Origin of the sequence: Microbacterium meiriae (genome assembly GCF_040686935.1) — a bacterium.
GTDB classification, from domain to species: domain Bacteria; phylum Actinomycetota; class Actinomycetes; order Actinomycetales; family Microbacteriaceae; genus Microbacterium; species Microbacterium meiriae.
Map to the genome: position 1 here is coordinate 1 of NZ_JBFBMF010000003.1, position 107,585 is coordinate 107,585.

The 107,585-nt window shown below is 69.8% G+C and carries 116 protein-coding genes, 1 tRNA gene and 1 rRNA gene (1 of these 118 running past the window's edge); 57 read left to right on the plus strand and 61 right to left on the minus strand.

Annotated features, from left to right (window positions below):
- A 5S ribosomal RNA gene (gene rrf, locus AB0P08_RS09845) occupies nucleotides 1-84 on the plus strand; the annotation flags it as partial.
- Nucleotides 85-166: 82 nt separating this feature from the next.
- Here the strand turns inward: rrf and AB0P08_RS09850 are convergent.
- Entirely contained in the window at nucleotides 167-904 is a 738-nt protein-coding gene (locus tag AB0P08_RS09850) for an IclR family transcriptional regulator (protein ID WP_232089255.1), read from the minus strand.
- Between the two features lie 94 nt (nucleotides 905-998).
- On the opposite strand from AB0P08_RS09850, the gene hutH reads away from it, so the two are divergent.
- The 3 genes from hutH to hutI are packed head-to-tail and all read left to right on the plus strand — an operon-like array spanning nucleotide 999 to nucleotide 5,354.
- The gene (gene hutH, locus AB0P08_RS09855; RefSeq protein ID WP_363589700.1) at nucleotides 999-2,540 is read left to right on the plus strand and encodes a histidine ammonia-lyase; all 1,542 of its coding nucleotides are present in this window, start codon (nucleotides 999-1,001) and stop codon (nucleotides 2,538-2,540) included.
- The gene (gene hutU / locus AB0P08_RS09860; RefSeq protein ID WP_363589702.1) at nucleotides 2,533-4,191 is read left to right on the plus strand and encodes a urocanate hydratase; all 1,659 of its coding nucleotides are present in this window, start codon (nucleotides 2,533-2,535) and stop codon (nucleotides 4,189-4,191) included. Before hutH ends, hutU begins: the two co-directional genes overlap by 8 nt.
- The gene (gene hutI / locus AB0P08_RS09865; RefSeq protein WP_363589704.1) at nucleotides 4,188-5,354 is read left to right on the plus strand and encodes an imidazolonepropionase; all 1,167 of its coding nucleotides are present in this window, start codon (nucleotides 4,188-4,190) and stop codon (nucleotides 5,352-5,354) included. The genes hutU and hutI overlap by 4 nt, the downstream gene beginning before the upstream one ends.
- 12 nt (nucleotides 5,355-5,366) lie before the next feature.
- Here the strand turns inward: hutI and AB0P08_RS09870 are convergent, their stop codons facing one another.
- Genes AB0P08_RS09870 through AB0P08_RS09885 form a run of 4 tightly spaced genes read right to left on the minus strand, consistent with a single transcriptional unit; the run spans nucleotide 5,367 to nucleotide 10,418 of the window.
- Nucleotides 5,367-7,235 carry a glycogen debranching N-terminal domain-containing protein gene (locus tag AB0P08_RS09870; RefSeq protein ID WP_363589706.1) on the minus strand — a complete coding sequence of 623 codons (1,869 nt, stop codon included), beginning with the start codon at nucleotides 7,233-7,235 and terminating at the stop codon, nucleotides 5,367-5,369.
- Nucleotides 7,232-8,071: a carbohydrate ABC transporter permease gene (locus tag AB0P08_RS09875; RefSeq protein WP_268776569.1), complete on the minus strand. Its 840-nt coding sequence runs from the start codon at nucleotides 8,069-8,071 to the stop codon at nucleotides 7,232-7,234. Before AB0P08_RS09875 ends, AB0P08_RS09870 begins: the two co-directional genes overlap by 4 nt.
- On the minus strand, nucleotides 8,068-9,165 hold the full coding sequence (locus AB0P08_RS09880) for a carbohydrate ABC transporter permease (RefSeq protein WP_259954072.1): 1,098 nt from the start codon (nucleotides 9,163-9,165) through the stop codon (nucleotides 8,068-8,070). Before AB0P08_RS09880 ends, AB0P08_RS09875 begins: the two co-directional genes overlap by 4 nt.
- A gap of 2 nt (nucleotides 9,166-9,167) precedes the next feature.
- Nucleotides 9,168-10,418 carry a sugar ABC transporter substrate-binding protein gene (locus AB0P08_RS09885; RefSeq protein WP_363589709.1) on the minus strand — a complete coding sequence of 417 codons (1,251 nt, stop codon included), beginning with the start codon at nucleotides 10,416-10,418 and terminating at the stop codon, nucleotides 9,168-9,170.
- A gap of 116 nt (nucleotides 10,419-10,534) precedes the next feature.
- Here AB0P08_RS09885 and AB0P08_RS09890 point away from each other — a divergent pair, with 116 nt between their 5' ends.
- On the plus strand, nucleotides 10,535-11,539 hold the full coding sequence (locus tag AB0P08_RS09890) for a LacI family DNA-binding transcriptional regulator (RefSeq protein WP_363589711.1): 1,005 nt from the start codon (nucleotides 10,535-10,537) through the stop codon (nucleotides 11,537-11,539).
- A 30-nt stretch (nucleotides 11,540-11,569) separates the two neighbouring features.
- Here the strand turns inward: AB0P08_RS09890 and AB0P08_RS09895 are convergent, their stop codons facing one another.
- Nucleotides 11,570-12,484: an agmatinase family protein gene (locus tag AB0P08_RS09895; protein WP_363589713.1), complete on the minus strand. Its 915-nt coding sequence runs from the start codon at nucleotides 12,482-12,484 to the stop codon at nucleotides 11,570-11,572.
- A gap of 1 nt (nucleotide 12,485) precedes the next feature.
- Entirely contained in the window at nucleotides 12,486-13,763 is a 1,278-nt protein-coding gene (locus AB0P08_RS09900) for a DUF445 domain-containing protein (RefSeq protein WP_363589715.1), read from the minus strand.
- A gap of 36 nt (nucleotides 13,764-13,799) precedes the next feature.
- Here AB0P08_RS09900 and AB0P08_RS09905 point away from each other — a divergent pair, with 36 nt between their 5' ends.
- The gene (locus tag AB0P08_RS09905; RefSeq protein WP_363589717.1) at nucleotides 13,800-14,072 is read left to right on the plus strand and encodes a metal-sensitive transcriptional regulator; all 273 of its coding nucleotides are present in this window, start codon (nucleotides 13,800-13,802) and stop codon (nucleotides 14,070-14,072) included.
- Between the two features lie 18 nt (nucleotides 14,073-14,090).
- Here the strand turns inward: AB0P08_RS09905 and AB0P08_RS09910 are convergent, their stop codons facing one another.
- A complete protein-coding gene (locus tag AB0P08_RS09910) occupies nucleotides 14,091-15,479 on the minus strand; it encodes an aspartate aminotransferase family protein (RefSeq protein ID WP_363589719.1) in 1,389 nt (462 codons plus the stop codon).
- Nucleotides 15,480-15,494: 15 nt separating this feature from the next.
- Nucleotides 15,495-16,979, minus strand: coding sequence for a CoA-acylating methylmalonate-semialdehyde dehydrogenase (locus AB0P08_RS09915; RefSeq protein WP_363589721.1), 1,485 nt, complete (start codon nucleotides 16,977-16,979; stop codon nucleotides 15,495-15,497).
- A gap of 124 nt (nucleotides 16,980-17,103) precedes the next feature.
- Here AB0P08_RS09915 and AB0P08_RS09920 point away from each other — a divergent pair, with 124 nt between their 5' ends.
- Complete coding sequence (locus AB0P08_RS09920) at nucleotides 17,104-18,621, plus strand: PucR family transcriptional regulator (RefSeq protein ID WP_363589723.1); 1,518 nt, start codon at nucleotides 17,104-17,106, stop codon at nucleotides 18,619-18,621.
- A gap of 9 nt (nucleotides 18,622-18,630) precedes the next feature.
- On the opposite strand, the gene AB0P08_RS09925 is transcribed toward AB0P08_RS09920, so the two are convergent.
- From AB0P08_RS09925 to AB0P08_RS09945, 5 genes are read right to left on the minus strand one after another with little or no spacing between them, the layout of a single operon-like run.
- The gene (locus AB0P08_RS09925) at nucleotides 18,631-19,098 is read right to left on the minus strand and encodes an Lrp/AsnC family transcriptional regulator (RefSeq protein ID WP_363589725.1); all 468 of its coding nucleotides are present in this window, start codon (nucleotides 19,096-19,098) and stop codon (nucleotides 18,631-18,633) included.
- 54 nt (nucleotides 19,099-19,152) lie between these two features.
- The gene (locus AB0P08_RS09930) at nucleotides 19,153-20,313 is read right to left on the minus strand and encodes an acyl-CoA dehydrogenase family protein (protein WP_363589727.1); all 1,161 of its coding nucleotides are present in this window, start codon (nucleotides 20,311-20,313) and stop codon (nucleotides 19,153-19,155) included.
- Complete coding sequence (locus AB0P08_RS09935) at nucleotides 20,310-21,068, minus strand: alpha/beta fold hydrolase (protein ID WP_268776578.1); 759 nt, start codon at nucleotides 21,066-21,068, stop codon at nucleotides 20,310-20,312. Before AB0P08_RS09935 ends, AB0P08_RS09930 begins: the two co-directional genes overlap by 4 nt.
- Before the next feature lie 40 nt (nucleotides 21,069-21,108).
- Nucleotides 21,109-22,026 (minus strand): sugar kinase, encoded by a 918-nt coding sequence (locus tag AB0P08_RS09940; protein ID WP_363589729.1) that lies wholly within the window; start codon nucleotides 22,024-22,026, stop codon nucleotides 21,109-21,111.
- On the minus strand, nucleotides 22,023-23,186 hold the full coding sequence (locus tag AB0P08_RS09945; RefSeq protein ID WP_363589731.1) for an MFS transporter: 1,164 nt from the start codon (nucleotides 23,184-23,186) through the stop codon (nucleotides 22,023-22,025). Before AB0P08_RS09945 ends, AB0P08_RS09940 begins: the two co-directional genes overlap by 4 nt.
- Nucleotides 23,187-23,608: 422 nt before the next feature.
- Here AB0P08_RS09945 and nrdH point away from each other — a divergent pair, with 422 nt between their 5' ends.
- From nrdH to nrdF, 4 genes are read left to right on the plus strand one after another with little or no spacing between them, the layout of a single operon-like run.
- Entirely contained in the window at nucleotides 23,609-23,842 is a 234-nt protein-coding gene (gene nrdH, locus AB0P08_RS09950; protein WP_017202656.1) for a glutaredoxin-like protein NrdH, read from the plus strand.
- 57 nt (nucleotides 23,843-23,899) lie between these two features.
- The gene (gene nrdI / locus AB0P08_RS09955) at nucleotides 23,900-24,334 is read left to right on the plus strand and encodes a class Ib ribonucleoside-diphosphate reductase assembly flavoprotein NrdI (protein ID WP_363589733.1); all 435 of its coding nucleotides are present in this window, start codon (nucleotides 23,900-23,902) and stop codon (nucleotides 24,332-24,334) included.
- Nucleotides 24,331-26,475: a class 1b ribonucleoside-diphosphate reductase subunit alpha gene (nrdE, locus tag AB0P08_RS09960; protein ID WP_060922464.1), complete on the plus strand. Its 2,145-nt coding sequence runs from the start codon at nucleotides 24,331-24,333 to the stop codon at nucleotides 26,473-26,475. The genes nrdI and nrdE overlap by 4 nt, the downstream gene beginning before the upstream one ends.
- A gap of 39 nt (nucleotides 26,476-26,514) precedes the next feature.
- A complete protein-coding gene (gene nrdF / locus AB0P08_RS09965) occupies nucleotides 26,515-27,495 on the plus strand; it encodes a class 1b ribonucleoside-diphosphate reductase subunit beta (protein ID WP_060922463.1) in 981 nt (326 codons plus the stop codon).
- A 344-nt stretch (nucleotides 27,496-27,839) separates the two neighbouring features.
- On the opposite strand, the gene AB0P08_RS09970 is transcribed toward nrdF, so the two are convergent.
- From AB0P08_RS09970 to AB0P08_RS09995, 6 genes are all read right to left on the minus strand, one after another.
- Entirely contained in the window at nucleotides 27,840-28,394 is a 555-nt protein-coding gene (locus AB0P08_RS09970; protein WP_363589735.1) for an RNA polymerase sigma factor, read from the minus strand.
- Entirely contained in the window at nucleotides 28,385-28,954 is a 570-nt protein-coding gene (locus tag AB0P08_RS09975) for a hypothetical protein (protein WP_363589737.1), read from the minus strand. Before AB0P08_RS09975 ends, AB0P08_RS09970 begins: the two co-directional genes overlap by 10 nt.
- Before the next feature lie 143 nt (nucleotides 28,955-29,097).
- Complete coding sequence (locus tag AB0P08_RS09980) at nucleotides 29,098-29,526, minus strand: hypothetical protein (protein ID WP_363589739.1); 429 nt, start codon at nucleotides 29,524-29,526, stop codon at nucleotides 29,098-29,100.
- Between the two features lie 315 nt (nucleotides 29,527-29,841).
- The gene (locus AB0P08_RS09985) at nucleotides 29,842-30,930 is read right to left on the minus strand and encodes a flavin monoamine oxidase family protein (protein WP_363589741.1); all 1,089 of its coding nucleotides are present in this window, start codon (nucleotides 30,928-30,930) and stop codon (nucleotides 29,842-29,844) included.
- Nucleotides 30,927-31,946, minus strand: a complete 1,020-nt coding sequence (locus tag AB0P08_RS09990) for an alcohol dehydrogenase catalytic domain-containing protein (RefSeq protein WP_363589743.1) — start codon at nucleotides 31,944-31,946, stop codon at nucleotides 30,927-30,929. The genes AB0P08_RS09985 and AB0P08_RS09990 overlap by 4 nt, the downstream gene beginning before the upstream one ends.
- A 25-nt stretch (nucleotides 31,947-31,971) precedes the next feature.
- Nucleotides 31,972-33,243 (minus strand): MFS transporter, encoded by a 1,272-nt coding sequence (locus AB0P08_RS09995; RefSeq protein ID WP_363589745.1) that lies wholly within the window; start codon nucleotides 33,241-33,243, stop codon nucleotides 31,972-31,974.
- Nucleotides 33,244-33,525: 282 nt separating this feature from the next.
- On the opposite strand from AB0P08_RS09995, the gene AB0P08_RS10000 reads away from it, so the two are divergent.
- The gene (locus tag AB0P08_RS10000) at nucleotides 33,526-33,807 is read left to right on the plus strand and encodes a hypothetical protein (RefSeq protein ID WP_363589747.1); all 282 of its coding nucleotides are present in this window, start codon (nucleotides 33,526-33,528) and stop codon (nucleotides 33,805-33,807) included.
- A gap of 4 nt (nucleotides 33,808-33,811) precedes the next feature.
- On the opposite strand, the gene AB0P08_RS10005 is transcribed toward AB0P08_RS10000, so the two are convergent.
- Nucleotides 33,812-34,498: a GntR family transcriptional regulator gene (locus tag AB0P08_RS10005; protein WP_363589749.1), complete on the minus strand. Its 687-nt coding sequence runs from the start codon at nucleotides 34,496-34,498 to the stop codon at nucleotides 33,812-33,814.
- 84 nt (nucleotides 34,499-34,582) lie between these two features.
- Here AB0P08_RS10005 and AB0P08_RS10010 point away from each other — a divergent pair, with 84 nt between their 5' ends.
- Nucleotides 34,583-35,317 carry a DsbA family protein gene (locus AB0P08_RS10010; RefSeq protein ID WP_363589751.1) on the plus strand — a complete coding sequence of 245 codons (735 nt, stop codon included), beginning with the start codon at nucleotides 34,583-34,585 and terminating at the stop codon, nucleotides 35,315-35,317.
- Between the two features lie 3 nt (nucleotides 35,318-35,320).
- Entirely contained in the window at nucleotides 35,321-36,136 is an 816-nt protein-coding gene (locus AB0P08_RS10015; protein ID WP_363589753.1) for a cytochrome c biogenesis CcdA family protein, read from the plus strand.
- 54 nt (nucleotides 36,137-36,190) lie between these two features.
- Here AB0P08_RS10015 and AB0P08_RS10020 read toward each other — a convergent pair whose 3' ends face one another.
- A complete protein-coding gene (locus AB0P08_RS10020; protein ID WP_363589755.1) occupies nucleotides 36,191-36,952 on the minus strand; it encodes a GntR family transcriptional regulator in 762 nt (253 codons plus the stop codon).
- Between the two features lie 155 nt (nucleotides 36,953-37,107).
- On the opposite strand from AB0P08_RS10020, the gene iolC reads away from it, so the two are divergent.
- The 8 genes from iolC (at nucleotide 37,108) to AB0P08_RS10060 (ending at nucleotide 46,340) form a co-directional block, all read left to right on the plus strand.
- Entirely contained in the window at nucleotides 37,108-38,064 is a 957-nt protein-coding gene (gene iolC / locus AB0P08_RS10025) for a 5-dehydro-2-deoxygluconokinase (RefSeq protein ID WP_363589757.1), read from the plus strand.
- Nucleotides 38,061-38,966: a class I fructose-bisphosphate aldolase gene (locus tag AB0P08_RS10030; protein WP_363589759.1), complete on the plus strand. Its 906-nt coding sequence runs from the start codon at nucleotides 38,061-38,063 to the stop codon at nucleotides 38,964-38,966. Before iolC ends, AB0P08_RS10030 begins: the two co-directional genes overlap by 4 nt.
- Before the next feature lie 53 nt (nucleotides 38,967-39,019).
- Nucleotides 39,020-40,537, plus strand: a complete 1,518-nt coding sequence (locus AB0P08_RS10035; protein ID WP_363589761.1) for a CoA-acylating methylmalonate-semialdehyde dehydrogenase — start codon at nucleotides 39,020-39,022, stop codon at nucleotides 40,535-40,537.
- A gap of 62 nt (nucleotides 40,538-40,599) precedes the next feature.
- Complete coding sequence (gene iolB / locus AB0P08_RS10040) at nucleotides 40,600-41,520, plus strand: 5-deoxy-glucuronate isomerase (RefSeq protein WP_363589763.1); 921 nt, start codon at nucleotides 40,600-40,602, stop codon at nucleotides 41,518-41,520.
- Nucleotides 41,520-43,433, plus strand: coding sequence for a 3D-(3,5/4)-trihydroxycyclohexane-1,2-dione acylhydrolase (decyclizing) (gene iolD, locus AB0P08_RS10045; protein WP_363589765.1), 1,914 nt, complete (start codon nucleotides 41,520-41,522; stop codon nucleotides 43,431-43,433). The genes iolB and iolD overlap by 1 nt, the downstream gene beginning before the upstream one ends.
- Nucleotides 43,434-43,469: 36 nt before the next feature.
- On the plus strand, nucleotides 43,470-44,420 hold the full coding sequence (locus AB0P08_RS10050) for a sugar phosphate isomerase/epimerase family protein (protein WP_363589767.1): 951 nt from the start codon (nucleotides 43,470-43,472) through the stop codon (nucleotides 44,418-44,420).
- A 22-nt stretch (nucleotides 44,421-44,442) separates the two neighbouring features.
- Complete coding sequence (locus tag AB0P08_RS10055; protein WP_363589769.1) at nucleotides 44,443-45,456, plus strand: Gfo/Idh/MocA family oxidoreductase; 1,014 nt, start codon at nucleotides 44,443-44,445, stop codon at nucleotides 45,454-45,456.
- A gap of 17 nt (nucleotides 45,457-45,473) precedes the next feature.
- Nucleotides 45,474-46,340, plus strand: a complete 867-nt coding sequence (locus AB0P08_RS10060) for a sugar phosphate isomerase/epimerase family protein (RefSeq protein WP_363589770.1) — start codon at nucleotides 45,474-45,476, stop codon at nucleotides 46,338-46,340.
- 60 nt (nucleotides 46,341-46,400) lie between these two features.
- Here AB0P08_RS10060 and AB0P08_RS10065 read toward each other — a convergent pair whose 3' ends face one another.
- Both AB0P08_RS10065 and AB0P08_RS10070 read right to left on the minus strand, forming a co-directional pair.
- Nucleotides 46,401-47,408 (minus strand): sugar phosphate isomerase/epimerase family protein, encoded by a 1,008-nt coding sequence (locus tag AB0P08_RS10065; RefSeq protein ID WP_363590145.1) that lies wholly within the window; start codon nucleotides 47,406-47,408, stop codon nucleotides 46,401-46,403.
- Nucleotides 47,409-47,479: 71 nt separating this feature from the next.
- Nucleotides 47,480-48,928, minus strand: a complete 1,449-nt coding sequence (locus tag AB0P08_RS10070; RefSeq protein ID WP_363589771.1) for a sugar porter family MFS transporter — start codon at nucleotides 48,926-48,928, stop codon at nucleotides 47,480-47,482.
- Nucleotides 48,929-49,110: 182 nt separating this feature from the next.
- Between AB0P08_RS10070 and AB0P08_RS10075 the strand changes: the two genes are divergently transcribed.
- Nucleotides 49,111-49,518, plus strand: coding sequence for a tautomerase family protein (locus AB0P08_RS10075; RefSeq protein WP_363589772.1), 408 nt, complete (start codon nucleotides 49,111-49,113; stop codon nucleotides 49,516-49,518).
- 11 nt (nucleotides 49,519-49,529) lie between these two features.
- Entirely contained in the window at nucleotides 49,530-49,706 is a 177-nt protein-coding gene (locus tag AB0P08_RS10080; RefSeq protein WP_363589773.1) for a hypothetical protein, read from the plus strand.
- A gap of 107 nt (nucleotides 49,707-49,813) precedes the next feature.
- Here AB0P08_RS10080 and AB0P08_RS10085 read toward each other — a convergent pair whose 3' ends face one another.
- The 4 genes from AB0P08_RS10085 to AB0P08_RS10100 all read right to left on the minus strand — a co-directional run bounded on the left by AB0P08_RS10085 (nucleotide 49,814) and on the right by AB0P08_RS10100 (nucleotide 51,598).
- Nucleotides 49,814-50,089, minus strand: coding sequence for a hypothetical protein (locus AB0P08_RS10085; protein ID WP_363589774.1), 276 nt, complete (start codon nucleotides 50,087-50,089; stop codon nucleotides 49,814-49,816).
- A gap of 94 nt (nucleotides 50,090-50,183) precedes the next feature.
- On the minus strand, nucleotides 50,184-50,660 hold the full coding sequence (locus tag AB0P08_RS10090; RefSeq protein WP_259954064.1) for an adenylyltransferase/cytidyltransferase family protein: 477 nt from the start codon (nucleotides 50,658-50,660) through the stop codon (nucleotides 50,184-50,186).
- A 73-nt stretch (nucleotides 50,661-50,733) separates the two neighbouring features.
- The gene (locus AB0P08_RS10095; protein WP_363589775.1) at nucleotides 50,734-51,174 is read right to left on the minus strand and encodes a hypothetical protein; all 441 of its coding nucleotides are present in this window, start codon (nucleotides 51,172-51,174) and stop codon (nucleotides 50,734-50,736) included.
- Nucleotides 51,175-51,283: 109 nt separating this feature from the next.
- On the minus strand, nucleotides 51,284-51,598 hold the full coding sequence (locus AB0P08_RS10100) for a hypothetical protein (RefSeq protein ID WP_363589776.1): 315 nt from the start codon (nucleotides 51,596-51,598) through the stop codon (nucleotides 51,284-51,286).
- Between the two features lie 257 nt (nucleotides 51,599-51,855).
- On the opposite strand from AB0P08_RS10100, the gene AB0P08_RS10105 reads away from it, so the two are divergent.
- Nucleotides 51,856-52,482: a hypothetical protein gene (locus AB0P08_RS10105; protein ID WP_363589777.1), complete on the plus strand. Its 627-nt coding sequence runs from the start codon at nucleotides 51,856-51,858 to the stop codon at nucleotides 52,480-52,482.
- Nucleotides 52,483-52,499: 17 nt separating this feature from the next.
- On the opposite strand, the gene AB0P08_RS10110 is transcribed toward AB0P08_RS10105, so the two are convergent.
- Entirely contained in the window at nucleotides 52,500-52,889 is a 390-nt protein-coding gene (locus AB0P08_RS10110; RefSeq protein ID WP_363589778.1) for a hypothetical protein, read from the minus strand.
- Nucleotides 52,890-53,006: 117 nt separating this feature from the next.
- On the opposite strand from AB0P08_RS10110, the gene AB0P08_RS10115 reads away from it, so the two are divergent.
- A complete protein-coding gene (locus tag AB0P08_RS10115; protein ID WP_363589779.1) occupies nucleotides 53,007-53,627 on the plus strand; it encodes a cyclodeaminase/cyclohydrolase family protein in 621 nt (206 codons plus the stop codon).
- A 15-nt stretch (nucleotides 53,628-53,642) separates the two neighbouring features.
- Here AB0P08_RS10115 and AB0P08_RS10120 read toward each other — a convergent pair whose 3' ends face one another.
- The gene (locus AB0P08_RS10120) at nucleotides 53,643-54,323 is read right to left on the minus strand and encodes a hypothetical protein (RefSeq protein ID WP_363589780.1); all 681 of its coding nucleotides are present in this window, start codon (nucleotides 54,321-54,323) and stop codon (nucleotides 53,643-53,645) included.
- A gap of 425 nt (nucleotides 54,324-54,748) precedes the next feature.
- Here AB0P08_RS10120 and AB0P08_RS10125 point away from each other — a divergent pair, with 425 nt between their 5' ends.
- A complete protein-coding gene (locus AB0P08_RS10125; protein ID WP_268776586.1) occupies nucleotides 54,749-56,239 on the plus strand; it encodes a thioester domain-containing protein in 1,491 nt (496 codons plus the stop codon).
- Here AB0P08_RS10125 and AB0P08_RS10130 read toward each other — a convergent pair.
- The 3 genes from AB0P08_RS10130 to AB0P08_RS10140 all read right to left on the minus strand — a co-directional run bounded on the left by AB0P08_RS10130 (nucleotide 56,207) and on the right by AB0P08_RS10140 (nucleotide 58,540).
- A complete protein-coding gene (locus AB0P08_RS10130; RefSeq protein ID WP_363589781.1) occupies nucleotides 56,207-57,217 on the minus strand; it encodes a cation efflux transmembrane domain-containing protein in 1,011 nt (336 codons plus the stop codon). The genes AB0P08_RS10125 and AB0P08_RS10130 overlap by 33 nt on opposite strands.
- Nucleotides 57,214-57,699 carry a transporter substrate-binding domain-containing protein gene (locus AB0P08_RS10135; protein ID WP_315638337.1) on the minus strand — a complete coding sequence of 162 codons (486 nt, stop codon included), beginning with the start codon at nucleotides 57,697-57,699 and terminating at the stop codon, nucleotides 57,214-57,216. Before AB0P08_RS10135 ends, AB0P08_RS10130 begins: the two co-directional genes overlap by 4 nt.
- Nucleotides 57,700-57,823: 124 nt before the next feature.
- Nucleotides 57,824-58,540: a helix-turn-helix transcriptional regulator gene (locus AB0P08_RS10140; RefSeq protein WP_363589782.1), complete on the minus strand. Its 717-nt coding sequence runs from the start codon at nucleotides 58,538-58,540 to the stop codon at nucleotides 57,824-57,826.
- 136 nt (nucleotides 58,541-58,676) lie between these two features.
- Between AB0P08_RS10140 and AB0P08_RS10145 the strand changes: the two genes are divergently transcribed.
- The 4 genes from AB0P08_RS10145 to AB0P08_RS10160 all read left to right on the plus strand — a co-directional run bounded on the left by AB0P08_RS10145 (nucleotide 58,677) and on the right by AB0P08_RS10160 (nucleotide 62,871).
- Entirely contained in the window at nucleotides 58,677-60,077 is a 1,401-nt protein-coding gene (locus tag AB0P08_RS10145; RefSeq protein ID WP_363589783.1) for an MFS transporter, read from the plus strand.
- A gap of 9 nt (nucleotides 60,078-60,086) precedes the next feature.
- The gene (locus AB0P08_RS10150; RefSeq protein WP_363589784.1) at nucleotides 60,087-61,193 is read left to right on the plus strand and encodes a sensor histidine kinase; all 1,107 of its coding nucleotides are present in this window, start codon (nucleotides 60,087-60,089) and stop codon (nucleotides 61,191-61,193) included.
- A complete protein-coding gene (locus tag AB0P08_RS10155; RefSeq protein ID WP_363589785.1) occupies nucleotides 61,190-61,867 on the plus strand; it encodes a response regulator in 678 nt (225 codons plus the stop codon). Before AB0P08_RS10150 ends, AB0P08_RS10155 begins: the two co-directional genes overlap by 4 nt.
- Nucleotides 61,868-62,004: 137 nt before the next feature.
- Entirely contained in the window at nucleotides 62,005-62,871 is an 867-nt protein-coding gene (locus AB0P08_RS10160) for a CPBP family intramembrane glutamic endopeptidase (protein WP_363589786.1), read from the plus strand.
- A gap of 19 nt (nucleotides 62,872-62,890) precedes the next feature.
- On the opposite strand, the gene AB0P08_RS10165 is transcribed toward AB0P08_RS10160, so the two are convergent.
- From AB0P08_RS10165 to AB0P08_RS10175, 3 genes are all read right to left on the minus strand, one after another.
- Nucleotides 62,891-63,988, minus strand: coding sequence for a YihY/virulence factor BrkB family protein (locus AB0P08_RS10165; protein WP_315638342.1), 1,098 nt, complete (start codon nucleotides 63,986-63,988; stop codon nucleotides 62,891-62,893).
- Nucleotides 63,989-64,099: 111 nt separating this feature from the next.
- Nucleotides 64,100-64,633 (minus strand): DUF488 domain-containing protein, encoded by a 534-nt coding sequence (locus AB0P08_RS10170; RefSeq protein ID WP_363589787.1) that lies wholly within the window; start codon nucleotides 64,631-64,633, stop codon nucleotides 64,100-64,102.
- The gene (locus tag AB0P08_RS10175) at nucleotides 64,626-65,558 is read right to left on the minus strand and encodes a LysR family transcriptional regulator (RefSeq protein WP_363589788.1); all 933 of its coding nucleotides are present in this window, start codon (nucleotides 65,556-65,558) and stop codon (nucleotides 64,626-64,628) included. Before AB0P08_RS10175 ends, AB0P08_RS10170 begins: the two co-directional genes overlap by 8 nt.
- Nucleotides 65,559-65,705: 147 nt before the next feature.
- Here AB0P08_RS10175 and AB0P08_RS10180 point away from each other — a divergent pair, with 147 nt between their 5' ends.
- The 3 genes from AB0P08_RS10180 to AB0P08_RS10190 are packed head-to-tail and all read left to right on the plus strand — an operon-like array spanning nucleotide 65,706 to nucleotide 68,960.
- On the plus strand, nucleotides 65,706-67,082 hold the full coding sequence (locus AB0P08_RS10180) for an MFS transporter (protein WP_363589789.1): 1,377 nt from the start codon (nucleotides 65,706-65,708) through the stop codon (nucleotides 67,080-67,082).
- Nucleotides 67,083-67,122: 40 nt separating this feature from the next.
- Nucleotides 67,123-68,343, plus strand: coding sequence for an FAD-dependent monooxygenase (locus AB0P08_RS10185; protein ID WP_363589790.1), 1,221 nt, complete (start codon nucleotides 67,123-67,125; stop codon nucleotides 68,341-68,343).
- A complete protein-coding gene (locus AB0P08_RS10190) occupies nucleotides 68,340-68,960 on the plus strand; it encodes an NADPH-dependent F420 reductase (RefSeq protein WP_363589791.1) in 621 nt (206 codons plus the stop codon). The genes AB0P08_RS10185 and AB0P08_RS10190 overlap by 4 nt, the downstream gene beginning before the upstream one ends.
- Before the next feature lie 89 nt (nucleotides 68,961-69,049).
- Here AB0P08_RS10190 and aztD read toward each other — a convergent pair whose 3' ends face one another.
- From aztD to aztB, 4 genes are read right to left on the minus strand one after another with little or no spacing between them, the layout of a single operon-like run.
- Complete coding sequence (aztD, locus tag AB0P08_RS10195) at nucleotides 69,050-70,249, minus strand: zinc metallochaperone AztD (protein ID WP_363589792.1); 1,200 nt, start codon at nucleotides 70,247-70,249, stop codon at nucleotides 69,050-69,052.
- Nucleotides 70,250-70,277: 28 nt separating this feature from the next.
- The gene (aztC, locus tag AB0P08_RS10200; RefSeq protein ID WP_259954033.1) at nucleotides 70,278-71,195 is read right to left on the minus strand and encodes a zinc ABC transporter substrate-binding protein AztC; all 918 of its coding nucleotides are present in this window, start codon (nucleotides 71,193-71,195) and stop codon (nucleotides 70,278-70,280) included.
- Between the two features lies 1 nt (nucleotide 71,196).
- Complete coding sequence (locus tag AB0P08_RS10205) at nucleotides 71,197-72,423, minus strand: ABC transporter (RefSeq protein WP_363589793.1); 1,227 nt, start codon at nucleotides 72,421-72,423, stop codon at nucleotides 71,197-71,199.
- Nucleotides 72,424-72,443: 20 nt separating this feature from the next.
- Entirely contained in the window at nucleotides 72,444-73,322 is an 879-nt protein-coding gene (aztB, locus tag AB0P08_RS10210; protein WP_363589794.1) for a zinc ABC transporter permease AztB, read from the minus strand.
- A gap of 55 nt (nucleotides 73,323-73,377) precedes the next feature.
- Between aztB and aztA the strand changes: the two genes are divergently transcribed.
- Nucleotides 73,378-74,121: a zinc ABC transporter ATP-binding protein AztA gene (aztA, locus tag AB0P08_RS10215; protein WP_363589795.1), complete on the plus strand. Its 744-nt coding sequence runs from the start codon at nucleotides 73,378-73,380 to the stop codon at nucleotides 74,119-74,121.
- Here the strand turns inward: aztA and AB0P08_RS10220 are convergent.
- The gene (locus tag AB0P08_RS10220; RefSeq protein WP_363589796.1) at nucleotides 74,059-74,403 is read right to left on the minus strand and encodes a hypothetical protein; all 345 of its coding nucleotides are present in this window, start codon (nucleotides 74,401-74,403) and stop codon (nucleotides 74,059-74,061) included. The genes aztA and AB0P08_RS10220 overlap by 63 nt on opposite strands.
- A gap of 72 nt (nucleotides 74,404-74,475) precedes the next feature.
- Nucleotides 74,476-75,306 carry a putative endonuclease domain-containing protein gene (locus AB0P08_RS10225; RefSeq protein ID WP_363589797.1) on the minus strand — a complete coding sequence of 277 codons (831 nt, stop codon included), beginning with the start codon at nucleotides 75,304-75,306 and terminating at the stop codon, nucleotides 74,476-74,478.
- Nucleotides 75,307-75,473: 167 nt separating this feature from the next.
- Between AB0P08_RS10225 and AB0P08_RS10230 the strand changes: the two genes are divergently transcribed.
- A complete protein-coding gene (locus tag AB0P08_RS10230; RefSeq protein ID WP_363589798.1) occupies nucleotides 75,474-75,965 on the plus strand; it encodes a DUF1269 domain-containing protein in 492 nt (163 codons plus the stop codon).
- A 75-nt stretch (nucleotides 75,966-76,040) separates the two neighbouring features.
- Here AB0P08_RS10230 and AB0P08_RS10235 read toward each other — a convergent pair whose 3' ends face one another.
- Entirely contained in the window at nucleotides 76,041-77,441 is a 1,401-nt protein-coding gene (locus AB0P08_RS10235) for a threonine/serine exporter family protein (protein ID WP_187662380.1), read from the minus strand.
- Nucleotides 77,442-77,573: 132 nt separating this feature from the next.
- Between AB0P08_RS10235 and AB0P08_RS10240 the strand changes: the two genes are divergently transcribed.
- Nucleotides 77,574-79,022, plus strand: a complete 1,449-nt coding sequence (locus AB0P08_RS10240) for a serine/threonine-protein kinase (RefSeq protein WP_363589799.1) — start codon at nucleotides 77,574-77,576, stop codon at nucleotides 79,020-79,022.
- Between the two features lie 39 nt (nucleotides 79,023-79,061).
- On the opposite strand, the gene AB0P08_RS10245 is transcribed toward AB0P08_RS10240, so the two are convergent.
- The 3 genes from AB0P08_RS10245 to AB0P08_RS10255 form a co-directional block, all read right to left on the minus strand.
- Nucleotides 79,062-79,400 carry a DUF7882 family protein gene (locus AB0P08_RS10245; protein ID WP_187662378.1) on the minus strand — a complete coding sequence of 113 codons (339 nt, stop codon included), beginning with the start codon at nucleotides 79,398-79,400 and terminating at the stop codon, nucleotides 79,062-79,064.
- Between the two features lie 150 nt (nucleotides 79,401-79,550).
- Nucleotides 79,551-79,985, minus strand: coding sequence for a redox-sensitive transcriptional activator SoxR (gene soxR, locus AB0P08_RS10250; RefSeq protein WP_060922707.1), 435 nt, complete (start codon nucleotides 79,983-79,985; stop codon nucleotides 79,551-79,553).
- 51 nt (nucleotides 79,986-80,036) lie between these two features.
- On the minus strand, nucleotides 80,037-80,243 hold the full coding sequence (locus AB0P08_RS10255) for a hypothetical protein (RefSeq protein ID WP_025102541.1): 207 nt from the start codon (nucleotides 80,241-80,243) through the stop codon (nucleotides 80,037-80,039).
- A 113-nt stretch (nucleotides 80,244-80,356) separates the two neighbouring features.
- Between AB0P08_RS10255 and AB0P08_RS10260 the strand changes: the two genes are divergently transcribed.
- The 4 genes from AB0P08_RS10260 (at nucleotide 80,357) to AB0P08_RS10275 (ending at nucleotide 82,842) form a co-directional block, all read left to right on the plus strand.
- Entirely contained in the window at nucleotides 80,357-80,731 is a 375-nt protein-coding gene (locus tag AB0P08_RS10260; protein WP_292797281.1) for a VOC family protein, read from the plus strand.
- Nucleotides 80,732-80,820: 89 nt separating this feature from the next.
- On the plus strand, nucleotides 80,821-82,146 hold the full coding sequence (locus AB0P08_RS10265) for a flavin monoamine oxidase family protein (RefSeq protein ID WP_363589800.1): 1,326 nt from the start codon (nucleotides 80,821-80,823) through the stop codon (nucleotides 82,144-82,146).
- Nucleotides 82,147-82,252: 106 nt separating this feature from the next.
- Entirely contained in the window at nucleotides 82,253-82,417 is a 165-nt protein-coding gene (locus AB0P08_RS10270; RefSeq protein WP_164498166.1) for a hypothetical protein, read from the plus strand.
- A 56-nt stretch (nucleotides 82,418-82,473) separates the two neighbouring features.
- The gene (locus AB0P08_RS10275) at nucleotides 82,474-82,842 is read left to right on the plus strand and encodes a hypothetical protein (RefSeq protein WP_363589801.1); all 369 of its coding nucleotides are present in this window, start codon (nucleotides 82,474-82,476) and stop codon (nucleotides 82,840-82,842) included.
- Here the strand turns inward: AB0P08_RS10275 and AB0P08_RS10280 are convergent.
- Both AB0P08_RS10280 and AB0P08_RS10285 read right to left on the minus strand, forming a co-directional pair.
- A complete protein-coding gene (locus tag AB0P08_RS10280; RefSeq protein ID WP_363589802.1) occupies nucleotides 82,776-83,693 on the minus strand; it encodes a cytochrome c oxidase assembly protein in 918 nt (305 codons plus the stop codon). The genes AB0P08_RS10275 and AB0P08_RS10280 overlap by 67 nt on opposite strands.
- On the minus strand, nucleotides 83,663-84,124 hold the full coding sequence (locus AB0P08_RS10285; RefSeq protein ID WP_363589803.1) for a DUF2243 domain-containing protein: 462 nt from the start codon (nucleotides 84,122-84,124) through the stop codon (nucleotides 83,663-83,665). The genes AB0P08_RS10280 and AB0P08_RS10285 overlap by 31 nt, the downstream gene beginning before the upstream one ends.
- Nucleotides 84,125-84,248: 124 nt before the next feature.
- Here AB0P08_RS10285 and AB0P08_RS10290 point away from each other — a divergent pair, with 124 nt between their 5' ends.
- The 4 genes from AB0P08_RS10290 (at nucleotide 84,249) to AB0P08_RS10305 (ending at nucleotide 88,104) form a co-directional block, all read left to right on the plus strand.
- The gene (locus AB0P08_RS10290; RefSeq protein ID WP_522727307.1) at nucleotides 84,249-85,976 is read left to right on the plus strand and encodes an MDR family MFS transporter; all 1,728 of its coding nucleotides are present in this window, start codon (nucleotides 84,249-84,251) and stop codon (nucleotides 85,974-85,976) included.
- Nucleotide 85,977: 1 nt separating this feature from the next.
- A complete protein-coding gene (locus AB0P08_RS10295) occupies nucleotides 85,978-86,433 on the plus strand; it encodes a MarR family winged helix-turn-helix transcriptional regulator (protein WP_187662372.1) in 456 nt (151 codons plus the stop codon).
- 52 nt (nucleotides 86,434-86,485) lie between these two features.
- Nucleotides 86,486-86,953, plus strand: a complete 468-nt coding sequence (locus tag AB0P08_RS10300) for a MarR family winged helix-turn-helix transcriptional regulator (protein ID WP_187662371.1) — start codon at nucleotides 86,486-86,488, stop codon at nucleotides 86,951-86,953.
- Nucleotides 86,954-87,015: 62 nt separating this feature from the next.
- Complete coding sequence (locus tag AB0P08_RS10305; protein ID WP_363589805.1) at nucleotides 87,016-88,104, plus strand: alkene reductase; 1,089 nt, start codon at nucleotides 87,016-87,018, stop codon at nucleotides 88,102-88,104.
- Nucleotides 88,105-88,120: 16 nt separating this feature from the next.
- Here AB0P08_RS10305 and AB0P08_RS10310 read toward each other — a convergent pair whose 3' ends face one another.
- A complete protein-coding gene (locus AB0P08_RS10310) occupies nucleotides 88,121-88,906 on the minus strand; it encodes a DNA/RNA non-specific endonuclease (protein ID WP_363589806.1) in 786 nt (261 codons plus the stop codon).
- Between the two features lie 270 nt (nucleotides 88,907-89,176).
- On the opposite strand from AB0P08_RS10310, the gene AB0P08_RS17050 reads away from it, so the two are divergent.
- Nucleotides 89,177-89,419, plus strand: coding sequence for a DUF1214 domain-containing protein (locus AB0P08_RS17050; RefSeq protein ID WP_522727311.1), 243 nt, complete (start codon nucleotides 89,177-89,179; stop codon nucleotides 89,417-89,419).
- A 114-nt stretch (nucleotides 89,420-89,533) separates the two neighbouring features.
- A complete protein-coding gene (locus AB0P08_RS10320) occupies nucleotides 89,534-90,967 on the plus strand; it encodes an MFS transporter (RefSeq protein WP_363589807.1) in 1,434 nt (477 codons plus the stop codon).
- A gap of 85 nt (nucleotides 90,968-91,052) precedes the next feature.
- Here AB0P08_RS10320 and AB0P08_RS10325 read toward each other — a convergent pair whose 3' ends face one another.
- Nucleotides 91,053-91,742 (minus strand): DedA family protein, encoded by a 690-nt coding sequence (locus AB0P08_RS10325; RefSeq protein ID WP_363589808.1) that lies wholly within the window; start codon nucleotides 91,740-91,742, stop codon nucleotides 91,053-91,055.
- A gap of 204 nt (nucleotides 91,743-91,946) precedes the next feature.
- Between AB0P08_RS10325 and AB0P08_RS10330 the strand changes: the two genes are divergently transcribed.
- From AB0P08_RS10330 to AB0P08_RS10350, 5 genes are all read left to right on the plus strand, one after another.
- Nucleotides 91,947-92,096, plus strand: coding sequence for a hypothetical protein (locus tag AB0P08_RS10330; RefSeq protein ID WP_187662366.1), 150 nt, complete (start codon nucleotides 91,947-91,949; stop codon nucleotides 92,094-92,096).
- A 49-nt stretch (nucleotides 92,097-92,145) separates the two neighbouring features.
- Entirely contained in the window at nucleotides 92,146-93,501 is a 1,356-nt protein-coding gene (locus AB0P08_RS10335) for an aminotransferase class I/II-fold pyridoxal phosphate-dependent enzyme (protein WP_363589809.1), read from the plus strand.
- The gene (locus AB0P08_RS10340) at nucleotides 93,498-94,736 is read left to right on the plus strand and encodes an aminotransferase class I/II-fold pyridoxal phosphate-dependent enzyme (RefSeq protein WP_363589810.1); all 1,239 of its coding nucleotides are present in this window, start codon (nucleotides 93,498-93,500) and stop codon (nucleotides 94,734-94,736) included. The genes AB0P08_RS10335 and AB0P08_RS10340 overlap by 4 nt, the downstream gene beginning before the upstream one ends.
- A gap of 13 nt (nucleotides 94,737-94,749) precedes the next feature.
- Nucleotides 94,750-94,820: transfer RNA gene (locus AB0P08_RS10345), tRNA-Cys, on the plus strand.
- 44 nt (nucleotides 94,821-94,864) lie between these two features.
- Nucleotides 94,865-95,977, plus strand: coding sequence for a DegT/DnrJ/EryC1/StrS family aminotransferase (locus tag AB0P08_RS10350; RefSeq protein ID WP_363589811.1), 1,113 nt, complete (start codon nucleotides 94,865-94,867; stop codon nucleotides 95,975-95,977).
- A 2-nt stretch (nucleotides 95,978-95,979) separates the two neighbouring features.
- Here AB0P08_RS10350 and AB0P08_RS10355 read toward each other — a convergent pair whose 3' ends face one another.
- Nucleotides 95,980-96,831 (minus strand): AraC family transcriptional regulator, encoded by an 852-nt coding sequence (locus AB0P08_RS10355; RefSeq protein ID WP_363589812.1) that lies wholly within the window; start codon nucleotides 96,829-96,831, stop codon nucleotides 95,980-95,982.
- Nucleotides 96,832-96,955: 124 nt separating this feature from the next.
- Between AB0P08_RS10355 and AB0P08_RS10360 the strand changes: the two genes are divergently transcribed.
- Entirely contained in the window at nucleotides 96,956-97,501 is a 546-nt protein-coding gene (locus AB0P08_RS10360) for a carboxymuconolactone decarboxylase family protein (protein ID WP_187662361.1), read from the plus strand.
- A 59-nt stretch (nucleotides 97,502-97,560) separates the two neighbouring features.
- On the opposite strand, the gene AB0P08_RS10365 is transcribed toward AB0P08_RS10360, so the two are convergent.
- Nucleotides 97,561-98,274 carry a glutamine amidotransferase gene (locus tag AB0P08_RS10365; protein WP_363589813.1) on the minus strand — a complete coding sequence of 238 codons (714 nt, stop codon included), beginning with the start codon at nucleotides 98,272-98,274 and terminating at the stop codon, nucleotides 97,561-97,563.
- A 26-nt stretch (nucleotides 98,275-98,300) separates the two neighbouring features.
- Here AB0P08_RS10365 and AB0P08_RS10370 point away from each other — a divergent pair, with 26 nt between their 5' ends.
- Nucleotides 98,301-98,981, plus strand: a complete 681-nt coding sequence (locus AB0P08_RS10370; protein WP_363589814.1) for an HAD-IA family hydrolase — start codon at nucleotides 98,301-98,303, stop codon at nucleotides 98,979-98,981.
- Here AB0P08_RS10370 and gabT read toward each other — a convergent pair.
- Nucleotides 98,965-100,308 (minus strand): 4-aminobutyrate--2-oxoglutarate transaminase, encoded by a 1,344-nt coding sequence (gabT, locus tag AB0P08_RS10375; protein WP_363589815.1) that lies wholly within the window; start codon nucleotides 100,306-100,308, stop codon nucleotides 98,965-98,967. The two genes, AB0P08_RS10370 and gabT, sit on opposite strands and share 17 nt — an antisense overlap.
- Nucleotides 100,309-100,381: 73 nt before the next feature.
- Between gabT and AB0P08_RS10380 the strand changes: the two genes are divergently transcribed.
- Complete coding sequence (locus AB0P08_RS10380) at nucleotides 100,382-101,161, plus strand: YggS family pyridoxal phosphate-dependent enzyme (RefSeq protein ID WP_363589816.1); 780 nt, start codon at nucleotides 100,382-100,384, stop codon at nucleotides 101,159-101,161.
- Nucleotides 101,162-101,168: 7 nt separating this feature from the next.
- Here the strand turns inward: AB0P08_RS10380 and AB0P08_RS10385 are convergent, their stop codons facing one another.
- The 6 genes from AB0P08_RS10385 to AB0P08_RS10410 form a co-directional block, all read right to left on the minus strand.
- Nucleotides 101,169-101,375: a CDGSH iron-sulfur domain-containing protein gene (locus tag AB0P08_RS10385; RefSeq protein WP_187662356.1), complete on the minus strand. Its 207-nt coding sequence runs from the start codon at nucleotides 101,373-101,375 to the stop codon at nucleotides 101,169-101,171.
- Nucleotides 101,372-102,418 (minus strand): iron-containing redox enzyme family protein, encoded by a 1,047-nt coding sequence (locus AB0P08_RS10390; protein WP_363589817.1) that lies wholly within the window; start codon nucleotides 102,416-102,418, stop codon nucleotides 101,372-101,374. The genes AB0P08_RS10385 and AB0P08_RS10390 overlap by 4 nt, the downstream gene beginning before the upstream one ends.
- Before the next feature lie 108 nt (nucleotides 102,419-102,526).
- Nucleotides 102,527-103,354 (minus strand): endo alpha-1,4 polygalactosaminidase, encoded by an 828-nt coding sequence (locus AB0P08_RS10395; protein ID WP_363589818.1) that lies wholly within the window; start codon nucleotides 103,352-103,354, stop codon nucleotides 102,527-102,529.
- A 38-nt stretch (nucleotides 103,355-103,392) separates the two neighbouring features.
- The gene (locus AB0P08_RS10400; RefSeq protein WP_363589819.1) at nucleotides 103,393-104,799 is read right to left on the minus strand and encodes an MFS transporter; all 1,407 of its coding nucleotides are present in this window, start codon (nucleotides 104,797-104,799) and stop codon (nucleotides 103,393-103,395) included.
- A 39-nt stretch (nucleotides 104,800-104,838) separates the two neighbouring features.
- Nucleotides 104,839-105,915 (minus strand): carboxylate-amine ligase, encoded by a 1,077-nt coding sequence (locus AB0P08_RS10405; protein WP_363589820.1) that lies wholly within the window; start codon nucleotides 105,913-105,915, stop codon nucleotides 104,839-104,841.
- A 5-nt stretch (nucleotides 105,916-105,920) separates the two neighbouring features.
- On the minus strand, nucleotides 105,921-106,187 hold the full coding sequence (locus AB0P08_RS10410) for a DUF7218 family protein (RefSeq protein ID WP_187662351.1): 267 nt from the start codon (nucleotides 106,185-106,187) through the stop codon (nucleotides 105,921-105,923).
- A gap of 121 nt (nucleotides 106,188-106,308) precedes the next feature.
- On the opposite strand from AB0P08_RS10410, the gene AB0P08_RS10415 reads away from it, so the two are divergent.
- Entirely contained in the window at nucleotides 106,309-106,473 is a 165-nt protein-coding gene (locus AB0P08_RS10415; protein WP_164498167.1) for a hypothetical protein, read from the plus strand.
- A gap of 69 nt (nucleotides 106,474-106,542) precedes the next feature.
- Here the strand turns inward: AB0P08_RS10415 and AB0P08_RS10420 are convergent, their stop codons facing one another.
- Entirely contained in the window at nucleotides 106,543-106,749 is a 207-nt protein-coding gene (locus AB0P08_RS10420; protein WP_101848342.1) for a CsbD family protein, read from the minus strand.
- Between the two features lie 215 nt (nucleotides 106,750-106,964).
- Between AB0P08_RS10420 and AB0P08_RS10425 the strand changes: the two genes are divergently transcribed.
- Nucleotides 106,965-107,342 (plus strand): four-helix bundle copper-binding protein, encoded by a 378-nt coding sequence (locus AB0P08_RS10425; RefSeq protein ID WP_231729507.1) that lies wholly within the window; start codon nucleotides 106,965-106,967, stop codon nucleotides 107,340-107,342.
- Between the two features lie 21 nt (nucleotides 107,343-107,363).
- Here AB0P08_RS10425 and AB0P08_RS10430 read toward each other — a convergent pair whose 3' ends face one another.
- Nucleotides 107,364-107,585 carry the 3' portion of a hypothetical protein gene (locus tag AB0P08_RS10430; RefSeq protein ID WP_363589821.1) on the minus strand. 126 nt of this gene lie beyond the right edge of the window, so only the last 222 of its 348 coding nucleotides appear in the window; the start codon falls outside the window, past its right edge — the gene reads right to left on this strand; it ends in the stop codon at nucleotides 107,364-107,366.

Below are 107,585 nucleotides of genomic sequence, written 5' to 3' on the forward strand. Positions count from 1 at the left end.
CACATTCCGAACCCGGAAGCTAAGCCTCACAGCGCCGATGGTACTGCAGGGGGGACCCTGTGGGAGAGTAGGACACCGCCGGACTCCTTTTAGTCAAGAAGGCCACCCAATGCTGGGTGGCCTTCTTGCGTTAACGCGATCGCTCCGCGCGGCCCGCAGGACGGACTCAGCGCGCCAGGCGTGCCTCGAGCGTCGCCGCGGTCTCGCGTACCGCTTTCGCCAGCGCAGATTCCCTGCCGTCGTCGTCGGCCCAGGTGACCGCCACGGCGGCGACCGGCCATCCCGCAGCGTCCCGCACCACTGCGCCCACGGAGCGCAGTCCGTCCGCGACCTCACCGTCCTCGGTCGCATACTCGCGGACCCGTACTTCGCGAAGGAGTTCGCGCAGTTCGCCGGGCCTACGGGGACCACGTCCCGTGCGGTCGGAGAAGGCCGAAGCATCCGGATACAGCGCCCGCACCTGTTCTCGGGGGAGGGCGGCGAGCATCGCGCGCCCCGTTGCGGTCAGATGCGCCGGGAGGCGCACGCCCACGTCGGTCACCAGTGCCGGGCGTCGCGGCGCCCGTTCCTCGACGATGTAGAGCACATCGCCGCCGCTCATCACCGCGAGGTGTGCGCTTTCCCCGAGATGGTCGGAGAGTGCGGCGATGAGCGGACGGCCGAGCCGTGCCAACGGTTGCTGCCGCGCGTAGCCCCCTGCCAGCTCGAAGGCCGACGTGCCGAGTCCCCATCGACGCTCCTCACGGAGGTGCAGGACGAAGCCATGGGCGGCGAGCGTGCGGAGCAGGTGATAGACCGTCGATCGCGGAAGCATCAGCTCGCGGGCGATCGCGGACGCCGCGACCGGTGCCGGCCGACCCGCCAGGTAGCTGAGGATGCGCAGGGTCTGCGCCGCGGCAGGCACCTGGGCTTCATCGGTCTCGGGGATGTCTGGGATCACAGACACAGGTTGCCACGAAGCCGCGTGCGCGTCGACCCGGCGGGTGTGGAATCGAGACATGAGCGATCCTGCCCCTGTCATCGTCGGCGCCGCCCCTCTCTCCCCGGCGGAGGTCGTCCGCGTGGTCCGGCATGACGTGCCCGTCCGGGTGGATCCCGCCGCGCTGGCGAGGGTCGCCGAGAGCCGCCGTGTGATCGACGGCCTCGCCGCGGACCCGCACCCGCACTACGGGGTGTCCACCGGCTTCGGCGCGCTGGCGACGACTTTCATCGCTCCTGAGCGGCGACTGCAGTTGCAGGCGAGCCTCATCCGCTCCCATGCCGCAGGGACCGGCGCCGAGGTCGAGCGGGAGGTGGTCCGCGGGCTCCAGCTGCTGCGCCTCCAGACGCTCTCGTCCGGGCGCACGGGGGTTCGTCCCGTCGTGGTGGAGACGTACGCCGCGCTGCTCAACGCCGGCATCGTGCCGGTGGTCCGCGAGTACGGGTCGCTGGGGTGCTCCGGGGATCTCGCGCCCCTCGCCCACATCGCCCTCGCGGCCATGGGCGAGGGCGAAGTGCGCGACGCCGCCGGGCGTCTCGTCGACGCGGCCGACGCCCTCGCCGCGGCCGGCATCGCTCCGCTCACCCTCGTGGAGAAGGAGGGACTGGCCCTCATCAACGGCACGGACGGGATGCTCGGCACTCTGGTGCTCGCGCTCCATGACCTGGAGATGCTGCTGCTCACGGCCGATGTGGCGGCGGCCATGTCCGTCGAATCGCAGCTCGGCACCGATGCGGTGTTCGCCGCTGATCTCATGGCGCTGCGTCCGCAGGCGGGACAGGCCACCTCAGCCGGCCACCTCCGCGCCCTGCTCACCGGCTCGCCGATGGTCGCCAGTCACAAGGGCCCGGAAGACGGCCGGGTGCAGGACGCGTACTCGCTGCGGTGTTCCCCGCAGGTGCACGGTGCCGCACGGGACACGCTCGAGCATGCCGCGATGATCGCGGAGCGCGAGCTCTCCAGCGTGATCGACAACCCCATCATCACCCTCGATGGACGCATCGAGTCCAACGGCAACTTCCACGGGGCCCCGGTCGCCGCCGTCCTCGACTTCCTGGCGATCTCCATCGCCGACGTGGCCTCCGTGTCGGAGCGCCGCACGGACCGGGCCCTGGACCCGGCGCGCAGTCACGGACTCCCGCCCTTCCTGGCGGCGGAGGTCGGCGTCGACTCCGGCCTGATGATCGCGCAGTACGCGGCGGCCGGCATCGTCTCCGAGCTGAAGCGCCTCGCCGTTCCCGCCTCGGTCGACTCCATCCCCTCCTCCGCGATGCAGGAGGACCACGTCTCGATGGGCTGGGCCGCAGCGCGGAAGCTGCGCCGGGCGATCGACGGCCTCTCCCGCGTCCTGGCGATCGAGATCCTCACCGCCGCCCGCGCCCTGGATCTCCGCGCGCCGCTCGAGGCGGGGCCGGCGACCGGAGCCGTGCGCGACCTCGTCCGCACGGTCGCCGCGGGCCCCGGCGCCGACCGCCACCTCTCGCCCGAGATGGAAGCCGTGACCGCCCTCGTCCAGTCGGGCGCCATCGCCCGTGTCGCAAAGGAGCACATGCATGACTGAGGAGAACGCAGCGCGCACGGTACGCGCAGCCCGCGGTGCCGAGCGCACCGCCAAGAGCTGGGGCGCGGAGGCGGCCAAGCGCATGCTCATGAACAACCTCGATCCCGAGGTCGCCGAGCACCCGGAAGACCTCGTGGTCTACGGCGGGACGGGCAAGGCGGCGCGCAGTTGGGAGGCGTACGAGGCGATCGTCCGCACGCTCGACGAGTTGGAGCCGGATGAGACGCTGCTCGTCCAGTCCGGCAAGCCGGTGGGCGTGTTCCGCACCCACGAGTGGGCGCCGCGCGTGCTCATCGCCAACTCGAACCTCGTCGGCGACTGGGCGACCTGGCCGGAGTTCCGCCGTCTGGAGGAGCTGGGGCTGACCATGTACGGCCAGATGACCGCCGGCTCCTGGATCTACATCGGCACGCAGGGCATCCTGCAGGGGACGTACGAGACGTTCGCCGCGGTCGCCCGCTCGCTCGGGCGGGACTCCCTGCGGGGGACGCTGACGCTGACCGCCGGTGCGGGCGGGATGGGCGGGGCGCAGCCCCTCGCCGTGACCCTCAACGAGGGCGCGGTCCTGATCGTGGACGTCGACGAGACGCGGCTCGCGCGCCGCGTCGAGCACCGGTACCTCGACGAGTACACCACCGACCTCGATGCGGCGGTGGCCCGGCTCGTCGCGGCGAAGGACGCCGGTCACGCCCTCTCGGTCGGCGTCGTGGGCAATGCCGCGGAGATCTTCCCGGAACTCCTGCGTCGGGGCGTGCCGATCGATGTCGTGACCGACCAGACCAGCGCCCACGACCCGCTCGCCTACCTGCCGATCGGCATCGACGTGGACCGCTGGAAGGGGGAGGCCGCGCGCGACCCCGAGGAGTTCACCCGCCGGTCGAGGGAATCCATGGCCGCCCACGTCGCCGCGATGGTCGGCTTCCAGGACGCAGGGGCGGCGGTCTTCGACTACGGCAACTCGATCCGCGCGGAAGCGCAGCTCGGTGGATTCGACCGGGCGTTCGCGTTCCCGGGCTTCGTCCCCGCCTACATCCGCCCGCAGTTCGAGGAAGGGCGAGGACCGTTCCGCTGGGTGGCGCTGTCCGGAGACCCGGAGGACATCTTCAAGACGGACCGCGCGATCGCCGAGCTCTTCCCCGAGGACGCCGCGCTGCACCGCTGGCTCGACAAGGCGGCGTCGGCCGTCCACTTCGAGGGCCTCCCGGCGCGCATCTGCTGGCTCGGCTACCAGGAGCGGCACCTCGCCGGACTGAAGTTCAACGAGATGGTCGCCTCGGGAGAGCTGTCCGCGCCGATCGTCATCGGCCGCGACCACCTCGACTCCGGCTCCGTCGCATCGCCGTACCGGGAGACCGAGGCCATGAAGGACGGCTCCGACGCGATCGCCGACTGGCCGCTGCTCAACGCCCTCCTCAACACCGCCTCCGGGGCCTCATGGGTGTCGCTGCACCACGGCGGCGGCGTGGGGATCGGCCGCTCGATCCATGCCGGGCAGGTGACGGTGGCGGACGGCTCGGCCCTCGCCGCGGAGAAGCTCGCGCGCGTGCTGACCAACGACCCGGGAACCGGCGTGATGCGGCATGCGGACGCCGGGTACGAACACGCCAGGGAGGTCGCGCGCGACCGCGGACTGAAGGTGCCGATGCTGTGACGACCACCCTCATCACCGGGATCGGGGAGCTGACGACCAATGTCGCCGCCGAGGGCGATCCGAGCGGCACGCTCAGAGACGCCGCCGTACTGGTCGACGGCGAGCGGATCGCGTGGGTCGGTCCGTCCGCGGGAGCCCCCGCCGCCGACGAGGTCGTCGACGCCCGGGGGAGGGCCGTGATCCCCGGATTCGTCGACAGCCACAGTCACCTCGTCTTCGGAGGCGATCGCGCGGCGGAGTTCGAGGCGCGCATGGCGGGGCAGCGGTACGCGGCGGGCGGCATCCGCTCGACGGTGCAGGCGACCCGGGCGGCGAGCGACGACGAGCTGCGGAGCCGGCTGCGTGGCTTCATCGAGGAGCTGCGGACGCAGGGCACCACCACGGTCGAGATCAAGAGCGGCTACGGTCTCGCCGTCGCGGAGGAGGAGCGCCTCGTGCGCCTCGCCGCCGAGGTGACGTCGGAGGTCACCTTCCTCGGGGCGCATGTGGTGCCGGTCGAGTACGCTGACGATCCCGATGCCTACGTCGACCTCGTCGTGGGGCCGATGCTCGACGCCTGCGCCCCGCACTCCCGGTGGATCGACGTGTTCTGCGAGACCGGCGCCTTCACGGTGGCGCAGTCGCGGCGGATCCTGGAGGCGGGCATCGCCCGGGGTCTCGCTCCTCGCGTGCATGCGAGCCAGCTCGGCCCGGGCGATGGCGTGCGGATGGCGGTCGAGCTCGGGGCCGCCTCCGTGGATCACGGTACCTACCTCACCGACGCGGACGTCGCCGCGCTCGCCGCGTCGGACACGGTGCTCACGCTGCTCCCCGGTGTGGAGTTCTCCACGCGTCAGCCCTATCCGGACGGCCGCGGACTCCTGGACGCGGGGGTGACCGTGGCGCTCGCGTGCGACACCAACCCGGGGTCGAGCTTCACGTCATCCATGGCCTTCTGCATCGCCATCGCCGTGCGCGACATGGGTATGACGACGGCGGAGGCGGTCTGGGCCGCCACGGCCGGCGGGGCGCGCGCGCTCCGGCGCGACGATATCGGCCGGATCGCCCCCGGTGCGCGCGCCGACCTCGTGCTGCTCGACGCCCCCTCTCGCGTGCACCTCGCGTACCGGCCGGGGGTGCCGCTGGTGCAGCGCGTCTGGAAGGACGGGACGGCCGTCGTCTGACCGTCCCGCCCCTCACCGCAGGGCTTCGGCGCAGACCACGGCGGCAGCGGCGGACCATGCCTGCGGACGGCAGGCGGCCGGGTAGGGGACCGGTCGGCCGCCGTCGACGCGGGGCTCGCCCGAGTGCAGCTCCGGCACGCGGTAGTCGAAGCCCTCGGCGAGATCGAGCAGCTGGGCGGCGATGCGTCCGGCATGATCGGTGAGGCCGGCGCGGAGCATCCCGTGCACGGCGATCGCGGTGTCGTGGGTCCACACGCTGCCGCCGTGGTAGCTCAGCGGCCAGTATCCCGAGGCCTCCGTGGACATCGTGCGGACGCCGTAACCGCTCGACATCGTCTCGCCGACGAGCAGCTCCGCGCAGGCGTGCTCCTCGTCCGGATCGAGCAGCCCGGTGCCGATGAGATGGCCGATGTTGCTGGTGAGCGTGTCGACCGCGGCGCCGTGGGCGTCGAGGGCGATGGCGGGGTACCGCCCCTCCGGCGTGGTGACCCAGTAGGCGTCCCGGAAGCGTCGCCGCAGGTCCGCCGCCCACGAACGCAGGTCGTCACCGCCGGCTGCGCCCAGCTCGTCGAGGAGCGCTGCTCCGCGCACTGCGGCCTCGTAGGCGTATCCCTGCACCTCGCTGAGCGCGATCGGGCCTTCCGCGAGACGGCCGTCGCGCCACTGGATCGAGTCGCCGGAGTCCTTCCAGCCCTGATTCGCCAAGCCGTGGCCCGACTCATCCGCATAGTCGATGAAACCGCTGCCGGAGGCGTCGCCGTGCTCGATCATCCACGTCACTGCGGCGCGCAACGCGGGCTCCAGGTCCTTCAGCTCCGTGATCGTCAGGCCGGCCGCGCGCGCGTCGGCGAGGAGGCAGATCCACAGCGGTGTCGCGTCGACCGTGCCGTAGTAGAGCGGAGGCAGCAGCACGCCCTCGCCGGGGAGGGAGAGCTCCGCGCTGCGGAGCTCGTGCGCGATCTTGCCCGGGGCCTCCGCGGTGCCGGGGTCGTGCACCGTGCCCTGGAGACGCGCGAGCACCCGCAGGGTGGAGGCGGCGATGTCGCGGTCGGCGGCGAGGGCGAGACGGGCCGCCCAGATCGAGTCCCGTCCGAACAGGGTGAAGAACCAGGGGGCGCCTGCGGCGTAGAACGCCTCGTCCGGCTGATCCGGAAGGGCCAGTCGCAGGGCGTCGAGGTCGGCGCAGGCGCGCTCCAGCCAGCGCGCGGCGCGAGGGTCCGCTCCGGTGGGGACGGGCCGGACGCCGGCTGTCCGGGGCGACGACGTCACGACCAGGGTCGGATCGTCGAGGTCGACCGACCACGTCACCTCGACCTCGCCGCGCGGAGGGACGGTCACCCGCCAGGTGAGCAGCATCTCCCGACCGTCGATCGACACGGCGGCGTCCACAGCGCGCAGCGTGAACGACGCCTGCCCTGCGCGGCAGCGCTCGCCGTCCCACGACCACTCCTCGCCCCCGGCCACCCCCGCTTTGACGAGCTGCAGGGGGGTGAAATCCGGGCGGATGCGCACCGTGAGCTCGGCCGTCACCTCGTGCATGAGGTGCGAGGACACCCGCAGGGTCTCGGTCAGTCTTCCCGCCTCGACGGTGCGATCCCGGTCGAGGCGCACCTTCGGATCGGCGGCGGCATCGTCGAGTCCGCGCAGCAGGCCGGTGAACAGCGCACGCTGCGGGACCGGCGATGAGCAGGCGATGGCTTCCAGGGCGGTGTCCCGCACCTCGAGTCCGATCGCGGCGATGTGACGGACGTCGCCGTGGTAGACCCCGTGGATCGGGGCGCCGCCCACGTCGCCGTCGCGGTCGGACCAGACCTGGGTGGGGGCGTCGAGCACGACCACGGCGTCGTCGAGCAGCGGCTGGAGGTGGGGGCGGTCGGTCATTCCTTGACGGCTCCTTCGGTGGAATTCATGATGCGGCGCTGGAAGATGAAGAACATCACGGCGACGGGGATCGTCATGATGAGTGCCGCGGCGAGCTTGAGCGGGTACTGGGTGCCCTGGCTGAGCTGCCCGCTGGCGAGCGAGGCGACACCCTTCGTGAGGGTCGTCAGCGCGGGGTCGTTCGTGGACACGATGAAGTGGCTGAGCTCGTTCCACGACCCCTGGAACGACAGGATGACGATCGTGATGAGGGCGGGCGTCGCCATCGGGAGCACGACCGACCAGAAGGTCCGGAACGCACCGGCTCCGTCGATCCGCGCCTGCTCCTCGACCGAGACGGGGATCGACTCGAAGAAGTTCTTCATGATGAAGACGCCGGCGGCGTCGACCAGCAGAGGCAGGATCATGCCGGCGTAGGAGTTGAAGATGCCGAGCTGGTTGATGACGAGGAACTTCGGGATGAGCAGGACGACGGTCGGCACCGACATCACGGCGACGAGGGCCGCGAACACGACTCCTCGACCGCGGAAGCGCAGACGCGCGAGCGCGTATCCGGCGAGGGAGTTGAAGAACACCCGCCCCGCGGTGACGAAGATCGTCACGATGGCGCTGTTGACGAACCACGACGGGAAGTCGGAGTTGGCGAAGAGCCGTTCATAGGCGGCGAACGTCCACGACTCCGGGAGCAGGTTCACGCCGGAGCTCGCGGCGTCCTCGTCCGTCTTGAAACTCGTGAACACCTGGATCAGGAACGGGTAGATGTAGATGACGGCGAGCACGATCAGCACGGTGTACAGCACGATCTGCCAGGTCAGCTGCGTGCGCGAGAGCCTCATGATGTCCCTCCCTCGCGCGCGACCTCGTACGCGCGGATGCGGCGCCGCGATACCGGCCGGTCGCGCAGCACCCAGCGCTGCAGCAGCGTGAAGATCACGATGATGACGAAGAGGATGAAGGCGATCGCCGCGCCCTGACCCCACTCCTGGTCCGTAAACGCCGTCTTGTACGACAGGTAGGCCGGGGTGAGGGTCGTCTTGCTGGGGGCGCCACGGGTGCCGGTGTAGATCTGATCGAACACCTGCCAGCAGCCGATGAGCCCGAGGGTGAGCACCGTGAACAGCGTCGGCCGCAGCTGCGGCAGGGTCACCCGCCAGAACCGCTGCCACCCGTTCGCCCCGTCCATCATGGCCGCCTCGTCGACGTCCGCGCCGAGATTCTGCAGACCGGCGAGGAAGAGCAGCATGAAGGTGCCGGAGGTCGTGAAGATGGCCATCAGGATGTAGGCGCTCATGGCGATCGACGGACCGGCGAGCCACTCCCACCAGGAGATGCCCAGCATCCCGCCGCCGGTGAGCGCGGCGGGTCCGGTGTCGATGCCGATGCCGCTGAGCGCGAGATGCAGGATGCCGCGGGGGTCGTTGAACCAGTTCGGACCGTTCAGGCCGAACCAGGCGAGCACGCTGTTGACCGCCCCGCTCGCGGAGAACAGGAAGAGCCAGAGCACCGTGATCGCCACCGAGCTCGTGACGGAGGGGAAGTAGTACGCGGTCCGGAAGAACCCGCGGCCGCGCAGCACCGCTCTGTTCACCAGGACGGCGAGGAACAGGGCGATGGCCGTCTGCAGGGGCACGACGAGCAGCACGTACCAGGAGTTGTTGCGCAGCGCGGTCCCGAAGTCCTTGGTCGCAAGGCCGCCGTCGGCCAGCACGGCCGAGTAGTTCTCGGTGCCCACGAACGAGACCGACGGCGAGAGGGGGCTGCCGCGCCCCGCCCAGTCCGACATGCTGACCCAGAGCGCCATGAGCACGGGGACCAGCAAGAAGACCCCGAGGATGAGGATGACCGGCGCCGTGAAGAGCCACCCGGCTGCGGCCTCGCCGCGGCGGAGTCCGGAGGCTCCCCCGCGGCGAGACAGGGCGTGTCCCGCCATCGCTACTCGACGATCGCTTCGAGGTTCGACTGCACGGTGCCGAGGATCTGTGCGGGGTCTCCCGTCTTCAGCGACTCGAGCTGCGCGTTGAAGTCGGCGATCACATCCGCAGCGCCGTCCTGGTTGGGCGGGAACTGCGCGTAGTCCGCTCCCGCGAGGAAGGGCGCGAGGTCCGGGTTGTCCGCGGTCCACTGGTCGGCGGCGGAGGTGATCGACGGCATCGGGCCGAACGCCTTCGAGAAGGCGAGCTGGCTGTCGGCACTGGTGAGGTACTCGACGAGGTCGAGGGCCGCCTGCTGGTTGGGGCTGTCCGAGGCCATGCCCCAGCAGTTCGTGAACTGCAGGGTGCCCTGGCCGCCAGGTCCTTCGGGAAGCTCGGCGACGGTGTACTCCACGGAGCCGAAGTCGTTCGCCATCGCACCGGTGATCCAGTTGCCTTCGATCACCATCGCGGCGAGCTCCTTCCCGAGCGCCTCCCCGCCCCAGCCGGCCCCGACGTCCTTCGCGTAGGCGAAGGTGCCGTCGACGAGGTGGGTCTGCACGTACTCCAGCGCCTCGACGTTCGCGGGGTCGTCCGCGATCGCCGTGCCGTCCTTCACGAGCCCGCCCCCGGCCTGCGCCATGAACGTGCCGACGCGCTGGTACTCGGCGCCGAATGCCAGACCCACGTGGTCGGCGGTGGTGAGCTTCTGCGCGACGGCCGCGAGGTCGTCCCAGCTCTTCGGGAGGTCGGCATCGGTGAGTCCGGCCTCCGCCCACATGCGTGTGTTGATCACGAGCGCGAGCGTGGAGAAGTCCTTCGGTGCGCAGTAGAACGTTCCGTCGAGGGTGAAGTTCTCGACGAGGGAGGGGTAGAAATCGTCCTTGTTCGAGAGCTCATCGCCGTATGCCTGGAGGGAGCCGTTCGAGGCGTACCCGGCCATCTGCTCCGGTGCGAGGTAGAAGAGGTCGGCGGGGTTCCCGGCGGCGAAGCCCTGGGAGAGCTCCTGCGCCAGGTCGCTCGCCACCTGGAGGTCGACCTCGGTGCCGGACTCCTCGGACCAGGCGTCGAGCGCCGACTGCACTGCGGCGGTCTCGGCGTCGCCCGACGAGCCGATGAGGATCGTGAGGCCGTCGTCGGAGGAGGTGAGGTCCGTGTCGCCCTCGCTCTGCTCCTCGCCCGAGAACCCGGAGCCGCACCCGGTGAGCACGAGGGTGGTGGTGATCAGGACCGCTCCGGCGCCGAGCCAGGCGCGTGTGGTCTGCCGTGTCATGTCTCTCTCTCCTTTGATGAGGGCCGGCGGGCAGGAATTTGAACGATCAAACTCTGCATGGAATACGCTAGGTGCGGCAGTGCGGACGTGTCAAGCCGCCGGGATCGAGGAGTGCGATGGCCAAGGCCCCCACGGTGGAGGATGTGGCGGCACACGCCGGCGTCTCCCGCCAGACGGTGTCGAACGTCCTGAACACCCCGGACATCGTCCGGCCGGCCACCCGGGAGCGCGTGCTCGCCTCCATCGACGAGCTCGGCTACCGTCGGCACGCGGCGGCCCGCCGGCTGCGCCTGCGTCGGAGCTCGACGATCGGCATCCGGCTCGACCCGTACCTGGGTGGGATCTCGGGGGTGGTGCTGGATCGTTTCGTGCACGCCATCACGGAGCGGTCGAGTGATCGCGGTATGCGCATGCTCGTGTACGCGGCACGGACCCCGGAGGAGGAACTCGGCCGGCTCGCCGAACTGTGGGACGGATCCGAGATCGATGCGGCGATCCTCACCGGCACCGTGCGCGACGACCCCCGCGTCACGCGGCTGGACGCGCTCGGTCTGCCGTTCATCTCCTTCGGACGGCCGTGGGGGGATGACGACATCTCCGATCCGATGCATCTCTGGGTCGACGTGGACGGCGCGGCGGGCACCAGGGCGGCGACGACGTATGCGCTCGAGCACGGGAGCGCGGTGACCTTCCTGGGCTGGCCGTCGGGGTCAGGCACGGGGGACGATCGAGAACGCGGGTGGCGCGAGGCCCTCGCGGAGGCGGGGGCGCACGGCGCCAGGGTCGTCGCCGAGGACTCGGTTCCCGAGGCGCGTCGGGCGATCACCCGGGCGCTGGAAGACGGCATCCGGGCGGACGCCATCGTCTGCGCCAGCGACTCGCTCGCCGTGGGGGCCCTGCTCGGCCTCGCCGACGCCGGGAAGACCGTCCCGGTCATCGGGTTCGACAACACGCCCACCGCCGAAGCCTTGGGATTCTCCAGCGTCGAGCAGCGACCGGAGGATGTGGCGGAGGCGATCCTCCATCTGCTGATGGGGCCGACGGGGGACGTCGTCGCGCCGCGTCGGGTCGAGTCCGGCTCGGCGCACGCGCTCATCACGCCCGAGCTCGTCGTGCGCTGATCCGGCGCGTCGCCCGGGCCGCTCCTCTGCTCAGCGCGCGGCGAGGCCGGCGAGCAGCTCGAGCACGCAGAGGGCCGCGAGTCGCACGGTGCGACCGTCCTCGGCATCCGCTGTCGCATCGACCTCGGCGATGTCGGCGCTCCGGACCCGCGGGTCGGCGGCTACACCGCGCGTGAGGGCGCGCAGCTCCCACGCCGCCAGGCCTCCGGGGACGCTGGCCGGGCACCCCGGGGCGACCGCGCGGTCGCACACGTCCACGTCGATGTCGAGGTGCACGCGGGGTTCGACGCCCGCCCCCGCGATCTCGACCGCCTCGGCCACGACGTCGGCGATCCCCCGACGGCGCACGTCGTCGAGCGTGACGACCCGGATGCCCCAGTCCGCCGCCCGGCGGGCGTAGGCGGCGGAGTTCGCGAAGTCGGCGAGGCCGATCTGCACGATCCGGGTGGGGTCGATGCGGGCGGTGGGGAGGCCGGACGCCGCCGGAGCGTCTTCGACGAGTCGCCGCACCGGCGTGCCGTTGGAGACGCCGTCGCGCAGGTCGAAGTGGGCGTCGAACGTGATCAAGCCCGTGGTCTCCGCCCCGAGGGCGACAGGGTAGGTGAGGGAGTTGTCGCCGCCGAGAGCGATGACGAGGTCGGACGCTCGCGCCAGCTCCCGGACCCGCTCGATCGTCCGTGCCTCTCCGGTGTCGCCGTCCGGCTCCGGCACGTCCCCGGCATCCGCGATGCGGAGCGTCTCGTCCAGGTCGATCGTCGGCGGGCCGAGCACGGTCGTGCCGTAGCGGGGGAGCGCCTCGCGGATCGCGGCCGGCGTCGCGTGTGCTCCGGTCGGGGACAGCGAGGTGCGCCAGGTCGGGACGCCGAGGAGCACTGCATCGGCCGTGTCCTCGAACGCGGGCCAGGCCCCGGCGCGCGGCCAGAGCGGATCGTGGGACAGCGCCATGTCAGACTCCCGGGATCAGGGCGTGGGCGACGGTGAAGATCGCAAGGCCGGCGAGGGCGCCGACGACGGTGCCGTTCAGACGGATGTACTGCAGGTCGCGGCCGACCATGAGCTCGATCTTCTCGGTGGTCTCGGCGGGGTCCCAGCGCTCCACGGTGTCGGTGATGATCGAGGCGATGTCGTGCCGGTACCGGTCCACGAGGAAGACGGCCGCATCGGAGACCCACGTGTCGACCCGGCGCTGCAGGGCGGCGTCGGTCGTGAGCCGCTCGCCGACCTCCTGGAGCGCCTGCACCGCGCGGCGCCGCAGCCCGCTCTCCGGATCGGCGAGGGAGGTGAGGAGTCCGTTCTTGGCGGTGTTCCAGGCCTCCGCGGCGAGGGCACCGACGCGCGGGCTGTCGAAGAGCGCGGCCTTGGCGTTCTCCAGTTTCTCGCGCGTCGCGGGGTCGTTCTGCAGAGCGTCAGCGAGGCGGGACAGGTACCCGTCGATCGCGAGGCGGGCCGGATGCCGCGGATCGGCCTGCACGGCGCGGACGAACTTGACCGCCTCGTTGTACACCGTGTCGTCGATCAGGCGGTGCGCGATCTTCGGCATCCACCCGGGGAGTCGTCGGGAGACGAGCCCGGCGAAGGATGTGGCGTTCGCGTCGAGCCACCGCCCGATGCTGTCCACCGCGAGGTCGACGGCGCCGTGGTGCGCTTCCGCGTCGACGATCTTCTCCAGCCACGCCCCGGCGGGCGGCCCCCACTCCGGTGCGACGAGGTGCTCGCGGGCGAGGTCGGCGAGGAGGTCGCGCACGTCGTCGTCGCTCAGCGCGTTCAGCACCGCCGTCGCGACCGTCGCGCCCTCGACAGCGACCCGCTCGGCATGCGGGGTCTCGCGGAGCCACTCGCCGGCGCGGAGGGCGATCGCGGTGCTGGTCAGCTTGGTGCGCACGACGTCGGCGGCGAGGAAGTTCGTCTCCACGAACTCGCCCAGCGTGCGGCCGATCTCGTCCTTGCGGTTCGGGATGATCGCGGTGTGCGGGATGGGCAGGCCGAGCGGACGGCGGAACAGCGCCGTCACCGCGAACCAGTCTGCCAGCGCGCCGACCATGCCGCCTTCCGCCGCGGCTCGCACGTAGGCGAGCCAGCCGACCCGCTCCTGGAACGCGAACGCGACGATGAAGGCGAGCGCCATGAAGATGAGAGCGCCGAGCGCGACGGCCTTCATCCGCCGCAGCGCGCGCCGACGCTCCTGGTCGGCGACGGAGAGCAGCGTCGTGGGTGTTCGCGGCATGACGTCATCCTTTCACGGGGCGAGTAGCCTCGATACGTGATCGAAGACATCAAGAAGCGCGCTCTGCACCGCACCAGCATCCTCGAGGGTCAGATGCGCGGCGTCGCGCGGATGATCGAGAACGAGGAGTACTGCATGGACATCATCACGCAGTCCCGCGCGATCCAGCGCTCCCTCGAGTCGCTCAACCGTCTGCTGTTGGAGAACCACCTGCGCACCCACGTCACCCACATGTTCGAGGACGGCGGCGACGAACGCGACAAGGCCGTCGGCGAGCTCCTCAAGGCGTTCGACTTCGACCGCAAGTAGGCGGGCGCCGCCGGCCGCTCAGCCGGCGGCGATATCGTCGGCGACCGCCAGTGCCTCCTCGATCCCGGCCAGTCCCCGCACCAGCTCCGCCTCCTCGATCACCAGCGGCGGGGCGATGTGCACGCGGTGGAAGTGCGTGAAGGGCCACACCCCTGCCCGCTTCGCGGCGGCTGCGAACGCCGTCATCGGTGCGGCGTCGGCACCGGTCGCGTTGAACGGCACCAGCGGCTCCCTGGTCTGCTGATCCCGCACGAGCTCCACCGCCCAGAACAGGCCGCGGCCGCGCACCTCGCCCACGCTCGGATGCGACCGCGCCCACGAGCGCAGGGTCGGACCGACGATCCGCTCGCCGAGGTCGCGCACCCGTTCCAGGATGCCGTCGCGGCGGAACACCTCGAACGTGGCCACACCGGCCGCGCAGGCGAGAGGGTGCCCGGAGTACGTCAGTCCGCCCGCGAACGGGACGGTGTCGAAGGCCGCGGCGATGCGGTCGGAGATCACGACGCCGCCGAGGGGGACGTAGCCCGAGTTCACGCCCTTCGCGAAGGTGATCAGGTCGGGGCGAGCGTCGAAGGCATCGATCCCGAACCACTCGCCGAGCCGGCCGAACCCCACCATCACCTCGTCCGCGATGAAGACGATCCCGTAGCGATCGCAGAGCGCGCGCACCCCGGGCAGATAGCCGGGCGGCGGAAGCAGCACGCCGTTGGTGCCGACCACCGTCTCGACGATGATCGCGGCGATCGTCTGCGGTCCCTCGAGCTGGATGGTCTGCTCCAGATGCGCGAGGGCGCGCTCCGTCTCCTGCTCGAGCGTCTCGCTGTGGAACGGGGAGCGGTAGAGATACGGTCCGAAGAACCGCACGGCCCCGGTGTCCGTGACGTCGTTCGCCCAGCGGCGCGGGTCGCCGGTGAGGGAGATCGCGGTCGCGGTGGAGCCGTGGTAGCTGCGGTACATCGACAGCACCTTCCGGCGGCCCGTGGCCTGCCGTGCCATGCGCACGGCGTACTCGTTCGCCTCCGCGCCGCCGTTCGTGAAGAACACCTTCTCGAATCCGTCGGGAGCGACCTCGGCGATGAGGCGGGCGAGCTCACCGCGCACATCGTTGGCCATCGACGGCTGGATGGTCGCGAGCCGCCCGGCCTGCTGCTGGATCGCGGCGACGAGGTCCGGGTGCTGGTGGCCGAGGTTGAGGTTCACGAGCTGGCTGGAGAAGTCGAGGTAGGCGGTGCCCTCGTAGTCCCAGAACGTCGAGCCCCGACCGGTGGCGACCGGTAGCGGGTCGATCAGCGCCTGCGCGCTCCAGGAGTGGAAGACGTGGGCGCGGTCGTCGGCGCGCACCTGCGCCTCGGCGTCCGGGGCGGGGAGGGGGGAGGAGAGTCCGTGGCGGTCGGTGAAGGTCGTCATCGTGATCGCTCCTCGTCAGTGGTTGCTCGGGAAGCCGAGGTCGATCTGCGACGGAGTGTGGTCTGGCCACCGCGTCGTCACGACCTTCGACCGCGTGTAGAAGTGCACGGACTCCGGGCCGTAGATGTGCGCGTCGCCGAAGAGAGAGTCCTTCCACCCGCCGAACGAGTAGGCGCCGATGGGCACCGGGATCGGGACGTTGACGCCCACCATGCCGACCTCGATGTCGAACTCGTACTGCCGTGCCGTCCCGCCGTCGCGCGTGAAGATGGCGGTCCCGTTGCCGTAGGCGTTCGCGTTGACCAACGCGACCGCCTCCGCGTAGGAGCCCACGCGCACGACGGACAGGACCGGGCCGAAGATCTCGTCGTCGTAGACGCGCATGCCGGGCGTGACGTCGTCGATCAGACTCACCCCGAGGAAGAAGCCGTCGCCGTCGAACCGCTTCGTGGTGCCGTCGACGACGACCGTGGCGCCCTCCCCGGGGGCCTCTGTGACGTAGGAGGCGACCCGGTCACGGTGCTCCGCGGTGATGAGCGGGCCCATCGCGCTCGCCGGGTCCGTGCCGGGGCCGATCGAGAGGCCGTCGATGCGGCGGGCGATCGCGGCGACGAGGTCGTCGGCGATGTCGCCCACGGCCACGAGCACGGACACCGCCATGCAGCGTTCGCCCGCGGAGCCGTACGCTGCGGAGACGGCGGCGTCGGCGGCCGCGTCGATGTCGGCGTCGGGCATCACGACCATGTGGTTCTTCGCGCCACCGAGCGCTTGGACGCGCTTCCCCGCGGCAGACGCCCGCTGGTAGATCGCCCGGGCGATGGGCGTCGATCCGACGAAGCTCACCGCCTGCACCCGCGGGGAGTCGAGAAGCGCGTCGACGGCCTCCCGGTCGCCGTGCACGACGTTGAGGACGCCGTCCGGCAGGCCCGCCTCGTGGAACAGCCGTGCGAGCCACACCGCGGCGGACGGATCCTTCTCACTGGGCTTGAGGACGACGGTGTTGCCGCAGGCGATGGCTGAGGCGACCATCCACAGCGGCACCATGACCGGGAAGTTGAACGGGGTGATGGCGGCGACCACCCCGACCGGCTGCTTGACGGAGTGCACGTCGACCCCGCGGGCGACCTGCTCGCTGCGCTCGCCCTTGAGCAGATGTACGAGGCCGGCCGCGAACTCGACGTTCTCGATGCCCCGGGACACCTCGCCGGCCGCGTCGGACAGGACCTTGCCGTGCTCGGACGTGACGATCGCCGCCAGCTCGTCCGTCCGTTCCTTGAGGAGCTGACGGAGCCGGAAGAACACGTCGGCGCGCTTGATGAGGCTCGTCTCCCGCCACGCCGGCAGCGCGGCGGCAGCGGCGTCCACGGCGGCGTCGACCTCGGTGGCCGAGGCGAACGCGACCTCCTTCGTGACGGCTCCTGTGGCCGGGTCGAAGACGGGGCCGCGGCGCGCCGCAGCGGCCGTCTCGGTGCCGTTGATGAGATGACGGACGATGTCCACGGGGGCTCCTTCGCAGAGGGGTTCGCGTGTCGCACACTCTGACCGAGGGTCGCTACGCTGGGGCTCGGCCCATGCTGACAGGAAACGGAGCAGGTGCGGAGTGGCAGAGCGTCAGGACTTCTCGGTGGATCGGACAGATCGTCCGGATCGATCGCCCTCGGTGCTGCGCGTCGGGGACGTGCTCGCGCTCCCCGCGGTGCAGGAGGGGGCGCCGACCGTCCTCGTCGGGGGCCCGGCACTGGAGGCCGGGGTGCGGTGGGTCCACGCCTCAGACAGCGCCGCCGTCGCCCGCCTGCTCGACGGCGGCGAGCTGCTGCTCACGACCGGCGCCGCCTGGCCGACCGGCACCGCAGCACTGCGCGTGCTCGTGGCGGAGCTGGCGGCGATCGGGGTCTCGGGCATCGTGATCGAACTCGGCCCGCGGATGTCCCGCGTCCCGGACGCGGTCATCGAGGCCTGCGCCGCCGCCGGTCTCGCCCTCGTCGCGCTCGCGGTGGAGGTGAAGTTCGTCGCGGTGACCGAGGCCGTGCACCGGGCGCTGATCGAAGCGCAGACCGCGGCGCTCCGCGAACGGCAGCGTCTGCATGATCTCTTCACCGCCCTCAGCCTCCGTGGCGCACCGGCCGACCTCATCGTGTCGGAGGTCGCCCGTGCGCTCGACGTCCCCGTCCACCTCGAGAACCTGGCAGGAGAGGTCGTCGCCGTCGAAGCTCTCCGCGTTCCGGTCGGCCAGGCTCTCCGTCCGCCCGGCCCGGATGGCGGTGACCGTGTGCCGGTGCAGGCGCGCGGTGTGCGCTGGGGCTGGCTCATCGCGGCGGATCGTCCACCGCATCCCGCCGGTCGCGCCACCGTCTTGGAGCTGGGGGCGACCGCCCTCGCCTTCGGTTGCCTCGCCGACGGGGAAGGCGCGTGGACCGTGCTCGCGCACCGCAGCCTCATCGAGGATCTCCTCGGCGCGCGCTTCGCCCGTGAGGAGGATGTCGAGGTCCGGCTCCGGCGGCTCGGGCTGGATCTCGCGGGCACCACCGGCACCGGGCTCGTGTTCCGCACCGACGAGGCATCGGACCGGCTGGTCGCCCGTGCGCGTGCGGCCGGTCTGGCTGCGGTGGGCTCGCGGCGCGGCGCCGACGTGGTGCTGCTCGTCGCGACCGGCGTCGGCGCCCTGTCCGATGCGGCCGTCCGCCACCTCTCCGGCGGTGCGCCCGCGATCCTCGGTCCGAGCGCCGAAGGCGTGCTCGGACTCCTGGCCTCGACCCGTGCCGCGCTTGACCTCGCCGCGCGGCCGTCCGGGGGTGACGTGCCGGCGGTCCGCCGCGTCGCCGACCGGCCGCTCGAGCGCCTCGTGTCCGCCCTGCGCGACGATCGGCGACTCCAGGCGCACAGCGAGCAGATGCTGGATCCGCTCGTGCGTCACGACAGGGATCGCCGAGGCGATCTGCTCGCCGTGCTCGCCGCTCTCGTGGCGCACCCGGGCAACCGCTCCGCCGCGGCGGCCGCGAGCCACCTCTCCCGCTCGGTGTTCTATCAGCGCCTCGCGCTCATCGGCGACCTGCTGGGCGCGGATCTGGACGACGGGGAGACTCTCGCCGCCCTGCACCTCGCCCTGCTCGCCCGCCGTGGTGATACGCCGGCGCCGCTCTGAGCGGGACGGTCAGCGTGTGCCCCAGGCGAACTGCTGCTTCTGGAGCTTCGCGTAGATGAAGGTCTCCGTCGACACCACGCCCTGGATCGGACGGATGCGGTCGTTGACGAGCGCCAGCAGATGATCGTCGTCCTCGCACACCGCCTCGACGAGCACATCGAACGATCCGACCGTGATCACGACGTAGTCGACCTCGTCGATGGCGGCGATCGCCTCGGCCACGCCCCGCGCGTCGCCGGCGACCTTGACGCCCACCATCGCCTGCCGGTGGAAGCCGAGCAGCATCGGATCCGTCACCGCGACGATCTGCATGATGCCCGACTCCGTGAGGCGCTGCACCCGCTGGCGGACGGCGGCCTCGCTCAGCCCCACGATGCGGCCGATCTCGGAGTACGAGCGGCGGCCGTCCTCCTGCAGCATCTCGACGATGGTCTTGGAGATCGCGTCGAGGGTGTGGTCCTTCTTCGACGGTGCCATGGTGCGATCCTGGCACTGCGGACGATCGCGGACAACGGGGTCCGCGTGCGCCGATCAGGCCTCGATCGGGCCGAGCCAGGCGCTCGCCGCTGTGGCGTGCGCCGACTCGGGGTCGGAGGGGTGGAACGCCCCGGCGAGGACGTCGCGGTACAGCCGGGAGAGCTCATTGCCGGAGAAGTACGAGCCGCCACCGGCCACCAACATCGACTCGTCGACCACCTGCTTGGCCATCGTCACCGCCCGGTGCTTGACTCCCGAGAGCGCGGGGATCCAGCCGGCGCCGCGGTCCGCGCGCTCATCCACGTCGCGGGCGAGGGCGGCGATCTGCGGCGGGAGCGCGTCGTAGGCGAGGGCCATGTCGGCGATGCGCCAGCGGATGTCCGGATCCTGGCTGTATGCGGTGCCGTTCTTCTTGGAGCGACGTCGGTGCGCCGTCGCCACGGCCAGCTCGAGGACCCGGCGCGCGATGCCGGTGTAGACGGAGGCGAGGAGGATCTCGAAGACGGAGAAGATGCCGAAGACGATCGGGTCCGGGCTGGGTCCCGGGTCGATGCGCCGCACCACGTGCGCCGCATCCGCGACGGCGCCGTCGAGCCGCGTGGTCCGGCTCTGTGTGCCCCGCATGCCGAGGGTGTCCCAGTCATCCGCAGTGGTGACCGCGGAGGTGCGGTCGACGAAGGCGAACACGAGCTTCGGCGCGTCCGGGCTCGTGGTGTCGAGGCCGTGCAGCCCGAGCTTCGTCCACACGGGGGCGAGCGAGGTGAAGATCTTGGTGCCGGTGAAGGCGTAGCCGCCGTCGCCGTCCGGGGCCGCCGCCGTGTCGCTCCCGAACAGCACGAGGTCGTTGCCGCCCTCGCTGATGCCGAACGCGAAGACCTCTCCGGCCACGGCGCCGTCCTGCACGAACTCGAGACCGGGGACCCCGCGATCCGAGAAGACCTTGGCCACGCCGGTCCAGACCAGGTGCATGTTGATCGCCAGGGCCGTTGCGGGCGCGGCGCCGGCGAGCCGCTGCTGGAGGACGGCCGCCTGCTCCAGGCCGAGTCCCGCGCCGCCGCGCTCCCGGGGCACGAGGATGGACAGGTAGCCGGCTGCGCGGAGCTCGTCGAGGTCGGCCTGGGGGAAGGTGTTCTCCCGGTCGTGGATCGGCGCGCGTTCGCGGATGCGGTCGAGCAGGTCGTCGGGGAGATACGCCGTCGGGTCGAAGTCGTTCATGCCAGAGCCTCCAGGAGCTGTCGGATCGATTCCTCCGGGCGGTCGCGATGCACCGAGTGGCCGGCGCCGGCCACGACCGACAGGGAGATGCGGGGGTTGCTCGCGAGCACCTCGTCGGCGAGGGCTCCGGCGAAGATGCTGTAGACGGCGGGGTCGCCGCCGATCACGTGCGTGGGCACGGTCAGGCGGGCCGCGTGTCCGCGGACGTCCCACGGCTGATTCTGGGCGCTGGTCTGCTCGACCGCCCACGCACTCGCCCGCCGGACGGCGTCGACCTTGAGCTCCTGGTCCTGCGGGTGCCAGTGCGGATGCTCCTGCCGCACGGCGTCGAGGCGGTTGTCGGCGAAGGCGCGTTCCTGGCTGTGGCGGACGATGGCGGCATCCCGCTGGACGATGTGGATCGCGGGGTCGATGAGGACCAGGCGGTGCGTCCAGCCCGTGTCGTCGGCGGCGGCCACCGTACCGGCCGCCCCGCCGAGCGAGTGCCCGACGACGGCGTCCCAGGCGCTCGACCCGGCAGGCCGCGTCGCGACGAGATCCGCGGCATACGCCGCGACGGAGTAGTCGAGGGCCCGCGGGGCGTCACCGTGGCCGCGCAGGTCCACCGCCGTCGCGTGCCAACCGGCCGCCGCGAGAGCATCGCCGAGCCGCCACATGAGTGCGCCGGACGAGCCGAGACCGTGCACGAGAAGGGCGCGCCGCCCCGCCGCGGGATCGCCCCAGCTCAGGCGGGGAAGGGTGACGGGAGCGGGCATGGCACCAGCCTACGACCGCGCCAGGACGCGGCGGGCGGAGTCAGCGCGCCGGCTCCAGGGGCGGCAGGTCGGCCGCGATGCGGAGCACTCGCGCTGCGGCCTCGTGTCCTGCGGCCAGGCGGGTCTCGAGGTCGGCGCCGTCGAGCGTCGCGGCCAGGAACCCGGAGGCGAAGGCGTCCCCCGCACCGACGGGCTCCACCACGTCCACGGTCGGCGCGGGCACGAAGACCGGGTCCGCGTCACCGGCGAAGGCCGTGGCGCCGACGTCGCCGTCCTTGACGACGAGCAGACCGCAGTGCGGAAGGTGCGCGCGGATCTCCGCGGCCGTCGCGGTGCCCCAGATGCGCTCGGCCTCGTCGCGGCCGACGAAGGCGATGTCGGCGGCGTCGGCCAGGCGCGCGAGGGTCGCGGCCGCCTCCTCGGGGCTCCACAGCGCCCGGCGGTCGTTCACATCGAAGGAGACGACGGCTCCGGCGGTGCGCGCGTCCGCGAACAGCCGGTCGACCATCGCCAGGCAGGTCGCGGACAGCGCCGGGGTGATGCCCGTGGTGTGCACGATACGGACGCCGGCGAGCTGCGTCGGCGACAGGAACCCGGGTGCCATGCGCGAGGCGGCCGAGCCGCGGCGGTAGTAGTAGACCGCCGAGGACTCCACGCCGGGATCCTTGAACATCACTCCGGTCGGCGCCTCCGCGTCGACCTCGGTCCAGAGTTCGACGCGACGCTGCTCCAGCTCTGCGGAGAGGCGGCGGCCGAGAGGATCGTCGCCGAGACGAGAGGCCCAGACGGCCCGATGGCCCGCTGCCGCGACGCCGACGGCGACGTTCGCCTCCGCACCCGCGTGGGTGATCGACGCGGTGTCAGCGGTCGCGAGGTCGGCGCCGGTCGGCGTGATCAGGGCCATCGACTCGCCGACGCACACGATCGCGGGGGAGGAGGACGGGACGGAGGGGCTCATGAGGGGGTGACCGCCAGGGGCTCGGTGTCGGGATGGGGGCTGGCGTCGCGGTGACGCAGATCGGGGAAGGACCGCACGAACACGATGGAGACGAGCAGTCCGACCGCCGCGAAGATGGTGGCGGCCAGGTACGCACCGCGCCAGTCGCCGACGTCGACGAGGAAGCCTGCGACCGCCGATCCGGCCGCGGCGCCGATGAGCTGCCCGGTGCCCGCCCAGCCGAAGGCCTCGGCGGTCTCGCTGAACTTCACGCTGGCCGTGGTGATGGCGAACAGCACCGCGAGGGCGGGGGCGATGCCGATGCCGGCGAGGATGAGCGTGCCGCCCAGCCAGTAGACGTTGAGCATGACCATCGTGAGGGCGAGGCCCACCGTGACGATGAGCAGGCGGCGCGCCATCGCCCAGGGGCCGATCGGGATGTGGCCGAAGGCGAGGCCGCCGGCCAGGCTGCCGGCGGAGAAGACCGCGAGGACGAGACCCGCCGCGAGGCTGCCGTGCTCGAACGTCGCGACCACGCCGACCTCGACCGCGGAGCAGGCGCCGATGAGCAGGAATCCGATGACGGTCGCGAGGAGCACGGGCGGCTTGAGCACGACCTTGCCCAGCGCGTTGCGGCTGCGCGGGATGCGCACGCGGCCGACCTCGGGGGAGAGGATGAACCACGCACCGCCGGCGACGAGGACGATCGCCACCAGGAGCAGGCCCTCCATGGTGCCGACCTGGGTGGAGACGAGCGTGATGACGACCGGCGCCAGCACCCAGATGATCTCCTGCAGGGACGCGTCGAGGGAGAACAGCGGGGTGAGCTGACCGGCGTTCACGAGCTTGGGGTAGATGGTGCGGACGGCCGCCTGCACCGGCGGCGTCGAGAGGCCGGCGATCATGCCCAGAGCCATGTAGCCGGGGACCGAGAGGGGCAGCAGTCCCAGGCCGAGTACCGCGATGACGCAGACGGACAAGGTGAGGGTCAGCACGCGTCGCATGCCCCAGGCGCCCATCCACCGGCTGGTGATGGGGCCGGCGACCGCTTGGCCGACACTGGTCGCGGCGAGCACGAGACCCGCCGATGCGTACGATCCGGTCTGCTGCTCGACGTGCAGCAGGATCGCCAAGGACATCATCCCGTTGGGGAAGCGCGCGGTGAGCTGGGCGGCGATCATGCGGCCCACTCCCGGCGTGCGAAGAAGATCCCGATAGCCCGCCACCCGACAACGGTACCGGGCGGCGGGGACGTCGGTGCGATGGGCCGGTGATGGACACGCCGCGACACGCCGTGGACACGCCGACGGGCGAATTCCACAGGCCTGGGGATGTCCGAAGCCCCTCGTAAGGTGCCGCCTGTGGATGGATCTCTCCCAGGCTCCTCCCAGCCGCGATTTCCCGCGGGTCCCCGACCCGGGGAGAGGGGGTCCGCCTGTGGAAGAAACGGTGGACAACCTGTGTTGTATCTGTAGAGAGCGGTGGAAAAACTACACGGATGTAACTACTACCCCTTGTGGTCGCACCGAATGTCCGTCCCTATATGTAGTATTGAGATCCCGGCGGGGGTCTGCCGGAGAAACCAGAGATTTGAGGGGTTCAGATGTCGATCACGGTGTACACCAAGCCTTCCTGCGTCCAGTGCAACGCGACCTACCGTGCCCTGGATGCCAAGGGCATCGAGTACGAGATCCACGACCTGTCGGAGGACCCGACGGCGCTGGAGCAGGTCAAGGCGCTCGGCTACATGCAGGCGCCCGTCGTCGTCACCGACGAGGACCACTGGTCGGGCTTCCGTCCCGACAAGATCGACGAGCTCGCGTCCCGCCTGGCGTAGTCCGACAGGCTCACCGACCCGGCCCTTCGACAGGCTCAGGAACCCAAGGAGAGAGCTATGAGCGCCGTCGCGACCGCAGCGCCGCTCCTGGTCTACTTCTCGAGCGTGTCGGGTAACACCGCGCGCTTCATCGAGAAGCTCGGGCTTCCCGCCCGACGCATCCCCCTCCACCGGACCGAAGAGGACCTCGTCATCGACGAGCCCTTCGTGCTGGTCACCCCGACCTACGGCGGGGGTGCCGGGCGCGGGGTCGAGAAGGGGGCCGTGCCCAAGCAGGTGATCCGGTTCCTCAACGACGAGCGCAACCGGCGTCACATCCGCGGGGTCATCTCCGCGGGCAACACCAACTTCGGCGACGCGTTCTGCCTCGCCGGCGACATCATCAGCCGCAAGTGCCACGTGCCTCACTTGTATCGGCTCGAGATCTTCGGCACACAGGACGACGTGGATCGCGTGAGCGACGGATTGGAACGACGGTGGAATCTTCGGTGACCGAGACAGTGGCATTCAAGGTGAACCCCGCATACGAGGGTCTGGACTACCACGCCCTCAACGCGATGCTGAACCTGTACGACGCGAACGGGAAGATCCAGTTCGACGCCGACAAGCGCGCCGCCCGGGAGTACTTCCTGCAGCACGTGAACCAGAACACGGTGTTCTTCCACTCGCTCAAGGAGCGCCTGGACTACCTCGTGGAGAAGGAGTACTACGAGGGCGCCGTTATCGAGAAGTACTCGTTCGACTTCGTGCAGAAGCTCAACGACCTCGCCTACTCGAAGAAGTTCCGCTTCGAGACGTTCCTCGGCGCGTTCAAGTACTACACGAGCTACACGCTGAAGACCTTCGACGGCAAGCGCTACCTCGAGCGCTTCGAGGACCGCGTCGTGATGACCGCGCTCGCCCTCGCGGACGGCGACGAGAAGCTCGCCGTGAACCTCGTCGAGGAGATCATCTCCGGTCGCTTCCAGCCGGCCACCCCGACCTTCCTCAACGCGGGCAAGGCCCAGCGCGGCGAGCTCGTCAGCTGCTTCCTGCTGCGCATCGAGGACAACATGGAGTCGATCGCCCGCGGCATCAACTCCGCGCTGCAGCTCTCCAAGCGCGGCGGCGGCGTGGCCCTGCTGCTGTCGAACATCCGCGAGTCGGGTGCCCCGATCAAGCAGATCGAGAACCAGTCCTCGGGCATCATCCCCGTCATGAAGCTCCTCGAAGACAGCTTCAGCTACGCCAACCAGCTCGGCGCGCGTCAGGGTGCGGGTGCGGTGTACCTCAACGCCCACCACCCCGACATCATGCGCTTCCTCGACACCAAGCGCGAGAACGCCGACGAGAAGATCCGCATCAAGACGCTGTCGCTCGGTGTCGTGGTGCCGGACATCACGTTCGAGCTCGCCAAGAACGACGAGGACATGTACCTGTTCTCGCCGTACGACGTGGAGAAGGTCTACGGCGTCCCGTTCGGCGACATCTCGGTCACCGAGAAGTACCGCGAGATGGTCGACGACCCGCGCATCAAGAAGACCAAGATCAACGCGCGCGAGTTCTTCCAGACCGTCGCCGAGATCCAGTTCGAGTCCGGCTACCCGTACGTCATGTTCGAGGACACGGTCAACAAGGCCAACCCCATCAAGGGGCGCATCAACATGTCCAACCTCTGCAGCGAGATCCTGCAGGTGAACACGCCGACCACCTACAACGACGACCTGTCGTACAAGGAGATCGGCAAGGACATCTCCTGCAACCTCGGCTCGATGAACATCGCGCTGTCGATGGACGCCGACGACCTCGGCCAGACGGTCGAGACCGCGATCCGCGCGCTCACCGCGGTCAGCGACCAGAGCCACATCGGCTCGGTCCGCTCGATCGAGGACGGCAACGACCGGTCGCACGCGATCGGCCTCGGCCAGATGAACCTGCATGGCTACCTCGCCCGCGAGCACGTGTTCTACGGCTCGGAGGAGGGTGTCGACTTCACGAACATCTACTTCTACACCGTGCTGTTCCACGCGCTGCGCGCCTCGAACCAGCTCGCGATCGAGCGCGGCACGACGTTCGACGGGTTCGCCGACTCCACCTACGCGTCCGGCGAGTTCTTCGACAAGTACATCGACCGCGCCTGGGTCCCGGAGACCGAGAAGGTCAAGGAGCTCTTCGCGGGCAAGCACATCCCGACACAGGAGGACTGGGTCCAGCTCAAGGCGTCGATCCAGGAGCACGGCATCTACAACCAGAACCTGCAGGCCGTGCCGCCGACGGGCTCGATCTCCTACATCAACAACTCGACCTCCTCGATCCACCCGATCGCCTCGAAGATCGAGATCCGCAAGGAAGGCAAGCTCGGTCGCGTCTACTACCCGGCGGCGTTCATGACGAACGACAACCTGGAGTACTACCAGGACGCGTACGAGATCGGCTACGAGAAGGTCATCGACACGTACGCCGCGGCCACGCAGCACGTCGACCAGGGTCTGTCGCTGACGCTGTTCTTCAAGGACACCGCCACCACGCGTGACATCAACAAGGCCCAGATCTACGCATGGCGCAAGGGCATCAAGACGATCTACTACATCCGTCTGCGTCAGCTGGCGCTCGAGGGCACCGACATGACCGAGTGCGTCTCGTGCATGCTCTGACACTTCGACAGGCTCAGTGACCCAGGAACTAGGACAAGAATGACTCCTCACTCCCCGCTCAAGCTGGTCTCCAGCGTGCAGGCGATCAACTGGAACCGCATCCAGGACGACAAGGACCTCGAGGTCTGGAACCGTCTGGTGAACAACTTCTGGCTGCCGGAGAAGGTGCCGCTGTCGAACGACGTGCAGTCGTGGAACACGCTCACCCCCGACGAGCAGCTGCTCACCATGCGGGTGTTCACGGGCCTCACGCTCCTCGACACGATCCAGGGCACCGTCGGCGCGGTGTCGCTGATCCCCGACGCGATCACGCCTCACGAGGAGGCCGTCTACACGAACATCGCGTTCATGGAGTCGGTGCACGCGAAGAGCTACTCCTCGATCTTCTCGACGCTCGCGTCGACGAAGGAGATCGACGAGGCGTTCCGCTGGTCCACGGAGAATGCGAACCTTCAGAAGAAGGCGCAGATCATCATGGACTACTACCAGGGAGACGACCCCCTCAAGCGCAAGGTCGCCTCCACGCTGCTGGAGTCGTTCCTGTTCTACTCGGGCTTCTACCTGCCGATCTACTGGTCCTCGAAGGCGAAGCTGACGAACACGGCCGACCTCATCCGCCTCATCATCCGCGACGAGGCCGTGCACGGGTACTACATCGGCTACAAGTTCCAGCGCGGACTCGAGACGGCCGACCAGGCGCGCAAGGACGAGCTCAAGGACTACACGTTCTCCCTGCTCTACGAGCTCTACGACAACGAGGTGCAGTACACGCAGGACCTCTACGACGGCGTCGGGCTGACCGAGGACGTCAAGAAGTTCCTGCACTACAACGCCAACAAGGCCCTGATGAACCTGGGCTACGAGGCGATGTTCCCCTCCAGCGTCACCAACGTGAACCCGGCGATCCTGTCGGCGCTCTCCCCGAACGCGGACGAGAACCACGACTTCTTCTCCGGCTCGGGCTCGTCCTACGTCATCGGCAAGGCCGAGGCCACGGAAGACGACGACTGGGACTTCTGAGTCCTGCGCGGCAGGACGCACGCAGAGTAATGCGTCCGACTCCGGCCGACCCGCCCCTCGGGCTGGCCGGAGTCGCCGCAGGCCCGCAGCGCGGGTGGAGGAACTGGCGGCGTTGTTAGCGCTCCGACATCGTCATTCTGATCCCGATCAGAACGAGACCAGCACCGGTCGATGCCGAGCCAAGGCTGGCGATAGCTAGGCCGCCTCCGAGCGGCAACAGAGTGCCGAAGGTGGTCATCGCGAGACCAAGGACCAGGAGCGTTGAAAGGTACGCCGTAAGTTGGCGCTTGCGTTTCGCGATCACTATTGCAGGCCTCTGCTCGCTGGATCAATAGCTCTGTACGTCATCGTTTGCTCTCTGCTCGGCGTTGGCGCGTCGCGTTTGTGGAGGTGTCGTCAGGGTCCAGGGCGACCCGCAAGCGTCGTTTCGCCTCTGCGAGTCGGGAGCGCGCGGTTGAGGGATTGATGCCGAGTATCTGCGCGGCCTCGTGGGAGCGCAGTCCGTCCCAGTAGATCAATCGAATCAGTTCGGCGGCGTCAGGGTCGAGTGAAGCCACCGCCGCCCGAACATCCAGCACAGCGTCCAGCTCGACCGGTAGAGGTTCGTCATGAGCGGACGATGCGAGTCGGTCGCCTGCGCTCTTGCGACGGATGGTTGCCCGAGTGGCGTTCATCAGAACGTTCCGCGCGACCCCGAAAAGCCACAGCCGGGCGTCTTCTGCAGACTCGGGAGTTCTTCGTCGGCTTCCCCATGCTGCGAGGAGGAATTCCCCGTAGACGTCATCGGCCTCCGCCGAACTTGCCATGCGTCGGCGGAAGTAGCGGAAGAGATCCGCTTCGTTCGCGACCAAAGCACTTTCGAGGCGTCGACCAGGCTTCTCATCGGATGTCATCGGCATGCAGTGCCCTCGGAAGAGATCGAGACCTCGTGTCCGGGGCGCATCTCATATCCGCGAGCGATGAGCTCGTCGAAGGTGGCGTGCGCTGCGACCGTGACCATCGCCTGCATCCGCATCTCGTCCGAGGTCTGCTTGCTGACCTCCGGCGCGGTGTCATTGGTCGCGCGCGCTTCCGCGAGGGCTTCAGCAATGTCGAGGCTCTCCAGATCGATGGAGTTGAGGATGGACTTCGCGTCCTGAACCATAGGGTCATCTTCGGGTACGCCATCCCACTTGACGCGTATGCCGACGAAGCAATTCCCGCCGGTGGGTCGCTCTATCGTGAACGAGTTGTCGGCCATCCATCCCCACGGTGTCATGTGGTCGCCTCCGGCAACAGCGATCGTCCCGCCGCCGATCAGTGCCAGCGAGATGATCGCGCTGGTGATGCTGACACGAGCACGACCCCGGCGCTTACGGGCTCGTCCGAAGAGAGCCGCACGTCGCTCGGCAAGGTTGATCGGCACGGCGACGTGCGGTGCCGCTTCGCGAAGGCGCGCTTCCAGCTCTTCGTCGTTCATCTTGCCTCCTCGGAAACGTTCTTAACCAGTACATGTGCGCAGAGCGCGGAACTGTCCAAGTTTGATCGGGAGGCCGGAGCAACGAGGCGCAGCGCAGCGCCGCCGAAAGCGATTGTTCATAACGACACCGCATAACGGTCGGTCTACGGCACGTACTCGCCCGATGTGTAGTCGGCGACGAGTTTCAAGGCGCCCGCTGACGGTCGCGCGGACACCCACACGGTGCGTGGATCCCACAGGTCTCCAGGCACTGACAGTTGCGGCGTCGCCCCCATCTCCTCGGCGAGTTGTTCCGGGGTCATGCCGTCGGGCGGGCGAACGGTGAACGTCACCGAGCAGCCCCCGCTTCCGCAGTGCTTGCTCTCGCTGACCACCTGCGTGCCGGCAGGGAGTGGAACAGCCGACAGGGGAGGAGTGGGGCCTTCGTCCGCCATCATGAACAGCCATCCCAGCCGTGCGACGTAGAACACGATGAGAAGGGCCACGGCGACGATCAGGCTGGTCCGGATCCTGCGGCGCCGGCTCGCACCCTTCTCCTGCGGACCGTGGTCGGCTAGCGGAGCGGGTTCCATGGCGTGAGCATACCCATCGCACCCGGAAGATCCATCCGTGTCAGACCGCATCACCTGATTTTCAATACATGTGTGGGCCGGGAACCTATGGTGGCCCCTGCAGTGGTGCCACGATGCTTGCCCTTGTCTGTCTCATCGCGGGGGCGATCCTGTATGGGCAGTTCGGAACCCGCCGGTGGCTCTGGGTACCCGGTGTCGGTGCTGCAGGCGTGGTCATCCTCGCCGAGTATCAGGGCGTCCCCATGAACCCCTTCTCCCTCACCGTTGTGCTCATTCTCGCCCTAGCGGCGGTTGTGACGAGTGTGATCAGCATCATCAAGGACCATGTGGCACGCTCCGCGACGCCAAGGCGGTGACTGCGTTGTGCGCGGCGCGGGTACCTGCGCGTATCGCCCCTTCGATATGGCCAGCGAACTCCGTTGACGTTTCCGTGGAAGCCCAGTGCACTCGGCCGAACGTCGGTCCTTGGTAGCTGTCGTGACCGAAATTCGCGGACGGGGCGCTGAACGGCGGTTGGCGCGGGGAGGTGAACTCCTCGTCACTCCAGTCGATGAGGTACGTGTCCACGGGGGAACCCGCTTCTGAGCCGAAGAGCCGCACCAACTGAGAACGGAAGATCTCCGCAATCTCCAGCGGGTCATGTCCGTGGAACTGCTCGGAGGGTGCGAAGCCGAACAGCGCCGCCGGTGCGCCGCGCTCGCCGCTGTGGTCGTGGAACTCTCGAAACGGGCCGACGCTGCTCAAGGCTGCGCCTGCGAACCCCCGTTGCGTCCAGAACGGCGATTCGTAAACGGCGATCGCTTTGATGGTGCGCCCCATCCACACCGGCGTCGCCCGAGCGGTCAAGGTGATATCGAGGGGGAGGGGCGGGGAGAATGGGATGCTCTCCTCCGCCAGCGCCGGAGGCAGCGCGATGATCACCTGCGCGCCGCTGAAGACGTCGGAATCCGTACGGACCCGGACTCCGTTCCGCTTCACGTCGATGCGTCTCACCGCCTGCTCGAAGGCCAGAGATCGTGCGGGCAGGGTCGTCGCGAGCCTTTCGGCGAGGTGCCCGGCGCCCCGAGCGAATCGCAACGCCCCGCTGTTCAGAGCGTTGCTGGGCAGCCGCCGCAGGCCGAACTCTTCTGCTTCAAGTATCGCTGAGCCCGCACTGAACTGAGAGAAGAATGCCTCCCCAGCGCTGCGAAGCGCCTCGGCGACATCCTCTTCATTCGGCCAGAACCAGGTGGCGCCGAGATCGATCGATCCCTGGCGCGTCTGCAGCGTATGTGCACGCCCGCCAGGGCGAGCTCTCGCTTCGAGGACGATGACGGAGCGGCCCGCGGCGATGATCTGAGACGCCGCTGTCAGACCGGCGAACCCGGCGCCGACGACGATGACGTCCCGACGTCCCTGGTTCATCGCGTCTCGCTCGCATTCAGCACCACTCGGAAACGCGCTTCGCCGTCTCTCACTCGGCGGAGCCCCTCCGCGGCCTCTTCGAGTCGGAGCACCTCGATTCGAGGGTGGGTGTTCGTATCCTGCGCGAATCGCATCACGGTTTCGATGTCTCGCGGCGAGCCGGTGAGGTGGCCGCGTATCGAGAGCGCGTTCATCACGAGCTGACCGGCGGGGATGGAGATGGCTCCGGCATCGGCGCCGATGACGGTGAGAGTGCCGTGGGGTCGAAGCCCGCGCAGCAGCTCCGCGATGGGCGCGGTGCTCGACGAGGTGCTGATGATGTGGGCGACGCCGCCCCGGTCGGAGAGTGTTCGCCCCGGTTCGTGAACAGCGCTGTCGATGAAGGCACTCGCACCAAGAGTCCGAGCAGACTGTGCGCGCTCGGCTCCTCGCGCTATGGCGGTCACCTCATAGCCGAGAGCTGCGGCGTACTGTACGGCGAGATGCCCGAGACCGCCGATCCCGAAAACAGCGACGGGACTCCCAGGGAGGAGAGGAACGGTCTTCAGTGCATTGAACACGGTGACGCCCGCACATCCCAGCGGCGCGGCCTGCTCGAAGGTCATCCCGTCGGGGATGCGGGCGAGGGCGTGTGCCGGAACGGTGACGGTCTCTGCCCACCCGCCCGGATACGAGATGCCGGGTACCTTTCGCGCAGGGCAGTGGACGACGTCGCCGGCCAGGCATGCGCTGCAGGTACCGCAGCTACCACCGAACCATCCGACGGAGACGCGGTCGCCGACGCTCCAGCCCTCGACATCACGCCCCAGTTCTTCGACCACTCCCGCGACCTCATGGCCCGGGGTGACAGGCCCGCGGGCCTCAGACGCGAGTGCGGTTCGAACGTCAGCGCCGCAGATGCCGCTGGCATGGACGCGGACGCGGACCCATCCGTCGCTCGGGACCTCGACGGCCACCTGTTCCGGGACAAGGGCGCCGCCTTCGGTGTGGATCCGGATGGTCGTGGATGTCGTCATGTGCGGTCCTTTCGTGCGGCTTTCGTCATGACTCGAGGAACATGTCCTTTCCCTGCGTGAAGGTGAGCAGCGCGAGGGGAAGCAGCAGGACCATCGCCACGGCCGCGAGCATGGGGAAGCTGCTGACCGCCAGCAGCGGACCGGCGCCGAAAGCCGCGACCGCAGCGCACAGATTCGACAGCGCGTCGACGCCACCTTGAGACGACGCGCGTGTCTCGTCGGAGATGACGGAGCTGAAGAGTGCGGAACCGGCGACGTTGACGAACGACCACCCGACGCCGAGCAGGATCAGGGACAAGATGATGCCGACAGTGTCGTCCGGCACCAGAGCGGCGATGACAAGTGACGCCGCGAGGATCGCGATGCCGATGATGATGGCTTCGCGATGGCCGAATCGGTCGGCGATGATGCCGACGACGGGGGCGAGGGCGTACATGCCGGCGATGTGCAGGCTGATGGTGATACCGATGATGGTGATGGAGCCGCCGTGGTGAGCGACGTGCACCGGGGTCATCGTCATGATGGCGACCATGACGACCTGCGCGGTGAGGATGGCGAGTACCGCGTATCGAGCGCGGCGGTTGACCCGCAACTCGTCGAGGACCCGTCGGATCCGGCCCTTCCGCACTCCGGCGCGCGGGATCGTCGGCGTGTTCGCCTGGAGGAGCAAGAGGGGGTCCGGGCGCAGCATCGCGAAGACGATGAGTCCGGCCACGGCCAAGCACAGGGCGGTGATGAGGAAGGCGCTGGCGTACACGGTCAGTCCGGTGTGGACGCTGATGATCTCACCGGGCACGCCGAGGTTCGGTCCGAGCACGGATCCGATGGTCCCCACCCATACCACGAGGGCGAGAGACTTCGCCTTCTGGTGCGGCTCGGCGAGGTCGGTGGCCGCGAACCTCGCCTGCAGGCTGACGGCGGATCCCGAGCCGATGAGGAGCAGTCCGATGAACAGCGGCACGACGAGGCTGAGCTGTGCAGCCCACACCAGAAGCGCCGCGCCGACCGCGGCGATGAACCATCCGCTGGACAGTGCGACGCGACGGCCGAATCGGGCTGCCAGATTCCCCAGGGGTATGCCGAGGAATGCCGCTCCCAGAGTGCTCGCACTGCGAGCGAGACCGGCCCAGGCTTCGTTGTCGGTGACTTCGCCTGCGAGGAGGACCCCGATGGAGGGGGCGACGCCGACGCCGACGGTACCGATGATCTGCATGACGATGAGTACGACCATCGTGCGCCGCTGGACCGGGCCGCCGAGCGCGAACGTCCCCGCTGCGGGTGCGTGAGCGGTGGTCATGAGGCTCCTTATCTGGTGTGCGGAGTGGGGCCGTGGGAAGGTGCGCAGGCATAGAATGCTACTCGCACACAACATGCATCCTAGATGAGGGTGAGAGTCGCGCGTCATTGCTGAGCGTATGACGAGCGAAGCGCTGCTTCGCCACCACTCGACCCCCGCGGGGGTATAACCACCCGCTATGGGCGCATCAACGATCCTGACCTACTGATGTCGTTCCGTCGCCCGTAGCGTCGGTCGTCGACGCGAGACATCCCTGCGCTCGCACTGATGAAGGAGAACAGAATGGCCTACCTCGAGATCACCCTCCAGATCGACGACAGCAACCGGGCTGCGGCAGCGGCGGTCTACAGCCAGTACAAGCAGCCGTTCCTCACCACGGTTCCGGGCGCCACGAGCAAGGATCTTCTCGTCCGCGACGAGGACGTGCAGGTGCTCCACGGTTTCGACACGGTCGCCCACGCCGAGGACTACCTCTCGTCCGACCTGTTCACCTCGGATGTCGTCGGAGGCCTCTCCCCGCTGCTCACAGCGCAGCCGGAGATCCGCATCTACGACGCGGTCTGAGCCCCTAGGCGGTCGAGGCCGGCGGGAACGTCGTGATGCCGTCGAACCCGAACGACGACAGCGGCTTCACGCCGGTCTCGGCGATGTGATCGCGAAGCGCTGCGGCGAACGCCGCGGCGTCTCCGGATCGCAGCAGGTCCGTCAAGGCCTGGTGCTCGGAGATGATCTCCTCGCATCGTCCGAGGAGACGGTCACCCGCCTGGAAGAGAACGAAACGCTGACGGTCGGACATCCGGTCATAGAGGTCCAGGAGAACCGTATTGCCACCCGCTTCGACGAATCCGCGGTGGAACCGCAGTGTCAGTTCGATGAACTCGCGCACGTCACCGGCCGCGAAAGCGGCGCGTTGCCGCTCGATGGACGCGGCCATCGCGTCGGCGAGACGCTCGCGGGACGCCGCGGGAGCACGTCCGACCGACGTCGACTCGAGAATCAGACGGGCATCTCCCAGTTCGGCGATCGCGCGTTCGGAGAGCCCTTGCACGATGGCTCCGCGCTTGGGATAGATCACGATCCATCCCTCGTCTTGCAGGCGCGCGAGCGCGGCTCGCACCGGGGTGCGACTCACCCCGATGGCCGCGGCGAGGTTCGCTTCGCCCACCATCTCGCCGGGCGCGTGCGTGCCGTCGAGGATGGAGTCGCGGATCGCCGCGTATGCGCGAGCGGACGCGCTCAGGTCTCCGTCGGTCATGCTCCCTCTTTCGCCGACTCCCAGGGTACAAGTCGCATCGGGTCACAGACGGGCGGTCTTGCATGTCAGTTGTATCCTAGATCCATGACCGACAGCGCCCGGCCCTCCCGTAGCGGACTCGAATCCAAGCTCACCTTCTACAAGCGGCTGACCGTCGGTCTCGCGATCCTGTGCGTGCTCCTCGGTCTGGCGGTCATCGCCCCACTCGCGAACGGAGGCGAAGCGGTGGCGCACCCCGAGCCCTCCGCCTCCGCTACGTCCTCGGCCTCGGAGATCGCCAGCCGCGAGGAGGACGACTACGCCGCTGTCGGCGATATCGATGCCCCGGTTGCTCTCGTGCAATGGACCGACATGAGATGCCCGTACTGCGCTGCGGTGCACCGCGAGACGATCCCCGCCATCATCGACGAGTACGTCGACAAGGGACTCGTCCGCCTCGAGGTTCGCGATGTGTCGTTCTTCGGAGAGCAGTCTGAGAACGCAGCTGTCGCCGCTCGCGCAGCGGGCACGCAGGGGAAGTTCTTCGAGTACCTCGATGTCGTGTACGAGGCGGCACCGGAGAACGATCACCCCGATCTCCCACGGGAGAAGCTCATCTCCTTCGCGGAGGCCGCTGGGGTTCCCGATCTCGCGCAGTTCACCGCCGACCTGGACGACCCCGCCTTGCGTGAGGCGGCGCAGCAGAGCACAACGGACGCTCAGCGCCTCGGCGTGAACGCGGTGCCCTTCTTCGTCGCCGGCGACACCGCTCTCTCCGGGGCTCAGCCGCTCTCGGTCTTCCGAGATTTCCTCGACCAGGCGCTCGAGAAGGCAGAGTAGCCGGTGGAGATCGGCATTCTCGGCGCCCTGGTCGGTGGAGTGCTCACGCTCCTCAGCCCGTGCTCGGTGATGCTTCTGCCGGCGTTCTTCTCCTACGCCTTCTCCAGCCCCACGCGGTTGCTCTCACGAACCGGCGTGTTCTACCTGGGGCTCATCACCACACTCGTCCCGCTGGGCGTCCTCGCCGGCACCCTGGGCGCTTTCGTCAACGAGCATCGCGTCACGTTCGTGACGGTCGCCGCCATCATCGTCATCGTGCTCGGTGCAGCGATGGCCGCCAACGTCCCGATCCCGTTCCTCCGCGGCGGCGCCGGCCTGCGCAACACGTCGCCCGCCTCGGTCTACGCACTCGGAACCGTGTACGGCCTCGCCGGCGTCTGCGCCGGGCCGCTGCTCGGAGCCGTGCTGACGGTCGCGGCCCTCGGCGGTAACGCCGTGTACGGCGGGATCATCCTCATGGTGTTCGCCGCAGGCATGGCATTGCCGTTGCTGGTCCTGGCGTTGGTATGGGGCCGTCTGCCATTCGTTCGCCGGCTGGTCCGGCCCCGCGAACTACGCCTCGGGCGATGGCGGAACACCTGGACCGGGCTTGTCGGCGGTGTGCTGACGATGGCGTTGGGTGTGCTGCTCCTCGTCACGGAGGGCACGTCGTCCCTGGGGGGTGTCCTCGGGACGACGCAACAGATGCGGCTTGAAGGGTGGGTCTATGACGTGACACGGGCGGTGCCCGACGTCGTCGTCGTCATGCTCGTCCTCGTCGTCGCCGGCGGAGCCTGGGCCGCAGCCTGGTGGGCGCGCCGTCGGCGGCTGCTGCGCTGACCTCCGATGCGGCGGATGCTGCGCCACCGCGCGACATCACCTCGCCGACTCGCCCTACTTCGCGACGAGCGTCGTCTCGAAGCTGTAGAGGTCGGGGCGGTAGATGTGGACGCCGAACTCGATGGCGCGGCCGGCGCCGTCGAACGACGTGCGCTCCATCTGCAGCACGGGGCCGTCGCGGTCGATGTCGAGGAGCTTGCCTTCGTCGTCGTGCGCGCGGCGCGCGCCGATCCTCTGCTTGGCGACGCGGATCGTCACGCCGCGCCCGCGGAGGAGCTGATACAGGCCCTGCTCCTCGAGCTGCTCGCGAGTGATCTCGGCCACGTCGGCGGGGAACCAGTTCTCGAGGATGGCCACGGGGTTGTCGTCGGATGTGCGACGGCGGCGGATGTGCAGCACCTCCGTACCCACGGCGAGGCCGAGGTGATCGGCCACGTTCTCCGGGGCCGGCGTGAGTTCGTGCAGCAGCACGGTGGTACCGGGGTTGTGCTGGGAACCCTGGAGATCGTCGTACAGACTCGTCAGCTCGACCTGACGGGTGACCTGTCCCTGCACGACCTGCGTGCCGATGCCGCGTCGGCGCACGAGCAATCCGCGGTCGACCAGCTCCTGGATGGCGCGGCGGATGGTCGGACGCGACAACCCAAGACGCTCGCCGATCGCGATCTCGTTCTCCAGGCGGGCGCCCGGCGGGATCTCGCCGGATCGGATCGCGGCTTCCAGGCGACTGGACACCTGGAAGTACAGGGGGATGGGCCCCGTTCTGTCGAGGTCGAGGAAGAGGTGGTCGGGCCATACTCCGTCGGTTGTCGCCATCCTCTGCTCTCCTTCGTTTGTCGCGACAATATTACCTGCGCGGCGCGGTTGTCACCTCTGCGCGAGGCGGGTCTTCCTCACTTGCGGGGCCGAGCTATTGTGTTATTGTTAGGACATAGTTCATCCGCGACGAGCAGGAAGTTGCACACAGGAGTATGACCGGCGAAAACACCCCCGACGTGGTCGCCCTCGGGCGCCTCGGCGTCGACATCTACCCGTTGGAGAGCGGTGTCGGGCTCGAAGACGTCTCCACCTTCGGCAAGTTCCTCGGTGGCAGCGCGGCGAACGTGGCCGTGGCAGCCGCTCGCTACGGTCGAACGGTGCAGCTCGTCTCGCGCACCGGTGACGATCCGTTCGGACGCTACCTGCACACCGAGCTCCGTCGCCTCGGCGTGGACGACGTCGCCGTCGCCGTCGATCCGGCCCTCAAGACGCCCGTCACGTTCTGCGAGATCTTCCCGCCCGATGACTTCCCGCTGTACTTCTACCGCGAGCCGAAAGCGCCCGACCTCAACATCACGCCGGACCAGCTGAATGCCGCCGCGATCCGCGGCGCCGGCGTGCTGTGGGCCACGGTCACCGGACTCTCGCAGGAGCCGAGTCGTCAGACGCACTTCGATGCGTGGGCCCTCCGGGACCGTGCCGGCCACACCATCCTCGACCTCGACTATCGCCCCACGTTCTGGTCGGACCCTGCCGAGGCGACTCGGCAGGTCGCGCGGGCGCTGGAACACGTGACCGTCGCCGTCGGCAATCGCGAGGAGTGCGAGATCGCTGTCGGGGAGACGGAACCGCTCCGCGCGGCTGATGCGCTCCTCGAACGCGGCGTGAGTCTCGCCATCGTCAAGCAGGGCCCCAAAGGCGTGCTGGCCAAGACCGCCGACGAGGTCGTCGAGGTGCCGCCGCACTTCGTCGACGTGGTGAACGGCCTCGGGGCGGGGGACGCTTTCGGCGGAGCGCTGTGCCACGGGCTCCTCGCCGGCTGGGGCCTGGAACGAATCCTCCGCTTCGCCAACGTCGCCGGGGCCATCGTCGCCTCGAGGCTCGAGTGCTCGACCGCCATGCCGACCGAGGCAGAGGTGCAGGATCTCGTGGAAGGAGGCCGGGGATGACCGGTATCACCCTGTCGGCAGAGGACTTCGCCCGTCTGCGCGACCTGCGCGCCTCGGCTCCCGACCGGATCGCGACGATGCTGCGCACTCGCCGTCGCCGCGAGCTCCTCGGCGCAGACGGCAAGCTCTTCATCGTCGCCGCCGACCATCCGGCCCGCGGTGCGCTCGGGGTGGGCTCCGACCCGATGGCGATGGCCGATCGCTACGACCTGCTCGACCGGCTGGCGACGGCGCTGCAGCGTCCGGGCGTCGACGGCGTGCTCGGTACCCCCGACATCATCGATGACCTCGCCGGTCTCGGACTGCTCGACGACAAGATCGTGGTCGGCTCGATGAATCGCGGTGGTCTGCGCGGCGCCTCGTTCGAGATGGACGACCGCTACGGGGCCTACACGATCGACGAGCTCGTGACCATCGGCGCGGATTTCGCCAAGACCCTCGTCCGCATCAACCTCGACGACGCCGGGACGGCCCCGACCCTGCAGGCGACCGCCGAAGCGGTGACCGCGGCCGCCGGGGCCGGACTGCCGATCATGCTCGAGCCGTTCCTGAGTCGGTGGGTCGACGGACGCATCGTGAACGACCTCACCGCCGACGCCGTGATCTCGTCGATCGCGATCGCCGCCGGCCTCGGAGCTTCCTCGGCGTACACCTGGATGAAGCTCCCCGTCGTGGACGACATGGCGCGCGTGATGGCCGCCACCACCATGCCGACGCTGCTGCTCGGCGGTGACTCCGGGGCCGACCCCGATGAGACGTTCGCGGCCTGGGAAGACGCCCTCGCGCTCCCCGGCGTGCGCGGGCTCACCGTCGGTCGTACTCTCCTCTACCCCCCGGACGGAGACGTCGTCTCCGCCGTCGACGCTGCGGCGGGGCTCGTCCGCAGCGCCTCGCCGGCGTGACCCGATCGACCTGTCCCGTCTCCTGAACCGCATCGCATCGCTGAAGGAATCCCATGAGCACCGAAACTCGCACCATCCCGCACTGGATCGACGGCGCGGAGCGCGCGTCGCTGAGCGGCCGCACCGCTCCTGTCCACAACCCCGCAACGGGCGCGGTCAGCGCACAAGTCGCGCTCGCCGATCAGTCCGAGATCGACGAGGCCATCGCGTCCGCCGACCGCGGCTTCCGGGTCTGGAAGAACTACTCGATCGCGAAGCGTCAGAGCGTGCTGTTCGCGTTCCGTGAGCTGTTGAACTCCCGGAAGCCCGAACTGGCGCGGATCGTGACCGCCGAGCACGGCAAAGTCGTCTCGGACGCGATGGGGGAGATCCTGCGCGGCCAGGAGGTCGTGGAACTCGCGACGGGATTCCCGCACCTGATCAAGGGCGCTTTCAGCGAGAACGCCTCCACCGGGATCGACGTGTACTCGCTCAAGCAGCCGCTGGGCGTGGTCGGTGTGATCTCGCCCTTCAACTTCCCGGTCATGGTCCCCTTGTGGTTCGTTCCGATCGCGATCGCCGCCGGGAACGCCGTCGTCCTCAAGCCGAGCGAGAAGGACCCGTCGGCCGCGCTCTGGCTGGCGCGGATCTGGAAGGAAGCAGGTCTTCCCGACGGAGTCTTCACCGTGCTGCAGGGTGACAAGCTCGCCGTCGACGGTCTGCTGAACAGCCCGGTCGTCCAGTCGATCTCGTTCGTCGGATCGACGCCGATCGCCCAGTACATCTACGAGACGGCCTCCAAGAACGGCAAGCGCGTCCAGGCGCTGGGCGGTGCGAAGAACCACATGCTCGTCCTCCCGGATGCCGACCTCGACCTCGTCGCCGACCAGGCGGTCAACGCCGGCTTCGGCGCCGCCGGGGAGCGCTGTATGGCGATCTCGGTCGTGCTCGCCGTCGAGCCCGTCGCCGATGAGCTGATCGGCAAGATCACCGATCGCATCGCGAATCTCACGATCGGCGACGGCGTCGGCGTCGACGGCGTCGAACCGGACATGGGGCCCCTGATCACCGACGTGCACCGCGACAAGGTGTCGTCGTACGTCGATATCGCCGAAGCCGACGGGGCCACGATCGTGGTCGACGGTCGCGGCTTCACGGTCGACGGCCACGAGGACGGATTCTTCTTCGGCCCGACCCTGATCGATGACCTGCCGACGACATCGCGCGCCTACACCGAGGAGATCTTCGGCCCCGTCCTGTCGGTCGTGCGGGTGCAGAGCTACGAGGAGGGCCTGGCGCTCATCAACTCCGGCGAGTTCGGGAACGGTACCGCGATCTTCACCAACGACGGGGGAGCGGCTCGCCGCTTCCAGAGCGAGGTCGAGGTGGGCATGATCGGCATCAACGTGCCGATTCCGGTCCCGGTCGCGTACCACTCGTTCGGCGGGTGGAAGAAGTCCCTCTTCGGGGACGCGAAGGCGTACGGGGTCCACGGTTTCGACTTCTTCACCCGCGAGAAGGCGGTGACCAGCCGGTGGCTGGACCCGGCGACCCACGGCGGCATCAACCTGGGCTTCCCCCAGAACGACTGACATCACAGACTGGATGCCGCCCCGCCAGGGAAGGGGCGGCATCCTCACCCGAGAGCACGAGAATGAGCACCATCGAAGACCGCTGGTTCCATCGCCGAGGCGCACTGGCCCGTGAGGGCTGGGAGAGCGTCGTCGACGCCACCCTGCCCGGTTGGGAGCACACCGGCATCCGCGTGGCTGATCTGGCAGACGGAGACGCCGCCGACCTGACGGCCATGGATGTGGAACGCATCATCGTGCCGCTGGCGGGCTCCTTCCGCGTCGCCCATCATCACCACCCCGGCGAATGGCATACCCGCCTACACGGCCGGGGTTCGGTGTTCGACGGCCCCACCGATGTGCTCTTCCTCTCGATCGGCACGACGGCGACGATCACCGGTGAGGGCCGCGTCGCCATCGCGGAGGCGCCGACGACCGAGCGGCGCGAGTGGCAGTACATCGCGGCGGAGGAGACTCCGGTCGAACTGCGCGGCGCGGGGCGATCCAGTCGTCAGGTGCACAACTTCGGCACACCTCAGGCGCTGAACGCCGCCCGCCTCATCGTGTGCGAGGTCATCACACCGGCCGAGAACTGGTCGTCGTACCCGCCGCACAAGCATGACGAGCATCACCCGGGTCGGGAATCCCGCCTCGAGGAGATCTACTACTTCGAGGCGGCGCCCGCTCGCGTGGGCGGCAACCCGGATGCGGGGGACGCGGCGTTCGGGATGTTCAGCACGTACTCCTCTCCCGCCGGGGAGATCGACATCAACGCCAGGGTCGCCACTGGCGACATAGCGCTGGTGCCCTACGGCTACCACGGTCCTGCGGTCGCGGCGCCCGGGTACGACCTCTATTACCTCAACGTCATGGCCGGGCCCGATCCGGACCGCGCCTGGCTGATCAGCGACGACCCGGCGCATGCCTGGGTGCGCGACACCTGGGAGGGGCAGGGCTTCGATTCCCGCCTCCCCTACGAGAACGAGAAGAAGGGCGAGCGCTGATGGCGACGACGAAGACGATGACGGTCAGCCAGGCGCTGGTGGAGTTCCTCGCCCACCAGTGGACGGTGGACGGGGAGACCCGGGAGCGCACGATCGCCGGCATGTTCGGGATCTTCGGGCACGGCAACGTCGCGGGTATCGGTCAGGCTCTCAAGCAGGCCAACGTCGAGAACCCCGATCTCATGCCGTACTACCAGGCCCGCAACGAGCAGGCGATGGTGCACCAGTCCGTCGGCTACGCCCGCATGCACCGTCGCCGCGCGACGCTCGCGTCCGCTGCGTCGGTCGGACCTGGCGCGGCGAACATGCTCACCGCGGCCGCCCTGGCGACCTCGAACCGGCTCCCGGCCCTTCTGCTGCCGAGCGACACCTTCGCCACGCGCGTCGCCGATCCCGTGCTGCAGCAGCTCGAGCACCCGCACGACCCCGGGATCCAGGTCACCGATGCCTTCCGGCCGCTGTCGGTGTTCTTCGATCGGGTGCAGCGTCCCGAACAGCTGTACTCGATCGCCCTCGGAGCGATGCGCGCACTCACCGACCCCGTGCAGACGGGCGCCGTCACGATCGCACTCCCGGAGGACGTGCAGGCCGAACGCATCGACGTGCCGCTCGAATTCCTGCAGGATCGCGAGTGGCATGTGCGTCGCCCGGTTCCCGAGCGTACGGCCCTCGCCCGCGCGGTGGCCGCGATCCGCGGGGCGAAGCGGCCGTTCATCGTCGCCGGCGGTGGGGTGCTCTACTCGGGCGCCGAAGAGCAGCTGCGCGCGCTCGTCGAGGCGACGGGCATCCCCGTCGGCACCTCACAGGCGGGCGGCGGCGTCCTCGCCTGGGACCACCCGCAGAACCTGGGTGGCGTCGGCGCGACCGGCACGCTCGCCGCCAATCGTCTGGCTGCCGAAGCTGACGTCGTCATCGGCGTCGGCACCCGGTACAGCGACTTCACCACCGCGTCGCGCACGGCCTTCCAGAACCCGGATGTCGTGTTCGTCAACATCAACGTCGCGCCGTTCGATGCGTACAAGCACGGGTCGCAGCTCCCCGTGATCGCCGATGCCCGCGAGGCACTCGTCGAACTGCTGGTCGCGCTGAAGGGGTGGACGGTAGACAGCGCGTACGCCGAACATGTCGCGGCGGAGAAGGCGGCGTGGGACGCGAGCGTCGACGCGGCCTTCCAGCGCTCCGGACTCGACCGGCCGGGGCAGCCCGAGATCATCGGCGCCGTGCAGGCGGCGTCAGCGCCCGAAGACGTGGTCGTGCAGGCCGCCGGGTCGCTTCCCGGGGACCTGCACAAGCTGTGGCGCGTGCGCGACCCGCTGGGTTACCACGTGGAATACGCCTTCTCCTGCATGGGCTACGAGATCGCCGGCGGCATCGGCGCGAAGCGTGGCCTGACGGCCGCCGGCGACGACCGTGACGTGATCATCATGGTCGGTGACGGCTCGTACCTCATGCTCAACTCCGAGCTCGTCACCGCTGTGGCGGAGAACATCAAGGTGATCGTCGTCCTCATCCAGAACCACGGCTTCGCGTCGATCGGGCACCTGTCCGAGACCGTCGGATCCGAACGGTTCGGTACGTGGTACCGCGAATACGACCCGCAGGCGCGCAACTTCCAGGGCGACCGGATCCTGCCGGTGGACCTCGCCGCCAACGCCCGCAGCTACGGGCTCGATGTGATCGAGATCGATCCGAGCCCGTCCGCGATCGATGAGCTCTCGGCCGCGATCGCCACGGCGAAGGCGAAGACGACCTCGACGTTCATCCACATCAACAGCGACCCGCTCATCTACGCGCCCGACGGCGCGGGCTGGTGGGACGTGCCGGTGCCGGAGGTCTCGACCCTCGAGAGCACGCAGCGAGCGCGCACCGACTATCTCGAGCAGCAGGCGCACCAGCGCCCGCTCCTCGGCTGACCATCCCGATCTCGCAAGACGTCAACGGAGAAACCCATGACCAGTCCTTTCACCGCCCCCGCCGCCGCGGCAGCCGGAGACAACCCCGGTCTGCGGATCGGCACTGCCCCCGACTCCTGGGGCGTCTGGTTCCCCGACGACCCGAAGCAGGTCCCGTGGCAGCGCTTCCTCGATGAGGTCGTCGCGGCCGGCTACTCGTGGATCGAGCTGGGCCCGTACGGTTACCTTCCCACCGACCCGAACCAGCTCGAGGACGAGCTCGGCTCACGCGGCCTCAAGCTCTCGGCGGGTACGGTCTTCACCGGCTTCCACAAAGGGGACGATCAGTGGCAGCGCGCCTGGGACCAGGCGCTCGCTGTCGCCGGCCTCGCCTCGAAGCTGGGTGCAGAGCACCTCGTCGTGATCCCCGACCTGTGGCGCAGCGACGCGACCAGCCAGGTGCTCGAGGCGCGCACGCTCGACGACGAGCAGTGGAAGAAGCTCGCTGCCGGCCATGACCGGCTCGGCAAGGCCCTGCTCGAGGAGTTCGGCGTCCGGCAGCAGTTCCACTCGCACGCCGACAGTCACGTGGGCACGACGCGCGAGGTGCTGCGCTTCCTCGATGAGACCGACCAGCGCTACACGAATCTCTGCCTCGACACCGGTCACTTCGCCTATTACGGCGGTGACAACGTCAAGCTCATCGAGGAGCGCCCGGAGCGCATCGGCTACCTGCACCTCAAGCAGGTCGATCCCTCCCTGTTGTTCGACGTGCTGAAGAACGACGTCCCGTTCGCCGACGCTGTCACGCAGGGGATCATGATCGAGCCGCCGCACGGCGTGCCTGACCTCGCTCCGGTGATCGAGGCCGTGGCGAAGATCGACCCCGAGATCTTCGCGATCGTCGAGCAGGACATGTACGGCTGCGACGTCGAGACCCCGTTCCCGATCGCCCAGCGCACCCGCGAGCACATCTTCGGCTGCACGCACCTCGCGCGCGTCCACTGACCCCCATCCTGGAGAACCGATCATGACCACTGACCTTCGCATCGGCGTCGTCGGCGCCGGACTCATGGGCGCCGACCATATCGCCCGCATCACCCATCGCATCTCGGGCGCCGTCGTCTCGGCGATCGTCGAGCCGGATGCCGGCCGTGCCGCCGCGGCAGCCGAGAAGGCTCCCGGAGCTGCGACCTTCAGCCGCGTGGAGGACGCGATCGAAGCCGAGGCTCTGGATGCCGTGCTCATCGCCACCCCTGGACAGTTCCACGCGCCCGTGCTCGTGCCGGCCCTCGAGGCGGGGCTACCGATCCTGTGCGAGAAGCCGCTCACGCCCGACTCCGCGACCTCGCGCGAGATCATCGAGCTCGAGCAGAAGCTCGACCGCCCGCACATCCAGATCGGCTTCATGCGCCGGTTCGACCCGGAATACGCTGCGCTACGCGAGCTGATCGAGTCCGGTGACGCCGGTAACCTCGTGATGGTCCGCGGCGTGCACCGCAACCCGTCGGTGCCCGACAGCTACACCCAGAAGATGCTCATCACCGACTCGGTCGTGCACGAGTTCGACGTCATCCCGTGGTTGGCCGGATCGGCGGTGAAGTCCGTCGAGATCAAGTTCCCGCGGCGCAATGCGCTCACCCCCGAGCACCTGCGTGAGCCGATCCTCGTGATCATGGAACTCGAGAACGGCGTGCTCGTCGACGTCGAGATGAACGTCAGCGTGCAGTTCGGGTATCAGGTGGCGACCGAGGCCGTGTTCGAGAAGGGCATCGCCCGTATCGGTCAGCCCTCGGGCCTGCAGCAGTGGCGTGACGGCAGGTTCGTGGTGAACGACCACATGAGCTTCACCACTCGATTCGCCGAAGCCTACGACCGTCAGATCCAGCGGTGGGTGAACGCCGTGAGGGACGGCCGCCTCGTCGACGGCCCGAACGCCTGGGACGGGTATCTGGTCGCGCTCGCCTGCGAGGCCGGAGTGAGCGCGCTCGAGGGCGGTATCGTTCCCGTCGAGGCCGCCGAGCGTCCCGCGTTCTACGCCTGAGCCCCCGAGGAGACGACATGGTCCGCATCGCGCTCGACCCCACGCCGTATCATCATGACCACTCGCTGCTGGACTTCCCCGATGTCGCCGCACGGCTCGGTTACGACTTCCTGCATCTGACGCCGCATGCCGACTTCGCGCCGTTCTTCCGGCATCCGAAGGCGGACGACGAACTCGTCGCGGCGCTGAAGAAGCGTGCGGCGGACGCGGGCGTCACGATTCCCGCTCTCCTTCCGGTGCAACGTCTCTCGTCCCCCGAGGAGGTCCAGCGGGTCGCAGCCGTGCGCAACCTGCGGCGCGTCATCGAGCTCGCCGTCGCCCTCGAGGTTCCGGTCCTCAACACCGAGTTCTCCGGTCGTCCCGAGCGGCAGGAGGACAGCGAGGACGCGTTCTACCGCTCCATGGAGGAGCTGCTGCCAGTCCTCGAGCGCGAGGGCATCCGCATGAACATCGACCCGCATCCCGACGACTTCGTCGAGGACGGACTCGAGGCGTGGCGCGTGATCCGCGGGCTGAACAGCTCTGCCGTCGGGTTCGTCTACGTCGCCTCGCACACCTTCCACTACGGTGACCGCGCTGCCACGCTGCTCCCCGAGCTGGGAGATCGGCTGGGGGCGGTGTACACGGCGGACACGTTCGATCACCGTCGCTCGCACGGCCTTCGCTACATCTCCAACCCTCCGGGCAACGCTGCGCGCGTGCACCAGCACCTGCAGATCGGGGACGGCGACGTCGACTGGACGGAGCTTTTCGGTGTGCTCCGCTCGACCGGGTACCTGGATCGATCCGATGCGCTGATCGTGTCGAACGTCTTCGCGGAGGACGAGCGCGCCGACGAGGTCTCGCGCTTCCAGCTGCAGAAGCTGCGCGAGCTGATCGGCTGACCGGTCGAGACGGAAGGGGCCCCGGCGGATGATCCGCCGGGGCCCTTCCACGCAGGTCGATCACAGCGAGCGCTGAAGCGCAGCGTCAGCCTCCCTCAGGACGGCGGCGGCGACCTCCAGCCCCTCGATGCGTCCCAGGGAGACGTCCTCGTGCTCGATGTTCACGAGCATGTCGGGGTCGACCTCGTGCAGAGCGCGGAGGAACTCCGTCCAGTACGCGGTGTCGTGCCCGCGGCCCAGCGCGACGAAGTCCCACGCGGAGTCGACGGGCCACTGGTTGGCCCACTCGTCCCCGCCCAGGTTCGTTCGCGCCTCGTCGGGCGAGAGTCGGCGGAACCGGTTGTCGAGCACGCCGTAGAGGGCTGCGTTCGCGGGGTTGATGCGAACGTCCTTCGCCGCTGCGTGCACGACGAGGTCGCCGAGGTGGCGGATGACGGCGACCGGGTCCATCTGCTGCCAGAACAGGTGCGAGGCATCGAGTTCGACACCCAGGTGCGTCGATCCGGTGGACTCGACCAGGCGGTGGACATCCGCCGCGTTGAAGACGAGGTTCTGCGGATGCAGCTCCAGAGCGATCTTCACGTCGTGGTCTGCCGCCAGGCGGTCGAGCTCGCGCCAGAAGGGCACGGCGATGGCCCACTGGTAGTCGAGGACATCGAGGGCGGCGGAGTTCCACGCGTTGACGATCCAGTTCGGACGCGTCGCTCCCGGTTCGCCCCCGGGAAGACCTGACATCGTCACCACTCGATGCTGACCGAGGCGCTGCGCGAGGCGGATGCTGCGGCGCACATCGGCGGCATGCGCGTCTCCGATCGCGGGGTTCGGGTGCAGCGGATTGCCGTTGCAGTTCAGGCCGGCGATCTCGATGCCCGTGCCGGCGAAGAGTTCGAGGAAATCGTCGCGCGCGGCATCCGACTCGAGGATCTCGGTGAACGTCGGGATGTGCGTCGCGGGCAGGAAACCGCCCGAGTTGAGTTCGATGCCGGTCAGCCCGAGGTCCGCGACGACCTCGATCGCCTCGGGCAGGGTGCGGTCGTGCAGGACCGCGTTGTAGACGCCGAGCTTCATCGTCATCCTCCTTCGTGAGATGGCGAGGGGCGGCTCGAGACGAAGCCGGACCGCCCCCCACCGCAGTGCGATCAGTGACCGCCGAGTCGCTGGCGCCGCGGGATCGTGCGGATCGCCTGGGTGCGGAAGTCGTTCTCCAGCGTCTCCAGCGAGCGACCCTTGGTCTCGGGCACCTGACGGAGCACGAACCACAGCGAGACGGCGTTGATCGCCGCGAAGAGCGCGAACGTCCAGGTGGAGCCGATTCCCTCGACGATCTGCGGGAACACGAAGGAGATGAAGGCGTTGACGGTCCAGAGCACGAAGACGGACAGGCCCATGGCGAGCCCGCGGATGGCGAGCGGGAAGATCTCACTGAGCAGGAGCCACACGACCGTGCCGATGAAGCCCTGCACGAAGGCCACGAACAGCATCATCGCCGCGAGGATCAGGTAGCTGACGCCGTCGGAGTGCGGGGCGAGGAACACGAGCGCCAGGACGACCTGGGAGCCGACCACCCCGCTGAACCCGATCATGAGCATCTTGCGGCGGCCCACGAAACCGAGCAGCCAGATGCCGACCAGCGTCATCGTGACGCTCGTCAGGCCCACCCCGATCGTCGCGATCAGCGCGGCCTGCTCGCCGAGGCCGGTCTGGGTGAGGATGCTGGGGGCGTAGTAGTTCACGGTGTTGATGCCGGTGGCCTGCTGCACAGCGGCCAGACCGAAGCCGACGTAGAGAAGGCGCCGCATCCAGCGGTTGTCGCGCAGCGCGCGCCAGGCGTGACGGCGCTGGTCCCCCTCTGCGGACGCGTTCTGCGCGATCTCGGCGAGTTCGGTCTCGGCCTCTTCGGGGGTCCGGCTCTTGTTGAGCACGGCGCGAGCCTCCTCGAGGCGGCCCCGGGCACCGAACCACCGCGGCGACTCCGGCAGGACGAGCATTCCCAGAAGCAAAACGATGGCGGGGATCGAGGCGACGGCGAGCATGATGCGCCACACGTGGGTGTCGCTGATGAGAACGGCGAGGAGGGCGTTGATGGCGAAGGCCAGAAGCTGACCGGTGACGATCATGAGCTCGTTGATCGTGACCATACGACCGCGCTTGTCGGCCGGCGCCATCTCGGCCAGGTAGAGCGGGCACGCGACAGCCGCGGCGCCCACGCCGAACCCGAGGAGGATGCGGGCGAGAACCATGAGTGTCACGTTCGGCGCGATGGCGCAGCCGATCGCCCCGACGAGGAAGATGATCGCGCAGACGAGGAGGCTGCGCTTGCGGCCCAGGGCATCGGCGATGCGGCCCCCGAGGAGGGCGCCGAAAGCGGCCCCGGGGAAGAGCAGCGAGCTGACCACCCAGGCTTCTTCGCCGGTCGACATCGCGAGATCGTCGCGCATGTAGAGCAGAGCGCCCGAGATGACACCGGTGTCATACCCGAAGAGCAGACCGCCCAACGTGGAGATGACGGTGAGGCGGGCGAGGAAGCCGCGAGAACCGGACGTCTTTCCGGCGACCGGTGACGGTCTGGTGATGCGGGTGTTCGACACGAGGACGCTCCTTTGCGTGGTCCGCCGTCGCCAGCAGGCGACAGGCCGAGGGTGATGGATCGGGCGGCCAGGGATCCGTCCATGTTAGGACATTCTCGCATGAACGGTTCTCGTGAGCAATAGTCCGATTGACATGACAACAGCGGCTTTGTAACAATGTCAGGACAAACAAAGGAGGCGTCATGCCCCTCGTCCGCATCGACCATAGCGAGACCCGCACGAACAGCCCCGAGATCGCCGCGGCCGTCCACGACGCGATCGTCGCCGTCTACGGCATCCCGGTCCGTGACCGCTTCCAGGTGATCACCTCGCGGCCCGCCACCACCATCGTCGCCGAAGACGCCGGTCTGGGGTTCGAGCGGACAGACCCCGTCGTCATCCAGATCTTCACGCAGCGCGGACGCACCGATGAGGTCAAGCAGTCCCTGTATGCGGAAATCGCTCAGAGGCTGTCGCGGGTCGGCGTGAACGGTGAGGACGTCTTCATCGGGTACGTCGAGAACGGACCGCAGGACTGGTCGTTCGGGTTCGGCCGCGCCCAGTACCTGACCGGGGAACTCGCCGTACCCTCCAGCGCACCGACGGCATGATGCGGGGAGAGATGACCACGATCGATCTGCCTCTCGCGCAGGCCGGCGCCCGATTCCCGACCGCGCTGTGGAACGACTCCGCCGATCACGACGAGCTGCGGAGTTTCGTTCAGTCGTTCTCTGCGCCGGACGGCCTCGGTGCTTTCGACTTCCCCTCCTTCATGGAAGCTCGAAGATCATCGCAATGACCCGGATCCCCGGTCTCTTCCCCCGGCGGCTATCGGGTAGATCGACCGCTCTGCCGGACTCCCGGCGCAGGAGCTCGGCCACGTCAGTTCCTCGATGCGGCGGCACCTCAGCGTGCGCTCAGGACGAAGGCCAGAACCGCCCCCAGGACGGTGCCCGCGAGCATCGCGGCGGCCGTCCAACCGACGACGCGACCTCGGGCGACCTCGCGTTTCGTCGCGTACACGCCCGCGCCGAGGCCACCCACCACCGCTGCCGCCATCGTCACGCCGGCGACGAGAACCTGGACCCCGTAGTCCGGCGTCGGCGGGGCAGGATCGACGAGCGGAGTCGCGAAGCGGTAGGTCATGACGATGCCGAGGGCGACGAGCGAGACCGCGGTCATCGCTGCGATCAACCCCCACGCTGTCGATGTGCGCATCCGTCACCTGTTCTTTGCGGAGTTCGATGACCGGAGGTCGCCACAGGCGGAACGCGGGTCAGTGACCCGCGGCGCGCTCCGCTTCCTTCTCCGCGACGATCCGTCGAAGGCCCGAGCTGGAGAACCGATGGTCCCGGCTGTTGAAGTAGAGCTCGATGCCACTCTCCTCGCAGTACGCGCGGCCGGTGAAGTCCCGATCGCGGTACTCATCCCCGACGATGCGCACATCGAGCTTGAAGGACCGAAGGATGTCCTCGAGGTCCTGCTCCGTCGAGTACGGCACGATCTCATCCACGTGCTGACAGCCGCGAAGCTGGATGTAGCGCTCCACGACCGTCTGCGTCGGCGCGTTCTTCTCCGGGCGGTCCAGGGTCGGATCCATCTGCAGGCCGACGATGAGGTAGTCGCACTGCCGCTTCGCCTCGGCGAGCATCATGATGTGCCCTGCGTGCAGCAAGTCGAAGGTGGAGAAGGTGATCCCCACTCGCGGTCCGGGGTTGTAGTCGCGCCGTTGCGCCATGGACTCGTCAGACAAAATGTTCCCCCCTGTTTCCCGTACTCTACCGGCCCGCGCTCGCGCGTCGATTCCGGTCGCGGAGTCGCTCGCGTCAGCCGCCGTCGCCGAGCACCGGAACGCCCCAGATGCGTGCCGCGTCAGAGATCAAACGGTTCATGCCGTCCGGTGACTCCCGGCGAAGCGGCGCGTCGTCCCTGGTCACCGGGACCGGGATCGTGGCCTGTCCCGCTCCCTGCGAGACCACGATCTCGAGGGTCGGGTAGAGGAAGGCGCCCTCCTGGATGGCACCTCTCGTCACGCCCTGGATCCGATCCCGCGGCACGCTGTATGCGGTGAGGAGACGGTCCCCGCCGCGGACCACCCGGAACCCCGAAGGGTCGATGACGCCCGTGGGGCTCGCCGTCCAGATGATCAGACCCGCGAGCAGCACCCCCGTCGCGAACACCAGCGATGTCGCCACAGGCGGCTCGCCCTCGACCACGGGACGCACGAGTGTCCCCCAGACGAAGAACGCCGCCAGGGCCACAGCCATCGCGAGCATCAGTCTGTTGGCGGGCGGGTTCCGGCGCGCGGGGGCTCTCTTTCAGGAAGCAGTGAGGGCGAGGGTTGTTGGGGCTGACTGACACCCTGCTCGCGGCGATTCAGCCACCCATGAGGAACGCGGCGGTGGGAAGGGCCGACACGGCCCCCAGCACGGTTCCCGCGACCGGCCACGCGTAGCCGCCGCGGTCGGCACGGGCGAAGACGAGCCCGATGATGCCGAGGATGAGGGCGATGCCGCCGACGAGGACCGCGAGCGGCAGCGTGAGGAACAACAGCCATCCGTAGTTCGGGTCCGCCGTCCCCGCCAGGACGAAGACGATCGCGGTCGGCAGGATCCCGACGAGCGCCACGACGGTGGCCGCGACCCCGCATCCGAAGGCTCGGCGACGAGGTGACGGGATGATCTGGCTCACGGGGCGATCCTAGCCACCGCCTGATCGCGCGACGAAAGCGTCGTTCTCGGTGGCCACGGCTCCACGCGATCGGAGGATGCGAAGATGAGGGGCGAGCCGGGGGAGGGGTGGCCGATGAACACCGAACATGACGAGGACGTCGGCGCGTTGCGAGGGGTCGTCGGCCGGGTGCTCCGCGGCGGCGGTCAGTCGACGAGGGGAGCGGAGGGCGCATGCGATCGATGACTCCGATACCGGGGGGCCCGTGGCCGCACGACATGATCATCACCGTCGACGATCGCCCTCACGCCCTGCTCGAACTGCTCTGGGTCCGGGAGGCGCACGGGCTGGTCCCCGTCGACGACGCGCTCCCGCCGCTCCTGGTCGACCGACCAGCGGAGGCGGAGCGGCCCGTGGACGCGCAGACCCGTGAGCGCTGGGCGGAGGTCTGGCCCCGGATCTGGGACAAGGCTGTCGCGCACGCCGCGACGGAGCCGGATCGGACGTTGTTCGACCGCGCCCTCGATCCGACGATGGGTCCGGATGAGCGGGAGACGCTGCTCGGTCAGCTCGTCGGCCCCACGGCGCGGGATGAGTTCGGAGACGATGTCTTCGGCGACGCGGCCTACCGCGAATGGGAGCGGCGTGGCTCCGACGCGCACCTCGCGACGAACCGCACGACACTCGCGGACAGCCCTGAACACCGGGACGTGGCGACGCTCGCCGACGCCTGGCGGCGCGGCCTCGGGAAGGTGGTCACGCTGCCGTGCCGCGGGGTGTACGTCCGGCAGATCGGTCCTCGCGCCCTCCTGGTCACCGATGCGGTACGGAACGACGCCGCCACGTATCGCACCGCGCTGGAATCGTTCCGCCGGTCATCCTCGCAGCGACCGTCGACGGCGTGAGGCTTCCGCGCGCGACGTCAGAGGACCAGTGGGAGGAAGGACACGATCAGGCCGACGGCACCGACCGCGGCGAAGACCACCCCGACAGTCCGCAGGACCCGGCGCAGATGCGGCGGCTCACCGATCCGGATGCGGGCCGGGTCGTTCGAGCTGTGGAACCCGTCGAGCCATCCGTCGGTGGTGGCCGTGGGCTCGCTGCGGCGCAGCGGTCTCTCGTGGAAGTCGCCGCCCGCGAACCAGCGAGCGGTGGGGCGGCCGTCCCGATCGATCACGGCGATCTCGACGGGGATCCACTGCCCCTCGACGAGCCGGATCAGCAGGGCCACGATGAGGAGCGGCACGCCGATACCGAGACCGATCCAGGACAGCACCTCGCCGACGACGGAGAGGGTATCGACGAGCTGCACGAGTCCATCGTAGAGACGCATGCATCCGGAGTCGTGCGAGACGCGGCGCCCGATCACGGAGGACCGCTCGCTGATCCGCCGTCATACTGCATCCTTCCCACGGATAGTCTGACCGGCATGACCGATTCTGCAGACATCCCGACGTCCCGCCCGATGGACGCCTGGCTCGACGCGCTCAGTCAGCCCACCGGATCACCCGGTGGGGGTGCGGCGTCGGGGGTCATGCTCGGCCTGGCCGCGGCACTGATGGGCATGGTCGCCGGATACACCCGCGAGGACCCTGCCGCTGCCGAGAGCACCGGCCGCCTCGACCCCGTGCGCGCGGAGCTCCTGCAGGCCGTCGAGGCGGACGGCGTGGTGTCGGCGGGCTTCGGTGCCGCGCTCGCACTGGCACCGGAGGACCCGGCACGGGAGGAGAGGGTGCGGAACGCCGCCCTCGACGCTGCTGCGTCCGTCGCGCGCCTCGGCCGCATCGGCATCACCCTGGTCGCCGAGGCGCGCACTCTCGCGTCGCACGGCAACCCGCACCTCGCCGTGGACCTCGCCGTCGCGACGGAGGCCCTGGAGGCCGGCCTCTCGGGTGCCTCCCTGAACCTCCGCGCCAACCTGCAGCTCGCTCGCGCACACGGCGCCTCGCCGTCCATGCGGTCCGGGCTCGACGAGGAGGTCGGGCGATTGGCGGAGGCGCGGACCCAGGTCTCGCGGATCACGGCGGAGCTGTCTGCGCGCCTGGACTGACCGTGTTCCTGCGGCTCACCCCTGCGTGAGGCGATACGAGGGCCCGCGAAGGGCCCGCATCGACGGGTATGTCTCGGCGCCCGGAAGGGGTCGCCGGTCGATGTCGAACCGCAGGCTCGCATCGTCCGCATCCCGGGGGGAGTCGAGCCTCACCTCGGCGAAGGGATGCCAGATTCCGCCGGGCGAGGCGTAGTACAGCCGGAGCTGCCACGGCTGATCGTCCACCGCCCGGCGGAGCTCCGTCACGGCGCCGGGGAGGCGACGGGGTGGAACGGTTCGCGCGCCGAGCATGACCGGACCGCGCGGCGTCCGGTACGGCACGACGCTGCTGAACGTCGCGCGGGTCGGCGTGAGACGGGGGAGGAGCAGGAACCGCCCGGGGACGCCGATGCCCGTCGAAGCCAGCTGAAGGTCGACCTCCTCGGCGCCGTGCACCCAGCGGATGCCGAGCCCATAGACGTCCGGCGCCCACGAGGGCGTACCCACCGAGCGCGAGACCCGCACGACGACCGGCGCCTCGGCGGCCGGAGGGTCGTCGATCCCTCGGATGCCGGATCCCGGGTTCGGCCGCAGGGTCAGCCGCCCGTTGAAGATGGCGCCGTGCGCGTGGATCGGCCTGGGGTGCCGGACGAGGAGGATCAGGGCCATGACCCCTCGAAGGGCGAGGCCCAGGCCTCGGGACAGGTAAGCGCTCATGCGGCCATGGTGATCGCGCACTCCCCGCGGATCGACCCCTTGGCGTCGGCCCCCGCGGACGGGCTACGATGCGGTCGTCGTCGGGGTAGGAGGAGATGGATCGTCAGGGATCTTTCGTGACGGACACCCGTTGCGCGGGCCGTACGCATGGTTCATCCTGAACGTGCTGCACCGATCGACTCGGGGGGCCTTGCCGGTCGCGCTGCGGCCGACGGAGCGCCTGCCACTCAACTCCCTCCCCCGGCGGGCGCTCCGCTGCGCGAGAAGGTGCTCGCTTGCGCGACAGGTCACCCGGACTCACCCGGGTGAACATCGCTCACCCCCTTTTCCCCGGAGGAGCTTGTGCCTATCGTCGGTGACCAACGGCGGGCTGTCGCAGGTCGGGGAACCCGTCACTCGGATCATCGGCGAGATCGAGGCACACCATGCACACCGAGACGACGCGATCGCGTACGCGCACGGCAGGGGCTCTTCTGGCGACGGCCATCGCTGCGGCGATGGTGCTCTTCGGAGCCACGCCGGCATCGGCTCTGTGGGATCCCGATCCGGTGCTTCCGCGGGCCGGCTTCTTCACGCAGGTCACCATCACCGGCTCGCAGTACCCGACGAACGTGACCGGCGAGCTGACGACGCTGGGGCCTACGCCCGGCCCCTATCCGGCGACCGGGGCCTCCGTGGAGGCCGTGAGCCCCCAGCTGATCACCATCGCCGATCCGGTCTCGGGGGCGACGGCTTCGGCGTACTGCATCGATTTCAGTACCGAGACCGGCGTCGGGGCGGGCTACAACATCGGCGAGTGGGACGAGTCCAACGTGCCCAACCTCGACTACATCAACTACATCCTCACCAACTACTTCCCGTTCGACACGAGCAACCCGATCTCCGGGCTCACGCTCGCCCAGCAGGTGGCGGCCGTGCAGAGCGCGATCTGGTACTTCAGCGACGGATTCGTCCTGGCCACCGGCACCACCGCGACCATCCGGAACGCCACGGCCGCTGTCGTCCAGGATGCGCTGGACAGCGGAGGTCTCCCGGAGCCGTCGGTGCCGACGCTCGGCATCGAGCCCGGCACGACGACGATCCCGGAAGACGGCTCGATCGTGGGACCGTTCACCGTCTCGGGCACCGCCAGCGGCACGCTCGACGCCGCCGCGGGCGTCGAGGTCTTCCTCGATCAGGCGGGAACCCAGCCCGTTCCCGTCGGCACCGCCGTCGCGTCCGGTGCGCAGCTCTGGGCGCGCTGGACCGGACCCGCGGCACCCGTGAACGGCTTCCGGATCACGGCGCAGGTGCCCCTGACGCAGGGCACGGTCTATCTGTACGACCCGGAGTCCTCGGACAGACCCGCAGCGCAGAAGCTGGTCCTCGCGCAGACGACGACGCTCCCGGTCCGCGCCGGGGTCCGGGCGACGCCCTACGCCTCCGGCGAGATCACCGTGCAGAAGATCATCACAGGTGACGGCGCGGGACTTCAGGGCGCCATCACGATCGACTTGGCCTGCACGCCCGCCCCGGCACCCGGCGTCGTCGTCTCCGCCACGATCCCCGCCGGAGCGACGGCCGCCGACCCCGTCGTCTTCTCCGGGCTGCCGGATGGCGCGACCTGCACGGTCAGCGAGTCCGCGGACGGCGCCAACGACGCGGTCACGCTCGCCGCGCAGACCATCGAACCGGCGACCGTGACGGTGGACGCAGCTGCGACCACCCCGGTGGCGGTGACCGTGACGAACACCTACGACCCCGTCGAGTCGCCGAGCAACGGCGGCGGCGAGGAAGGCGGTGAGGGCGGCGGTGAGGGCGAAGGGCTCGCCGCCTCCGGGCCGACGCCGATGACGGGCGCGCTGACGGTGGCCGGGCTCGGTCTCCTGCTCGCGGGTGCCCTGCTACGGGTGCGGCGACGGGCGAACCTGCGCTGACGATGCCTCGTCCTCGTCCTCCCGCCGCGTCAGATGGTCGGCGAGTTCGGGCACGAGCACGAGGACGACGTCGACGAGCTTCCAGTCCAGCTCGTGGCACTCCTGGCGCGCGCGGTCGAGGTCGGCCAGGGAGGGCAGGGCATCGTCGACGGGCACGATGAACGCTTCGACGTGGAAGAACTGGCCTTGATCCCTCGTCCGCACCGCGACGTCGCGGACCCAGGGCAGGGTGCGGAGGTGGTCCAGCACGGCGTGGGAGTCGGGGTGCGGCTTCTCGTCGTCGAAGGTCGTCGCCCTGGTGTCCATGAGGTCGGTGATCGCGGCGCGGGTGTTGCGCCACCCGTCCCAGAGGATGCTCCCCGCGATGAAGGTCGCCGCGGCGGCGTCCGCCCACCACAGTCCGAGCCCGATCCCGCCGACCCCGACGATCGAGCCGGCCGCGGTCATCCAGTCGGCCTTGTTCATGTCCGCATCGGCATAGAGGACCTTGTTGTGCAGATCCTTGGCCAGGCGCATCTTCACACGCCCGAAGTAGATCGGCAGCGGAATGGTCAGCGCCATCATGCCCATCATCAGCCAGCCCGACCAGATCACGTGTCCGAACACCTGGACCGACCCGATCGGAGGCCGGTCGCCGCTCACCAGCCCGATGACGGAATCGACCAGGAGGAACGCGCCCATCGCGAACAGGGCGACGCCGGCGACGAGGTGGGCCACACCGACGGAGCGGAAGAACCCGTACGGATATTTGACGGTCGGCGGCTTCGCGATGATGCGGACGGCGACGAGGAAGGCGATCGGCGGGGCGAGGGACAGCAGGTCCTCGATCCACGCGGCCTTCATCGCCTGCGAGCTGCCCATGACGAGGTAGACGCCGGTGATCGCCACCGCGAGGAACGCGAGCGTGAACCACTCGTAGCGGATCGCTCGACGCAGGGTGTCCTGCTGCCCGGGCGGAAGGTCGGGATGAGCCCTCATCGCGCGTCTCCTCGTTCGAGCAGGAAGGTCTCCAGGGTGGTGAGGAACCGGTTCTCCCCCAGAACGGTGAGCATCACGTGCTTCTTCGTCTCGCCCGCGGTCGTCGCGTCGTCGAATGGGACGGTCATCGCCGCCTTCTCGACCCAGGGGGTGTCGTCGGTGAACCCGCCGACGGCCAGGTCGAGGGCATGGTCGTGCAACCGCTCGGCCAGGTTCGCCTCGCTGTCGACGGTCCAGACGACGGTCGCGTCCAGCGTCTCGGCGAACTCCTCCACGAGGCGCACTTCGACCCCGGCCGGGTCCGACGGATCGGTCGTGTCCGTCCACGGCGGGTTGTGCGTGATCCCGACCCGGATCTGGCCGTCGCGGGCCTTGTCGAGGGTGCCGTCGACATCGGCGGGGATCGCCGTGCAGCCGGCGAGCGCTGCCGCGATCGCCGCGGCACCGGTGACGCTCGCGATCGCCCTTCGGTGATGACGCATCCACATGGCTTCGCCTCTGCCCCTCGCATAGGAAGACGCGCCGCACAGGCGGCGCGCCGGGTCATGGACCTCACCATAGCGCCGCGTCGGTGGAAAGCAATTCCCGGGCAGCGCGTCGCCGATTTCAGCGGGCGCGGGCTTCCTCGAGGTAGTTGTAAGCGGTCACCCGTGAGATCCCGAGCCGCTTCGCGATCGCCTCGACGGACTTGCGCATCTGGGTGGCTCCGCGCTGATCCAGGCGCTCCAGGACGCTGATCCTGTCGTCGCGGGACATCGCCTCGACAGGCCTGCCGATGTCCCGGATCGCCTCGGTGATCATCGCATCCATCACGGATACGAGGTCGGTGCCGAAGTGCTCCTTCGGCGCGGACTCCGATGCGGTGGCGGGCAGGAGCGCGTCCAGCAAGTTGCGGGCCTCGCGGAGCGGACTGACGTCGACGTTGATGCACAGCGACGCGATGATGTCGCCCTCCCGGTTGTGGAAGTAGATGGACGAGCAGCGGAGCTCCCGGCCGTCGCTCGTGTGGGCGGTGTATCCGAACGCATCGTGGTTCTTCTGCCGATCCCGCAGCACGTCGAGCCCGAGCGAGGTGGAGGGGCCGCCGACGGCCCGTCCCGTGACATGGCCGTTCTCGATCGCGACGATCGTGTGGCCGAGGTCCACGTCGTTCCCGTCGAGGTTGTGGAGCACGACCTCGACGGAGGGTCCTGCCGCCGCAGCGAGCGCCGGCAGCAGAGGCCGGTACATCTGCAGAACCTCCTCGGCGCTCTCGTAGGTCTCCTGGCGGGACGGCAGCGGGAGCGACGCGGCGGCTCCTTCGTCGGCGGGGACTGGGAACACGGTGAACACCTCAAGTTGAACAAAAAGTACGAGTCATAGACAGAATGTCTCTGCCCCTGTTAGTTTATCGACGCCGGGGACGGTGGTCGAGGGGCGACCGCGGCCCGGCAGCGACTCATCTGGCAAGGAGGCTGGGATGACCACGACCGCGGCTCGGGGCCGACTCACGGCGAAGCAGCGCAAGACGATCGCCGGCGGTGCGATCGGCACGATCATCGAGTACTACGACTACTACCTGTACGGTCTGGCCGCGGCTGCGGTCTTCCCTGCGGTGTTCTTCTCCTCGAACGACCCGGTCGTCGCGCAGCTGTCGTCGTTCGCGACGTTCGCCGTCGGATTCTTCCTCCGTCCGCTGGGCGGCATCATCTGGGGGATCGTCGGTGACAGAGTCGGACGCAAGGTCGTCCTGATGAGCACCGTGGTCGGCATGGGCGTCGCCACCACGGGCATCGGACTCATCCCCTCGGACCAGGCGATCGGCATCGCCGCCCCCCTCCTGCTGCTCCTGTGTCGGCTCCTGCAGGGCTTCTTCGTCGGCGGGGAGATGGGGGGAGCGGCGACGATGGTGGTCGAGGCGGCTCCCACCGGCAAGCGCGGGCTCTACGGGGCCTTCCTCATCAGCGGGGCGGGAATCGCCAACGTCTTCTCCGGTGGGCTCATGGCAGCGCTCGGAGCCACTGATGACTCGTGGTTCCTGCAGTGGGGCTGGCGCATCCCGTTCGTGCTCTCGATCGTCCTCGCGATCGCCGCCGTGGTGCTGCGTCGTCAGCTCGAGGAGTCGGATGCCTTCACCGAGACGCAGACGCTGCAGCTCACGATGGTCGGCAAGAAGGTCAACCCGCTGGTCGAGGCGTTCCGGCATCCGAAGAACGCGATCATGGGCGTCCTCATCGGCCTTCCGCAGTCGATCGCCGGCTACGTGGTGCTCACCTACGGTCTGGCCTTCATGGTCTCCAACGAGGAGCTCCCTGCCTGGATGGGCTTCGCCGGGACCATGATGGTCGGCCTCCTGCAGATCTTCGTGGCTCCGCTCTGGGGCGCGATCTCCGATCGCATCGGGCGCCGTACCGTGTACATCATCGGCTGTCTGGGATTCGCCGCCATGGTGTACCCGGCGTTCCTCATGTTCAGCACGGGCAACATGTGGTTGATCTGGCTGGGGCAGATCCTGGGCTTCGTCGTGTTCGGCGTCGCGATGCAGGCGACGCTGGCGACCATGCTCGCCGAGATGTTCGACCCTGAGGCGCGGACCACCGGTGTGAACATCGGGTACCAGATCTCCAACACCCTCGGCGGCGGACTCGCTCCGCTCATCTGCACGGCGCTGGTCGCGCCGGCGGGGGGAGCCTTCTGGCCCGTCGTGATCTACTCGGCCGTCATCGCCGTGGTCGGGGTGATCGCGACGCTCTCGGCATCGATCATCCCCGACGTCGAAGGGGCCGGACGCCTGCATGCGCTGGCCGGGACGCCGTCCGCGGAGGAGGCGCCGCTGGACGGCGGTGCACCGGGAGCAGTCGAGCGGGCGTCGAGAGGGTAGAGCTTCATCGTGCACATCGTGCGCACCCGGTGGGACGTCGTCGTCGCCTGCGCCCTGATCGTGCTGTCCTTCGTGCCAGGGGTGGCGCAGCAGGGACTGGAACTCGCCGGCCTCCCGGATCGACACCTCGATCCGGGAGGTCTCATCCTGATCGCGGCGCAGGGCGGCAGCGTGGCGCTGCTGCGGAGATGGCCCGGGACGGCGCTCGCCCTGTGCTTCTCGGCGTTCGCCGCCTTCCAGCTTCTCGGGTATCCGACCACCGTCGCCGCTCTCGGACTCCTGATCTGCCTGGTCGGCGCGGGTGCCCTCGCGTCCCGACACCGCGGCGTCATCGCCGCGGGGATGCTCTCCTGCTATCTCGTCTTCGCGGTGGTGCTCCTGCAGATCGACCAGAGCCTCGCGATCACGGACGCGGTGGTCTTCGGCGTGATGCTCGCGGCGCTGTGGCTCTGGGGCTCGTGGCTGCGAACCCAGACGGCGGCCCGACGGGAGCGCGCGCGACAGGCGGAGAAGGACGCGATCGCCGCGGAGCGCGCGCGGATCGCCCGAGAGCTGCACGATGTGGTCACGCATCACGTGACGGCGATGATGATCCAGGCCGAGGCGGGGCGGCTGCGCCCCGGCCTCGACGAGGAGACGAACCGCGTGCTCGCCTCCATCGCCGAGGGAGGTCGCGCGACGCTGGTGGACCTGCGGAGTCTTCTGGGCGCGCTCGAGGCGACCGCCGACGGCTCCCGTGAACCGGCGCTGCAGACGATCGCGGAGCTCGTCGCCCGTGCCCGGTCGACCGGGCAGACGGTCCGGCTCGAGGAGCGGGGGGAGCACCGGGTGCTGCGCGGAGCGGCAGGACTCGCGGTGGTGCGCGTCGTGCAGGAGAGCATCACCAACGCGAGGAAGCACGCCCGAGACGGCGTGGCGGATGTCCGCGTGGAGTACGCTCCGGATGCGATCCTGGTCGAGGTGACGAGTCCGCGCGGCCGCACGCCCGCCTCGGACACCACGGTCGGAGGGCGAGGGGTGATCGGGATGCGCGAGCGGGTGGAGAGTCTGGGCGGGGAGTTGCATGCCGCCGGGGAGGGCGATCTGTTCGTCGTGCGCGCGAGGATCCCGGCATGAGTCCGTCGGACGCACCGGCATCCCTGCGCATCGTGGTGTGCGACGACCAGGAGCTCGTCCGCACGGGCTTCGTCACGATCATCGACGCCCAGCCGGACATGACGGTGGTCGGGCAGGCCGCGAACGGCGAGGAGGCTCTCCGGGTCGCCGCCCGGGAGGAGCCCGACGTCGTGGTGATGGACATCCGGATGCCGATCCTCGACGGCATCGAGGCGACCAGGAGGATCGCCGGGCCCGATGTCGACAGGCCGGCACGTGTGCTCGTGGTCACCACTTTCACGATGGACGCCCTCGTCTACGACGCTCTGCGGGCCGGCGCGAGCGGCTTCCTCCTGAAGGATGCGCGACCAGACGAGCTGACGGCGGCGATCCGGACCGTCGCCGCAGGGGAGTCGTTGATCGCCCCGGCGGTGACGCGGGCGCTCATCGGCCGCTACGGTGAGCGTCTCCGGCCATCGGGGCAGGAGAGCGATCGGTTCGATGCGCTCACCGCGCGCGAGCGGGAGGTCCTGCTCCTCCTCGCCGACGGTCGCTCGAACGCCGAGATCGCCGGACAGCTCGTGATCAGCCAGGAGACGGTGAAGACCTACGTGTCGCGGCTGCTGGTGAAGCTCGGCGTGCGGGACCGGGTGCAGGCGGTCGTGCTCGCGCACCGTCTCGGCCTGGCCACCTGACGACCTCGCCCTCGCCCCGCGGCGGTCCGGCGCTTTCGCATCCCCCGAGCGAGGGACCTGAGATGTCCACGGTTGGGCGATTCGCCCCGCTCCCGCCGTCCGTAGCGTCGTTCCTGCAGCAGTCACGAGGAGGAACGATGAACGACACGACGTGGGATCCGGACCAGGCGGAGAAGCCCGAGCGACCAGGAAGGCCGGGTCGGAGATGGGTACGGATGACCGTCCTCGTCGTCGGGCTCGGTGCGGCGATGCTGGGCGCCAACGCCGTCGCCGCCGGAGTGCAGAACGCGGCGCTCAGCCTCGTCGTCGGGCCGGCGCTCGCCGCGGGCATGATCGCCCTGTACGTCTGGGCAGGGCGCCACCTCGAACGGCGAACCGTGACCGAGTTCCCCCGGGAGTCCGCGCGGAGGCACATGCTCCTCGGCACCCTCGGGGGGCTCGCGCTCGCGACACTGTCGATCGGGATCATCGCCCTCTTCGGCGGCTACCGGATCACCGGATGGGGGTCGCTCGCCGGAGCACTGGCGCTCGTGGGGACGATGTGCGCCGTCGCCGTCTCGGAGGAGGTGTTCTTCCGCGGGGTCGTGTTCCGCCTGCTCCGGGGACGATGGGGCGCGACCGTGGCCCTGCTCGCATCGGCGGCGATCTTCGGCCTCCTCCACCTCGTCAACCCCGGTGGGTCGCTGTGGGGCGCGGTCGCCGTCGCGGTCGAAGCCGGGCTGATCCTCGGCGCGGCCTACCTGCTCACCGGCTCCCTCTGGCTGGCGATCGGTCTCCACCTCGGCTGGAATGTCGCCATCGGTGGGATCTTCGGAACGGTGGTGTCCGGATCGGCGGCTCGCGACGCCCTGCTCACAGGGGCGACCTCCGGTCCCGAGTGGTTGACGGGAGGCGCTTTCGGGCCGGAGGGAAGCGTCGTCTCCATCGTCGTCTGCCTGGCGGCGACCGGGGTCCTCCTGTGGGTCGCTCATCGCCGCGGTCGTGTGCTCGGGCGGATGCGATGACGTCGGCGGTGGCCGCAGGTCACGGCCGCCGCGACTCCTCCCGCGGAGGGTCGTCGCCTTCGCCGTCGTCGTCGTTCTCGACGCGGATGCGCCGTCCCTCCTCGATGTCCTTCCGCTCCTTCTCCGCCCGCTTGTCGCTCTGGCGGGTGTCGCGTGCGGGGAGCTGGATGTCGCGCTCGGCGGCGATCCCGGCCTGAAGCTGGCGGCCGCGTTCCAGCTCCGCGTCGAACTCCGCGCCGAACAGCAGGGCGAGGTTCGCGATCCACAGCCACAGCAGGAACACGATGACGCCCGCCATCGATCCGTAGGTGCGCTCGTAGTTGGAGAAGGTGGTGACGTAGAGCACGAAGCCGAGGGTGGCGACGGCCAGCACGACGATCGCCACGAGGGCACCCATGCTGATCCACCGGAACTTGGGCTGCTTGGCGTTCGGGGTCGCGTAATAGAGCATCGCGACGAGGAAGACGACGACGAACAGCAGCAGCGGCCACTTGGCGATGCTCCACGCGAGCTGCACGCCCTCGCCGGCGCCGATCGCGTCGCCCAGCGCCGACACCACGTCGCCGGAGAGCACGAGCACGATGGCGACGATGGTCAGCGAGACGACGGTGATGAGCGTGACGAGCAGCTGCATGGGGCGCAGCTTCCAGAACGGCCGCCCCTCCTCGATCTCGTAGATGCGGTTCATCACCCGGCTGAACGCCCCGACATAGCCCGACGCCGACCACAGCGCGAGGAGGATCCCGGTCACGAGCGCGATGCCGGCGCCGGGAGCCTGGGAGATCTGCTCGATGGGACCGCGGAGAGCTTCCGCGGTCTCCGGCGGTGCCACGTCGCCGATGATGCCGAGCACGGCGTCGGCGGCGGCCCCGCCCTGGCCGAACACGCCGAGCAGCGAGAAGACGGCGATCATGGCGGGGAAGATCGAGAGCACCGCGTAGTACGTGAGGGCCGCGGCGCCGTCCATGCACTGATCGGCGGAGAACTCCCGGACGCTCTTGACCAGGACGTACTTCCACGACCGCTTCTGCAGATCGGTGGGGCTGTCCGGCTTCTCGTCGTGCTCTGGCGATGGAGCGGACGCGGATCCGCTTCGTCCTGTGGCTGCCTTCGACATGGCTCCTCCTCGGCGTCGGCGCGAGCACTGCTCACGATCCAGTCCTACGAGGAGAAGAGGTGTTCCGGCACGGGGGTTGCGCGAAGACCAGACGAGGGGGATGCTGTGCGGTCATGCGGCCGGGTAGGTGACCGTCCCGTCCGCGCGGGCGACAGCGCCGGCGCTGAGCTCGGCCGGATCGACGTGCCCGGGACCGAGGATGTGGCGGACGACTTCGTCCCGCGCGAGGAGGTGGTCGGCGATGATCCGTCGATGGCACCGCCACCACACGCTCTCCGAGCACATCACCGTGACGCGCCGCTCGCGGCCCTCGGCGCGGAGCTCGTCCAGGGCCTGCCCGAAATCCGCGGAGAGGGCGTGATCGGCGTAGTTGTGGAAGCTGCGGTTCTGCCACCACGCGTTGGTCTCGAAGGGAACGTCCCTGCTCACGGGGCGGCGACCCGTCAGCCCCTCTGCACGGTGGTAGGCGATCCCGGCGGTGCGGAGGGAGGACGCGAGTGCGTCCTGGTCGAACTGCGGATGCCGCTTCGAACCGGGGAGGCGGCGCACGTCCACGACGCTCTCCACACGGCTCTCCTGCACCAACGCGAGGAACTCATCGATCGTGCGGGTGGAGTGCCCGATGGTGAAGAACGGCTCAGACATGAGGTGTCCGCACGTCCGCGCGTCCGTAGTCGCCGAGCTTCTCCACCGCGAAGTCGAGGAGGGCATCGGCACGCGACGTCAGGGTCATGTCCGCCGGCCAGATCCCCACGACGTGGGAGACCGTCACCGGGGGGTCCAGGGGGCGGATCACGACCGGGCGTCCCTCGCTGCTCACGGGCAGGGTGTTGGGGCGGGACATGAGGAGGCCGTAGCCCAGGCCTCGGCCCACGAGGGCTTCGACGAGGGCGAGCTGGCTGACGCGGGCCTCGATCCGGGGCTCGAGTCCGCGCGCGGTGAAGGCATCGATGACGTTGCGCGTCCCCGGGCTGGCGTCGTACTGGATGTAGGGCTCGTCGGCGAGGTCCGGCAGGTCCAGGGTCGCCGCATCGGCCAGCGGGTGCGCGGGCGGCAGGTGGACCTCGAGCTCGGTGGCATAGATCCGCCGACGACGGTATCCGGCGGGCAGGGACACGTTGTACACGAGCGCCACATCGAGGTCTCCCGCGTCGAGTGCCGCGAGGAGTTCCTCGTTGGTGCCGATCATGATCTCGAGCTGCACGCCCGGATGGCGCTTCGGGAAGCCTTCGAGCAGCTCCGGAACCACGCTGGTCGCGAAGCTGGCGTAGCACCCGAGCGTGACCGGGCCGCGTAGCTCGGTGCCGCGGCGCGCGTCGAGGACGAGCTCCTGAGCCTCCGCGACGATCCGACGGGCCTGCTTGGCGAACTGCTGACCGGTCGGCGTCAGAGTGAGGCCGCGTGCCTTCCGTCGCACGCAGAGCTGGGCGCCGACCGCCCGCTCCAGGCTCGTCACCGCCTGAGACAGCGCCGATTCCGAGATGTGCAGATGAGCTGCCGCGGCGCTGAGGGTAGGGAAGTTGGGCAGGGCGGCGAACAGCTCGAGCTGCCTCATGCTCACGTCGGACATGACGGCTCCCCCTCGATTCTTCTTCCGCTCACCTGAACTATAACCACGAAGAAGTGCGATTTACGTACAGAGTCCCCGCCCTCACGATGAGAGGGACACATCCCGATCCCCTCGCTCGCGAGGGGGACAACGACGTTAGGGACGACCATGACCTCCTCTTCCGCATCAGGCAACGCCAGCTCGCAGCGCCGCATCGCCTTCGCGACGATCATCGGCACGACCATCGAGTGGTACGACTTCTTCATCTACGCGACGAGCGCCGGGCTCGTCTTCGCACAGCTCTTCTTCCAACCCGCCGGCAAGGAGATCGGCCTGCTGCTCTCCTTCGCCACGGTCGGCATCTCCTTCCTCTTCCGTCCGCTCGGCGCCTTCCTGGCCGGGCACTTCGGCGACGTCCTGGGGCGGCGCGCGATGCTCGTCCTCACCCTCGTGCTGATGGGAGCGGCCACAACCCTCATCGGTCTGCTGCCGACGTACGCCCAGATCGGGATCGCCGCGCCGATCCTCCTGCTGCTGCTGCGGATCCTCCAGGGTCTCTCGGCCGGCGGTGAGTGGGGAGGTGCGGTGCTGATGGCCGTGGAGCACGCCCCGGCCGACCGTCGAGGGCGAGCGGGGTCGTGGCCCCAGCTCGGGGTGCCCCTCGGCTTCCTCCTCGCCTCCGGAGTGACGGCCCTCATGACCGGCGTCATCACCCCGGGTGCCGCGTACCTGGAGTGGGGCTGGCGTGTGCCGTTCCTGGTGAGCGTCGTGCTCATCGCCGTCGGGTTCGTCATCCGGCGCTCCGTGTCGGAGAGCCCCGTCTTCGCGGAGATCGCACGCCGCGGACGGCAGTCCCAGGCGCCGATCGTGACCCTGTTCCGGCGCCACTGGTATCTGGTGCTCCTGGCCGCCCTCGTGTTCGCGGGCAACGGCACGCTCGGGTACATGACGACGGGTGGCTTCCTCAACAGCTATGCGATCAACGTGCAGAGCCTCGACACCACGGCGGTGCTCGTCGCCGCGTCGGTGGCCGCCGTCGTCTGGTTCTTCTCGACGCTCCTCGCCGGGTACCTCTCCGACGTGATCGGGCGGCGGAGCACCTTCCTGATCGGTTTCGCCCTGCAGGCTCTCGTCGTCTTCCCCGTGTTCTGGCTCGTCGACCACGGAGGTCTGCCGGGGCTGTACGCCGCGCTCGTCCTCATCTCGACCGGACTGGGCCTCACGTACGGGCCGCTGGCCGCCTGGTACTCGGAGATCTTCCCCGCCTCGATCCGCTTCTCGGGCGTCTCGATCACCTACGCGATCGGCGCGGTGCTGGGTGGTGCGTTCGCACCGATGATCGCCCAGCTGCTGCTCGACAGGACCGGTACGACCGTGGCCGTGTCGGCCTACCTCCTGGTGGCCTCGCTCCTCGGCGGCATCGCGACGCTGTGTCTGCGGGACCGATCGGGGATTCCGCTGGGACCGGACCACGAGGCCGAGCAGGCCACGGGAGCCACGATGTTCCGGTCTCGTCCGGCTGCGCCCGCGCTGGCCGCGAAGTGAGAGGACGCCTGTTCGTGCGTCATTCGATGAAGGAGAGGCAATGGTAGACAGCAGGACGAGGATCGCCGTGATCGGCGGGGGGATGGGCGGGCTCACGGCCGCGATCGCCCTCACCCGGATCGCCGGTGTCCAGGTCACCGTGTTCGAGCAGGCGACGGCGCTCGGCGAGGTGGGAGCAGGCGTGACCGTCGCCCCGAACGCGCAGCGCGTGCTGGACGCCCTCGGTGTGCTCGACCAGGTGCGACGGGCCGGGGCGACCCCCGACGGGCACGGCGTCTACCTGGATGCGAGTGGGGCGCTCGTCACCGACGCGGCGTGGGAGGACTCCGCGAAGCAGTACCGGAACATCGGGATGTACCGCCCGGATCTCATCGAGGTCCTGGCGCGCGAGGTCGACGGGGAGAGCATCCGCCTCGGGCACCGCCTGGCCTCCCTGCGCACGGAGGAGTCCGGCGTCCGCGTCACCTTCGAGAACGGGGTGACCGACCTCTTCGACGCGGTCATCGGGGCGGACGGAATCCATTCCGTGGTGCGCCGCAGCATCGTGCCCGATCCGGAGCCCGTGTACTCCGGCTACATCGTCTACCGGGGCGTCGTCGACGCCTCCCACCTGCCCGCGGACTGGCCGCGGATCAGCCAGGTGTGGATGGGGGATCAGCGGCACTTCATGTGCTACCCGCTGCAACAGCGCACCCTGTTCAACTTCGTCGCCGGGGTCCCCAGCGACCGTCCGCTCCACGGCCCCTGGTCGGGCCCCGCCGACGTGAGCGAGCTCCGTGCCGAGTTCGCCGGCGAGATGTGGGACACCCGGCTCCAGCGCTTCCTGGGAGCGATCGAGAAGACGTTCTGGTGGGGGCTCTTCGACCACGAGCCGCTCCGCAACTGGTCCCACGGAGCGGTGACCCTGCTCGGCGACGCCGCACACACGATGCTGCCGCACCAGGGCCAGGGCGTGAACCAGGCAGTCGAGGACAGCATGGCGCTCGCCGTGTTCCTGAAGGCCGCCGACACGGTCGCCGACATCCCGGAGGCGTTCCGGCGCTACACCTCGGTCCGCATGCAGCGGACCGCGATCCTGCAGCACGGCTCACGGCGGGCGGGGTGGATGTTCGACGCGCAGCACGAGTTCGCGGACCGGCGGAAGCGCGACACCGACCTGCGCGTCGGGCGCGACTTCCGCCGGAGCGCGGTCTTCGACTACGACGCGAGAAAGGTCGCCGAGAGGGCGCTGGCCCGCTTCCGGAAGGAGCAGTACGCATGACCTCGATCAGCATCATCGGCAGCGGGAGGATGAGCGCGGCGATCGCGGACGTCGCCGCGCGCGCCGGCGCGGGTATCCAGATCGTCCGTCGGAGCACCGCCAGTTCCTCCGGCGACCGCCCCGACGTCACGTATGCCGCGCTCGGCGACGACCTCACGGGCGACCTGGTGGTGCTCGCAGTCCCCTCTGCGGCGTACCCGAGCATTCTCGACCACTATCGCGAGCGCCTGCGCGACAAGGTCGTGATCGATATCAGCAACCCCATCGACTTCACGACCTACGACGAACTGACCGTCCCGTCCGATTCGTCGAGCGCCGCGGAACTCGCGCGGATGCTCCCCGAGGGGGCAGCGGTCGTCAAGGCGTTCAACGTCAACTTCGGCGACACCCTGGTCACCGGCACCAACGGCACCACGCGGACGACGGTCCTCTTCGCCGGTGACTACGCGGAGGCGAAGATCGCCGTCGCGTCGCTGATCGAGGATGCGGGACTCCGCGCCGTCGACGTCGGTCCGTTGTCCCGCGCTCGGGAGCTCGAGGCGATGGGGTTCCTCCAGATCGTCCTCGCCGCGCTCGGCGCCACGAGCTACGAGTCGGGATTCACCCTGCTGCCCTGAGGGTTCCGCGTCTGGTCGTGCCGGGAACGTGCACGGGACACGATGCTGCGGGTCCGCCCCGGAACGGGACGGACCCGCAGCGCCGAGGCTCAGCCGGCCGCCGGCGCGATCTCGTTCGGGGTGACCTCCAGCTCGGTGCTCGCGAGCACCTCGCCCGTGCTGAGGTCGACCGCGTGCACGCTGTCCGCGGCGGGCTCGGTCACGTAGGCGATGTCACCGGCGACGACGATGGCGGGGTGCGGGTCCTGCCACTCGGCCGGCCCTTCCCACGCCTCGATGACGGGGTAGGAGTCGGTGATCTCCCCGGTCTCGGGGTCGAGCACATGGATGGCACCGTCGGCGCCGAGGATGTAGGCCAGGTCGTCCGGCCCCCGCACGACGTCGCGGAAGGTGTACTCCGCTCCCTCCGGCAGGGAAACGACCTCGGACGTCATCGCCGTGGTGTCGATGAGCGTGACGGCGTCGAGCAGGTACCCCTCGGCGTCGGGATCGTTCTTGTAGTCGCCCACTACGATCGGGCTCGTCTCGCTCACGTAGGCGTTGCCCATGCGGCCGTACGGCTGGTCCGGGGCGGCGAGCTTGGTGATCTCGCCGTCCTTGTAGACGAGCGCGCCGTCCTCGCAGCCGAAGACGACGACCTCGTCGGACGCCGTGCCTTCGCCGTGGACGCCGGGGCACTGATCGGACGCCGCGATCTCCGTGCCCTCCGCATCGCGCACCACGATGCCGCTGCGACCGTCCGCATCGCCCACCGTGGTGAGGAACGTGCCGTCCTCCAGCAGCACCGAGACGCCGTGGTGCGCCTCGACGCCGTCGATGGTCTCCACTTCCGGGAGGCCGTCGTCGCCGAGGGCGGCGGTGTCGAAGATCGTGGTGTCGCTCGTGCCGTCGGCGTAGAGGATGGTCTTGCCACCGTGACGGACCACGTGGCCGGGGGTGTCGGCCGCGAACACCGTGTCGGTCAGCGCCGCGTCATCGGTCGACCCGGCTCCGGTGTCGAGTACCTGGAAGCCCTCGCTCATCGTCACCATGACGTGGCGACCGTCGCCCGCCGGGTTCAGGCGGGTGAACGGCTCCGAATCGAAGTCGGCGACGGTGTCGAGGGTCTCCCCGTCGAGGACGAGGATGCCGCCCTCGTACGAGATGGCCACCCGGGGGCCGGGGTCCGACTCCGGGGCATCGCTTCCGGCGGAGCCGGCCCCGGGGCTGGTCGAGCAGGCGGCGAGCGTCACGGCGGCGCCGAGGGCGACGGCCCCGGCCAGCGCCCGGCGCAGGGGGAGTGTCTTCATGCGGTGCTTCTTTCTTGTGAGGGTGGTCTCAACGGGTGAGACCGGAGGCGATGCGCTCGGTGTTGACGCGCATCATGGTCAGGTAGTCCGGGGCGCCGCCGTCTTCCGCGGTGAGCGACTCGGTGAACAGCTCGATCACCTCGACGTGGACGTCGGCCTCCTCGGCGAGCGCCTGGACGAGGCGGTCGGGGGAGGAGGACTCCGCGAAGACGGCGGGCACGCCCGTGTCCTCCACGGCGCCCACGAGGTCGGCGAGGTCGGAGGCCGAGGGTGCAGCGAGCGTGGTTCCGCCCGGGATCACGGCGCCGACGACCTCGAAATCGAAGCGGTCGGCGAGGTAGCCGAAGACGTGATGGTTGGTCACGAGCGCCCGGCGTTCGTCCGGGATCCGGGCGAATGCGGCGGTCATCTCGGCGTCGAGCGTCGTGAGCTCCTCGCGGTAGTCGGCGACGTCCGCGGCGAGGGTGTCGGCGTCGATCCCGTCGAGCGCGGCCAGGGCGGGCTCCAGGGCATCGACGACGTCGATCATGCGCGCGGGGTCGGTCCAGAAGTGCGCATCGGGCATTCCCGCGGCGTCGCCGTCGCGGTAGTCCAGCACCTCGATCGCGTCGCCGGCGACGAAGGACGGCACCTCGGCGGCGACGGCCGCGTCGAGATGCTGCTGCAGGCCCTCCTCGAGCCCGAGCCCGTTGGAGACGAGGAGGTCGGCGTCCCGGAGCGTGGCGGCCTCCTGCGCCGAGATCTCGAACGAGTGCGGGTCCGCGTTCGGCTTCATGAGGGTGACGACGCGAGCCTGACCCCCGACGAGCTCGCCGACCACGTCGCCCAGGATGTTCGTCGAGACGACCACCACCGGTCGCGTGTCGGCAGGGGTGGCGCAGGAGGTCAGGGTGGCAGCGGCGCACGCGGCGAGCGCCGTGGCGGTGAGAACGCGGAGGAAGCGCATGTCAGCGCCCCGTCTCGGCGACGAAGGCCGGGGCGTCGGTCGTGTCGAAGGTCCTCCCGACGCGGGCGCCGTCGGCGTAGTCGATCTCGAACAGCCGGTGCTCCGCCGGGCCGCTGAGGTAGGCACGGTGCTGGTCGGCGATGAGGACCGGGGTGGCTCCCCCCGCCACCGACTCCGTCACCAGCGGCGCCGTCTCCGCTCGCACCGCCCCGTCGAGCGCGCTGAGCACGAGCACACGGCCGTCCTCCGCGAGGGCGAGCAGGGTGTCGTCCTCATCGCCAACGGCTGTCACCTGCACGAGTGGGGCCGGAGCGGTGAGGAGGGTCCAGGCCCGGGCCCGGGTGTCGAGGATGCGGATGTCGGTGGGCCCGGCGAGGCCGGCGACCGTGGGGCGCCCCTCACGATTGTGGAAGGACGTCACGGCTCCGGCCGGCGCGTCCTCCGGGTACGGGATGCGGTCGACGACGACGGCGCCGTCCTCGACCTGAGCCAGCAGGGCGCCGTCGGCGCAGCCGATCACCGCTCCGACCCTGGTCGTGATCGTGCCGCTCGGCGCGACGCAGCTCTCCCGGAGCCCGGTGCGCTCGCCGTGTGCCGTGTGGCCGACGACGGATCCGCCCGCCTCACCATCGTCCTCGGTCACGAGGGCGAACGACCCGACCGGTACCACCAGACCCTCGTGGGGAGTGCGCTCGATGCGGAACAGCTCACGGATCTCCCCCTTCGACAGGGCCTCCGTATCGAGGAGGACCGCGTCACCGGATCCGGAGAAGGAGATCCCCGTGCCGCCGGTGGTCGAGCTGTTCGTCGTCGCGACCGTTGCCGTGCCGTCGCCCTCGACCGTGCCGAGCAGCGCGGGCTCCGCCCGGTAGTAGTGGAAATGGTCGACGTGGTCCCACGTCCAGACGCCGCTGTCGACGACCTCGACGCCGTCGCCGGTGTCCGCGAAGAGGTACCGGCCGTCGGTGGCCATGCCCTCGGGGGCGGCGACCGCACCGATGTCGGTGACGCTCTCATCCAGGAGGTCGAGGTGGGTCACCCGACCCGCGTCGTCGACGGTCGTGAGGCCGAGCTGCGGTTCGGCGACCTCTTCCGCTCCGGCGATCGCGCCGTGCCCGTCCGCGGGAGTCGAGGGCGCGGCCGGGCTCTGCGCCGCGGGACCGGCGCAGGAGGTGAGGGCGAGGGAGAGGGCGGCGAGAGTGACGAGGGGCAGGAGGCGGGAGCGCACGAGAACCTTTCGGAGACGGGTCAGGAGGCGGGAGCAGGGTCGGGATGGGCGGCCCGGTCGGCGAACGGATGCCGTGTGCGCACGGCGGCCCGCACCGCCCAGGAGAGGCCGGCGAGCGCGATCGCGGCGGCGGCGACGGACGCTCCGGCCGCGGTGGCCGCGTACCAGGACGCGAGGAGCCCGACGAGGACCGCGGCGACCCCGAACGCGGAGGCCAGGACCATGCGCGTGGGCAGCCGCGACGTCCACTGTGCGGCGGCGACCGCCGGAGCGAGGAGCAGACCGACGACGAGCAGCGAGCCGACCGCCTGGTACGACGCCACGACCGCGAGGGTCACCAGCCCGACCAGGGCCGCCTGGGCCCACCGCGGACGGAGCCCGAGCACCGTCGCGATCCGGGTGTCGAGGGCCAGCGCGACGAACGGTCGGTGGCAGAGGGTGGCGGCGATCACTCCCAGTGCCGCGGCTGCGGCGAGCAGGAGGAGATCGGCGCGGGTGATGGCGAGGATGTCGCCGAACAGGATGGCCGTCGCGTCCGTGGCGAAGCTCCCCGAGTGGGAGATGATGATGACGCCCAGAGCCAGCATCGCGACGAACAGCAGACCGATGCTCGTGTCGTAGGAGAGCCGGGCGCGTCGTTGCAGGGCGCCGATGCCGATGCTCATCGCGACGGCGCTGAGCGCTCCGCCCACGAGCACGGGAGCCCCGAGCACTGTCGACAGCGCGACACCGGGCAGCATCCCGTGGGCCAGTGCCTCACCGAGGAACGCCATCCCTCGGACGACGACCCAGGTGCCGACGACCCCGCAGAGGACCGCGACGAGCGCGCCGCCGAGGAGCCCGCGCTGGAAGAACTCGAGCGTGAACGGGGTGAGGAGGGCGGAGAACGAGGAGGTCACGGAACGCGAGCCTATGCGCAGTTGAGAATGATTATCAAATTCATAAACTGGAGATATGACGACGCTCTCATCGACCACCGACCCCTCCGTGTGCCTGGACGGTGTCTCCGTGCGGTTCGGGGAGCGCGATGCGCTGCGCGACCTCACCCTGTCGATCGGAGTCGGAGAGGTCGTCGCCGTCTCCGGCCCGAACGGCGCCGGGAAGTCGACCCTTCTCGAGGTCGTCGCCGGCGTGCGTTCACCGACGCGAGGGCAGCGGAGCGTGACGGGCCGGATCGCCTTCGTGCCGCAGCGCGCCGTGGTGCCTCCCGGCCTGCCGCTCACGGCGCGAGATGTCGTGGAGGTGGGTACGTGGGGGCGGCTCGGCGCCTTCCGGCGGCGGGATCAGCGTGCGCGCCACGCGGTCGAGGCGGCGATGGAACGCACGGCCGTGCAGGCTCTCGGGCGTCGTCCGTTCGCGGAGCTCTCCGGTGGCCAACAGCAGCGGGTGCTGCTGGCTCAGGGTCTGGCGGCAGGCGCGGCGATCCTCCTGCTGGACGAGCCGACGACCGCTCTGGATGCGGAATCGGTCCAACGGATCCGGGCCGTGCTGCGCGAGGAGGCCGAGTGCGGAGCGACCGTGATCTGCGTCACGCACGACGCCGGGCTGATCGCGGCGGCCGACCACGGGATCGCCCTCCTCGACGGGGTGCGGCAGGCAGATCCGCGTCGCCGGGACGCGCGCACGGCGGTGCGGTCAGAGACCGTGCCCCATGTCGAAGTCGGAGAGTGCGGGGATGTCGATGTCTCCGCGCGATGACGAATCGCCCGTGGTCTTCGGGAAGTGGCGATGCGCGCGCAGCTCGTCGACCTCCGTCGCGAAGTCGGGTTCCGGGTCCCCGGTGTGGTGGGGGCTCACGAGCACATCGTTGCCGACACCCACGAGCAGATCGGCCCAGTCCTTCTCCCCGTCCAGGAGGATCGGGATCTCCACCGCTTCGGACTCGCCCTCGCTGGCGATCGCGGCCGCGAGGGTGAGGAGCGTCTCGGCGACGTCGTCAGAGGTGAGGAGCTGCTGGCCGGCGTAGGAGACGAGTTTCATGAGGACATCTTGTCGTCGTCGGCACCCTCCGGCACGGGGGTTGCGTCGATCCTCGAGCAGGGGATAAGCGGTTCAGCGCAGATAGGCGTCGACCATCAGGGTGCCGCGGATGTCGCGGAGCCGGTCGATGAGCCGGGTGATCCCGGCTGTGCCCAGGGAGGCGAGGGGAAGGTCGAACGGGCCCAGGGGCTCCAGCTTCCCCATGCGCAGCCGGACGACCTCCCATCCGGCGCTGCGGACCGCGCGGTCCTTCCGGCGGTCCGTCTCCTCCCGCTTGCCGACGTGCTCCAGCCCGTGCCGGCCGACCGTGTCGTACTCGACCGCGATGCGCAGCTCGGGGAGCAGGATGTCGGGCCACACCTCCGTGTGCCGGAAGAAGGGCCGCCCGACCTTGATCGCGTTGAGCTCGTCGGGGAACACCAGCCGTTCGGCCAGTGCCTCCCGGAGCTTCCCCTCCGCCGCCGAGGCCGGCTTCGGAGCGCATGCGCTCAGGAACGCGGTTCCCGTCGGCAGCGCAGGAGTCTTGGTGCAGAGCGCCGGTGCCGGCTTCTTCGGACGGGCGGGGAGCGCACGCGCCTCTCCGAGGATCACCGGCTGCGGCCGCGCCAGCGCCGCGCACTCCGGACACCAGGACGAGCGCCGTCGGACCCGCCCCGGACGCTCGCGCTGCTCGGTCGGCGTCGCCGCGAACAGGTGCCCGACGGCGCACTCCCAGCAGAGCAGGACATCGGCGGCCAGCGGGATCTGCGAGAGCACGATGCCGTGGTTGAGCTCCGGGTGGTACTGCCGGATGAGCTCGGGGTAAGCCGCCCACGCCGCCCGGTACGTCCCGACCGCATAGGGCACGTCGAGTCCGCGCGAGAACTGCCGTCTCGCCCACCACTGCTGCACGGACTCGGGCACGACAGCGACCGTAGGCCAGGCCACGGACATCGCCGAGCGGAGTCACCAGGGTGAACATCGCTTGCCGCTCTGTCGTGTCCCCAGGGGCGCGCCTAGGGTCGGTGGCGAAGACCGGTGCCTCTGCGCGCGTGGAGAGCATCTCCGACCGCAACCGAAAGCAGGAAACCATGGCTGAACTGATCGTCATCTCCTATGACACCGAGAGCGACGCGGAGGGCGCCTACAACCGCGTCCAGGCCCTGCAGGACGACCTCGTCGTCGAGCTCGCGGGCCTCGCGCTCGTGAAGGTCGACGGGGAAGGCAAGACGAAGGTGGAGTACCCGGGCGCCGGGAGCAGGATCGGCCTGGGCGTCGCGTCTGGTGCCCTGTTCGGCGCGCTGATCGGCATCCTGTTCTTCATCCCGGTCGCCGGCCTGGTGTTCGGCGGCCTGCTCGGGGCCCTGTTCTCCGGTCTCGACAAGACCGGCATCGACGCCGAGTTCCGCGACCGGGTCAAGGCCACCGTGACGGCCGGCAAGTCCGCCGTCGTCATCTACGCCCTCAAGCTCACGGAGGACAAGTTCGCCGAGGCGCTCGCCCCGTACAACGGCACCGTCGTGCAGACCTCGCTGTCCAAAAAGGACGAGGCCGAGCTGGTCAGGGACCTCGGCGGCCACTGACCGCCCAGTGATGCGCCCGCCGTGGATCCGTCCGCGGCGGGCGCATCGTCGTCTCGACGGGATGACGCCGTCGGGTCAGCGGCGCACGCGCGCCCTGGTCTTCGCGACACCGGCGAGAGTCGCCCGCACCGGCGTTCCGAGGTAGAGCCCGAGGGAGGCGCCGGAGGCGAGGGCGATGCCGATCACCGCGGCGTCGATGAGCGATCCGCCCACGGTCAGCATTCCGGTGGAGGTGCCCGCCGCGTGCACGACCTCGAGCAGGCCCTGGAAGACCGCGACGCCGGGGACGAGCGGGACGATCGCCGCGGTCGTCACGGCGACCGAGGGCACGTGCAGGTTGTGTGCGATGAGCATGCCGATGAAGCTCGCCAGCAATGCTCCGACCGCGCTCGCCGCGGCCGGGTGCAGCTGGAGCGCGACGGTGCCCGCGTACCCGGCGAGAGTGACGGCGCTGAGCAGGGCGCTGACGAGGATGATGCGGATCCCGGCGCCGTTGAACACGGCCACCGCGACCGCGATGATGATGGCCCCCGCGAACTGGTTGAGCAGGGGTCCGAACGGCGCCGGGTCGTCCGGGAGCTCCATCGTGAAGCCCAGCACGCCACCGAGCTCCAGCCCGACGAGGATGCCGATCACCACGCCGAGCGTCTGCATCGTCAGGTCGAGGATGCGCCCGCCGGCGGTGAGTGCGAAGCCGTCGATGGCGTCCTGCGCCGCGCCCACCACGGTGAGCCCGGCGAGCATGAGCACGATGCCCGAGGCGACGATGATCGACGGACGGATGCCGACGAACGGTTCGATCCCCGCGCTGCCGAGCGCCGAGACCGCCACCGCGACGACCGTGGTGACGAGGCCTCCGGCGATCTGGCTGAAGAACAGCGGCACCCGCAGCCGGGCGAGGCCCGCCTGGGTGAGCGCCGCCCCCAGGGCCGCGACGAACGTGAGACCCACGATGAGCGGAGAGGCCCCGAGCATGATGCTCACCCCGACCGCGAGGAGCGCCCGTGCGACGATCACCACGGGCTGCTGATAGCGGAAGGGCACGCGACGGATGACCCGGAACGCGGTGCGCGCGGATTCCAGGTCCAGGCCGCCGTCGATGTCGGCGACGAGCGCCTGCACGCGCTGCAGCTTGGCGTGGTCCGGAGCGGCGACGCGGACCACGCGGACGAGGGTCTCGGGCCACACCTCCCCGCTGAGATGGAAGGAGACCGTGATCGAGTTGTAGGTCACGTCGACCTGCACGCCCTTGAGTCCATAGGCCTCGCACACGCGGGTGATCGCGAGCGTGACCTCGTGGGCGGAGGCGCCGACCGCGAACATCGACTCCCCGATGCGGGTCGCGAGATCGAGGACCCGCGGGACGGTGTGCTCGTCGATCACGGGCATCGCCTCGGTGTGGGCGACGGTGGACGGATCGGTGTGCAGCAGCCGGCGGACGGAGTGGAGCAGTCGCTGAGGGGAACGCGCGGGCATATGTCCCATTCTCCCGCGGGCGAGGACCTCCCGATCGACCGCCCCGCTGTCAAGACCCGAGACGCCCGCCGGCCACGCTTCTAGAGTGGCCTCGCCGTGGCGCTCCCGACGCCGCGGCAGGAGGACTCGACGATGACGGATGACTCGCATCCCACGGAGGCGCTGCTCGATGGTCGCTACCACCTCCGGGAGTGCGTCGGGCAGGGCGGGATGGCGAGGGTGTACCGCGCCGAGGACTCGTTGCTCGGGCGCACAGTGGCCATCAAGATGCTGCGTGCGGAGACGGAGGAGGGGGCCGCGTCCGAGCGCGCTCGTGGCGAGATGACCGTCCTCGCCTCACTCAACCATCCCGCGCTGGTCACGCTGTACGACGCGCAGCTGCATCCCGGGCGGGCCGAGTACCTGGTCATGGAGTTCATCGACGGGCCGACCCTCGCGGCGCGGATCGCCCAGGGGCCGCTTCCTTCGGACGAGGTGGCGGCGCTGGCTGCCGACCTGGCGGAGGCCCTGCACGTCGTGCACGGCGCGGGCATCGTGCACCGCGACATCAAGCCCTCCAACGTCCTGCTCACGGGTCGCTCTCTCGCCGGCAGCCGGTCGGGCGCGAAGCTCGCCGACTTCGGGATCTCGGTGCTCGTGGACGCGGCCCGGCTGACGTCGCCGGGGACGGTGATCGGGACCGCGGCGTACCTGGCGCCGGAGCAGTTGAACGGCGCGGCCCCGGCGCCCGCCGCCGACATCTACGCACTGGGGCTGGTCCTGCGCGAGGCGCTCACCGGAGAGCGCGCATTCGCCGAGGCGGAGGGCATCGGGGCCACGCTGGCCCGCCTGATCGAGCCCCCCACGATCCCCGAGTCGGTGGGTCCGGCGTGGTCCGCGCTGCTGCAGCGGATGACCGCCACGGATCCCGAGGACCGGCCGAGCGCCGCCGGCGTCTTCGCGGCGGTGTCCGCGCTCGCACAGGATCCGTCGCTGCCGCCCCGCCCGCCGGTGCCGGCCCCCATCGCCGCCGCAGCATTCGAGGATCGGACACCGACCGGCCCCTCCACGCCCCCGACGCAGACCCGCGTGCTTCCCGTTCGTCCGTCTGCCGAGGGGGCGATGCTCCGCGCCCGGGCCCCTCGCACGCAGCGCGTCCGGCGGCGCCGCGGGCTCCTGACCGGCGCGGTCGCGGTCGCGGTGGCGCTCACCGTTGCCGGAACGCTCTGGGCGGCGGGGGCACTCAACCCGAATCCCGCGGTGACGCCTGTCGACACCGAGCCGAGCCCTCGTTCATCGCCCACGCCGGCAGTCGTGGTGCCCGTGACCGTCCCGGAAGACGGGGAAGAGCCGTCGACACCGGCCGAGGCTCCGCCCGCGGCACCGGAACCCGCGCCCGGCGTGCCGGCCGACAAGAAGGCGGAGAAGGCTCAGGAGGCCGCGGAGAAGGCCACGCAGAAGGCCGCCGAGGAGCAGCGGAAGGCCGAGGAGGACGCGCAGAAGAAGGCCGAGAAGGCTCAGGAGCGCGCAGAGAAGGAGGCGGAGAAGGCCCAGGAGGAGGCGGAGAAAGCGGAAGCGGAGGACGCCGACCTCGAGGACTGAGTCCTCGGGCCTGCGACCTCCGCGTCGGCGGAGCCGGTGTCAGACGGTGAGGTCCGCGAGCTGCCGGGAGGCACTGCTCGTCTCGGTCGGCTCCGGCACCAGGTACAGGCCGTTCGTCGTGTTCGCGGTGTACGCCAGAGCGTCCACCCACCGCCGGTTGATGGCCGGGGGCCTGCTGCCGAAGAACTTGAACACGATGTTTGCGTTCGCGTGCACCCAGACTGTCGTCCGGCCGCCGCCGACGGAGGCGTCTTCCTTCCACGAGAACGGCATCGGCTCTCCGCGCCGGAGCTTCGTCATCATGACGAGCTGGATATGTGTGAGAGCGCGGTCCTCGATCTCGACCTTCGGACCGCCCTCGTAGATGAACTTGCCCATTGGATGGATCCTTCGTTCCATCACCACAGGAACCCGTTGCCAAGAGGCGCAACCACGCTGATCGCTGGTGGGGATATCTCTACGGTCTCACCTATCCCGGATTCGCAACACCCCACCTTCGTCCAGCGGTCGCGGCGGAGGTCCCCGGTCTCAGATGCGGCGAGGGCCGGGACCGTTCTCGCCCAAGGCGTCCTCGGGGTTCAGCAGGCGGCAGGCCTTGAGGGACAGGCAGCCGCAACCGATGCAGCCCGCGAGCTCGCGCTGCAGATGCTCGAGTTGGGTCCGTCGCTCCTCGAGCTCGGCGCGCCAGCGTTTGGCCACGCGGCGCCAGTCGCCGTGCGAGGGCGGCGCGTCCACGGGCAGGGTCTGGAAGAGCTCCTGCACCTCGCTGAGCGGGATGCCGATGCGCTTGGCCACGACGATGATGGAGATCCGGCGCAGCATGTGTCGGCGATAGCGCCGCTGGTTGCCGGGCGTGCGCGTCGAGGCGATGAGGCCCAGTTGCTCGTAGAAGTGCAGCGCGGAGGGTGCGACGCCCGTGCGTCGGGTGACCTCTCCGATAGGGAGGAGATCGTCGGGTTCCATCCGCCGCCCTTCCGTAGACCTCAACAATAGTTGAGGAACGGGCGGAACGGGTCAGCGCGACGTGGGCGGAAGCTTGTCCACGCCGTGGCGGTTCGGCTTATCCGGCTCTGCCGCCGTCTCCGGCGTCACGTCCGGGCTGTCGGCGGGTGCGCCGGACGTCGGATAGTGCGGCTCGTCGATCTCGACGGCCTTGTCCCGCTCATCCGCCGGGGGGAGGTGGTCCAGGGGCTGCTTGATGTCATCGGGGTGGTGGCTCATGGACCCAGGGTGCGCTGTTCCGCCTGCAGCGCCGAGGGGGTTGTCATCCGGTCGGCGGTGTGGTCGGTGGGGAGCGCTACGGTGAACGGACACGACCACGGAGGGTTACCCGCATGGCATCCGTCCTCACCGGACTCGACCACATCCAGCTGCCCGTTGCCGATCTGGCCGCGTCCATCGCGTGGTACCAGCGCCTGCTCGGCTTCCGCGTCCTCACCGACTACGGCACGAGCGCCATGCTCCGGGCCGAGGGTGGCCCGGACCTCATGCTCTGGGAAGCGCCGGGGCACGCGCCGATGAAGCTGACGGTGGCGGGGGAGGAGCGGCCGATCTTCTTCCTGCGCACGACCGAGATCCACGCCCTCGCGGAGCGGTTCGCGGCAGAAGGCGTCGATGTCGTGAGCTTCGACGACGGCGGCTTCGCTCTCTTCCTGAAGTTCTTCGACCCTGACGGGACCCTGCTCGGGGTCATCCAGCACGCCGCCTGACGCAGAGGCCCCGCCACCCTGTCGATGCCCGCCCGCCTGGGCTATCGTCGGGGCACGGCTCCGTGCGGAGGGGCTGCGAGGAGGGGCGCATGGAGCAGGTCGACACGGTGATCGTGGGCGCGGGCGTGGCGGGCTTGACCGCTGCGCGGCTGCTGCAGGGCGAGGGGCGGACGGTCGTGGTGCTCGAAGCGCGCGACCGGGTCGGCGGCCGGGTGCATACGGACCGGACCGACGGCATCGTCGATCTCGGCGCCTCGTGGATCCACGGTGTCGACGGCAGTCCGGTGGCTGCCGCCGCCGAGGCCTTCGGCATGCGGACCGTGGAGTTCACCGTCGGCGGGTTCCAGGTGGACAGCCGGCCGATCGCGTATCACGGTCCCGACGGTCGCCCGCTCTCGGCGGAGGAGGCGCGCGCCTTCGCCGCGGATGTCCACGCGGTGGACGAGGCGCTGCCGGCTGTCATCGCCGCCTCCGGCCCCGAGGCCTCCTACCGCGACGTCACCGACCAGGTGCTCTCACGCCGGCAGTGGAGCGCGGACCGCGCCCAGCGAGTGCGTGAATACCTGGAGCATCGCGCCGAGGAGCAGTACGGGGCGTGGATCGAGGACCTCGCCGCGCATGGCCTCGACGACGACGCGATCGAGGGCGACGAGGTCGTGTTCCCGGACGGGTACGGGGTGCTCCCGGAGCGCCTCGCCGAAGGGCTGGACGTCCGGCTGGAGCACATCGTCACCCGCGTCGACTGGAGCGAGGACGGCGTCTGGGCGCGGACCTCGCGCGGGGACTTCTCCGGCGATACGACGGTCGTCACGGTCCCGGTCGGCGTGCTGCAGTCCGGGACGATGGAGATCGTCCCTCCGCTGCCGCCCGTCAACGCCGAGGCATTGGGACGGCTGCGCATGAACGCCTTCGAGAAGGTCTTCCTGCGGTTCCCCACCCGGTTCTGGCAAGACGGGGTCTACGCGTTCCGGCAGCAGGGGCCCGAGGCACGGTGGTGGCACTCCTGGTACGACCTCACGGCGCTGCACGACGAGCCGCTCCTGCTCACCTTCGCCGCCGGGCCCGCGGCCGTGGCGACGAGGGACTGGAGCGACGACCGGGTGCAGGCCTCGATCATGGTCCAGCTCCGCCGGCTGTACGGGGACGGGATCCCGGATCCGATCGGCCTGCATCGTACGGCGTGGCAGGACGATCCGTTCGCGCACGGGTCGTACGCGTACATGACGGTCGGGTCGACCACCGCGGATCACGACGACCTCGCCACCCCGGTCGGCGGCGTGCTGCACCTGGCGGGCGAAGCCACCTGGACCGACGACCCGGCGACCGTGCCGGCGGCCGTGTTCTCCGGGCATCGCGCCGCCGAGCGCATTCTCGGACGGGCGGTACCGATCGAACGGCTCTGGACGCAGGGATGACGCCCCGGCGCGCCGGCAGTGTGGCCGTCGCCGTGTCCGCGGTCAACCCCCTGCGTCGCCGGGACCGGCGCGCATACGGTCGTCGGAACGAACAGAGGAGGAGAGCATGAGCGACCCCCAGAACACGCAGGGCACTCCCGGCGCCGACGAGGAAGCCGACACGGCCTCCGGCGGCGCTCCCGACGACAGCGGCGAGAGCACCGACGACGTGCTCGAGCGTGAGACGACGGACGACGAAGGCAAGCCCCTCGAGAACCCGTCCGGCGGCTGACCGCCGCACCGCCCGAGGGTCAGCCGCGCCCCAGGCGGCGCGGCTACCCTCGGGTCATGCGCCGAATCGCCATCGTCCCCCTGCTGCTCGCCGCCGGTCTTCTGGCCGGGTGCGCCCAGGTCACCCAGGCTGCCGGAGACGCGTTCGGAGTCCCGGTCGCAGAGACCTGCGCGACGATCGATGACGCATACGCCCAATACCAGGCGCTGCTCGCGCAGGGCGACGTGTCCGCGGAGCAGCTCGACGCGGCCCGCGACGACCTCGTCGCCACGCTCGACCGCGTCGCCGACGGCATGGACGGACAGCTCGGCGAACTCATCCGCTCTGGCGCCGATCAGCTCGGCGGCATGACCGACCTTCAGGCTCCGGAGACCGTCGAGGCGATCGAACGCCTCCACGACGGACTCTCCTCGTTCTGCGGCTGAGCCGAATCCCGCGGTCGCGTCGCCACGAACCACTGTCGGAGCAGCAGCACGATGAGCAGTACGTCCACCGCGTCACCGGCGTAGAACATCAGCTCCGCCCCCATCCGAGCGTCCCCGACGTCGACGCCGGCGGGCGGGTGGGCCCACAGCCACTTGGCGAGGATCGAGTGCGCGGCGACGAAGACGATGAGGACCCCGGCCCGCACGGTGACCGACGCGCGGTGCGGATCCGGATCGAGCCCCACGATGCTCGCCGTGAACAGGTATCCGGTCAGCAGCACGTGCAGATGCACGGCGGCATGCAGCCACGGTGAGGCGTGCACCAGGGGGAACAGCGGTGTGGCGTAGAGGAGCCAGAGACCGCCGACATTGAGGGCGCCGGCGACCACCGGATGCGTGAGCACCCGGATCGGGCCGCTGCGCAGCACTCGGGACAGAGTGCGCGCCCGCGGGACGGGGAGGGCGCGCAGGGCCAGCGTGACCGGCCGCCCGAGCACGAGGAGGAGTGGCGCCAGCATCCCCACGAGCACGTGCCCGGCCATGTGCACCGGGAAGCTGCTGTGGGCCAGGGCGGCGAACGGTCCGACCATGCCGACCCCGGCGCAGAGCAGACCGGCCATCCAGGCGGCCGTCCGCGGCCGAGGCCAGGGGCTGCGGTCCCGGGTCCGCCGCAACCCGACGAGATAGAGAACGGCTGCGGCGAGGAGGGCGACGAGCGCGACCGGCGCGAGCAGATCGATCCCGCCTCCGACGGCGTCGGTGTCGATGCCCGGCGTCTCGGGCGGTCCGTGGTGTCCGTCGTGACCCTCGCGCATGGCCGTCACCGCGCCGGGTGCGGGCGGGTCCGCCACACCACGAGGATCCCTGCAGCGAGCAACAGGACGGCCGACACGATCCAGACGGTGTCGTAGAGCACGAGGTCGACGCCGTAGCGGATCTGGTGGATCCCGAGGAGCTTGTGATCGACCACGCCGTCGAAGAGCTGGAAGAACCCGACCCCGGTGATCACCGCGCCCGTCCAGCGCGTCCATCGCACGGGGCCACGACGGCGGACGTCGGCGAGGAGGAAGGCGCCGAGGATCGTGATGAACCAGCCGAACGCATGGAAGAACCCGTCCGAGACGAGGGCCACGTCAGAGGTCGACAGATCGTAGAAGTGGTGCCAGTGCAGCACCAGGTGGAAGACGAAGAGGTCGATCATCGAGGCGGCGATCCCGCAACCGAACAGGAAGCCCGACAGCAGCAGGCGCCGGTCGGGGCGGGGCATGGCTCCGGAGGTCATGCGGTCAGGGTCGTCCGTCCTGCCCACCCCGGCGACGTCCTTGACCCCGGCCTCCGAGTGCGGTAGCCGCCGATAGTTGCGAAACCGCAACTATCGGCGTATGGTTGATCTCGATCAACTTTCTATGCAGGAGCATTCCCCCGTGACACACACCTCATCCTCTTCCGAGACCACGCGCTCGGCCCGCGAGGTCTTCACCGCGATCTCCGGCCTCATCGTCGGCATGTTCGTCGCCGTGCTCTCCGGCACGGTCGTCTCGACCTCGATGCCGGTCATCATCGCCGACCTCGGCGGCACGCAGTCGCAGTACACCTGGGTCATCACCGCGAGCCTTCTCGCCACCGCCGTCTCCACTCCGATCTGGGGCAAGCTCGCCGACCTGGTCGACCGCAAGGTGCTCGTCCAGATCTCGCTCATCCTCTTCACGGTCGGCACCGTGATCGCCGGATTCTCGACCGATACGAACATGCTCATCGCTGTCCGCGTCGTGCAGGGCATCGGCGTCGGCGGTCTCATGTCGCTCGTCATGATCGCGGTGGCCCTCATCATCTCGCCGCGTGAGCGCGGCAAGTACATGGGCGTCGTCGGCGGCATCATGGCCCTCGGCACGATCGGCGGGCCGCTGCTGGGCGGACTCCTCACCGACGTGTGGGGCTGGCGCTCGAACTTCTTCGTCGGCGTCCCGTTCGCCATCCTCGCCCTCGTGCTGCTGCAGTTCACGCTGCACCTGCCCAAGCCGCAGCGCGGCACGAAGGTCTCGATCGACTACTTCGGCATCGTCCTGCTCGCCGTCGGCGTCTCGACGCTCCTCATCTGGGTGTCCATGGGTGGCAACCAGTTCGACTGGGACTCCGGGACGAGCATCGCGCTCATCGTGACTGCGGTCGTCGCGATCGCCGCCTTCATCGTGGTCGAGTTCTTCGTCAAGGAGCCGATCGTCCCGATGACGCTGTTCCGCAACCGCACCTTCACGCTGTCGGTCGTCGCCTCGATCGCGATCGGCGTCTCGATGTTCGCGACCTCGGTCTTCCTCGCGCAGTACTTCCAGCTGGCCCGGGGCGCGACGCCCACCGAGTCGGGCCTGATGACCATCCCGATGATCATCGGTCAGATGGGCGCGTCGATCATCATCGGCCAGCTCGTCAGCCGCTTCGGCAAGTGGAAGAGCTGGATGGTCACCGGCTCGATCCTCGCCACGATCGGCGTGAGCCTGATGGCGACGCTGCGCTACGACACCCCGTTCCCGCTCGTCGCTGTCTACATGTTCGTCCTCGGTGCCGGGCTCGGCATGGTCATGCAGAACCTGACCCTGATCGTGCAGAACGACACGGCTCCGCAGCAGCTGGGCGCGGCCTCGTCGAACGTCAACTTCTTCCGTACGATCGCCGGCACCATCGGTGTGACCGTCATGGGGTCGCTGCTCTCCACGAGCGTCGCCGACTTCATGAAGGACGGTCTGAAGGGCTTCGTCCCGACCACGCCCGACGAGATCAGCGCCCTGGAGCGCCTGGGTTCCGGCGACGTGCCGAAGGTGGGCGAGCTGCCCGACACGATCCGCACGATCGTCGAGAGCGCCTACGGGCACGGCATCGCGGACGCGTTCATCCTCGCCATCCCGCTGGCGGTCATCGCGATCATCGCGATCGCGTTCATCAAGAACAAGCCGCTGTCCACCAAGAACGCCGCGGAGCAGCTGCGCGAGCAGGCCGAGGAGTCCGTCATCGAGGTCTCCGAGGCCGAGGTCGGCGCGAACCTCTCGACCGGGACGATCCGCACCGGGCAGGCCGAACCGGCGACCACCACGGGGTCCGTGAGCGTGCTCGAGCGCGACGATCGGAAGCAGGAGCGCTGACATGAGCGCGTCCGAGGCGGTCGGCACGCCCGACGTCGATACCGCCCTCAGCGACCTCCAGGCGCATCTCAACCTCATCTTCGCGCGGACCCGGTCGCTGTGGAAGGAATCGGCGTCCCGGGTCCACCCGGAGCTGCAGGTGGCGGGGTACAAGCTGCTCACCTTCATCGACCGGGCGGGCTCGGCCAGCGCGCATGAGCTCGCCGAGCGCTTCGAGATGGACAAGTCCGTCGTCAGCCGCCAGGTGCGGATGCTGGAGGAGCTCGGGCTGATCGCCTCGGTGCCGGATGAGCGCGACGGCCGGCTCCGGGTGCTCACCGCGACACCGGCCGCGTGCACCGCGCTCACCGATGTCCGCCGGGAGTACGGCAGCCGACTCCGCGCTGTCATCGATGAGCTCACGCCCGCGGAGATCGACGCCGCATCCAAGGTGTTCCGGCTCCTCGCCGAGGTCTGAGCGCAGCCCCGCGACCGCATCCGGTCGCGGGGCTTCGCCGTACACTGGCGATATGAGCGCCCCGTCCGACGAACCCGCCGACGGCGCTCCGATCGACGACCTCGACCAGGCGGTCGCCCGCGTCGAGCACGAGCTCGGCCGGCTGTTCGCCCGCATCCGCGTCGGGTGGCGGGAGGCCGCGGTCACCGTGCATCCGGATCTCCAGCCGCTGGGCTACCAGGTGCTGACCTCGATCCTCGCCGGACGGGCGACCTCGGCGGGAGCGCTCATCGAGCGCCTGCAGACGGACAAGTCCGCGGTGAGCCGGCAGGTGCGTCAGCTCGAGCAGCTCGGGCTCGTCGAGAGCATCCCCGATCCGGAGGACGGTCGCGCCCGGGTGCTGGTGGCGACCCCGCTGGCCGAGGAGCGCGTGGCTCTCGCCCGCTCCCGGTATGAGGGGCGCATCGGCGAGCGCCTGCGCGGCTGGACGGCCGCCGACCTCGACCACTTCGCGAACCTCGTCGCCGATCTGGGCGGTTGATGCACCGGAATACGTCATCGATTCACGGGAATACAGTGGCGGGCGGACGCCTTGGCCCCACTGTGACTCTCTACGACTCCGCCGACTTCGGCTCGCTGCACCTGTCCAACCGCGTCGTCATGGCGCCGCTCACCCGCACCCGTGCGGACGCGGAGGGCGTGCCGACCGCGATCATCGAGGAGTACTACCGCCAGCGGGCCGGGCAGGGACTCATCATCTCGGAGGGGGTCTGGCCGGTCCTCGAAGGCAAGTCGTATCCCGGGCAGCCGGGCATCGTGACCCCCGCGCAGATCGAGGGATGGCGCCGCGTGGCCGACGCCGTGCACGCCGAGGGCGGCACCATCGTCATGCAGCTCATGCACGGCGGCCGTGTGGGCCATCCGGACATCTCCGGCGAGCCCCGCGTCGTCGCGCCGAGTGCTCTGGCGGCCCCCGGGCAGACGCGGACCCTCAAGGGCAAGGCCGATCTGCCCGTCGCGCATGCCCTCACCCTGGACGAGATCCCCGTGGTCGTCGAGCAGTTCGTCCAGGCCGCGCGCAACGCGATCGCGGCCGGCTTCGACGGCGTCGAGGTGCACGGTGCCAACGGCTACCTCGTCCACGAGTTCCTGTCCCCGGTGTCCAACGTCCGCGACGACCGGTACGGCGGCCCGCCGGAGAACCGCGCCCGCTTCGCCATCGAGGTGACCGCGGCCGTCGCCGCCGCCGTGGGCGCCGACCGGACCGGCATCCGGCTTTCGCCGGCCCATGGCATCCAGGGCGTCATCGAGGACGACGCGGCCGACGTGCTCGCGACCTACACCGCGCTGGCCGAGGGACTTGCGCCGCTGCGTCTGGCCTTCGTCGACGTGCTGCACGCCGAGCCGGCCGGAGAGCTCGTGCAGGCCATTCGTCGGGCCGCAGGGGCGCCGCTGATCGTCAACAGCGGCTTCGGCGTCGAGACCACCCGGGCCGCGGCCGAGGAACTGGTCGCGGAGGACTGGGCCGACGCGGTCGCGGCCGGGCGTCCCGTCATCGCCAACCCCGACCTCGTGGAGCGGTGGCGGACCGGGGCGGAGCTGAACGACCCCCGCCCCGAGCTGTTCTACGGCTCGACTGCCGAGGGGTACATCGACTACCCGTCGCTCGAGGGCGTGCGCGCCGGCGAGTGATGCGGGGTGCCCGCTGTCACAGGACGATGTCGTCGGCGGTGTGCAGCGGGCGCCATGCCGTCTCGCGGAGTCCGCGCCGAGGGAGCACATCGGCGTCGGGCAGCGGGCCGAGGTCGAGCCCAGTGAGGGCGGACACCTCGGCGACGGGCACCTGGAACGTGCGGAAGGCTCCGAGGCTCGCGACGGCGAAGGCGCCCTCCTGCGTGTCCACGAGCTCGGTCTGGTCGAGGATGAATGCGGCGGACGCGAGTCGGTCCTCGGAGCGCCACGCCACGATCTTCCAGTACCGCAGGGGCACGCGGATGCCGCGGTACGGCGGGTCGGCGTTCGCGAGCACCGGGGCCGTGAACACCGACAGGCGCTGCGCCGTCGCCTCCGCATACGCCAGCACGTGGTCCTCCAGCCCGAGCCAGAGGTCCTTCGACTGGTTGAAGGCGGCCGCCTGCGGGGCCGCGTTGGGGTAGGTGAAGGTGGCTTCCGCGGCGGCGCGGGCCTCGTCGAGCTCCCCCCAGCCCGGGTCGCGGCGACGGACGAGGTGTCCGCGGTCGAGGTCGTTCCGGGCGTAGACGGCGGGCCCCGCCTGTTCCGCCGCGGGCACCCGGGGGTCGAGGCGCCACTCACCCGTCCGCGGGAGGTCCCGCAGGCGGGCGCCGTCGATGGTCACAGCCGTCACCGCGGCGAGGCGCCGTTCCGGATCGAGCAGCACCGTGAACCGGGGCGCAGGGAGCGCGCGCACCGGCATCGGGGGCACGGGCAGCGGCAGCGGGATGCCGAGGAACGCGGGGTCGTAGCCGTCCGTCATGCCTCCATCGTGCCCCGGCCCGCCGACATCGCACCCCTTCCGCGGGCAGGTCCAGTACGTGATCGTCGCGCCCGGGGCGACCGTCCCCGCAGACATCACGGCCGAGTTCCGGATCCTGCAGTCCTCCGGGGTCAACATCATGTTCGGCTTCCGCACGCTCGACCCTGATCCGGAGCGCGCCGATGCCCTCGTGCGCGCCGTACGGATCTACCCGTACCGCGATCGGGAGGACCCCGCACCGACGCGCATCATCTCTCCGGACGGGGCCTCATCGACAACGAGCAGCAGCGCGGCGACCGCGGGTCGCGCGATGAGGACCTCCGATACGACGAGGACGGCTCCGTCGATCTGTGGTTCGGCCCGGAGCCGCCGACGGAGGGACGCTCGAACTGGGTGCAGACGATTCCGGGGCGGCACTGGTTCAGCTACTTCCGTTTCTACGGGCCGCTGCAGCCGTACTTCGATCGGTCCTGGAAGCTCGGCGACATCGTCGCGGCCGACGCCGCCGGCTGACACCTGGCTCTGCCACGAACGACCTCTTCAGCTTGTCGGGAATACCATACCCCCCTAGGGTATTAAAACGAGGGACGCCGACTGGCGTCTCTACCCGACGGAATGGAGAACGACGTGTCATCGTCAACGAGAAGTCCCGCGCGGTGGTGGGGCCTGACGCTCATCGCCCTGGCGCAGTTCATGGTCATCATGGACGCGTCCATCATCGGCGTGGCGCTGCCGCGGATGCAGGAGGACCTCGGGTTCACCCCGAACACCCTTTCCTGGGTCTTCAACGCCTATGTCATCGCCCTCGGCGGCCTGCTGCTCCTCGGCGGTCGCTTGTCCGATCTGTTCGGCCCTCGGCGCATGTTCGCGACGGGATGGGTGATCCTCGCGGCCGGCTCCCTGGTGGCCGGCTTCGCGGGAGATGTCGCCACCGAGCTCGTCGGACGGGTGTTGCAGGGTGCGGGTTCCGCCCTCATCGCGCCCGCCGCGCTCACGCTGCTGATGATGCTCTTCGGACACAACCCGCGCGAGCTCACGAAGGCGATGGCGTTCTACGGAGCGGCGGCTCCGGCCGGCGGCACCGCGGGCGTTTTCCTCGGCGGCGTCATCACCGAGTTCGCATCCTGGCCGTGGGTGTTCTTCATCAACGTCCCGATCGCGGTGCTCGTCCTCGCGGTGATGTGGCGTTCGCTCCCCGGCGGCACGCTCGGCGCGAAGGGGTCCGTCGATGTCCTCGGTGCCCTTACCGTTACCCTCGGGCTCGCCGCGCTGGTCTACGGCATCGTGCGCGCCGAGGTCGTCGGGTGGGCGGCCGCCGAGACCTGGACCGCGATCGGCGCCGGTGTCGTCCTGCTCGTGCTGTTCCTGATCATCCAGCGTGTGAAGCGGGAGCCGCTCATGCGCCTGTCGATCTTCCGGTCGCCGAATCTCGGTGCGGCGAACCTCGCGCAGGTGCTGCTCGGTGCCGCGTGGATCCCGATGTGGTTCTTCCTCAACCTCTACCTCCAGCAGGTGCTCGGTTTCAGTGCCTTCCCCGCCGGTGCGGCACTGCTGCCGATGACTGCTCTCATCATGATCGGGATGATCGTGCTGGCCCCGCGCGTGGTCGCCGCCTTCGGGCCGAAGGTGCCCATCGTCCTGGGGCTGGTCGTGCTCGCCGCCGGGCTCGGCTGGATGGCCTTCATCCGCCCGGAGGGGAACTACTGGGTCGATGCTCTCGGGCCGTCGCTGGTCGTCGCTTTCGGGCAGGCCCTCGCGTTCATCCCCTCCCTGCAGGTGGCGATCTCGTCCGCACCGCCGGAGGAGGGCGGCCTCGCCTCGGGCATCGTCAACACGAGCTATCAGGTGGGGTCTGCGATCGGCCTCGCGGCGGTGTCCGCGATCGCCGCAGGTTTCGGTGCGAGCCACCTGGGTGACGCCGAGGCCCTCACCTCCGGATACTCCGCCGCGTTCGTCGCGGCCGGGGGGATAGCGCTCGTCGGAGCGCTGCTCGTCGCTGCGCTCTTCCGCACCCGCCGACCCGATCGGACGGTGGAGACGATCTCCACCCGCACGCGGTGAGCGGAGGCGTCGGAACCGTCACCTTGAGGGACTGATCGGCGAGGTGCTCTCCGCTCGGCGGCCGTTGTCGTCGAGCGGAGGGCGCTCAGACCTGACTGTTGTCCTCTGCGCGCCGTGCCGCGGCCTCGCGCATCCGGCGGCGGATGCGGAGAGCGACGAAGATGAGCAGGAGGAGGAGCAGCAGGCCGACGACCACATCGGAGATCACGCCGCTCCACTGCTCGAGGATCGGCCGGATGGCGGGGCCGAAGGCGAAGCCCAGGCCGATCCAGATGCCGTTCCAGACCGCCGAGCCGACCAGCGTGTACAGCGTGAACTTCCACAGCGCCATGCGCTCGATGCCGGCCGGGATCGAGATGAACGAGCGCACGAGGGGCACGCAGCGACCGAACAGCACGGCGCCGCCGCCCCAGCGCGCGAAGAACGCCTCGGCCTTGTCGAAGTCGTCGTGGTCGAGGAGGGGGATGCGTCCGACGATGCGCCGCGTGCGGTCCCGGCCCACGGCGGCGCCGAGCGCATACCAGATCCATGCGCCGACGAGTCCGCCGATGGTGGCCGCGGCCCAGGCGCCCCAGGCGTTCATCCGCCCGTCGTAGGCGAGGAATCCCGCTGCGGGGAGGATCGCCTCCGAGGGGATCGGCGGGACGAACGTCTCGATGAGAACGGCGAGGCCGACGCCGACCTCGCCCAGGGTCTCGATCAGGCTGAGCACCCAGCCGATGAATCCGTCGTAGCCGGGGGCGGAAGCGGCGAGGGGGAGAGTGCCGGGGGTCATCGTGTCCTCTGTCGGGGGATCGCGGTGATCGTGCGGGATGCGGGAGGAGATCCGTGGGGACCGACCGCTCCTGAACGGTAACCGGTGTACCTGGGCTCCGCCTGCGTGCATCGGGAGCCGGGCCACCGGAGGCGGCGTTGTCAAGGTGCTCGCTCCGGCAGCGCGGCGGACCGATCATGGAGTCCCATCAACCGAGGAGGCATCATGACCGATCCGCGACAGGACGAGACGACCGGATTCCACGGCGAGCCCCCGACCGCGAACAACGGGGAGGGCGACGCGCCCGAGGTCGACGTGACCGACCTGGAGCCGGAGGAGATCGAGGACGGCGTGGAGGTCGACGACCGCCCCTGATCCCCGGGGAGATTTTGACATAGGTCAAAATCTCCCCTACCGTCGAGTCATGGCAGCGGCGGAGAGCAGAGACGACGAGACCGACGGGATCAGCGGCGTCACCGCCGCGGAGATCTCGGAGAGCGTGCGCGACCTCGTCGAACGGGGGACGCTCGTCGCCGGGGACCGCTTGCCGCCGGTCCGCACGCTGGCCGAGCGGCTCGGCGTCAATCGCAACACCGTGCTCGCCGCCTACCGCGCACTCGTCACCGCCCGTATCGCGACCACCGGCGGGCGCACAGGGACGACCGTGCTCGGACCCGCCGCCACGCCGGACGAGGGCTTCACGCCCGGAACTGCGCTCCGCGACATCGCCAACGGCAACCCTCAGGCGGCCCTCCTTCCCGACCTCGCCGTCGCTCTCGCATCCGTGCACCCGAGCCCCGTCCTGTACGGCGAGTCGGTGATCGATGCCGGTCTCGCCGAGTGGGCGACCCGATGGATCGCGGAGGACCAGCCTCGCCCCTTCCGTCTTTCGGTCACCGCCGGGGCGGTCGACGCGGTGGAGCGGCTGCTCGCTCAGACGCTCGTGCACGGCGACCGGGTGGGTCTCGAGGATCCGTGCTTCCTCTCGAGCATCCAGACCGCGCGTCTGGCGGGGTACACGCCCGTCGCGATACCCGTCGACGACGAGGGCATGACCGTGGAGGGCATGCGTGACGCTCTGGAGAGCGGTGTGCGCGCGATCGTCTGCACGCCCCGCGCGCACAACCCCACCGGGGTCAGCATCAGTCCCGCGCGTGCCGCGGAGCTGCGCGAGGTGCTCGCTCCGCACCCCCACGTCCTGGTGATCGAGGACGACCACTTCTCGCTGCTCGCCCCGGCTCCGTACGCCACCGTCATCGGACCGGCCCACGAACGGTGGGCTCTCGTGCGGTCGGTGTCCAAGTTCCTCGGACCCGACATGCGGCTGGCCCTCACCGCGTCCGACCCCGTCACCGCCGAGCGCCTCGCCCTCCGGCTCAGCCCCGGCACGATGTGGGTGAGCCACGTCATGCAGCAGCTCGCCGCGACCATGCTCCGTGACGAAGACGTGCACCGGCTCATCGCGGAGGCGGGGGCCCGATACGCCGCGCGCAACAGGTCCTTCGCCGCGCTCGTCTCCGCCCGTGGATCGGACGTCACCGCGGAGAGCGGTCTGAACGCGTGGGTCGATGTCCGCGCGGAGGCCGCGGTCGTCGCCGAGCGGCTCGCGCACCGCGGATGGCTCGTTCGACCGGGGTCCGAGTTCGCGCTGGAGGACGGTTCGACCGGCGGCCACCATCTGCGTCTGACGGTGCACGACCTCGACGACGCCGACCTGCGACGACTGGCCGACGACATCGCCGCCGCTTCCGGTCCGGCCGGGGCCGAGGGGGACGAATGACGGCCAGGACCCCGTTCCGGATCGGCCGATCATCGCGCCTCGACGGCGTGCTCTACGACCTGCGGGGTCCGGTGGCCGAGCGTGCGGCCGAGTTGGAGGCCCGCGGCGAGCAGATCCTCCGCCTGAACATCGGCAACCCGGCCCCGTTCGGTTTCGAGGCGCCGCCGGTCATCGTGGAGGCCCTGCGCGAGGCGCTTCCGCACGCCCATGGGTACTCGGAATCACCGGGCCTTCCGGAGACGAGGGAGGCGATCCGCGTGCACTACTCGCGCCGGGCCGGGTTCCCGTCCCTCGGGATCGAGGCGGTGACCGTCGGCAACGGCGTGTCCGAGCTGGTGGGTCTCACGTTGCAGGCGCTGCTGGAGCCGGGCGACGAGGTCCTCATCCCGAGTCCCGACTATCCGCTGTGGACCGCATCGACTGTCCTCGCCGGGGGTGTGCCCGTGCACTACCGCTGCGCGGAGGAGGCCGGGTGGCTCCCGGATCTCGAGGCCATGGCGGCGGCGATCGGCCCACGGACCGTGGCCATCGTCATCATCAACCCGAACAACCCCACCGGCGCGGTCTACCCGCGGGAGACCCTGGAGGGCGTGGCGGAGCTCGCCCGTCGCCATGGTCTGCTGCTGCTGTCGGACGAGATCTACGACCGTGTCGTGTACCCCGGATTCACGCACGTCTCCACGGCGCAGGTCGCCCCCGACGTGCCCTGCGTCACCTTCGCCGGCCTGTCGAAGACCCACCGCGTCGCCGGCTACAGGGCGGCCTGGGCGCTGACGACCGGGTTCGCTGCCGATGACCCCTTCCTCTCCGGTCTGCGGCTGCTCGCCTCGATGCGGATGTGCGCGTCCGTGCCGGCACAGCACGCGATCACGGCGGCCCTGGAGCACGACGCATCGCTCGACGCGCTCGTCTCGGCCGAGGGGCGGCTGACAATGCAGCGCGACGCCGCCACGGCCGCGCTCCGAGCGATCCCCGGCGTCGACGTGCAGGAGGCAGGTGGCGGGCTCTACCTCTTCCCGCGCCTCGACCCTGAGGTGTTCGGCATCCGTGACGACGAGCGTCTGGTGCTCGACTTCCTCGACGCGGAGCACATCCTGCTGGTGCACGGCCGCGCCTTCAACGGCGCCGACACCGATCACGTGCGCCTCGCCTTCCTGCCCGGGACCGACACGCTGATCGATGCGGTGCAGCGCTTCGGTCGCTTCCTGCAGGGGTACTCGCCGCCGGGCGCGTGAGGACATCTGACCCGGTGGAGTGACCGAGTGGCCAGGTCGCGGTCCGCAAGACCGTGCACGCAGGTTCGATTCCTGCCTCCACCTCCGATCCGGCTCGCGCCGAGCCGTTCCCGACGAAGGACATACCCATGCAGAAGGACTTCATCCCGGCCGCCGCGCCGCTCATCGGCGACGACGAGGTGGCAGCCGTCGAACGCGTGCTCCGCAGCGGCATGCTCGCCCAGGGCCCCGAGGTGGCGGCGTTCGAGCGCGAGTTCGCGACGCAGTTCGTGGAGGGCCGCACCACCGTCGCGGTGAACTCGGGGACGAGCGGCCAGCTCCTGGGCCTGCTCGCCTCCGGTGTCGGCCCGGGCGACGAGGTGATCGTGCCGTCCTTCACCTTCGCGGCGGTGGCGAACTCCGTGGTCCTGGCCGGCGCGACGCCGGTGTTCGTCGACATCGAGCCGAGGCACTTCACGCTGGATCCGGCGCGGGTCCGTGCCGCCGTCACCGCCCGCACGAAAGGCATCATGCCGGTGCACCTGTACGGGCACCCGTTCCTCGTGGACGACATCGAGGAGGTCGCCAGGGACCATGGCCTGGACATCTACGAGGACGCCGCGCAGGCCCACGGCGCCGCCTGGCGAGGCCGGCCGGCCGGGACCATCGGCAGGTTCGGCATGTTCAGCCTCTACCCGACGAAGAACATGACGGCGATCGAGGGCGGCATGGTCTCGTGCGTCGATGAGCAGGTCGCGCGCCGGGTCCGACTGCTGCGCAACCAGGGTATGGAGACCCAGTACGCGAACGAGCTCGTCGGCTACAACAACCGGATGAGCGAGGTGCACGCCGCGGTCGGTCGGGTGCAGCTCGGGCGGGTCGCCGCCTGGACCCGCCAGCGCCAGGAGAACGCCGCATTCCTCGACGCCGCGCTCGCCGGCATCGACGGGCTCACCGTGCCTGCGGTCGCGGAGGGCGCCGAGCACGTCTACCACCAGTACACGGTGCGGGTCGCCGCGGGGGAGCGCGACCGGGTGCGCGACGCACTCCGCGACGAACACGGGGTGGGCTCCGGCGTCTACTACCCGATCCCGAACCACCGGCTGCCCTCGCTGGCGCGCTTCGCGCCGGCCGACGAGCTTCCGGAGACCGAACGGGCAGCGCAGGAGGTGCTCTCCCTCCCCGTGCACCCTTCGCTCACGGCCGGCGACCTCGACCGGATCGTGACCGGGGTCGCTGCCGTGATGTCAGCCGGCGGCTGAGCTCAGGCGGCGAGGCCGAGCCAGGCCCGCGGAGAGCGACCGAGCCGCTGGGCGAACGCGCGGGAGAAGGCGGAGGCGCTCGCATAGCCGAGGTCGGCGGCCACAGCGGTCACGGACATCCCCGCACGGAGCTGTTCCTGGGCGATCGTGAGACGCCACTCGGTGAGGTAGTCGCCCGGCGCTCGGCCCACGACCTCCTTGAAGCGCGCCGCGAAGGCGCTGCGCGACATCGCGGCGGTCCGCGCGAGAGTGTCGAGCGTCCATGGCTCGCCGGGGGCCTCATGCATCGCCACGAGGGCGGGTGCGAGGCGTTCGTCCGCAAGGCCGGGCAGCAGCCCCGGCGGGAGGGTGAGATCGCCGGAGTGGTCGAGCATCCAGCGCAGGAGCTGGATGAGCACGACCTCGAACATCCGGTCTGCCAGCAGCGGACGACCGCAGCGCACGTTGTCGACCTCGGCGAACAGGAGGTCCAGCGCGGGGGCGAGGGTGGACACCTCGTCGAGCGGCAGGACGATCACCGGGGGGAGGGTGCGGACGAGCGGGTGCGTGGCTCCGCCGTCGAAGTCGATCGTCGCGCAGGCGAAGTCGGATTCATCGGTCGGGGCGTTGAGGAAGGTGTGGTCGACGGGGCGGGGGAAGAACAGCAGGCTCGGGCGGGTGATCGTCTCGCGCTCGATGCCGCCGTCCGGGCGCTGGTGCGTCACCTCCATCTCGCCGCGACGCAGCACGTGGAGGAAGCCGTGGCCCGCACTCGCGGCGAAGACCGTGGTCCCGCACAGGGGTCCGGTGTGGAACAGGCGGCTGCGCACCCGGAAGCGGTCGAGCAGCGGGGTGAGGCGGTCGAGCGGTGGCATGCTTCCATTCTTCTGGACGATATGTCACGAACGCAAGACCAAATGATGCGTATCGTACTGCGCGGCGCGCAAGACTGAGCGGGAAGCCGAATCCGGCCCGTCCCGAAACACAAAGGAGCAACCCATGCCCAACGTCCCTCTCGTCGACCGTGAGACCGCCACCGGCCCCGTCAAGGAGCAGCTCGAGCAGATCGGCTCCGCCTTCGGCGCCGTCCCCGCCATGTTCCGCGCGGTCGCGAACTCGCCCGCCGCGCTCACCAGCATGTGGAGCGCTTTCGGCGCCTACGGTGGGGGCACGCTCGGCGCGGCCCTCGGTGAGCAGATCGCGGTCGCGGTCGCGAACCGCAACTCCTGCGGCTACTGCCTCGCGGCGCACACCGCGCTCGGCAAGAAGGCGGGCCTCACGACCGAGGCGCTCGCCGAGGCCCAGGCCGGCAACTCCGACGACCCCCGTACGGCCGCTCTGCTGGCCTTCGCGCTCAAGCTCGTCGAGGAGCGGGGTCAGGTGACCTCGGCCGACGTCGACGCTCTCCGCGCGCACGGCTGGAACGACGAGCAGATCGTCGAGACCATCGGCCAGGTCGCGCTGAACCTCTTCACGAACTACGTGAACATCGCGCTCGACGTGCCGATCGACTTCCCGACGGTGCCGCTGCGTCGCGCCGCCTGAGGTCGAGGGGAGCAGAGGCCGGATTCGCTGGGGGTCCGGCCTCTTCCCCTGCCTGCCTGCTACGCCTCGACCTCGTCGAGCCAGTCGCTCAGCACACGGATGGCGAGGGCCTCGAGCCGCGGGCCGTGCCGCTGCGCCTGCTCCCGGATCGTCCGCGGGTCGATGCCGTTGTGATGGAGCTCGTGCGCGTGACCGATGAGCCAGCGCTCGATGGCGCGGTGGTCGGCTTCCAGGTGGAACTGGAGTCCGAGCGTGCGCGCGACGGCGAAGGCCTGATGGGGGAAACCGGGCGTGTGCGCCAGGGAGTGCGCCCCGGCGGGGATCGCGAACTCGTCGCCGTGCCAGTGCAGCACGGGCTCGCCGTCGAGAGGGGCGAGGACGGACTCCCGGCCCTCGGGGGTGAGTGCGAGCGGGCCGTAGCCGATCTCGACGGCCCCGGTCGGGCGTACCTCTGCGCCCAGAGCCTCGGCCAGGAGCTGGGCGCCGAGACAGACGCCAAGCGTGGCGCCGCCCGTGGCGAGCCGGGTCGCGAGAGCCGCCTTCGAGGAGTGCAGGAAGGGATACCGATCCTCGTCGTACACGCCGATCGGTCCGCCGAGGACGAGGAGCAGGTCCGTGCCAGCGACGGCGTCCGGGTCGATCGTGTCGATGCCGGCGTCGAGCAGGGTGGTCTCGTAGCCGCGCGCCGCCAGCAGCGGGGCGAGGATCCCGAGGTCTTCGAAGGGGACGTGGCGGACGGCGATCGCCGTCCGGGGCGTGCGGGACGCGGACATGCACTCTCCTCGGATAGGTTTGACCTATGCCAAAAATAGCACACGAGATTCGAGGTGCCGAGGTGATCGTGCGCGCCGCGGGGGTCCTATTCGACTGCGACGGCGTGCTGGTGGATTCCGTCCCCTCGGCGGCGATCGCGTGGGACGCCTGGGCGCTCCGGCACGCCCCGGGATTCGACTTCCTGCGGGACGCGCCTCATGGCATGCGGCCGAGTGAGGTGGTCGCGGCGATCGTGGGGCCGGAACGGGCGGCCGAGGCGACGGCCGACCTCCTCGCCCGGGAGCTCGCCGTCGCCCCGGCGACGACCGGGATCCCCGGGGCCGCTGCCCTGCTCGCTGCGCTGCCCCCGAAGCTGTGGGCGGTCGCGACGAGCAGCAACCGAGCTGTCGCGACCGCACGGATGGGCGGAGCGGGTATCCCGGCGCCGGCGGTGCTGGTCGCCGCCGAAGACGTGAACAGAGGCAAGCCCGCGCCCGACCCGTACGTCCGTGCCGCACGGCTCCTCGGGCGAGACCCGGGGGAGTGCGTGGTCTTCGAGGACTCGTCGCCGGGGATCAGCGCCGCGCGAGCGGCGGGTGCGGGCCTCGTGGTCGGGGTGGGCGCAGGCTCCGGGGCGGCCGACCCCGACCTGGTCGTGCACGACCTCGCCCGCGTGCGGTGGAGCGGGGAGGCGCTGTGCCTCCGCGTGCTCAGCGGAGCGCGCTGAGGGCCTCGTCGATCACGTCCACGGCGACGTCGAGCTGTTCGTCGGTCGTGGTCAGAGTGGGGAGGAAGCGGATCACGTTGCCGTCGCTGCCGGCGGTGAGCAACAGGATGCCGCGCTGGGCGGCGAACTCCGCGATCATGGAGGCGGCCCCGGCCAGCGGTCGCGTCGTCCCGGGGGTGCTCAGCTCGAAGGCCTGCATGGCGCCGATCCCGCGCACGTCGCCGATGGCCGCGTGGCGAGTGCGCAGACCCTCCAGTCGGGCGGACAGGTGGGCGCCGATCCGACGGGCGTCGGCGAAGAAGGTCCCGTGCTCGAGCTCGTCGAACACTGCGAGGGCGGCGGCGATCGAGACCGGGTTGCCGCCGAATGTGCCGCCGAGGCCGCCAGAATCGGGCGCGTCCATGATCTCGGCGCGGCCGGTCACCCCGGCCAGGGGCAGCCCGCCGGCGATGCCCTTCGCCGTGAGCACGAGGTCCGGCACGAGGTCGAAGTGCGTGCTCGCGAACCACGTCCCGGTGCGCCCGAGGCCCGTCTGGATCTCATCGGCGATGAACACCACGCCGTTCTCCGTGCACCACTCCTGCAGGGCAGGGAGGTAGCCCTCGGCCGGGACGACGAAGCCGCCCTCGCCCTGGATGGGCTCGGCGATGACGGCCGCGAGATCGTGGACGCCGATCCGCTGTTCGAGATGGGCGATCGTGCGCGCGGCGGCTTCCTCGCCGTCGAGGCCGTCGCGGTAGGGGTACGAGTTGGGGACGCGGTGGACATCGGGCGCGAACGGACCGAACCCGGTGCCGTACGGCGCCGCCTTGTGGTTCATCGCGAGTGCGAGGTTGGTGCGCCCGTGGAAGGCGTGGTCCAGGGCGGCGACGGCGCGCCGTCCCGTGTGCCTCCGGGCGATCTTGACCGCGTTCTCGACGGCTTCGGCGCCGGAGTTCGCGAAGGCCGTGCGCGTCTCGTGGGTGCCGGGGACCTTTTCCGCGAGCAGTTCGGCGAGGCGCACGTAGCCCTCGTAGGGGGTGACGGTGAAGAGCGTGTGCGTGACCCGGTCGAGCTGCTCCGCCGCGGCGGTGACGGCTGCGAGGTTGGTGTGGCCGATGGTCGTCACGCCGATCCCGCTGCCGAGGTCGAGGAAGCGGTTGCCGTCGACGTCGGTGACCCAGGGGCCGTCGGCGTGCTCGATGTAGACGGGGAGCACGCTGCCGACGCCGCGGGGGACGACCCGTTGCCGGCGCTCGTGCAGCGCCCGGCTCTGCGGCCCTGGCACCTCGGTGCGCAGGCGCGGGGTCGACAGGGCGGTGTCGGAGAACAGGCCGGGTGCGGACATCAACGGGCTCCTTCGTGAAGGGGGTGTCGGCGGGTACGCGACGTGGTGTCGAAGCTATGTTAGATTTTGACCTATGTCAAAGATCGAGCGTGTGGGGGAGAGCGCCGAGCGCTACCCGACGGCCTTCACCGCCGCGGACTTCCGTGCCAACGTCGCCGACGTCCGCGCCCGCATCGACGCCGCCGCGGAGCGCGCAGGACGCGACCCCGGTGAGGTGCACCTGCTCCCGGTGAGCAAGACGGTGCCGACCGATCGGGTGCGGGTGGCCATCGACGCCGGGCTGCGCCGACTCGGCGAGAACAAGGTGCAGGAAGCCGTGCGCAAGCACCGGGAGACCGCCGACCTGGACGTGGACTGGGTGGTCATCGGCCACCTGCAGACGAACAAGGCCAGGGACGTCGCCTCCTTCGCCGCCGAGTTCCAGGCGCTCGACCGGCTGCGGGTCGCCGAGGCTCTCGACCGGCGCCTGCAGGCCGCGGGGCGCAGCCTCGACGTGTACGTGCAGGTGAACACCTCGGCCGAGGACTCGAAGTTCGGGATGCCGCCGGAGGAGCTTCTCGACTTCCTGAAGGCGTTGCCCTCGTACGGTGCTCTCCGTGTGCGCGGCCTGATGACGCTGGCGCTGCTCACACCGGACGATGCCCGGGTGCGGGAATGCTTCGCGCTGCTGCGGACCCTCCGTGACAGAGCACGTGAGGAGAACCCCGAACTCATCGGCGACGGCGCCCTGTCGATGGGTATGTCCGGGGATTACGAGATCGCGGTCGAGGAGGGCGCGACGTGCGTGCGGGTCGGACAGGCGATCTTCGGTGCGCGCGCCGTCCCGGACAGTCATTACTGGCCGGAGAGCTGACGCCCGCTCAGTCCTCGGTGCGGAAACCGGCCGCCTTGTGTGTGCCGTCGCAGAACGGCTTGAGCGCGGAGAGCCCGCAGCGGCACAGCGCCACGGTCCGCCGACGCGGGTCGATCACCGTGCCGTCGCTCGCGTGCAACTCGATCTCTCCGCGCACCAGGAGGGGGCCGTCCGGGTACGCCGTGACGGTGACCGGCTCGTCCCGGGCGGTCATGCCGTCGTCCTCTCCCGCAGCGCCGAGCGGCCCTCGGTCCACGCGTCGAGGGTGTGCGCACCCGCCCAGCCGTCGACCGTGAGGCACGCGGCCGCGCCGAACAGGATGTCCGCGAGCAGCTCCGGACGGTCCTCGGCGAGGCTGCCCGCGAGGTCACGGGCGGCGATCTGCTCGTGCACCGCGTCGGCCTCCACGTGCTCCTCGAAGTACGCGGCGACATCGTCGGCGAACCCCAGCCGGTGCAGGCCGTCGGCGTAGAAGCGGCACGGGATCGACGAGGTCATCTCGTAGGCGGCGAGGTGACCCACGATCGCGCCCACGAGGCGGCGGTTGAGGCCGAACAGGCTCATCATGTTGTGCGAGGCGAGCGTGATCGCGGGTGCGTCGTCGACGTAGGCGCCGTATGTCTCGTCGAGTCCGGCGGCGCGAAGGGCGCGGGCGTAGAGCTCCGCGTGCACCCGCTGCGGTCGGCCGCCGCCGTACTCGTCCGACTGGATCTCCACCAGCGCTGCCTTGGGGCGGCCGGTCAGCCGTGGGATCGCCCAGGAGTGCGGATCGGCCTCCCGCAGCGTGTACACGGAGCGGAGGATCAGCGACTCCTCGGCCTGCTCGCGGGTGGCCTTCCTGGCGATGTGCCGCGACAGGCTGGGGCCCGTGTCCGCAGCGGCGAGGGCGAACAGGGCACGCCCCACGGCGTCGACTGTCGGCTCCGGAAGCTCGGGCACGGGCACGGTCTCGCGCAGTGCGGCCTCGAAGGCGTCCTCGAGGATCCGGCGCGCGGTGACCACCCCGGCCTCCCACTCCAGCGCCGCATCGAGCTGCGGCAGCGAGCCGTACGAGGACGCATAGAGGACGAAGAGGGCGAGCTGGATGTCGTCGTCCCGGACCACATCGCTGCTCTCAGCGACGGCTGTGGTGGCGAGGTCGGGCAGGGCGGCGGCGTCCTCGCCGCGACCGGTGAGGACGTCGAGGACGGCGCCCGACAGAGGACCGCGCGGCGAGAAGGCGACGGCGGTGTCGGGGTCGAGGGTGGAAACGGTCATGAGGAGGGGCTCCCATCGAGTCGATCACCGATATCCTCGTCCGCGCGAACGGGGGCCGCCAGGGACTTGACGCCGAGGCGCTCGGCAGGCAAGCGCCTCCGTCGATCGTCAGGGGCACCCGGCGAAGACGTACTCCTCGTCGTCCGGCGTGACGAGGTCGCGATCGCGGAGCACCAGGGATGCCGGGGCGTCCGGGTCGGCGCACAGCTCCGCGAACGACCGCGGGAGCTGGTCGGTGTACTCGATGTCGATCACGTGCGGACCGTAGACCGCGGTGTATGCGCCGCACTCGGCGTACGCGGCGCACTCCTCCGTCACGGCGAAGTCGAAGCCCGCGCGCTCCTCCAGGGCCTCCGCATGCTCGGCCGCGTTCTTCTGTCCGCCGGCGAGTCCGACGCCGTGCGCCGCGTCGACGAGGAGTTCCGCGAGCGCGAGGTTGTCGTCCAGAGTCAGGAGGCCGTGCGAGCGTGAGAAGGAGTCGAGGTTGTCGAACTCGACCGCCTGGAAGCCGGAGTCCGCGCAGCCCTCGATCCAGGGGATCACGATCTCCGCGATGCGGGACCGCTGCGCTGCGCTGCCGGTATCCAGAAGGGCCTCGTCGGGCCAGTCCGGGTCGAAGACCACATCGTCACCGTCATGCAGGAGGAGGTCGTCGGGCCACTCGGCGAGCTCGCCCGGCTGGGTCTGGAATCCGTTGACGTAGCAGACGGAGTAGAGTCCCGCGACCGGCTCCGCGCTGCGGTCTCGCCCGACGATGCCTACGCCCTCGGCCGGATCGTACGCGCCCCCGAGCTGGTAGTCCGGAAGGGCTCCGGCCGGAGGAAGCACGACGCCGGCCGATGACCCCGTTCCCTCCGCAGGGAGGGCGGTCGGGGCGGCGCAGCCGGCGAGAGCGAGGATCCCCATCGCGACGCACGCCGCCGGCGTCAGGGACACGCGTGCCGTTCTTCGACCGCGTCGAGAGCGCGGGGCGGTCATCGCGGCTGAGGCGTCGGCTGCGCGGGGGCGTCGACCGGCGGCGCCGCCGCCTCCGAGGGGTTCCGGCGGATGCCGATCCACGACACGACGCCGCCGAGCACGAGGAGCGCCGCGGTGACCCAGGCGGCGTTGTGGAACCCGTCGAGGTCGAGGGAGCCGCCGACGATGGTCGACAGCATCGCGACGACCAGCAGCCCCGCGACGCGGGAGACGGCGTTGTTCACGGCGGAGGCGATGCCGGAGTGGTTCTCGTCGATGGCCCCGAGGATCGCGGCCGTCAGTGGGGCGACGGTGAGCGACAGGCCCAGCCCCATCACGATCATGGCCGGGAGCACCTGCGCCCAGTAGTCGAAGGCGGTGTTCACGGTCAGCAGCATCAGCGCTCCGACGGCCATGATCAGCGGCCCGACGGTCATGAAGATGCGCGGGCCCCAGCGCCCCGCCCACCCGCCGGCGCGGGAGCTCAGCAGGATCATCAGGATCGTCATCGGCAGGCTCGCGAGTCCCGCCGCCGTCGCGCTGAGTCCCGCCCCCTGCTGGAGGTAGACGCCGACGACGAAGCCGTTGAGCGAGAGCGCGGCGTAGACGAGGAGCGTGGCGAGGTTGCCCCACCCGAAGTCGCGCACCCGGAACAGCCAGAGCGGCATGAGCGGCGTGGCCGAGCGGCCCTGCCGCCACAGGAAGACGGCGAAGAGCGCGGCCCCGACCACGGCAGGGATCCAGATCGCGGGGGAGGCCCACCCGAGGTTCGGCTGCTCGATGAGGGCGAACACGATGGCGCCCAGGCCCAGCGCGCACAGTGCTCCGCTCCACCAGTCCACCCGGACGCCCCGAGGGTGCTCCGGCAGGTGCAGGCGGGCGAGCAGCAGCAGCGTCACTCCGATGGGGAGGACGTTGATGAGGAACACGAAGCGCCAGGAGAGGAAGTCGACGAAGAGCCCGCCGAGGAGGGGGCCGACCAGTTGGGCCGCCGTGGTGAAGGCGGTCCAGACGCCGATGGCCCTCGCCTGCAGGTCGCCGCGCATGGTCGCGGTGATGAGGGCGAGGGAGCTCGGGACGAGGAGAGCGCCGGCCGCTCCCTGCGCTCCGCGGGCCACGACGAGCATGAGCGGATCGATCGCTGCGGCGACCGCGACCGACGCGATGCCGAAGGCGATGAGCCCGATCCGCATCACCAGGACCCGGCCGTAGGCGTCGGACAGGGACCCGGCGAGCAGGATCAGCGCGCTGAGGGTGATGAGGTACGCGTCGACCACCCACTGCTGCGTGGTGATCCCGCCGCCCAGCTCTTCACTGATGGCGGGAAGCGCGACGTTCACCACCGTTCCGTCGAGGAACGTGACGAACGAGGCCAGCACGGCGATCGCGATGACGAGCCGCTGGAGCGGGGCGAAGGATGACACAGGCCGACCCTACTCCCGGGGTCGGACGCGAGGGGCCGGTCAGTCGGCCGATGTTCCGGTACCTTCCGCCAGCAGCCGTCGGAGTGCGGGGAGGCCGTCCCGTCCGTGCGCCGCGCGCTGCCGCGCCGCGCCGGTGCCGTCCGCCCGCATCCGGGCGAGTCCCGCTCGCACGGTGTCCGCGTCGCCCTGCTCGTCCAGCACCGGGCCGACGTCGTCGAGCAGATGCTCGGCCACGGTCCAGGCCGGGGCGACCTCGCCCGTGAGCGGATCCAGGATGCGGGCCGTCATCCCCGCTCTCGACGCCATCCAGATCGACGCGTCGATCGTCTCCGTCTCGTCGGCGACGATCCGCTGCCCGGACGACAGGGCGATCCCGCGGGTCAGCAGCGCGGAGAGAACGGCGTCCTCCGCGGTGAGCTGCGTGTCCGCGACGCGCGCCTCGACCGTCGGGTAGCGCTCGGACAGGCGCACCGCCCAGGAGAGGGAGGTCGCCTCCCCGATGGTCCCGAGATCGAGGAGCTGGTCCACGCGCGTGCGGTAGTCGTCGACATCGGCGAACCGGGGCGGGCACCACGACGAGGGGAGCCGGCGGATGAGCATGCTCCGCCAGCTCGCGAAGCCGGTGTCGATGCCGTTGCCGAACGGACTGTTCGTACTGAGGGCGAGCAGCAGGGGCAGCCACGCGCGGAGTCGATTCAGCGCACGGACCCGCTCCTCCTCGTCCGGGACCTCGACGTGCACGTGCAGCCCGTTCACCTCGTGTTCGCGGGTGAGGTGCGCCAGGCGCCGGGCGACGTCGTCGTAGTGCGCCGACGGCGAGAGCCGGGGAGAGCGGAGAGTGGTGAACGGCGAGCCGGTCGGCGCCGCGATCGCGCGCCGCGCGCGGGCCTCCGCGCCGATGGCAGCCCGCAGCGTCGTCAGTTGCTGCAGGGCCTCGGCTCCGGTCCGCACCGGATCGGTGAGGGCCTCGAGCTGCGAGGCCAGGTACTCGGTGGTCACGCGTCCGGCGGCGACCTCGCCGCCGATGCGCTCCAGGATGTCACCGCTGAAGGCGACGGGGACGAGCGAATCCTCATCGAGCAGGAGGAACTCCTCCTCGATCCCGAAGCGCGTCATCCGGGTCAGTGGTTTCGCAGTTCGGAGATGAGCTCGGCCTTGCGCTTGCCGCTGTAGCCCGTGAGGCCCAGTTCCTTCGCGCGCTTCCGCAGCTCGGGGACGGTCCAGTCCTCGTAGTCCCCGTGCTCCCCGCCGCGCCGGCCGACCGAGCTGCGGCCGTCTCGTGCGGCGGCGTTCGAGATGCGGGCGGCCTTCTCCTTCGAGGCGCCGTCGTCGCGGAGCTCCTCGTACAGTTCCGGATCCTTCAGGGAATTGTTGCGTCGTCCTGGCATTGCTCTGCTCCTTCGCGCATCGGGAGGGTCGAAGTCAACCCCCTCCAGGGAGGGTGTGGTTCGGGTCTAGCGTGGTGTCACCGCAGTCGGGCGCCCGCGCCCCCAGAGAAGGGAAAGACCGATGAACATCCTCCTGATCATCGTCATCGTCATCGCCGTGATCCTCGCGATCACCGGAGGACTGGTGCAGTCGCTCCAGTTCCTGCTGTGGGTCGGTCTGGTGCTCCTGGCCATCGCCGTGATCGCCTGGCTGATCCGAGCGATCACCGGCAGTCGCAAGGTCTGACCCGAGTGCGGAGGGGGAGGCTCGCCATCGGCGAGCCTCCCCCTCTTCATGGGTTCAGCGGGTGGGGGATCAGCGGTTGAACGCGTCCTTGACGCTGTCGCCGGCCTTGCCCGCGGCGTCCTTGACGTTCTCGCCGGCCTGCTTCGCGTCGGCCTTCACCTGATCCGCCTGGCCTTCGGCCTCGAGCTTCTCGTTGTCGGTCAGCTTGCCGAAGCCTTCCTTGGCCTTGCCACCCAGCTTCTCGGCGGAGTTCTTCATGTCATCTGCGCCACTCATAAGAGGCTCCTCTCCTTGACGGATCGATTGCTCTTCGAGCCTCCCACCGGCCCTCCGCACCGTCCACGGGATTGACATTCGCGCAGCGGCGTGTCAGCGTCCCGCGACCATCGACTCCCGTCCGCGCAGGGGTTAGCCTGGCGCCAGGCGGGTGTCCTGCCCGTCGTCCTCGACGAAGGGAGCGGTGTGCGATGGACGCGATGATGATGGGTGCCATGTCCAAGAACATGGAGTCGATGCCGGACATGGCGATGATGGACATGTCGGTGCTGCAGGCCTGCATGGATGCCTGCGCCGCCTGCGAGCAGGCCTGCACCGTGTGCGCGACCCAGGAGATGGACTGCGCTCCGGCCTGCATGAACTGCGCGGACATGTGTCACACGATGATGCGGTCGATGCTCCGCATGCAGGGGATGACGCCGGCCACGATGATGGCGATGCTGGACGCCTGCATCGCGATGTGCCAGATGTGCATGGACGAATGCATGCAGCACGCCGATCACAGCGACGTCTGCCGGCTCTGCGCTCAGGCGTGTCAGGCCTGCATGAACGCCTGCATGGCGGTCCGCGACATGATGATGGCGAGCGCCTGACCCGAGGGGATCAGGGTATCGTCACACGACGGCGACGTTGAAGCGAGTGCGCCCGACGGCGAGGACGGCGTAGTCGAGGTGGAGGGCGACCGGGCTGCCGATCGCGGCCTCCAGCGCGGCGCCGGAGCCGTTCCACAGCGTGTGCGTGGTGCCGTCGAGCGTGCGGACGACGAGGTCTCCGGCGACCGGATCCGCCGCGGTCACGAACGCGTCCGACCATCCTGCCGGAGTCGCCGCCGCGAG

What these genes read in the sequence shown, in the direction of transcription:
- AB0P08_RS10245 (WP_187662378.1), bottom strand. Translation starts at nt 79,400, where the DNA reads ATGGGCAAGTTCATCTACGAGGGCGGTCCGAAGGTCGAGATCGAGGAC.
- AB0P08_RS09990 (WP_363589743.1), bottom strand. Translation starts at nt 31,946, where the DNA reads ATGACGACATCCACGACCATCCGGATCCACACCGAAGGCGGCGCCCTT.
- AB0P08_RS10165 (WP_315638342.1), bottom strand. Translation starts at nt 63,988, where the DNA reads ATGTCGAAGGCAGCCACAGGACGAAGCGGATCCGCGTCCGCTCCATCG.
- hutU (WP_363589702.1), top strand. Translation starts at nt 2,533, where the DNA reads ATGACTGAGGAGAACGCAGCGCGCACGGTACGCGCAGCCCGCGGTGCC.
- AB0P08_RS10300 (WP_187662371.1), top strand. Translation starts at nt 86,486, where the DNA reads ATGAGCGCCCCGTCCGACGAACCCGCCGACGGCGCTCCGATCGACGAC.
- AB0P08_RS10005 (WP_363589749.1), bottom strand. Translation starts at nt 34,498, where the DNA reads ATGACCGACGGAGACCTGAGCGCGTCCGCTCGCGCATACGCGGCGATC.
- AB0P08_RS10125 (WP_268776586.1), top strand. Translation starts at nt 54,749, where the DNA reads ATGCACACCGAGACGACGCGATCGCGTACGCGCACGGCAGGGGCTCTT.
- AB0P08_RS10190 (WP_363589791.1), top strand. Translation starts at nt 68,340, where the DNA reads ATGACCTCGATCAGCATCATCGGCAGCGGGAGGATGAGCGCGGCGATC.
- AB0P08_RS10035 (WP_363589761.1), top strand. Translation starts at nt 39,020, where the DNA reads ATGAGCACCGAAACTCGCACCATCCCGCACTGGATCGACGGCGCGGAG.
- AB0P08_RS09970 (WP_363589735.1), bottom strand. Translation starts at nt 28,394, where the DNA reads ATGCCGATGACATCCGATGAGAAGCCTGGTCGACGCCTCGAAAGTGCT.
- AB0P08_RS10340 (WP_363589810.1), top strand. Translation starts at nt 93,498, where the DNA reads ATGACGGCCAGGACCCCGTTCCGGATCGGCCGATCATCGCGCCTCGAC.
- nrdH (WP_017202656.1), top strand. Translation starts at nt 23,609, where the DNA reads ATGTCGATCACGGTGTACACCAAGCCTTCCTGCGTCCAGTGCAACGCG.
- AB0P08_RS10365 (WP_363589813.1), bottom strand. Translation starts at nt 98,274, where the DNA reads ATGTCCGCGTCCCGCACGCCCCGGACGGCGATCGCCGTCCGCCACGTC.
- aztC (WP_259954033.1), bottom strand. Translation starts at nt 71,195, where the DNA reads ATGCGCTTCCTCCGCGTTCTCACCGCCACGGCGCTCGCCGCGTGCGCC.
- AB0P08_RS09870 (WP_363589706.1), bottom strand. Translation starts at nt 7,235, where the DNA reads ATGACCGACCGCCCCCACCTCCAGCCGCTGCTCGACGACGCCGTGGTC.
- AB0P08_RS10115 (WP_363589779.1), top strand. Translation starts at nt 53,007, where the DNA reads ATGACCGATTCTGCAGACATCCCGACGTCCCGCCCGATGGACGCCTGG.
- soxR (WP_060922707.1), bottom strand. Translation starts at nt 79,985, where the DNA reads ATGGAACCCGACGATCTCCTCCCTATCGGAGAGGTCACCCGACGCACG.
- AB0P08_RS10355 (WP_363589812.1), bottom strand. Translation starts at nt 96,831, where the DNA reads ATGCCACCGCTCGACCGCCTCACCCCGCTGCTCGACCGCTTCCGGGTG.
- AB0P08_RS10120 (WP_363589780.1), bottom strand. Translation starts at nt 54,323, where the DNA reads ATGAGCGCTTACCTGTCCCGAGGCCTGGGCCTCGCCCTTCGAGGGGTC.
- AB0P08_RS09945 (WP_363589731.1), bottom strand. Translation starts at nt 23,186, where the DNA reads ATGATCGCCGCCCAGCTCACCGCGCGCTTCCCCAACGGGATGATGTCC.
- AB0P08_RS10000 (WP_363589747.1), top strand. Translation starts at nt 33,526, where the DNA reads ATGGCCTACCTCGAGATCACCCTCCAGATCGACGACAGCAACCGGGCT.
- AB0P08_RS10425 (WP_231729507.1), top strand. Translation starts at nt 106,965, where the DNA reads ATGTCCAAGAACATGGAGTCGATGCCGGACATGGCGATGATGGACATG.
- AB0P08_RS10085 (WP_363589774.1), bottom strand. Translation starts at nt 50,089, where the DNA reads ATGACCGCGGTCTCGCTCGTCGCCCTCGGCATCGTCATGACCTACCGC.
- AB0P08_RS10130 (WP_363589781.1), bottom strand. Translation starts at nt 57,217, where the DNA reads ATGAGGGCTCATCCCGACCTTCCGCCCGGGCAGCAGGACACCCTGCGT.
- AB0P08_RS09985 (WP_363589741.1), bottom strand. Translation starts at nt 30,930, where the DNA reads ATGAACCAGGGACGTCGGGACGTCATCGTCGTCGGCGCCGGGTTCGCC.
- AB0P08_RS10330 (WP_187662366.1), top strand. Translation starts at nt 91,947, where the DNA reads ATGACCGATCCGCGACAGGACGAGACGACCGGATTCCACGGCGAGCCC.
- AB0P08_RS10310 (WP_363589806.1), bottom strand. Translation starts at nt 88,906, where the DNA reads ATGACGGACGGCTACGACCCCGCGTTCCTCGGCATCCCGCTGCCGCTG.
- AB0P08_RS10135 (WP_315638337.1), bottom strand. Translation starts at nt 57,699, where the DNA reads ATGCGTCATCACCGAAGGGCGATCGCGAGCGTCACCGGTGCCGCGGCG.
- AB0P08_RS10260 (WP_292797281.1), top strand. Translation starts at nt 80,357, where the DNA reads ATGGCATCCGTCCTCACCGGACTCGACCACATCCAGCTGCCCGTTGCC.
- AB0P08_RS10350 (WP_363589811.1), top strand. Translation starts at nt 94,865, where the DNA reads ATGCAGAAGGACTTCATCCCGGCCGCCGCGCCGCTCATCGGCGACGAC.
- AB0P08_RS10405 (WP_363589820.1), bottom strand. Translation starts at nt 105,915, where the DNA reads ATGACGCGCTTCGGGATCGAGGAGGAGTTCCTCCTGCTCGATGAGGAT.
- AB0P08_RS10160 (WP_363589786.1), top strand. Translation starts at nt 62,005, where the DNA reads ATGAACGACACGACGTGGGATCCGGACCAGGCGGAGAAGCCCGAGCGA.
- AB0P08_RS09890 (WP_363589711.1), top strand. Translation starts at nt 10,535, where the DNA reads ATGGCCAAGGCCCCCACGGTGGAGGATGTGGCGGCACACGCCGGCGTC.
- AB0P08_RS10095 (WP_363589775.1), bottom strand. Translation starts at nt 51,174, where the DNA reads ATGGCTGTGGCCCTGGCGGCGTTCTTCGTCTGGGGGACACTCGTGCGT.
- AB0P08_RS10050 (WP_363589767.1), top strand. Translation starts at nt 43,470, where the DNA reads ATGACCAGTCCTTTCACCGCCCCCGCCGCCGCGGCAGCCGGAGACAAC.
- AB0P08_RS10265 (WP_363589800.1), top strand. Translation starts at nt 80,821, where the DNA reads ATGGAGCAGGTCGACACGGTGATCGTGGGCGCGGGCGTGGCGGGCTTG.
- AB0P08_RS10390 (WP_363589817.1), bottom strand. Translation starts at nt 102,418, where the DNA reads ATGACCGTTTCCACCCTCGACCCCGACACCGCCGTCGCCTTCTCGCCG.
- iolB (WP_363589763.1), top strand. Translation starts at nt 40,600, where the DNA reads ATGAGCACCATCGAAGACCGCTGGTTCCATCGCCGAGGCGCACTGGCC.
- AB0P08_RS10060 (WP_363589770.1), top strand. Translation starts at nt 45,474, where the DNA reads ATGGTCCGCATCGCGCTCGACCCCACGCCGTATCATCATGACCACTCG.
- AB0P08_RS09980 (WP_363589739.1), bottom strand. Translation starts at nt 29,526, where the DNA reads ATGGAACCCGCTCCGCTAGCCGACCACGGTCCGCAGGAGAAGGGTGCG.
- AB0P08_RS09935 (WP_268776578.1), bottom strand. Translation starts at nt 21,068, where the DNA reads ATGCCCGCTCCCGTCACCCTTCCCCGCCTGAGCTGGGGCGATCCCGCG.
- AB0P08_RS10105 (WP_363589777.1), top strand. Translation starts at nt 51,856, where the DNA reads ATGATCATCACCGTCGACGATCGCCCTCACGCCCTGCTCGAACTGCTC.
- iolD (WP_363589765.1), top strand. Translation starts at nt 41,520, where the DNA reads ATGGCGACGACGAAGACGATGACGGTCAGCCAGGCGCTGGTGGAGTTC.
- AB0P08_RS10080 (WP_363589773.1), top strand. Translation starts at nt 49,530, where the DNA reads ATGACCACGATCGATCTGCCTCTCGCGCAGGCCGGCGCCCGATTCCCG.
- gabT (WP_363589815.1), bottom strand. Translation starts at nt 100,308, where the DNA reads ATGTCCGCACCCGGCCTGTTCTCCGACACCGCCCTGTCGACCCCGCGC.
- AB0P08_RS09995 (WP_363589745.1), bottom strand. Translation starts at nt 33,243, where the DNA reads ATGACCACCGCTCACGCACCCGCAGCGGGGACGTTCGCGCTCGGCGGC.
- AB0P08_RS10290 (WP_522727307.1), top strand. Translation starts at nt 84,249, where the DNA reads ATGCAGGAGCATTCCCCCGTGACACACACCTCATCCTCTTCCGAGACC.
- AB0P08_RS09880 (WP_259954072.1), bottom strand. Translation starts at nt 9,165, where the DNA reads ATGGCGGGACACGCCCTGTCTCGCCGCGGGGGAGCCTCCGGACTCCGC.
- AB0P08_RS10185 (WP_363589790.1), top strand. Translation starts at nt 67,123, where the DNA reads ATGGTAGACAGCAGGACGAGGATCGCCGTGATCGGCGGGGGGATGGGC.
- AB0P08_RS10325 (WP_363589808.1), bottom strand. Translation starts at nt 91,742, where the DNA reads ATGACCCCCGGCACTCTCCCCCTCGCCGCTTCCGCCCCCGGCTACGAC.
- AB0P08_RS10230 (WP_363589798.1), top strand. Translation starts at nt 75,474, where the DNA reads ATGGCTGAACTGATCGTCATCTCCTATGACACCGAGAGCGACGCGGAG.
- nrdI (WP_363589733.1), top strand. Translation starts at nt 23,900, where the DNA reads ATGAGCGCCGTCGCGACCGCAGCGCCGCTCCTGGTCTACTTCTCGAGC.
- AB0P08_RS09930 (WP_363589727.1), bottom strand. Translation starts at nt 20,313, where the DNA reads ATGAACGACTTCGACCCGACGGCGTATCTCCCCGACGACCTGCTCGAC.
- AB0P08_RS10410 (WP_187662351.1), bottom strand. Translation starts at nt 106,187, where the DNA reads ATGCCAGGACGACGCAACAATTCCCTGAAGGATCCGGAACTGTACGAG.
- AB0P08_RS10380 (WP_363589816.1), top strand. Translation starts at nt 100,382, where the DNA reads ATGTCAAAGATCGAGCGTGTGGGGGAGAGCGCCGAGCGCTACCCGACG.
- AB0P08_RS10295 (WP_187662372.1), top strand. Translation starts at nt 85,978, where the DNA reads ATGAGCGCGTCCGAGGCGGTCGGCACGCCCGACGTCGATACCGCCCTC.
- aztD (WP_363589792.1), bottom strand. Translation starts at nt 70,249, where the DNA reads ATGAAGACACTCCCCCTGCGCCGGGCGCTGGCCGGGGCCGTCGCCCTC.
- AB0P08_RS10170 (WP_363589787.1), bottom strand. Translation starts at nt 64,633, where the DNA reads ATGTCTGAGCCGTTCTTCACCATCGGGCACTCCACCCGCACGATCGAT.
- AB0P08_RS09910 (WP_363589719.1), bottom strand. Translation starts at nt 15,479, where the DNA reads ATGACGACCTTCACCGACCGCCACGGACTCTCCTCCCCCCTCCCCGCC.
- AB0P08_RS09885 (WP_363589709.1), bottom strand. Translation starts at nt 10,418, where the DNA reads ATGACACGGCAGACCACACGCGCCTGGCTCGGCGCCGGAGCGGTCCTG.
- AB0P08_RS09925 (WP_363589725.1), bottom strand. Translation starts at nt 19,098, where the DNA reads ATGGCACCGTCGAAGAAGGACCACACCCTCGACGCGATCTCCAAGACC.
- AB0P08_RS10240 (WP_363589799.1), top strand. Translation starts at nt 77,574, where the DNA reads ATGACGGATGACTCGCATCCCACGGAGGCGCTGCTCGATGGTCGCTAC.
- AB0P08_RS10145 (WP_363589783.1), top strand. Translation starts at nt 58,677, where the DNA reads ATGACCACGACCGCGGCTCGGGGCCGACTCACGGCGAAGCAGCGCAAG.
- AB0P08_RS10360 (WP_187662361.1), top strand. Translation starts at nt 96,956, where the DNA reads ATGCCCAACGTCCCTCTCGTCGACCGTGAGACCGCCACCGGCCCCGTC.
- AB0P08_RS09875 (WP_268776569.1), bottom strand. Translation starts at nt 8,071, where the DNA reads ATGAGGCTCTCGCGCACGCAGCTGACCTGGCAGATCGTGCTGTACACC.
- iolC (WP_363589757.1), top strand. Translation starts at nt 37,108, where the DNA reads ATGACCGGCGAAAACACCCCCGACGTGGTCGCCCTCGGGCGCCTCGGC.
- AB0P08_RS10370 (WP_363589814.1), top strand. Translation starts at nt 98,301, where the DNA reads ATGCCAAAAATAGCACACGAGATTCGAGGTGCCGAGGTGATCGTGCGC.
- aztA (WP_363589795.1), top strand. Translation starts at nt 73,378, where the DNA reads ATGACGACGCTCTCATCGACCACCGACCCCTCCGTGTGCCTGGACGGT.
- AB0P08_RS10285 (WP_363589803.1), bottom strand. Translation starts at nt 84,124, where the DNA reads ATGACCTCCGGAGCCATGCCCCGCCCCGACCGGCGCCTGCTGCTGTCG.
- AB0P08_RS10075 (WP_363589772.1), top strand. Translation starts at nt 49,111, where the DNA reads ATGCCCCTCGTCCGCATCGACCATAGCGAGACCCGCACGAACAGCCCC.
- AB0P08_RS10175 (WP_363589788.1), bottom strand. Translation starts at nt 65,558, where the DNA reads ATGTCCGACGTGAGCATGAGGCAGCTCGAGCTGTTCGCCGCCCTGCCC.
- AB0P08_RS10020 (WP_363589755.1), bottom strand. Translation starts at nt 36,952, where the DNA reads ATGGCGACAACCGACGGAGTATGGCCCGACCACCTCTTCCTCGACCTC.
- hutH (WP_363589700.1), top strand. Translation starts at nt 999, where the DNA reads ATGAGCGATCCTGCCCCTGTCATCGTCGGCGCCGCCCCTCTCTCCCCG.
- AB0P08_RS10385 (WP_187662356.1), bottom strand. Translation starts at nt 101,375, where the DNA reads ATGACCGCCCGGGACGAGCCGGTCACCGTCACGGCGTACCCGGACGGC.
- AB0P08_RS10030 (WP_363589759.1), top strand. Translation starts at nt 38,061, where the DNA reads ATGACCGGTATCACCCTGTCGGCAGAGGACTTCGCCCGTCTGCGCGAC.
- AB0P08_RS10255 (WP_025102541.1), bottom strand. Translation starts at nt 80,243, where the DNA reads ATGAGCCACCACCCCGATGACATCAAGCAGCCCCTGGACCACCTCCCC.
- AB0P08_RS10065 (WP_363590145.1), bottom strand. Translation starts at nt 47,408, where the DNA reads ATGAAGCTCGGCGTCTACAACGCGGTCCTGCACGACCGCACCCTGCCC.
- AB0P08_RS09900 (WP_363589715.1), bottom strand. Translation starts at nt 13,763, where the DNA reads ATGCCGCGAACACCCACGACGCTGCTCTCCGTCGCCGACCAGGAGCGT.
- AB0P08_RS10235 (WP_187662380.1), bottom strand. Translation starts at nt 77,441, where the DNA reads ATGCCCGCGCGTTCCCCTCAGCGACTGCTCCACTCCGTCCGCCGGCTG.
- AB0P08_RS10335 (WP_363589809.1), top strand. Translation starts at nt 92,146, where the DNA reads ATGGCAGCGGCGGAGAGCAGAGACGACGAGACCGACGGGATCAGCGGC.
- AB0P08_RS09975 (WP_363589737.1), bottom strand. Translation starts at nt 28,954, where the DNA reads ATGAACGACGAAGAGCTGGAAGCGCGCCTTCGCGAAGCGGCACCGCAC.
- AB0P08_RS10415 (WP_164498167.1), top strand. Translation starts at nt 106,309, where the DNA reads ATGAACATCCTCCTGATCATCGTCATCGTCATCGCCGTGATCCTCGCG.
- AB0P08_RS10270 (WP_164498166.1), top strand. Translation starts at nt 82,253, where the DNA reads ATGAGCGACCCCCAGAACACGCAGGGCACTCCCGGCGCCGACGAGGAA.
- AB0P08_RS10155 (WP_363589785.1), top strand. Translation starts at nt 61,190, where the DNA reads ATGAGTCCGTCGGACGCACCGGCATCCCTGCGCATCGTGGTGTGCGAC.
- AB0P08_RS10220 (WP_363589796.1), bottom strand. Translation starts at nt 74,403, where the DNA reads ATGAAACTCGTCTCCTACGCCGGCCAGCAGCTCCTCACCTCTGACGAC.
- AB0P08_RS09940 (WP_363589729.1), bottom strand. Translation starts at nt 22,026, where the DNA reads ATGAGCCCCTCCGTCCCGTCCTCCTCCCCCGCGATCGTGTGCGTCGGC.
- AB0P08_RS10420 (WP_101848342.1), bottom strand. Translation starts at nt 106,749, where the DNA reads ATGAGTGGCGCAGATGACATGAAGAACTCCGCCGAGAAGCTGGGTGGC.
- nrdF (WP_060922463.1), top strand. Translation starts at nt 26,515, where the DNA reads ATGACTCCTCACTCCCCGCTCAAGCTGGTCTCCAGCGTGCAGGCGATC.
- AB0P08_RS10010 (WP_363589751.1), top strand. Translation starts at nt 34,583, where the DNA reads ATGACCGACAGCGCCCGGCCCTCCCGTAGCGGACTCGAATCCAAGCTC.
- AB0P08_RS09895 (WP_363589713.1), bottom strand. Translation starts at nt 12,484, where the DNA reads ATGGCGCTGTCCCACGATCCGCTCTGGCCGCGCGCCGGGGCCTGGCCC.
- AB0P08_RS10275 (WP_363589801.1), top strand. Translation starts at nt 82,474, where the DNA reads ATGCGCCGAATCGCCATCGTCCCCCTGCTGCTCGCCGCCGGTCTTCTG.
- AB0P08_RS10180 (WP_363589789.1), top strand. Translation starts at nt 65,706, where the DNA reads ATGACCTCCTCTTCCGCATCAGGCAACGCCAGCTCGCAGCGCCGCATC.
- AB0P08_RS10055 (WP_363589769.1), top strand. Translation starts at nt 44,443, where the DNA reads ATGACCACTGACCTTCGCATCGGCGTCGTCGGCGCCGGACTCATGGGC.